A 115,343-nucleotide genomic window follows, 5' to 3' on the forward strand; every position below is an offset into this window, starting at 1 on the left:
ACGGTCCTGCTGACGCTGTTCGCCGGCGACGCCGTGCCGAACACGATCACCTGGTACGGCGCGGCGGCCGTCTGGGCGCTCGAGGGCGCGTGGGGCATCAGCGTCGTGGCGCGCGCCCGACCGCCCCTCGAGCGCACCCCGCGGGCGCTCTGGCTGTTCCTCGCCTGGTGCCTCGTCTCCGTGCTCTGGTCGCACTGGCGGCCCGCCACCCTCGCCAGCACCGTCGCGCAGGTGGTGTGCGCGCTGGTCGCCTTCGCCATCGCGTCCACCCTGACCTGGCGACGGATCCTCGACGCGATGAGCCTGGCGTTCCGCTGGGTGCTCGGACTGTCCCTGCTCTTCGAGGCGGTCGTCTCCGTGGTCGTGCGCCACCCGATCGCGCCGATCTGGACCGACTACGGCGACCGGGACGTCCCCGACGCGTTCTACTTCTCCCGGGCCGAGCTCCTGACGGGCGGCCGGATCCAGGGCCTCCCGGGGAACGCGAACCTCCTGGCGATGGTCGCCCTGCTCGCGGCGATCGTCGTGGCCGTGCAGCTCGCCGAGGGCCGGATGCGCCGCGGTCGCGCGATCGGGTGGCTCGTCGTGGCCGCGCTCGTGACCGCGTTGACCCGCTCCTCGACGGTGCTCGTCGCCGCGGTCGTGGTGGCCGTCGTGCTCGCGCTCGCGCTCTGGATGCGCCGGGTGCCGACCGAACGGCGGACACCGCGGTACCTCGCGATCGCGGCCGGCACCGTGGTCGTGGTGGTCACCGTCGTGCTCGCGAAGGACACGCTCGTCGCCGTGCTCGGACGGTCGTCGGACCTCACCGGCCGCGGCACGATCTGGCAGGCCGTCTGGGGCCTCGTCGAGCAGCACCCGGTGCTCGGCTTCGGCTGGATCGGGTACTGGTGGCCGGGCATCCCGCTGCTGGCCGACCTCGCGCCCCGCAACGGGGTCACCTACCTGCAGGCCCACGACGCCGCGCTGGACGTCTGGATGCAGACCGGCGTCGTCGGACTCGTGCTCTTCGCCGTGTACGTCCTCACCACGCTGTCGCGGTCGTGGGCGAGCGCGACCCGGGCCGGCTTCGGCCCGGACCTCGCACCGCGGCCCTTCGACCCGGTGGGGCTGTTCCCGCTGCTCGTCGTCGTCGCGCTCCTCGTGCAGGCGATCGCCGAGTCACGACTGCTCTACCAGGGCAACTGGGTGCTGTTCGCGCTCATCGCCGTCAAGTCGCGGATCGTCCTGGTGACGGAGGAGCCGCCGTCCGTCGGCGACGGCCCGCGCACGCCGGTGGCGAAGCGCGCGTTCCGCTGGGCCGCGAACCCCTGACCCGGGCCGCGCGTCGGCCGCGTGCCGTCCGTCACCGATCGCCGAGGACCAGCGAGCACGGCACCTCGGCGCCCCACGGGCGTGTCCGGACGTCGAGCACGGCGGACGGATCAGCCCGGCACGTCGCGTCGGCGCCCGCGAACTGCGGTGCCCACGCCGGACCGTCGCTCCGCTGCGTGTCCGTGGACAGGTTGCCCACCCACGAGGTGACCACCAGCGCCACCACGCACCAGCCGAGGGCCGAGCGGACGACCGCGGTCGGGCCTCCCGGCCTGGAGGCCCGCACCACCGTCGCAGACCGCCGCCCGGTTGCGGCGGCACCGGGCGCACGGTCGACGAGGACGGCGGCGGCGACCACGACCGCTCCGGTGAGGAGCATGCCCGCAGCAGCCGCGTAGCGGGACGGCGTCGCCGCGAGGAGCGCGGCCGGGTCTGCCTGCGACCACCGGCCGTCCGCCGAGGCGTTCGCGACCAGGGCGGCGGTCCAGACCACCGCGGCACCGCCCGCGAGCACGACGGCGAGCACCGCGGCCCGCCACCGGCCGGTCCGCACCGCGACGGCGGCGCCGAGGACGACGACGAGTGCCAGCAGGACGGCCGGCACCGCGACCACCGCCCAACCTGCGTCGACGACCGCACCCGCCACGGAGCCGACGTCGGCGTCCCAGAGGCCACCGACGGTCTGCAGGAGCCACCCGGCCACGACGTCGGTCGCGGTGGGGTCGCCGGGGGCGGAGGCACGTGGCGTGGTGAGCGCCGTCACCACCTGGGCGACGCCGGCCGCGAGCGCCGCGACGGTCACCGGCAGCGGCAGGAGCCGGGCGCTCCCGGCGTCGCGACGCACGGGGAGCCAGGCGAGGACGAGCAGCGGCAGGAAGAGCACCGCCTGTGCCTCCGTCGCGCCGACGAGCACGGCGACGCCGGCGAGGACACCGGCACCCCACCACGAGCGCACCCGGTACGCGTACAGCCACGGGGCCAGGACGAGGCCGAACGTGTGCAGGTTCGCGACGTTGCCGGACACCTCCCACGGCGCGGTCGGCAGGAGCACGGGGACCGCGGCGAGGAGCAGCCGGAGCGGCCGGGACGGCACGACGTCCCGGGCGAGGACGAACACGCCGGCGCAGACGGCACCGGTGAGCAGGCAGCACGTCGCGGAGACGACGAGGGCGTACCAGGGCACCGGGAACAGGAGCGCGAGGTCGACGACGAGCCGGGGGACCAGGTGCAGGTACCCGGCGTAGGGGTGGAAGAGACTGCCGACCGGACCGAGCGCCAGGCGTTCCCGGAGGAACAGCCCGCCGTCCTCCGCCCAGACCGTGCCGCGTGCCTCCGGACCGAGCCGGACCCACGCGGTCGCCGCGGCGAGCACGCCCAGGACCACCGTGGCGAGCACCGGCCACCAGCTCCGCTCCGCGCGTCCCACCAGGCCGACGGTAGCGTTCCGATGACGATCCGCGATATCGACGCTCCGCGATGACGGAGGCCGGGCCGAGCAGCGTGCGCCAGTATGGACGGATGACGGACGCCCGGACGACGCGACTCGTGCGCGCGCGCCGGTACCTGTCCGCGTGGATCGGGTTCTCGGCCGGCGGCCGCTTCAGCCAGGCGCTCGCGACGACGATCGTGCTCTTCGCCTTCGGGGAGCCGGCCGTGCAGGTGCTCGTCGGGCCGGCCGGCACCTGGGCCGTCCTCGTCACGCTGGTCGTCCTCGCCGGCCTCAGCCTGCTCGGACAGCGGTACCGGATCGAGTGGCACGGCGTCCTGCCGCTGTCGTTGATCGCCTTCGTGGCGTACTGCGGCGTCAGCGTGCTGTGGAGCGAGTACTCCTGGGTCGCGCTCCGCGGGTTCGCCGAGACGGTCGGCTTCGTCGGACTCGGGCTCTACCTCGCGCTCGGCCGGGACCTCGTGCAGGTGATCCGCGCGTGCGGGGACGCCTTCCGGATCCTGCTCGTCGCCGCACTCGGTCTCGAGGTGCTCGCCGGACTCGTCCTCGACGTCCCGTTCCCCGCCTTCGGCATCCGCGGGGACATCGCCTACGGCGGACCGATCCAGGGCATCGGCGGGACGCGCAACGTGATGGGCTTCATCGCCGCGACCGCTCTCGTCACCTTCGTCGTGGAGTACCTCACCAGGTCGGTCACCCACTGGCGGGCGATCGCCTCGACGGCGCTCGCGGTCATCGCACTGATGCTCGTCCAGTCGCCGATCACCGGACTCGCGATGATCGCGCTCGCCGTCGCCGCCCTGGCGATCTGGTCGCTCCGGCACGCGCGGCCGGCGTCGCGGCCGGTCGTCAACGCGGTGCTCGCCACGACCGTGCTCGCCATCGGGGTCGTGCTCGTCGTCGGTCGAGCCCGGTTCCTGCCGGAGATCGGAGCGGCCGGCGGCACCTCGACCCGGCTGGCGCTGTGGTCGCAGATCCGCGTCTTCATCGAGCAGCACCCGGTCCAGGGGTGGGGCTGGGTCGGGGCCTGGCCGACCGAGCCCGTCGTCCCCTACGTCACCTTCGTCGACCCCTCCGGCGTCCGCTTCACCTCCGGGCTCGACGTCGTGGTGGACGCCTGGCTCCAGGTCGGACTGGCCGGCATGCTGCTCCTCGTCGGCGCGGCGCTGCTCGCCTTCGCCCGCTCCTGGGTGACCGCCACGACCTACCCCGGCGTCGCGTACGTCTGGCCGGCGGCCGTGCTCGTCCTGCTCGGCGTCACGAGCGTCGCCGAGAGCACGCTGCTGCACGGCGCCGGCCTGATGCTCTTCGTCACGGTGCTCGTCGTGTCGGCGCGACGCCGGTCCTGGCGGAGACGACTCCTCCACGCCTAAGCTGCTCGTGGCCGCGAGGCCCACGGGTCGGCAGGGGAACGGCCACGCACCGGGAGGACCGCCATGTCGCGCCTGCACCACCTGATCGCACTCACCGTCGGCGTCGTCCTCGTCGTCGCCGGACTCGTGGTCGTCACCCCGGGAACCGCCGAGGCCGCGGCACCGTCGACCGGTCGGTACTTCCCGGTGGCCTCGGCCCGCGTGTTCAGCGGGACCGTCGGGACCACACCGAAGGTCGTGTCGATCGCCGGGACGAAGGGCGTCCCCGCGGGAGCGACGGCCGTCGTCCTCAACGTGGAGGTCGACTCCCCCACCCGCGACGGCTACGTGCGCGTCACGCCGGCGGGCTCCGACCCGAGCGTGGCGACGCAGGAGTTCCGGGCTGGCCGGACGATCTCGAACCTGACCACCGTGAAGCTCTCCGGCGGCAAGGTGCAGACCAAGCTCTCCGCCGGGTCCGCCACGGTGCACTTCGACGTCTCCGGCTACTACGGGACGGGCGCTGGGTCCACCTACACGCCCCTCGACGCCGCCCGTGTGTTCGCGCAGCCGGGTGTCGGCACGAAGCCCGTCGCCGTCCCGCTGGCGGGCCACGGTGGGGTCCCGGACGACGCGACGGCCGTCGCACTGAACGTCGGGGTCGAGCAGCAGACCGCGGCCGGGTACGTGCGGGTCACCGCTGCCGGTCAGGACCCGTCCGTCGCCACGCAGGTGTACCAGCGCGCGACCCCGGTGTCGAACCTGGTCGTGGTGGGGCTCTCCGGCGGATCGGCGCAGGTCAAGGTCTCGAAGGGCACCGCGACGGTGTACATGGACGTCGTCGGCTACTACTCCCGCGCCGACTCCGGCTCCGTGTTCGTCCCGATCGACACCGTGCGCGTCGCCACGACGACGGTCTCCACCACGCCGCGTCCCGTGCGGGTGACCGGCCTCGCCGGCGTCCCCGGCACCGCGACGGCCGTGGTCGCGAACGTCGAGGTCTCGGCCCCGACGGTGAACGGGTACGTCCGGGTGACACCGGCCGGCCAGGACGCCAGGGTCGCGACGCAGAACCACGTCAGGGGGCAGGAGATCTCGGCCCTCACGATGCCGAAGGTCGTCGGCACGACGCTCGACCGACGGGTGCAGGCGAAGGTGAGCGTCGGGACCGCCACGCTGTTCGTGGACGTCTCGGGGTACTTCCTCGACGGCGGTTCCGGGTCGGGCATCGGCGCGGACATCTCGTGGCCGCAGTGTGCGTCGGCACCGTCCACGTGGCCCGCGGACCCGGCCTTCGCGATCGTGGGCGTGACCGGCGGCAAGGCCACGACCACCAACCCGTGTCTCGCGCAGCAGCTGGCCTGGGCGTCGACCGCCCGCGGTGGGACCTCGCAGGCGCCGACGCAGCTGTACGTCAACACCGCGAACCCGGGCCAGGCCTTCAAGGACGACCCGTCCCTGTCCCGCGCGTCCTGGCCCACCGCGAACCGCGACCCGGACGGCAACGCCGTGCCGGTCCCCGCACGGTACGGCGTGTGCGCCGGCGGCACCGCCGGACTGACCTCGCTCGCGTGCTCGTACGTCTACGGCTGGAACCGCGCGTACGAGGACGTCCACGACCGCGGCGTCCCCGCCGGTGTCCACCGCTGGTGGCTCGACGCCGAGACCGACGGTTCGTGGCAGTCCTCGCAGGCGCTGAACCGCGCCACGCTCGAGGGCATGACCGACCTGTTGCGGACGACCGGCGGTTCGGTGGGCGTGTACTCGTCCCCGGGCGAGTGGACACAGCTGATGGGCACCGTCCCCTCGAGCAGCCAGCTGTACACGGTGCCGACCTGGCGGGCGATCGGTCCGTCGACCCTCGCGGCGGCGCAGGCCGCGTGTGCCACGGCGCCCTTCACGGCGGGTGGCCGGACCGAACTGGTGCAGTACGTGTCGGGTGGCTTCGACCGCGACGTCAGCTGCGTCTAGGCCAGGTCGACCCGCTCCCCCTGCGCGCAGGCCACGGCGCGCCCTGCGCTCAGCCCCGTCGGACGCGCGAGCGGAACCGCCGCTGCAGGCCCCACTGGGTCGTGCGGAACATCGCCTCGACGACGATCGCCTGGCTCATCTTCGAGACGCCGTGGACGCGGTCGCGGAACCGGATCGGGACCTCGACGATCGTGCCGCCGAGGTCGTGGACCCGGAGCGTCATGTCGACCTGGAAGCAGTAGCCCTTCGAGTCGATCTCGTCGAGCGCCATCCGGGCGATCGCGTCGGCGCGGTAGACGCGGAAGCCCGCCGTGATGTCGTGGACGTCGAGCCCGAGCATGATCCGGGCGTAGGCGTTCCCGCCCCGGCTGAGCAACTCGCGGTGCTTGGGCCAGTCGACCACCGACCCGCCGGCGGTCCACCGGGACCCGATCGCGAGCATGACGTCATCGGCCGGGTCGGCGTCCACCACCGCCGCGATCAGCGCCGGCAGACGGTCGGCCGGGTGCGAGCCGTCGGCGTCCATCTCGACCAGGAGGCCGTACCCGCGCTCGAGTCCCCACCGGAACCCCGCCACGTACGCGGTCCCGAGCCCGAGCTTCCCCGACCGCCGCAGCAGGTACACCCGGTCGTCGTCGGCCGCCCGCGCCGCGACGAGGTCGCCGGTCCCGTCCGGGCTCCCGTCGTCCACCACGAGCACGTGCGCGTCGGTGACCACCCCGAGGACCCGGTCGAGGATGTCGGTGACGTTCTCGGCCTCGTTGTAGGTCGGGACGATGACGAGCGTGCGGGGTGCGGTGGTGTCAGCCATGGTTCTCTCTGCGGTGTCGTACCGGCACGGCGGGACAGCGCTCCGTGCCGGGGAAGGCGTCGCGGCGGATGGTGGAGCAGTCGAGCGTCACCGCCCAGTCGCGCTGGACGTGGTCGGAGCGCGAGGTGGTCGCGCCGTCGGCGCACCCGTGCTCGCCGTCCCGGTACTCGCTCCGCCACCTCGGCCACCCCCACCGACAGACGGCACCGGGGGCAACACGCCGAGCGAGCAGCCCGGCGACCATGACCGTCGACGACGCGGCGTCACGCACGCGCCCGGTCTCGCCGAGGGAGGTCGACCCCTGCTCGACGAGGGCCGGCAGGGCGGCGCGGGCCAGCCGGGCTCGCACCCGGTCGGTCCGGACGCCGGACGCGGCGACGGACCCGGTGCTCGCTGCCGCGCGGTCGCCGGTCGGACCGGCGGCGACGGGGATCATCCGGTCATGATGCCGGACGGGTACCCCGGTGAGCGAATCCGCAGGGAGGCGCGTGTCGTCGTCGGCGCTCAGCCGACGGTCACGGACGTGCACCGGAGCGTCGTGCTCGGCCCGCCGTTCGCGTCGATGGCGTAGGCACAGACCTGGTGCTTCCCCGCCGTCGCCGGGACGGTCGCGGCGAATCCGCGGAAGGCACCGGCCGCCGGACGAGCCCGGGCGACGTCGGACCGCGGCTGGTCGGCGACGATCGGCCGCATCGCGCCGTCGACGGAGACGTGCACGGCGGTCGCGGCCGTGGTGTCCGGGTCCCAGGCCCAACCACGGACCGCGATGCCGCCGCTCACGGCTGTGGCCGAGTCCAGCGACCCGACGGGAGCGCTGCCGACCTGCACGGTGTCGCAGCGGAGCGTCGTGTTCGTCGAGCCCGCGCCGGTGTTGATCGCGTAGACGCACACCTGGTGTGCGCCGGGCTTCGCGGCGATGCTCGTGCGGAAGCCGTGGGCCGCCCCGTAGGTCGGGAAGGTCCTGCCGATGTCCGACCGGGCCTGGTTGGCGGCGACTCGCCGGACGCCACCGTCGACGTACACGTGGACCGAGATGGAGGAGGTGGTGTCCCCGTCGATGGCCCAGCCGCCGACGTCGATGGAGTTCGCCGTCCCCGTCAGGGTGTCGACGCGGCCGTCCGGGTCGGAACCGACGGCGCGGACCGTGGTGCACGGCTTGAGGAGCTTGTCCGCACCGACGCCGACGTTGACTCCGGTCAGGCAGACCCGGTGCGACCCGGTCGCCACCGGGATCACCGTGTCGAACCCGTGGGCGGCGCCGGCCGCCTTGTGCACCCGCGCCACGTCCGTCCGCGTCCCGTTGGCGGTGAGCTTCGTCACCGCGCCGTCGATGCTCGCCTGCACCGTGATGGCCTTGGTCTGCGCGTTCGGGTCGATCGCCCACCCGCGGACGCGGATGCCGCCGGGCACCGCAGCTGCGGTGTCGACCGAGCCGAACGGCGAGGCCTTGGTGACCGTCACGGTCTTGCACCCGAGGGTCGCGTTCCGGGCTCCGTCCACGCTCACGGCGTAGACGCAGACCTTGTGCGAGCCAGGCGTCGCGGCGACGTCGGCGGAGAAGCCGTGCGCGTTGCCGGAGCCCGGGTGGGCGCGACCGACGTCCGTCCGCGTCGTGTTCGCGATGACCTGGGACACCTTCGAGTCGACGTAGACGTGGACCTTCGTGGACGCCGTCGTGGTGGTGTCGATGGCCCAGCCGCGGACCGTGACGACCTCGCCGCCACCGGTGACCGCGTCGAGGTGCCCGATCGGCTTCGCGGAGGCGGTGGGCGACCCGAACCAGTCGTTGTACATCCGCCAGAAGTTGCGGTTGCCGTAGGCCGAGCAGGAGTCGCCGGTGCCGTAGAGGTTGTTCAGCGCCGCCGTGTTCGGGGTGTACGGCGTGTAGTAGTAGAGCGCCGCGGTCGCCTTGTTCTGCACGGTGACCGACTTCGTCCCGCAGGAGACCGGCACGTTGTACTGGATCTGGCGGACGCCGCCCGGGTTGAACCAGGTGAAGTAGTTGCTCGTGCCGGCGGGGTTGCCGTAGCGCTTCCACTGCCAGGCGGACCAGTAGACCTGGTTGCCGACGCCCGCGTAGGCCGGGTCGCAGCGACCGCCGACGTTGTCGGGGCAGGCGTAGCCCATGGCCCGCTCGAGGCGGCTCGCCGAAGGGTTGCGCGCGACGCTGCCGTTGATGAGGCTCTGCTCCTTCTGGAGCGTCACCAGGAGGACCTTCGGGCTGATGCCGCAGGCCATCGCGACGCGCGAGATCATCACCGCCGCGGTGAGGTTCGACCCGCCGGTGACCGCACCGCACATCGGGTCGCTGCCGCGGGAGTTCATGCTGAACCGCCCGACGTTGAGGCAGGAACTCGACGCGCAGGTCCCGATCTGCGAGGTGAGGAACGACTGGATCTGCGCGGCCGACATCGCGTCGCCGTCGTAGAAGTTCGCGTCCGAGATGATGTTGCCCGCCGAGAACGACGAACCGGTCACGGCGGAGGCTGCGTCCTGCGAGGCGTTCGGACCGGACAGCTGGAATCCGACCAGCACACTCGCGACCGCGAGCACGCTCGCGATGATGGCGACGACCTTCTTCACGTCGTTGGGCCTTCCCTTGGGCGTCGACGGGGTTGGTGGCGTGCGCGATGCACTCTGTGCTGACGGTCGACCCCTGACGAACGACCGGAACACACGGGTCACATCAGGCTACCTGGATCACAGTGATCACACAGCCCCCAGATCGGCCCCCGAACGGGAGGCCCAGCTCGTCGCCGGTACGGACACTGTGGTCCGCGCACCCCGGCCGCGGTGCGACACCTGAACGTCGGTTCAGACGTCGGGAGCGAGGGCCGCTTCCACCCGCCGACGCGCTGCTGCGTCGAACCCGTCGTCACGGCGGGCGCGACGTGCGTGGCGGAGCACGGCAGGGGCCTCCCGGCACAGTCGCCACCACGCTGCGGGAGAGAGCTGCGCCGAGGCCGGCCGCAGGAGGTCGCGGACGAGGCGACCCGCCGTCCGGACGACCACCCGGAGGGCGAAGCCCGCCGAGGCGTTCCGGAGCACGACGGCGAGCCGGTTCCGCATGCTCTGGGAGCGCACGAGTGGCGAGTCGCTGCCGGAGCTGGCCGCGTGGCGGTGCACCACCACGGCGTCCGGGGCGTGCCGGATCTCGTAGCCCGCGAGTCGGAGGCGCCACGCGACGTCGAGGTCCTCGTAGTACATGAAGAGGGACGGGTCGAAGCCACCGACCTCTGCGAGCGGCCCCCGCCGCAGGAACACCGCGCCCCCGGAGAACCCGAACAGGGGTGCGGGCTCCGGGGCGTCGTCGAGCGGGCGGAGCCAGTCGCGGTCGCGACCGTTGCCGGACCGGTCGAGCACGACGCCTGTGCCGTTGACCAGGGTCTGGCCGGTCTCGGCCCGCCGCCAACGCCGGCCGTCGGCCGCGACGAGGTCGTCCGCGGAGCGAGCGGTGGCGGGGTCGATCGGCACGAACCGACCCTCGAGGACCGCGGTCGCGGCGACGGCGGCCACCCGGGGCCCGGCCGCTACGAGCACGGCGAGCCCGCGGTCGAGGAACCCGTGGTCCGCGACGGCGTCGTTGTTGACGAGCACCACGACCTCGCTCGAGGACGCGGCGATCCCCCGGACGACCCCGCCCGCGAACCCGGTGTTCGTCGGCTCGGCCACGACGACGACGTCGGGGTGGTCGGCACGGTACCGAGCGACCGTCGCGTCGTCGGCCTCGTTGACGACGAGCACCACCTCGACCGAGGCGTCGACGCGCTGCGACAGCACGGACGCGAGGGCCCGCCGGGTGAGCTCGGGCTGGTGCCAGTCGATGATGACCACGGAGACGTCCACGGCGTCAGTCTCCCAGGTCGCCCGGATCCGAGGACCGCGTCGGTATAGTCGTACCCGCCTTCCGCAGGCACCATGCCCGCTCCTGTGGGCACCACCGCCAGCCGACGTATGGAGTCCGTTCCGTGTCCACCTCCGCGCCCCGCGTTTCCGTCGTCGTCATCAACTTCCGGGGGACGGACGACACGCTCGAGTGCATCGCCCGCCTGAGCGAGGTCGACTGGCCGGCGGACCGCCTCGAGATCGTCGTCGTCGAGAACGGCTCCGGCGACGACAGCGAAGAGCGCCTCCGCGCAGCGCTCGGGGAGCAGCAGAACGTCAAGATCATCGTGTCGGCGGAGAACCTCGGGTTCACCGGCGGCAGCAACCTCGGCGCGCGTGAGGCGAGCGGCGAGGTCGTCGCCTTCCTCAACAACGACGCCAAGCCCGACGTGAACTGGGTCAAGGAGGGCATCGCGGGCTTCGCGCCGAGCCCCCGCGTGGCCGCCGTCGCGAGCAAGGTCCTCGACTGGGAGGGCAAGACCATCGACTTCGTCGAGTCCGGCCTCAGCTGGTTCGGGATGGGCTACAAGAACCACATCGCCGAACTCGACGACGGCCGTTTCGACGAGCCGCAGGACCTGCTGTTCGGCACCGGCTCGGCGCTCTTCGTCCGTCGCGAGGTCTTCCTCGAGGTCGGCGGCTTCGACGAGGGCCTGTTCATGTTCTACGACGACGTGGACCTCGGCTGGCGCCTCAACCTGCTCGGCTACCGCGTCCGGTTCGCCCCGCGGTCCGTCGTCTACCACAAGCACCACGGGTCGATGAAGTCGTTCGGCGACCACCGCGAGATGTACCTGCTCGAGCGGAACGCCCTGCACCTGCTCTACAAGAACCTGTCGGACGAGAACCTCGGCACCTTCCTGCCCGCGGCCCTCGCACTGCTCGCCCGCCGCGCCGTGGCGAAGAGCGGTCGCGACTCGGAGGAGTTCGACATCCGTCGCTTCACCGGGGCCCCGGACGAGTTCGACCCCACCACCCCGATGTCGAAGGAGGCCGTCGCCGGTCTGTACGCCCTCGACCAGTTCGTGTCGGACCTCCCCCGACTGTCGGAGGAGCGCCGCCGGATCCAGGGCCACCGCGTCAAGACCGACAAGGAGGTCTTCCGGCTCTTCGGCGACGCCTTCAAGCCGCTGTTCGAGGACGGGTACTTCCTCGAGGGCTACCAGGCGATCATCGAGGCGTTCGACGTCGAGCAGCCGATGCACCGTACTCGCGTGCTCGTCATCACCGGGGACGCCCTCGGCGCGAAGATGGCCGGGCCGGGCATGCGCGCGTGGAAGATCGCCGAGGCGCTCAGCGAGCACAACGACGTGCGCCTCGTGACCTGGAACGTCGCGAACCGCAAGACCGACCGCTTCGAGGTGTCCCGCGTCCCGCTCCAGCACGAGCGCGCCATGCGGGAGCACGAGGAGTGGGCCGACGTCATCTTCTTCCAGGGCTACGCGCTGCACCACTTCCAGACGCTGCAGCAGTCGAACAAGATCATGGTCGTCGACCTCTACGACCCGATGCACCTCGAGCAGCTCGAGCAGGCACGTGACAACGGCGACGTCGGCTGGCGCAACCAGGTGACCTCGACGACCGAGGTCATCAACCGCCAGCTCGAACGCGGCGACTTCTTCCTGTGCGCCTCCGAGCGGCAGCGGCTGTTCTGGCTCGGCCAGCTCGCCGCGGTCGGTCGGGTCAACCCGGACAACTACCTCGCCGACGACAACCTGAACAAGCTCATCGCCATCGCACCGTTCGGCATGGACTCCACGCCGCCGGAGCACGAGCGCAAGGCGATCCGCGGCGTCACGCCCGGCATCGGCGAGGACGACAAGGTCGTCATCTGGGGTGGCGGCATCTACAACTGGTTCGACACCCCGTCCCTCGTCCGCGCGATCGCCAAGGTCGCCGAGACACACGACGACATCCGGTTGTTCTTCCTCGGCGTCGCGCACCCGAACCCGGACGTGCCGGAGATGGCGATCGTGTCGGAGACCCGCCGGATCAGCGACCAGCTCGGACTCACCGGCAAGCACGTGTTCTTCAACGAGCAGTGGGTCGCGCTCGACGACCGGCAGAACTACCTGCTCGAGGCGGACGCGGGCGTCAGCACGCACTTCGCGCACATCGAGACGACGTTCTCGTTCCGTACCCGCATCCTCGACTACATGTGGGCGAACCTGCCGATCGTCACCACCGACGGCGACAGCTTCGGTGACCTCGTCGCGGCCGAGGGCATGGGTGTGGCGGTCAAGGAGCGCGACGTCGACGGCCTCGCCGCGGCGCTCGAGTCGATGCTCTACGACCCCGAGGCGGCGCAGTCCGCCCGAGACGCGGTCAGCCGCGTCCGCGAGGGCTTCACGTGGGAGAAGGCGCTCGCGCCCCTCGTCGAGTTCTGCAAGGACCCGTCCGTCGCGGCCGACCGCGCGCACGAGGCCGCCGTCCCGGCCGGGTCGCTCGCGGCCGCGAGCCGTCCCCGCGTGCAGCTCAGCCCGGCGCGCCAGCGCGAACTCCAGTTCCACCGGATCGCGAACAGCCGCCACGGCATCACCCGCGACGTCCGCCTCGCCACCTGGTACCTCCGCGAGAACGGCGTCTCGGGGCTCCGCGACAAGGTGCAGAACCGCGTGCGCATCATGCGGGAGAGCAAGAACGGACGCTGACGTCCGGCGGCCGTCCCCGGTCGCCGATGTACAGTTGTCCGTCGCCCGCGTCGAATGTGAGGAACCCCTTTGAGCAACATCGTCACCGAGCGGTTCGAGCGACTCCGGCAGGAACGGATGATCCCGGCCGGACGACCGGCCACCGCGGTCATCGGATCGCTCCGCGAGATCTTCGCGCACCGGCAACTGCTCGACCTGCTGATCCGTCGCGACCTCAAGTCGCGGTACAAGGACAGCGCACTCGGCTTCGCATGGACGCTGATCCGGCCGCTCGTGCAGCTGGCGATCTACTACTTCGTCCTCGGCGAGATCCTCGGAGCCTCCCGCAACATCCCCGAGTTCGCGATCTACGTGTTCTCCGGCCTGACGCTGTACGGGCTCTTCAGTGAGATCGTCGCCGCGGGTACGGCGTCCATCGTGTCGAACGGTGGGCTCATCAAGAAGATCTACCTGCCCCGGGAGATCTACCCCCTGGCCAGCGTCGGGGCGGCGCTGTTCAACTTCGGCGTCCAGCTCGTCGTGCTCCTCGCCGCGGCGATCCTGCAGAGCGGGTTCGCCTGGGTCCGCCTCGACCTGTTCTACTTCCTGCCGTCGGTCCTGGTCGTCCTGATCTGGGCGACCGCACTGGCACTGCTGCTCGCCGCGCTCAACGTCTACCTGCGCGACATGCAGTACCTCGTCGAGGTGCTCGTGCTCCTGCTCATGTGGGCGTCACCGATCGTCTACAGCTGGCAGATGGTCGCCACCCGCGCGCCGGAGTGGCTCCTCACGATCTACACCTCCAACCCGATCACGCTGGCCGTCCTCGGCATCCACCGGGCGTTCTGGACCGCGGGCGCCGACTCCGAGTACCCGTCGCACCTGCTCCTCCGCCTGGTGGTCGCCGGCGTCGTCGGCCTGGTCGCGCTCCTCGTGTGCCAGCGTGTGTTCGCCAAGCTGCAGGGCAACTTCGCCCAGGAGATCTGACCTGATGAGCATCGACAACGACACCACCCAGGAGACCCGCTCCCCCTTCACCGACGCGCCCGCGGTTGTGACGGTCAAGAACGTCTCCAAGCGGTTCACCATCCGGAAGGACAACTCGCTCAAGGAGCGTGTCGTCACCCTGGGCCGCGCCGGACGACGCCACAGCGAGGACTTCTGGGCGCTCAGGGACATCAGCCTGGACATCCCGGCCGGCACGACCATCGGTCTGCTCGGGCCGAACGGGTCCGGCAAGTCGACCCTGCTGAAGACCATCGGTGGCATCCTCGAGCCCACCACCGGCTCCGTCGAGCGTCGCGGGCGGCTCGCCGCGCTCATCGAGCTCGGTGCCGGTTTCCACCCGGACCTCACCGGCCGCGAGAACGTCTACCTGAACGCGGCGATCCTCGGCCAGACGCAGGAGGAGACCGAGGCACGCTTCGACGACATCCTGCAGTTCTCCGGCATCGGGGACTTCATCGACACGCAGGTGAAGTTCTACTCATCCGGCATGTACGTGCGACTGGCCTTCGCGGTCGCGATCAACACCGACCCCGACGTGCTGCTCGTCGACGAGGTCCTCGCCGTCGGCGACGAGCAGTTCCAGAAGAAGTGCCTCGACAAGATCCGCGAGTTCCAGGAGCAGGGCCGCACGATCATCCTGGTGTCGCACTCCCTCGGTCAGGTGCAGGAGCTCTGCGACTCCGCCGTCGTGCTGCACCACGGTGAGGTCAAGTTCCAGGGCTCCGCCCGGCTCGCGGTGAAGAACTTCCGCGAGATCCTCGAGGGTCGCCGTGTCGCCGAGGCCGAGGCCGCGCACCCGGAGGAGGACGCGAACCCGGGCAAGGTCGAGCACGTCGAGCTCGAGATCCCCGGTCGGGCTCCGGGCGAGGAGCACCACCACGGCGACGACCTCGTCGTCCGCGCGACCTTCTCGCACACCGATGTCCTGCCGGAGTGGCGAGCGGGCATCAAGATCGAGAACCACCTCGGGCACCCGGCGTTCGGCGTGGACAGCCGGCAGCTCCAGACCCGGCACGACCCGCTCCGCGGTTCGGCGACCGTCGAGTGGCACCTGTCCGACCTCCGTCTCGGCGGCGGCCAGTACTTCGTGCACGTGTTCCTGGCGAAGCCGAACGGCGAGCACATCGTCATCGAGCGTGAGGCTGCCCGGTTCGTGGTGGTCGACGAGGACACGCAGTCCGGCATCGCCTGGACGAAGACCACCGAGCGCCAGGTCAAGGGCTGACGTTGGGGGCACTCCCGGTGCTGGTCGACGCCACGTCGGTCCCGCCGAACCGAGGCGGCGTGGCGCGGTACATCTCCGGGCTCCTCGCCGGACTGGCGGACCTCGACGTGCGCGTCGACGTCGTGGCGAAGCCGGGCGACGTCGACTGGCTGCGCGGGATCGCCCCGGCGCACCGGTACCACGCGGCGCCCGGCTGGACGGCGTCCCGCCCGCTGCGACTGGTGTGGGAACAGACCGGTCTCGCCACCCTGACCCGACGCGTCGGGGCCGAGGTCCTGCACAGCCCGCACTACACGTTCCCGGTGCTCTGTGCCTCCCGGACGGTGGTCACCCTGCACGACGCGACGTTCTTCAGCGACCCGGCCGCGCACTCCCCGCTCAAGGTGCGCTTCTTCCGCGCCTGGACCCGACTCGCGCGACGTCTGGCGCGCGCCACCGTCGCACCGAGCGCCGCGACGGTCCGCGAGCTCGACCGGTTCGCCGGGCGACCGCGGCGCGCGACGGTGGTGGCGCACCTCGGCGTCGACCGCTCGCTGTTCCACCCGCCCTCGGAGGCCGACCTGGCCGCGTTCCGCACCGCTCACGAGCTCGCCTACGGTGACGACTGGATCGCGTTCCTCGGCACGGTCGAGCCCCGCAAGCGTGTCCCGGAGCTCATCGCGGCGCACCGTGCGCTCGTCGCCGGAGGCGCGGCGGTCCCGCCCCTGCTGGTGGCCGGCGGCCTCGGCTGGGACGAGACGGCGGTGCGCGAACTCACGGCCGCGGGCGACCACGCCGGTGCACCGCTGCGCCACCTCGGCTACCTGCCGGTCGACGAGCTCCGGGCGTTCCTCGGCGGCGCCCGCGTCGTGGCGTACCCGAGCATCGCGGAGGGCTTCGGGCTCCCCGTGCTCGAGGCGATGGCGTCCGGCGCGGACGTCCTGACCACCGACCGGCTGGCGATCCCCGAGGTCGGCGGCGACGCGGTGACCTACACCGAACCGGACGCCGAGCCGATCCGGGTCGCGTTGGGACGGCTGCTGGCGGACGAGCCCGCAACTCGTGCCGCACGCGTCGCCCGGGCTCGGGAGCGGGCCGAGGGCTTCAGCTGGACCGCGTGTGCCGAGGCGCACCTCGGGGTGTACCGGTGAGCGCCCGCGACACCCGGGGTGGCACCTCGTCCCGTGCGGCGATCGTCACCGTCTCCTACAACTCGGGCGACGTCCTGCCGCCGTTCCTGACCTCCACCGCGCAGGCGAGCGCCGCCGGCGTCGAGGTGGTGGTGGTCGACAACGACTCCGCCGACGTCGACGCGCTCCGTGCCGTGACCGAGGCCGCGGGCGCCCGCTTCCTGGCGCTCGGCGAGAACCGCGGCTACGGGGCCGCGGTGAACCGCGCAGTGGCCACGCTCCCACCCGACGTCCGATGGGTCCTCGTGTCGAATCCGGACGTCGTCCTCGGACCGGGAGCCCTCGACCGGCTCGTCGCGACGGCCGACGCGGATCCCTCGATCGGTGCCGTCGGTCCTCGGCTGCTCGAGCCGGACGGCGCCGTCTACCCGTCGGCCCGACTCGTCCCCTCGCTCCGCACCGGGCTCGGGCACGCCGCGTTCGCCAACGTCTGGCCCGGCAACCCCTGGACCCGGCGCTACCGTCAAGACGGCGAGCACGGTGGGCGACGGGACGCCGGCTGGCTTTCCGGGGCGTGCGTCCTCGTCCGTCGTGACGTCTTCGACCGCCTCGGGGGCTTCGACGAGGGCTACTTCATGTACTTCGAGGACGTCGACCTCGGTTGGCGCATCGGCCGTCTCGGCCTCCGGAACGTCTACGAGCCCGACGCCACCGCGACCCACATCGGCGGCACCGCCACCCAGGGCGCGTCCGAGCGCATGCGTCGCGCCCACCATGAGAGTGCGTACCGCTTCCTGGCGCGGAAGTACCCGGCCTGGTGGCTGTGGCCGCTCCGGGTGGTGCTCAAGACGGCCCTCACCGTGCGCGCCCACGCGACGCACACCCGCTGACACGGTATCGTCGCCCGATCCGACCACGCCCCTCTCCCCCGACCCGGAAGCACCGCGCATGATCCTCGCCGTCACCCTGATGGTCCGCGACGAAGCGGACGTCATCCCCGCATGGCTCGACCACCACGTGGCCCAGGGGTTCGACGTCTTCGTCATCACCGACAACGGCTCGGTCGACGGCACGGCAGAACTCCTCGCCGCCTTCGCCGAGCGTCCCGACGTCACGGTCGACCTCCGCTCCGACCCGGTGCACCGGAAGCAACAGGGCACCGTCGTCACCGGCATGGCCCGGGACGCCGCGAGCATCCACTCCGCCGACTGGGTCGTCAACGCCGACGCCGACGAGTTCGTCCTCCCCGTCGACCGTTCGCTGACCGTCCGGCAGGTCTTCGAACGCCTCGACCCCGCGATCGGCGCGTTCACCGTGCCGGTCGTCAACCTCACGGGCATGCTCGCCGAGTCCGGCAGCGGGATCGAGCGGCTGCACTGGCGCGACGAGCGATCCGTCGCGGAGCTCGAGGCGATCGGGCTCCTCGGCCCGCCGAGCACGAACGCGGTGCACGTCGGCGACCCCGAGGTCGTCGTCGTGCAGGGCAACCACCAGGTCAGCGTCGCGAACCGTGCCCCGGTGCCGTCCGGTCTCGAGCTCGAGGTCCTGCACCTGCCGTGGCGCTCCTGGGCGCAGTACGAACACCGCGTCGACGTCAGCGGCCGTGCCTACGAGGCGAACCCCGACCTGACGCCGAGCCCGCGCCACCACGGCATGCGCGACCTCCACCGTCTGCGCGAGGGTGTCCTGCAGGCGACCTTCGCCCTGCGCTTCGTCACCGACGAGGACGCGGCCGCCGGACCCTTCACGCGTGACGACGGGATCGCCGACGCGCTCCGACGGGCGGGGTCGACCACGCTCGACGGCGCTGGCGACCCGGTCGTGACCGAGGACGAGCTCCGGCGTCTGCAGGCCCTGGGCCACGCGATCGTCGACCGCGACCAGCGGATCGCGTCCCTCGAGGACGCCGTCCGGGCGGGCGAGGCGACCGCGGACACGCTGCGCGCGACCGTGCAGTTCGAACGGGACCGTGCCGAGGCCGCCCTCCGCGAGCTCGCCGTGCGCGATGCCGAGCTCGCGGCGATGCACGCCCGCCGGGTCGTGCGGATCACGGACCGCGCGACCGAGGCCGTCCGGCGTCTCCGGAGGCGCTAGCCGACCGAGCGGCGCTGCCGGACCGCGTCGAGCAGCACCTCGGCCCGCCGGACGAAGGCGTGTTCGGCACCGACACGCCTTCCGCGGTCGACGCGGTCGGCCGCCGACGCGGTCTCGCCCTGTCGGACGAGTGCGCGGAGGTCCGCGACCGACTCGTACGTGCGCACCGCCCCGTGGAACAGCTCCTCGACCCCCGGCACCGGATCGGTGACCACGAGGGCACCCGTCGCCGCGGCGTCGAACAGCCGGTTGGACACGAAGCCGTCACGGGCCATGTCGTCCCAGTGGTCGTTCAGCACCACGCGGGCGCTGCGGTACAGCGCGGGCAGTTCGTCGTTCGGCACGAAGACGCCCCGGTGGACGCCGTCCGGCAGCAGCCCCTCCCAGCCCTCGCCCCACACCGCCAGGTCGAGACCGGCCGCGACGGCGTCCCGCACGACCGGCCGGAAGACCGCCCGGGTCTTCCCGACGAACGCCGTGTCGAGCCCGCTGTACCGGGAGCCGACGGGGCCGGGGTGGAACCGCGCGGGGTCCGTGGCCTGCAGGAGCGGCTCGACGTGGAGTCCGGTCTCCGCGGACACCCGGGAGGCCCAGACCGGCCCGGCCGCGAACCGCAGGTCGTACCGCGCCAGCTCGGCGCCCGTCACGAGGTCGGGGTGTGAGATCACCCAGAGCACGTTCGTCGCCGACGGGTGCACGGGGGTGTCATCGAGCCCGCGGAGCGTCAGGGTGACGTCGTCCAGGTGCTCGGACAGCGGGCGGACGTGGGACTCGCGGTGGTCGACCACGACCTCCTGCCCGAGTGACCGCAGTGCGGCGGCGAGGTCGTGTGCGAAGAAGGTGTCGCCCCAGTCGTCCCCGCGCGGACCGGGGTGCGCGGCGATCCGGACCGACCAGCGCAGCCGCTCCCCGCGGTCGCGCAGGGCGAGCCGCTCCGGACCGCGCTCAGCCCGCAGCACGGGCTCCCGGAGGGCGACCGGTGCCCCGGCGGGCTCGGCGCTCGGCTCCCCCGGTACGAGCCCGGCCCGCGCGAGCGCGCGCACGGCGTCGTCGTCCGTCCGGGTCCGCCACCGGGTGAGCGCTTCGGCCGCGTCGGTGTCGTAGCGCCGCTCGCGGAACGCACCGGTGCGGTACACGCGTCCGAGCGCCACGACCACGCAGGTCCCGCCGCCGGCGTCCGCGCTGTCCCGGGTCAGTCGTGCGACCGCGGTGCGGGTGTCGACGGTCCGGACCGGGACCGCGAGGTCCGCGGTGCGCACGGCGAAGCAGGGCTCGTCCCCCGCGAACACCACGGCGCCGTCCAGCAGGTCGGCGTCCTCGATCGGGTGCCCGCGCAGCAGGGACGCGACCGGTGCGGTGCGCTGGACGAGTGCGGCGCCGGCACTGGCGACCACGTCGTCACCGGTGCGGACGACGGCCAGGGCGACCCGGGTTTCCCGGGCCTCCCCGTCGAGCGCCGCCACGAGTCGGCCGTGTGCCGTTCCGGGCATCGTGACCGAGGCGTCCTGCACCACCGTGACGGCGCTCCGCAGCAGCGGACGCGCGGCCGCGACCGCGCCACCCCACGTCGCGGCGACCGTCGCCCGCGCGACGGCGTGGTCCTCACCAGCCGACACCGGCGGGTAGGTGCTCGTCGGGCCGGCGTGCAGATCGTACACGCTGACCACGACGCCCACCGCGCCGGCCTCGCGTGCCGACCGCACCACGGCGCGGTGTTCGCCCGCGCGGTACGCCGACTCGGCCACCGTGACCAGGACGTCGAAGCCGTCGGTGCTCGGCCGTGGCGGCTCCGTCACGAGCGACGTGTCGACCGGGAGGCGCGGCTCGACCGGGTCGAGCGCCGTCGGCGTCGACGCGGTCGCGTCGGCGCCTCCGGTCGGACCGAGGAGCCGGCGCCACCCGGACCGGGCCACCGTCAGCCGCGCAGCAGGTTCTGCAGGTAGACGCCGTACCCGCTCTTCGCGAGCGGTGCCGCGAGCGCGGCGAGAGCGGCGTCGTCGATCCACCCGTTGCGCCAGGCGATCTCCTCGATGCAGCCGATCTTGTGACCCTGACGGTCCTCGATGACCTTGACGTACTCGGAGGCCTGCATCATCGACTCGAACGTGCCGGTGTCGAGCCACGCGGTACCGCGGTCGAGCACCTCGACACCGAGCGTGCCGGCCTCGAGGTAGCGCTCGTTGACGGTGGAGATCTCGAGCTCGCCACGCGCGCTCGGCTCGATCGTCTTCGCGATCTCGACCACGTCGTTGTCGTAGAAGTAGAGCCCGGGCACCGCGTAGTTCGACTTCGGCTCGGCGGGCTTCTCCTCGATCGAGACCGCGGTGAAGTCGTCGTCGAACTCGACGACGCCGTAGGCCTTCGGGTCGGCCACGTGGTAGGCGAAGATCGTGGCGCCCTGCACGGCCGTGTTCTTCGTGAGGCTCGTGCCGAGTCCGGTGCCGTGGAAGATGTTGTCGCCGAGCACGAGGGCGACGCTGTCGTCGCCGATGAACTCCTCGCCGATGACGAACGCCTGCGCGAGGCCGTCCGGCGACGGCTGCACGGCGTACTCGATCGTCATGCCGAGTGCAGAGCCGTCCCCGAGGAGTGCCCGGAACTGGTCGTTGTACTCCGGTGTCGTGATGACGAGGACCTCGCGGATGCCGGCCATCATGAGCGTCGACAGCGGGTAGTAGACCATCGGCTTGTCGTAGATCGGCATGAGCTGCTTGCTGATGCCCTTGGTGATCGGCCAGAGGCGGGTGCCGGAACCGCCGGCCAGGATGATGCCCTTCATGGCGATGCGTCCTTACTCGTTCGTGGTGCGGAGGGACTCGGTGTAGGCGAGGCACTCCTCGTACGTCGGGAGCAGCCCCTGCTCGGCAGCCTGCTCGAGGGTCGGTGCGCTGGTGTCCTTCTCGGAGAGGACCGGGTCGCCGATGCCGTCGGGGAGCTCGAGGCCCACGGTCGGGTCGAGGATGCTGATCCCCTTCTCGCGCTGCGGGTCGTAGTGGGCGCTCACGAGGTAGTTCACCGTCGAGGCGTCCTCGAGGGCGACGATCGCGTGGCCGAGGCCCTCGGACAGGTACACGGCGCGGCGGTCGACGTCGTCGATGCGCACGGAGTCCCACTGACCGAACGTCGGCGAACCGACGCGGATGTCGATGATGTAGTCGATGAAGGCACCACGGACGGCGGTGACGTACTTCGCCTGGCTCGGCGGTACGAGGGCGTAGTGGATCCCGCGCGCGACGCCGCGCGACGAGATCGACATGTTCACCTGGCGGAGGTCGAGCGGGTGTCCGACGGTCTCCTCGAGCACGTCGGCTCGGTACGCCTCGAGGAAGGCCCCCCGAGCGTCACCGTGCTGGACCGGGGTGAACTCCCAGGCGCCTTGGATCTTCAGTTCGCGGATCTGCACCGGGGCAGCCTAGCAAGAGGCCCGGGTTCAGAGCCCGAGGGCCGCCCGCCAGTCGCGCTCGTCGGTGACGACGCGCTCGGCCCGCACGTACGCCTGGGCACGGGCGACCCGCTCGTCGGCCTCCCGGAACGCCGTCAGCAGGGAATCCCGCCACGACGCCGGGTCGTCCGACGCCAGCAGCCCACCGTGCGCGTCGACCCCCGCGTACGACGGACGGTCCGACCCGACGAAGGGCAGCCCGAGCATCGCGTACTCCAGGAACTTCAGGTCGCTCTTGGCGTCGTTGAACCGGTCCCCGGTGAGCGGCGCGACCCCTGCGGACCACCGGTCCGCGTGCGCCCGGAGGAACGCCACGAAGTCGGGGTAGTGCGTCGCCCCCTCCGGCAGGGCCAGGCGGTCGAACCAGGTCGCGTCGCCGGCCGTCACGCCGACGACCTCGAGCCGGACCGGGCGCCCCGCGTCGTCGACCAGTCCGTCGAACACCGGCCGGAGCAGCGCGAGGTCGTCGCCGTGCGTCGCGGACCCCATGTAGAGGACCCGGCGCGGGCCTGCCGGGTCGGGGTGGCTCGGGCCGTCGCCCCACATGCCCGGCTGCACCGCGTTCGGGACGACGACCGCGTCGACGCCGACCGCGGCGAGCACCGCGCGCAGCGGCTCGGTGGAGGTCACCACCGCGTCGGCGGCGCGGACCACACGCTCCACGGCGGCGAGCCGGTCGGGGTCGTACTCGGCGCGCGCGAGCCGGGCACGGGCCTCCTGGCTGAAGAAGTCGTCGTCGACCTCGGCCACGATCCGGGTGCCCTCGCGACGGGCGCGTTCGAGTGCCGCGTCGAGCGACGCGAGCGGGAAGGCGTCCCGCTGCACGAGCAGCACGTCGATCTGTGCCGTGTCCGAGCCGTCGGCCCACCGGAGCGGGTCGACCTGGGCGACGCGGGCCGCCCCGGACACGGCGAGTGCCGACATCCGCCCGGTCACCCGGATGTGCGCGGAGGCGGGGTGGACACCGCCGGCGCCGTGCACGACGAAGCCGACGAGGGGCGGGACGGGCACCGGGCTCGGTGCCGGCGGCGCCGGGTCGGCGGTCGGCGACGGGGTGCTCCGGCCGAGGAGACGGGCGACGGTCGAGCGGAAGGGAGCCACGGCACCATCGTGGCACGAGCCGGACGGATCACCGCGGCCATTCCTGAGGGCGGCACACGTCTAGGTAGACTCGAGGTTCCGTGTCCTCCACGCGGTCACCGCTCCCACGTAGGATGGTCGGCGACTTCCGGGCCGGAACCCGCCGGCCGTGAACTTCCCAGGGACCCATCACCTCGTGAAACTGTTCGTCCAGATCCCCTGCCTCAACGAGGAGCAGACGCTCCCGTCCGTGCTCGAGACCATCCCGACCTCCATCCCGGGGATCGACGAGATCGAGATCCTCGTCATCGACGACGGTTCGACCGATCGCACCGTCGAGGTCGCCGCCGCGCACGGAGTCCGGCACTTCGTGCGGCACACCACGAACATGGGGCTCGCACGGTCCTTCCGTGACGGGGTCGACTACGCGCTCCTCCACGGGGCCGACATCGTCGTCAACACCGACGGCGACAACCAGTACCCGCAGTCGCAGATCGCCGACCTCGTCCAGCCGATCCTCCGCGGCGAGGCGGAGATCGTCATCGGCGACCGGCAGACCCGGACGATCGAGCACTTCTCCGGGTTCAAGAAGCTCATGCAGCGCTTCGGGTCCTGGGTGGCGAGCCGGGCCGCCGGGCTCGACCTGCCGGACGCGGCGAGCGGGTTCCGCGCCTACTCGAAGTACTCGCTGATCCGCCTCAACATCGTCACGCGGTTCAGCTACTGCATGGAGACGATCGTGCAGGCCGGCTACAAGCGCCTGGCGATCGCGAGCATCCCGATCACGACGAACGCGAAGACGCGCGAGTCACGCCTGTTCAAGAACATCTGGCAGCACATGTTCCAGTCCGGGTCGGCGATCGCGCGCGTCTACCTGATGTACCGACCGATGGCCCTGTTCGCGTCCGTGAGCGCCGTGCTCGCCGCGGCCGGGCTCATCCCCTTCGTCCGCTACCTGGTCCTGCTCTGGGCGGACTCCGGGGGCAACCACCTGCAGTCGCTCATCCTCGGCCTGGTGCTCGTCATCACCGCCGTACTGTCCATCACGATCGGCGTCGTGGCCGATCTCACCCGCATGAACCGGACCCTGGCAGAGGAGCAGCTCGACCTGCAGAAGCTCCAACGGTATGGCGACTGAGGTCGTCCCGCCGCTGACCGGGCGACCGGTCAGCGGCGGGACGACCGATCGTGCCCCGGTGCGGCGGGCCGAGGTGGTCGTGGTCGCGGGCGTGACCGCGGCGTTCGGACTCATCCTCCTGCTCTGGGCCGTGCTCGTCCCCGCCTTCCAGGCGCCTGACGAGCGCGCGCACTTCGACGCCGCGGTGCACGTCGCACTCGGCGACGGCTGGCCTGCCCCGGGGGACCTGCACCTGCTCAGCGCGATCGAGCAGCTCGCGCCGACCGACCGCACGCCGCTCGGTGACCTGCTGCGCACCACCGACGGTGCCGATTCTGACACGGTCAACCAGATGACCCAGCACCCGCCCACGTACTACGTGGTGGCCGCCGGGCTCCTGCACCTGACGCACTTCGAGGACCGCTCGGTCGACGCGGCCGTCGCCGTCCTGCGACTCATCGGCGCCCTCGCCGTGCTCCCACTGCCCGCGCTCGCCTGGGCGACGGTGCGACGCGTCACCCGGTCGGCCCGAGCGGGGGTGGTGGGTGCGTTCGCGGTCCTCGCCGTGCCGGAACTCGCCTCGATCGGGGCGTCCGTGTCCAACGACGGACCGGTGATGCTCTTCGCGGGCACGACGGTGTGGCTGGCGTCGCGGGTCCTCACCGGGGACCGACGCACCCGCACGGCGGTGGCGCTGGGCGTGTCCCTCGGCGTCGCGCTGCTGTGGAAGGGGACGGCGTTGCCGCTCATCCCCTTCGTGGGGCTGGCCGTCGTGGTCGGCGCCACCGGTCGACCGTTCCCGGTCCGGGTCCTGCGCGCTGTCTGGGTGCTCGCCGTCGCGGCCGCGCTCGGCGCGTGGTGGTGGGTCCGCAACCTGCTCGTCCACCACCAACTGCAGCCGGACGGGTTCTCGGCGATCCGGCCGCCCCGGCCCTTCCCCGCGGACACCGGCCCGGACCCCGTCACCTTCGTCGGTGTGTCGTGGAGCACCATCGCGCGGACCTTCTGGGGCAGCTTCGGTGGCAAGGCCCAGTGGATCGTCTCGCCCGTGCTGTTCGAGACCGCCACGGTCCTCGCGCTCGGTGCGGTGCTGATCTGGGGCTTCCGACGGGGCCGGGGGTCCGGGACCGCCCTGACGCTCGCGGTCCTGCCCGTGACGATCCTCCTGCTGCAGTCCTGGACCACCTGGTCGAGCTACCTGGACACGACCTTCGTCGGCGGGACGCAGGGCCGGTACTACTTCCCCGCCGTCCTCGCGTTCATCGCACTCAGCGCGATCGCGTGGCGCCGGGCGCTCCGGACCGAGACGGGTCACCGTCGGGCGGGGGTGATCGTGCCCGTGGTCGCCGCGGTGATCGCGCTCTACGGGCCGCTGTACCTGTACGGCTCGGTCGCGGAGCACGGTCGCGTCCGCGTCACCGCGCGCGGCCTCGACCTGCTCGCGACGACCAGCCCGGTCCCGGTGCTCGTGTCGGTCGTGCTCTGGTGCGCGGCGCTGGTCGTGCTGGTCGTCGCGCTCGTCGGCACCGCACGGCTCGCTCGTCGGTCCTCCGCCGACAGGCCGTCCGGCGGAGAGCCTTCGGGTGACGAGCCGCCGGCCGATGCGTCGACGGACGACCGGACGGCCGTCGAACGGTCTCCCGTCGGACCACCGTCGGGCCTCCTGTCGTCGACGGGCGGCACCCCGACAGCGACCCCCGCTCCCGACGAGGAGGCCGCACGATGAGCTCCCCCATCCGCCCGCGGGTCACCCGCAACGAGGTCGTCGCCGTCATCGGGCTCAGCGCGGCCTTCGCGCTGCTGCTCGTCACCTGGGCCCTCGTGACGCCGCCCCTGCACGGGCCGGACGAGCTCGCCTACGTCGACGCGAGCATGCACCTCGCCCTCGGCGAGGCCTGGCCGGCCGCCGGATCGATGCACTACCTGCAGGGGCTCCTCGCCCAGAACGTGCCGATGCTGCCCCAGATCGCCGCGGACCGGGTCTCGTTCGGGTCCCTCGTCGGCGACCACGCGGTCAACACACTGGTGAACCCGATGTCGCAGCACCCGCCGACGTACTTCCTGGCCCAGAGCACGGTCGCGCGGGCGCTCGACTTCACCACCCGGCGATGGGACGTCGTCGTCCTCGGCATGCGGCTCGCGGACGTGGCGCTCATGAGCGTCCTGCCGGTGCTCGTGTGGGCCGCCGTCCGTCGCGCCACCCGGTCACCGCGCCTCGCCGTGCTCGCGGCCGGGGCCCTGCTCCTGGTCCCGCAGTTGGCGCAGTTCGGTTCCTCGGTCAACGCCTGGGTCCCGGTGGTCACCGCCGGTGCCCTCGCCACCTGGCTCGGCGTCCGCATCCTCACCGGCGACCGGTCCTGGTGGACCGCGCTCGCGCTCGGCGGTTCGCTCGCCGTGGGCACCGCCGTGATGAGCGGCGGGTTCATCGCCGTGCCGTTCGCCGTCGCGGTCGTGTTGTGCGCGCGGTCCGACCTCGGAGGACCGGGCTGGGGAGCACGGGCCCTCCGCGCGCTCGTCGTGCTGGCCGTGCCGGCCGTCACGACCGGCTGGTGGTGGCTCGGGCAGCTGGTCCGGACCGGCACCCTCCAGCCCGACGCCTTCCCCGCCACCACCACCCCGTGGCCGCCCGAGGAGGGCCCGGCGCCCCAGATGTTCGCGGGCGCGGTCTGGAACGGCCTGTCGGAGTCCTTCTGGGGCCGCCTCGGCCGCTACGAGTGGCCGCTCTCCCCGGTGTTCGTGGACTCGATCACCGTCATCGTCCTCGCCGTCCTGGTCTGGGCGGCGACGCGGAGGACGGTCGACCGACGCAGCATGCTCGTGGCCGCGGTGTTCCCCGCCACCGCCCTCGTGGTCGTGCTCGTCCGCGACTGGGCGACCTACGCCGGGCACACCGGCGTCACCGTCACGCAGGGCCGGTTCCTGTTCCCCGCCGTCGCCGCCCTCCTCGTGATGCAGGCGCTCGCCTGGCGTGGACTGGTCGTCGACGCACGAGTCCGCCGTCGCCTCGGACGCGCCCTCCTCGTCATCGGTCCCCTCGTGGCGATCGCCGCCCTCGCGCTGCTGTACGGAGCCTCCTACGAGCAGCTGCAGTTCCGGGTCCGCGCGAACGGTGTCGGGCTCCTCAGCACCACCACGCCGTACGGGCTCCGGGCGATCGCGGCCGCTGCCGGCGCCCTCGTCGTCGTCGGCGCGGTGACCGGAGTCGTCGTCTGGCGCTGGCTGGGACGCGCCCCGCAGCCCGCGCGGCCCGTCGTCGAGGCCCCGCTAGACTCTCCGCCGACCGTCACATCGAACCGAAGGAATGACCCGTGAAGATCCTCGTCACCGGAGGGGCCGGCTTCATCGGCTCGAACTTCGTCCGTCGCACGCTCCAGGACGCCTACCCCGGCCTCGAGGGCGCGGACGTCGTCGTGTACGACGCGCTGACCTACTCCGGCAACCTCGAGAACCTCACGCCGGTCGCCGACTCCCCGCGGTACACCTTCGTCCAGGGCGACATCACCGACGCGGCGAAGCTCGACGAGGTCATCCCGGGCATCGACGCCATCGTGCACTTCGCCGCCGAGTCGCACGTGGACCGCTCGGTCCGCGACTCCGGCATCTTCGTCGAGACGAACGTCGTCGGCACCCAGCGCCTGCTCGACGCGGCGCTCCGCCACGGCACCGAGCGCTTCGTGCACGTCTCGACCGACGAGGTCTACGGGTCGATCAGCGAGGGCTCCTGGGACGAGGAGCGTCCGCTCGAGCCGAACTCGCCGTACTCGGCGTCCAAGGCCGGCAGCGACCTGCTCGCCCGCAGCTACCACCGCACGCACGGGCTGAACCTCTCGATCACCCGCTGCTCGAACAACTACGGGCCGTACCACTTCCCCGAGAAGGTCATCCCGCTGTTCGTCACGAACCTCATCGACGACCGGCACGTCCCGCTGTACGGCGAGGGCAACAACATCCGCGACTGGCTGCACGTCGACGACCACACCCGCGGCATCGCGATGGTCCTGACCAAGGGCCGCGCCGGCGAGATCTACAACATCGGTGGCGGCACCGAGCTCACCAACAAGGAGCTCACCCAGCTGCTCCTCGACGCCACCGGCAAGGACTGGTCGTACGTCGACCGCGTCCAGGACCGTCTCGGCCACGACCTCCGTTACTCGGTCGACATCTCGAAGATCCAGGCCGAGCTCGGGTACGAGCCGCAGGTGCCGTTCGAGCAGGGCCTCGCCGACGTCGTGCAGTGGTACCGCGACAACCGCGCCTGGTGGGAGCCGCTCAAGGAGCGCGCGGCGCTCAGCTGAGCCCGGCGACGACGATGACCCGCACCCTCATCACCGGCGCTGCCGGCATGCTCGGTCGCGACCTGCAGATCGCGCTGCAGGGCCGTGACGTGACCGCCCTCGGCCGGGCCGACCTCGACATCACCGACCCGGAGGCGGTCGACGCCGCCGTCGCCGGCCACGACGTCGTGATTAACTCCGCGGCCTACACGAAGGTGGACGACGCGGAGACCCACGAGGACGAGGCGGCCGCGGTGAACGCCACCGGGCCGAAGCTCCTCGCCGAGGCAGCGGTCCGACACGGCGCGAAACTCGTCACGATCTCGACGGACTACGTGTTCGACGGCAACGGCACCGCCCCGTACCCGGAGGACGCGCCCACCGACCCGCTGAACGCCTACGGGCGGACCAAGGCGGCCGGTGAGGCGTTCGTCCGCCGGATCGCGCCGGACTCGTCGTACGTCGTGCGCACCGCGTGGATCTACGGCGAGCACGGGCCGAACTTCGCCGCGACGATGCTCCGGCTCGCCGCTTCGCACGAGACGGTCTCGGTGGTCACCGACCAGGTCGGTCAACCCACCTGGACCGCCGACCTCGCGGCACGGATCGTCGAGCTCGTCGACGCCGACGCCCCGGCAGGCATCTACCACGGCACGAACTCGGGACAGGGGTCCTGGTTCGACTTCACGAAGGCGATCTTCGCCGAGAACGGGCTGGACCCCGATCGCGTGCTGCCCACCGACAGCGCGGCGTTCGTCCGCCCGGCGCCGCGACCGGCGTACAGCGTCCTCGGCCACGACGCATGGTCGCGCGCCGGGCTGGCTCCCATGCGCGATTGGCGTGAGGCGCTGCACGCTGCCGTCGCAGCCGGAGCACTCTCCGCGTGAACGGCGCCACAGCACTCGTCGTCGGGGGCGGCGGGTTCCTCGGCAGGTCCGTCGTCGCCGCGCTCGAGCGTGCCGGGGACCGCGTCGTCGTGCCGCAGGTCCCCTGGGGCGACACCGAGGCCGCGGCCGACGTCCTCGTGCGCGCGGTCGCCGGCCTCCGCGCCGGCAGCACTCCCTGGCGCCTCGTGTGGTGTGCCGGTACCGGCATCGTCTCGACCGGGGACGAGGCCTTCGCCGCGGAACGCCTGCTCCTCGACCGGGTGCTCGACCCCGCCGCGACCGCCCCGCCCGCCGGCGCGACCGGCACCGCGGGGACCGCCTTCCTCGCCTCGTCCGCCGGCGCCGTCTACGCCGGCTCCGAGGGCGTGCCGTTCGACGAGTCGACCGGGCCCCGTCCCCTCGCCCCGTACGGTCGCACGCGGCTCGAAGCGGAGCAGCGCTTCGCAGCGTGGGCGACGACGGTGGGCGCGCGGCTGGTGATCGGCAGGATCGCGAACCTGTACGGGCCGGGCGCCAACCTCGACAAGCCGCAGGGGCTCGTCTCCCAGCTCGCCGCCGCGCACGTGGAGGGACGACCGTCGTCCATCTACGTCCCGTTCACGACGACCCGGGACTACCTCTACATCGACGACGCCGGAGCGATGGTCGCCGACGCCCTGCAGCTCGTGGCCGACCGGCCGCCCGGCACGGTCGTGACGAAGATCTTCGCCTCGCAGCGGGGGCACTCGATCGCGGACGTGGTGGCGGCCGTCAGCGCGGCCTTCGACGAGGAGCTCGACGTCCGCGCCGGTCACCACGACTCCGCCGACCGGCACGGCCTCGACCTCCGCTTCCGGTCGACCGTCCTGACCGACATCGACGACCGTGACCTGATGCCCTTCGACGAGGGCGTCCAGCGCACCGTCGAGTCCGTCCGCACCGCCCGAGGAGGGCACCGAGCATGACCGCTCCAGCACCACGTACCGCCCGGGTCGCCGCGTGGGTCGCCGCACATCCGTGGGCGGGGATCACCGTGTGGAGCGCGGTGGTGTTCCTCCTCGCCGCGTCGGTGGCGCGCGCGTTCACGTACCCGCCGCTCAACGGCGGTGACGAGCCGGCGCACTTCGACTACATCATCACGGTGTGGCACGGGCACCTGCCGGTGTTCGAGGACGGGCTGACCTACCGCGCCCCCTTCGGCGCCGGCGTGCCGGTGCAGTGGGTCTCCCAGCACCCGCCGCTGTACTACGTCCTCCTGGCGCCGGTCGTGGGGCCGCTCTTCGACTCGGGGCACGCGCTGGTCGCGGTCATGGCCGGCCGTCTCGCCAGTGCGGTGTTGATCGCCTGCGCCGTCCCCGCGGCGGCATGGGGCGCGTGGCGGACCTTCCCCGGTGCCCGCCGGCTCCCCGGGGCGGTCGCGGTGGTCACGGCGATGGCGGGGATCGTGGTCCAGCAGGGGTCGTCGATCTACAACGACGCGCTCTACTACCCCCTCGTCGTCCTCGCCTGCGCGATCGCCGGGGCCGCGCTCCGTTCCGGGGTCGGCCCGAAGCTGCTCGTCGCCGCACTCCTGGTCGGCGCGGCGGGCATGTCCACGCGACTCTCCTTCGCGCTCTGGCTCATCGCACTCGTCGTCGCGGTGCTGCTCGCCCCGCACGTGCGGCTCGGTCGTCTCGCCGGCGTCCCGGCCCGCATCGTCGCCGCCGCGCTGCCCGTCCTGGCCGCCGGTGCGGCGTCCGGGTGGTTCTACCTCCGCAACAAGCGCCTCGCCGGCAACTACAGCGGTCGGCACGCGGACTGGGGGCTGCAGCACATGGGCCGGGTCGAGTCCTCCGTCACCGACGTGGTCCAGAGCGCCAGCTTCTGGCGCGGCACCTTCGGCATCTACCGCGGGGTCGTCGACCCGCTGTCGTGGTCCACGTACTGGCTGCTGCTCCTGCCGCTCGTCCTCGCGGTGCTCGCCGGCATCTGGGTGCTGGTGTCCCGTCGTCGGCGGGTGACGCACGACGCCGGAGCGACCCGCTCCGTCGCCCGGGCCTCCGTCCGTGCCGTCCGGCGCGACCGCCTGTCGACGGCGCTGGTCGTCGCGATGTACGTCGTGGTCACGGCGTTGCTGCTCGCGACGCAGGTCCAGTACGTCTCGGGCGGCGGTGCGGCCAACACCCGGTACGCGCTCACGGCGCTGCCGGTCATCGTCGTCGCCATGGCGGCCGGCCTGACGGCCTGGCGACCGTTGTCCGGCGTGCTCGTGGGGCTCTGGATCGCGGGCGCGATGCCGCCGTACCTGTCACTCGTCGACCTGTACGTCACCGGCATCGTGCCGCACGCCGCGACGGTCGTCCGGCTGGCCTTCGCCGTTTCGTTGATCGGTGTGCTCGGCTGCGCGCTCGGGGCCTTCCTGGACTCCGGGATCCTCCGCGACGCACGAGCCGCGGGCCGGGACGAGCCGGCCGCTGCCCCCGAGGCGCCGGGCGCGCGGGACGACGATCAGGCCAGCGCGGCCCGCAGCAGCGTCCGGTAGCGGTCGGCCACGGCCTCCACCGTGTAGGCCGCGGCCGTCTCGGCGGCGGCACGACCGAGTCGTGCGGCGAGTCCGGTGTCGCCGAGCAGGCGGTCCATCGCAGCGGCGAGTGCGTCCGGGTCGCCGGGCTCGACCAGCAGGCCGTTGACGCCGTCCTCGACCACGTCGACGATGCCGGGCACGGCACTGGCGATGATCGCGCAGCCGGCGGACATGGCCTCGAGCAACGCGACCGGCAGGCCGTCGCGGTCACCGTTGGCGGCGGGGACCGAGGGGTAGAGGGCGATCGAGGCCCGCGCGTACTCCGCCGCGAGGGCCTCCTTGCCGCGCGCTCCGACGAAGGACACGCCGGCCCCGGCGCGCGCTTCGAGCGTCTGCCGCAGGGGTCCGTCGCCCACGACGACGACCTCCGTCGGCTGCACCGCGGTGCGGTCGAGCGCGTCGAGCAGGACGACCGCGCCCTTCTTCTCGACCAGTCGGCCGACGAACAACACACGGCCCGGGACCGTCGTCTCGCGGGCGGTCGCCGCCACGATCGGAGCGGTGTCGACGCCCATCGGGACGACGTGCACCTGGTCCGGACGCGCGCCGAGGGCCGCCACTTCACGGGCCATGTCGGTGCTCATGCAGGTCACCGATGCGGCGCTGCGGACCACGGCACGCTTCACGGCCTGGAGGACCGGGTGCCGCAGTGCGTAGAGGTCGCCACCGAGGGTGGTCACGACACGCGGCAGGCGACCGAGCACGAGGCGACCCACCGCGCCCTGCGGGATGATCCAGTGCAGGAGGGCGACGTCCGGTCGCGAGCGCCGCTGCTCGCGCAGCAGCGCGGCCGCCATCGCCCCGAAGAAGAACGGCACCTGGAGCCACCGGGACCGGTCCGCCTTGAGGTTGTCGACGATCGCCCCGTCCGCCAGGTCGCGCCACCGTGCCGGGAAGTACCCGTACCGCCGGACCTCGACGTCCCCGATCCGCTGGTGCTTCCGGGCGCCCCGGACGAGCGGTGCGACCACGACGACCCGGTACTCGTCCGACAACGCCAGCGCGAGGTCGAGGACGAAGCCGGGAGTGCCGTCACCGGGCTCGGCCGGGAACGTCGACGCGGCGACGAGCAGGGTCGGACGGACGACGGAGTCGTGATTCATGCAGCGCGCTCGCTTAGAGTTGTCGGTCGATGGACGCACGACAGCCTACGGGGTCCGCGGCGGCTCCCCCGGAACCGCCCGCCGCCCCCACCGACACCCTCGGCACACCCCCGGGCCGAGGGCGTCGTGCGCGCGTCCTGACGGTCGTGAAGTGGGTCGCGGCCGTCGTCGCGATCGGCCTGCTGGTGTGGGGCATCGCGAGGCAGTGGGACGACATCGTCGCGGACTTCGCCCGCCTGGACGTGGCGACGGTGGGCATCGGTCTGGGCGCGACGCTCGTCGCGTTGGTGGCCAACATGCTCTCCTGGCGCGCGATGATGGCGGCCACCGGTGCCCGGGTCCGTCCCGCGGCCGCGTCCTCGATCTTCTTCGTCGGTCAGCTCGGCAAGTACATCCCCGGCGGGGTCTGGTCGATCGCCGCCCAGGCCGAGCTCGGTCGAGCGCACGGTCTGGCACGGGCGGGGAGCGCCGTCGCGTCCCTCGCATCGATGCTCGTGAGCATGGTGACCGCCGCCCTCGTGGGCATCGTCGCCCTCCTGTCCGCAGCCCCCGACGGCCTGGTGCAGTACTGGTGGCTCGGCGTCGTCGTCGTCATCGGACTCGTCGCCCTGACGCCGCCCGTCCTCAGCCGCCTCATCGCCCTGGCGTTCCGCGTGCTCCGACGTCCCAGCGAGTCGACCACGCTGACCTGGGGCGGGACGGTGATGTCCATGGTCTGGTCCGTGGTGATGTGGGTCGCCTACGGCGTCCAGGCGACGTTCGTGCTGCACGCCTTCGGTGCCGACTCCCCGTCGGTGTTCGCCGTCTCGACCGGGGCGTACGCCGTGGCCTGGCTCGTCGGGTTCCTGGTCGTGATCGCCCCCGCCGGTCTCGGCCCGCGCGAGGGCGTCCTGGTGCTCCTCCTGGCCAGCGTCGCCCCACCTGCCGGTGGGGCAGCACTCGCACTCGCGGTCGTCAGCCGGGTGTTCATGACGATCGGCGACGTCGTGCTCGCCGGCCTCGGGTCGGCCCTCGCGGTGCGCCATCGCCGCGTCGCCGCTCGCACCCAGGGGGCGGTCGCCGACACTGCGGCTTCTCCCCAGCGCCACTGGTAGCCTCGACTGTCGATCCCCGGGGTGACCCGGCCGCACCACCGAGGAGCCCTGCCAGATGACCACACTCCGCGTGATCGTGGACCAGGTGATCGCGCCGGTGCCCGGCGGCATCGGTCGCTACGCGGAGGAACTGACCCGGCAGCTCGTCGCCACCGCGCCGGACGGCTGCGACGTCGAGGCGGTCGTCTCCGCCGCTCCCGCTGCCGACCTGCAGCACCTCCGGACGCTCCTGCCCGGGCTCTCCGGGCTCGACCGACTCGCGCTGCCCCGTCGGGAACTCGCGCTCGCGTGGCAGGGCGGTCTGGCTCGTGGCGCCTCGCACGGCATGGTGCACGCGCCGAGCGTCCTCGCGCCGCTGGTGAAGCACGACCGGGTCCAGGAGCCGGGCCGACAGACGGTCGTCACCGTCCACGACACGGTGCCCTGGACGCACCCCGAGACCCTGACGCCGCGCGGGGTGCACTTCCACAAGGCGATGGTGAAGCGGGCGTACCGGTACGCCGACGCCGTCGTCGTCCCGACCCACGCTGTCGCCGCGCAGCTCAACGAGATCCACCGGTTCGACGACCGGCTGCGGGTCATCGGCGGTGCCCCGAGCGGCCGTCTGCGGGTCCCGGTGGACGCCGACCTGCGTGCGGAACGGCTGGGACTCCCCGACCGGTACGTGCTGGCCGTCGGGACCCTTGAGCCCCGCAAGGGCCTGAGCGCCCTCATCGAGGCGATGGCGCACCCCGAGGCCCCCGACGACGTCCCCCTGGTCATCGCCGGCCCGGACGGGTGGGGCGACGTGGACGTGCACGGCACCGCCGAGCGGGCGGGGCTCAGCCCGGACCGGGTCAAGGTGCTCGGGCGGGTTGACGACGCCGACCTCGCCGTCGCGTACGACCGCGCCACCGTCTTCGTGTTCCCGAGCCTCGCCGAGGGCTTCGGCCTCCCCGTCGTCGAGGCGATGAGCTTCGGCGTCCCGGTCATCCACTCGGACGACGAGGCCGTGCGTGAAGTCGCGTCCGACGCCGGCGTGAGTGTCGCGCGGAACCCGCGGCAGAGCTACCCGGAGCGCCTCGCGCAGGCGATGTACCAGGTCGTCAACGACGCGCACCTCGCGGGGCAACTGGCGGTCGCGGGACCGGACCGCGCCAGGATGTTCGACTGGCGCGACTCGGCCCTCGAGACCTGGCAACTGCACGCCGACCTCTGACGCGCCGAGCGCTCGTGGGCTGCGTCACGGCTCGGCATCGATCGTGGGTCTCGCCGTGTCCCTGCCCGGGAGGCCCGTGCCCGGCTGCCAGGATCAGCCCATGACTCGTCGTCACCCGTCCACGGTCCTGACCGCCGCGATCACCGTCGGCATCACCGGGGCCCTGCTCCTGACCGCCTGCTCCGGCGGCGACACCCCGGCCCCCACGAAGAGCGCCTCGGCGACCAGGACCGCCAGCCCCACGCCGACGCGCACACCGTCGCAGGCACCGGCCCCGTCCGTGTCGGACGCCCCGTCGGCGCCGGCTGACGACGCGCCGGCACCGGGCTCCGACGACGACACCGACGACGGCTCCGGTCAGGGCACCGGCAACGGCAGCGGCGTCACCGCCCCGGACACCGTCGACTTCGGCACCGTCACGCAGCAGGGCGTCGCAGCTGCCGGAGGAGGGACCGTCGTCTCCCTCACGGGCGGGGGCGACCTGTGGACCGTGGTCGTCGCCGGACCGGACGGCGCCCTGACGCAGTCGGTCGTGTCCGCGACGCTCGGCCGTGTCACCTCCGGGCCCTTCCCGAAGGACTCGGACGCGGCGGCGAAGGGCGCGACCGCTGCTCGGGCTGCGGCCCTCCGGGTCGACGCCGACGCTGCCGTGGCCAAGGCCACCGCGGCGGTGCCGGGCAGTTCGCTCACCGGGTTGCAGCTGGGCGGCAGCGGGTCCGCTCCGGTGTGGAACGCGACGGTCACGTCGGGCGGGGCGAGCCGTTCGGTGACGGTGGACGGCGTGACGGGCGCGACCCGGGCCTCCTGACCGGGCTGCTCGACGGCGGCCGGTGCGGCTGCCGGGTCAGCGCGCGTCGCGGAGCGCCTGCGCCTTCCGCTCGACGGCCTGTTCGAGCCCGGCGGCGTACTCCGCGAGCCGTGCGGCGACCGCGGGCTCCGACGTGCCGATGATGCGCGCCGCGAGGAGTCCGGCGTTGGCCGCGCCGTTGATGGCCATCGTCGCCACGGGGATGCCAGCGGGCATCTGCACGATCGACAGGAGCGAGTCGAGACCGTCCAGCCGTGCGAGCTGCACCGGGACGCCGATCACCGGCAGGGTCGTGACCGAGGCGACCATGCCGGGCAGGTGCGCCGCTCCCCCGGCACCGGCGATCACGACCCGGATGCCGCGCTCGGCGGCGGTCCGGCCGAAGCGCATCATCTTGTCCGGGGTGCGGTGCGCCGACACGACGTCGGCCTCGAACGGGATGCCGAGCTCGTCGAGGACGTCGGCCGCGGCGCGCATGGTCGGCCAGTCCGAGTCGGAACCCATGATGACGGAGACGAGGGGGGCTGGTGCGGAGCTGTCGGTCACCCTGACGAGCCTAGTGGCGGGCGTCGGCGGGGACGCGGTCATCGCACGGTGACGCTCCGGCACCCGAGCGAGGCGTCCCCGCCGCGGCCGAGGCCGGTGGCGGTGACACAGACACGGTGCTTCCCGGAGGCGACCGCCAACGTCCGCGCGTAGCCGTGGGCGGCGCCGGCTCCGTACGCTCGGTCGACGTCGGGCCGTGCTGCCGACGCCGCGACGCCGACGACCGCACGCCCGTCCACCCGCACGGTCACGGTGACCGGGGAACCGACGGCATCGCGGTCGAAGGCCCATCCGGACACGGAGAGGCGCCGGCTCGTGCTCGAGGTCACGCTGTCGACGCGACCGACCGGAGCGCTCACCGGCACCGTCACGGTCCGGCAGCCCGAGGCCGTGTCGGCACCCGGTCCGACGTTGCGGGCGACCGCGCACACCCGGTGCGACCCGCCGGCGGCCGGCACCACGACCTCGAAGCCGTGGGCGGCGCCCGCGCCCGTCGCCCGGGCCACGTCGGGTCGGTCCCGGTCGGCGCGCGTCGTCCGGGTGGTCCTGCCGTCGACCGTGACGTCGACGCTCAGGGACGTGGCCGGCTCGTCGGCGTCCACGGCCCAGCCGCGGACGGCGACGCCCGCCGGGGCCGGCGTCGCGGAGTCCAGGCTGACGCGTGGGGCGGCCGGAGCGGACGGTGCGGGGGGTGCCGTCTTCGCCGCGGTGGGTGCGCCGAGCGCCGCGTTGGCGACCAGGGCCTGCGCGTAGGCCGAGTACCAGGACCCGGCCCTCGGTCCGCCGTTGCAGGTCCCGTCGCTCGCGCCGGGCGTCTTCACCCAGAGCAGCGCGTCCAGGGCCGTCCCGTCGGTCGCGACCCGGGGCGTCGTGCCCAGTCCCGCACCCGGGGCGTTGCACCAGGTGCCCCGCCAACCGGTGCCGCTCCGCGACGTGTCGATCACGTAGTGGGCACCACCGGTCAGTGCCGACACCCGCTGCGCGTAGGCCTGCTCCTGGGCGACCGGGTAGTAGTTCGCGACGTTGGTCGAGAAGCCGCGGGCCTGCTGCACACCTGCCTTCGTGAGCCGGTCCGCCATCGTCGCCGGCGGCACCCAGTTCGAGTTCCCGGCGTCGAGGTACGCGGGCACACCGGCGGCCGTGAAGGCAGCGACCTCGCGCGACAGGATGCGGTAGCGCTGCTCGTCGAGCGACCCGGTGCACGCGCTGTTGCTGAGCATGGCGAGCGAGTCCGGTTCGACGACGACAGCGGCACGCTTGCCCGCCAGGAGCGCCACGACCCGGTCGATCCAGGCGTCGTAGGACGCCTCGTCGAACCCGCCGGCCGAGTAGCCGCCGCAGTCCCGGTCCGGGATCGCGTACGTCACGAAGACCGCGGTCGTGCCGGTCGCTGCCGCCCCCTCGGTGGCCGCGGTGACGGTCTTGGTCAGCGTGGTGCCCTGGGTCCACTCCCCGAGCCAGGTCGCCACCGGGTACCGGGCGATGGTCGACGCCGCGGCGGCGCCGGCGGGGTCGCTCGTGCGGAGCGCTGCAGCGGCCTTCGCGGGCTCGCTCGTCGGCGAGGTGTACTGCCCGTTGCCGTACAGCTGCGCCGCGGTCCGTGACCGGACGTCGGGCGTCGGGGCGGCCGACGCGGCGGGGACGAGGAGACCGCTCGTCAGGGCTGCGACGGCGAGGCCGACGGCGAGAGCCGAGGTCGTGCGCATGTGGGGCCCCCTGGGGATCGGTGTTGTCGACCCTCCCATGCCACCACGTGACCTGCCCCACGGCCACCCGCCAGTCCGGGTGCCACCCGTCGTGGTGGCACCCGTCGCCGTCGGGCCACCGGGTCTCCCGATCTCCGGTCAGCCCCTCCGGCCGGCTGCCGGCTCAGTCGTCGAAGTGCGCTGCCGCCGCTCGCGCCCGGTACACGACGTCGTCGACGTCGTCACCCGTCACGGTGACGTGGCCGATCTTGCGACCGGGGCGCGGGGACTTGCCGTAGAAGTGGTACTTCGCCTCGGGGAAGGCAGCGAGCGCCGCGGGGTAGCGTGCCGCGAGGTCGCCGTCCGCCGGGCCCCCGAGCACGTTCACCATGACCGCGACGGCCGCCTTCGCGCCCGTCGCGCCGAGCGGCAGGTCGAGCACGGCACGGAGGTGCTGCTCGAACTGACTCGTGGTGGCGCCGTCGATCGACCAGTGGCCCGTGTTGTGCGGTCGCATCGCCAGTTCGTTGACGAGGATGCGCTCGTCGTCGGTCTGGAAGAGCTCGACGGCGAGGACCCCGGTGACACCGAGTTCCTCGGCGACGCGCACCGCGATCGCCTCGGCCACGTCGGCGACGCGTCCGGCGCTGGACGGCGCGGGGGCGATCACCTCGGCGCAGACCCCGGCGCGCTGCGTCGTCTCGACGAGCGGCCAGGCCACGATCTCCCCCGACGGCCGCCGGGCGACCGACTGCGCCAGTTCGCGGGTGAAGGGGACGAGTTCCTCCGCCAGGAGCGCCTGCTCGCCGCCGACCTCCGCCGCCGCGATGAACCAGTCCTCGACGTCGGCCGGGTCGGTGACGACGCGGACGCCCTTGCCGTCGTAGCCGCCACGGGGCGTCTTCACGACCACACGACCGCCGTGCTCGGCGAGGAACGCGCGCAGCTCCTCGGCGTCGTGCACCGCGGCCCAGTCCGGGACCGGGAGGCCCAGCTCGGTGAGGCGGCGGCGCATCGTGATCTTGTCCTGCGCGACCGCGAGGGGTCCCGGGCCGGGGTGCACCGCCACACCCGCGTCGCGCAGCACGGCGAGGACGTCCTGCGGCACGTGCTCGTGGTCGAACGTCACGACGTCGACGTCCCGCGCGAACGCCAGGACGGTCTCGGCGTCGTGGTAGTCACCCTCGGCCGTCGCCGCGATCGCCGCGGACATGCCGGGCCCCTCGGCGAGGACACGGATGTCGAGGCCGAGTTCCACGGCCGCGGGCACCATCATCCGGGCCAGTTGTCCGCCACCGATGACCCCGACACGCAGCACCATCGGTCAGCGACCCATGCCACGGTAGGTGAAGCCGGCGGCGCGCCAGGCCTCGCGGTCCAGGCAGTTCCGGCCGTCGATGACGACCGGCGACGCCACGAGCGACGCGACCGCGGCGGGGTCGAGCTCCCGGAACTCGTTCCACTCGGTGAGCACGAGCACCAGGTCGGCGCCGGTCAGGGCGTCGGTCGCGGTCTCGGCGTAGTCGAGCTCCGGGTGCACGCGTCGAGCGGTGACCACGGCCTCCGGGTCGTACGCGGCGACCGTCGCGCCCAGGCCGAGCAGCCGTGCGGCGATGTCGAGTGCCGGCGAGTCCCGGACGTCGTCGGAGTTGGGCTTGAACGCGAGACCGAGGACGGCGACCCGCTTGCCCGCGACGGCACCACCGAGCATCTCCTGGGCCAGCTCGACGACGTGCGCGCGACGGCGGAGGTTCGTCGCGTCGACGTCGGCCAGGAACGCCAGCGACTCGCCGACCCCGAGCTCGTCGGCCCGGGCCTGGAACGCGCGGATGTCCTTCGGCAGGCAGCCGCCCCCGAAGCCGAGGCCGGCGTTGAGGAACTTCCGGCCGATGCGGGCGTCGTGCCCGATGGCGTCGGCGAGCGCGGTGACGTCCGCACCGACGACCTCGGCGATCTCGGCCATCGCGTTGATGAAGGAGATCTTCGTGGCGAGGAACGCGTTCGCGCTGATCTTCACGAGCTCCGCGGTGGCGAGGTCGACGACCAGGCGCGGGGTGCCCTCGGCGAGCGCGGTCTCGTAGACCTCGTCGAGCGCCGCGACGGCACGCTGGCCGTCCTCGCCCTCCGGGACGCCGTACACGAAGCGGTCCGGCGAGATGGTGTCCTGCACGGCGAAGCCCTCACGGAGGAACTCCGGGTTCCACACCAGCGTCGCGCCCGGCACGGCGGCGGACAGGTCGGCGCCGAGGCGGGCGGCCGTGCCGACGGGCACCGTGGACTTGCCGACGACGAACTGGCCGGCCGAGACGTACGGCGTCAGCGACGCCATCGCCGCGTCGACGTACCGGAGGTCGGCGGCGCCGGTCGGCCCCTGCGGGGTCCCGACGGCGAGGAAGTGCACCTGGGCGCCGGCGACCTCGGCCATGTCCGTGGTGAACCGGATGCGGCCCGAGCCGAGCGCCTCGTCGAGGATCTCGGGCAGTCCCGGCTCGAAGAACGGTGCCTCGCCGGCAGCGAGTCGTTCGATCTTGGTCGGGTCGACGTCGACGGCGACGACGTCGTGTCCGAGCTTGGCCATGGAGGCGGCATGCACGGCACCGAGGTAGCCGCAGCCGATGACAGAGATACGCACGCGACGACGCTACCGGTTCCCGGCCCGATCCACATGACGGCGGACCGCGGGCTCCTCGTCGTGGTCGCCGGCACGCGGCTACCCGTCGTGCCGGGCAGTGCCCCTCACGATGTCGTCCCAGTCCGGTTCGCGGTGCCGCCGACGGGCCTCGTGCGCCTCGACCAGGTCGTGCAGCACCGCGACGACCAGGTCGGCGTGCGGGACGTCGCTCAGCACGAGGGCGGGGTCGTCCCCCGGGAACACGAGCACGTCACCGGACCGGAACAGGCCCTGGGCACCGCGGCGACGGACGGTCACGTCGTACCCGCGCGAGTGCAGGAGCTCGCGACGGGTCCGGGTCCCGAGGCCGTGCACGACGACGAGTCGCCGGGTGGTGACGACGTACCGCTGCGACAGCCAGCGCAGGAGGGGGACGACCCCGCCGAGGACGACGAGCGCGACGGCCGCCACCGCGACGACGACGTTGACCCAGGCCAGTTCGGCACGGAACACGCCGAACCCGAACCCGCCCGCGGCGGCGACGAGCACGACGAACACCGCCGGGCGGACGAGCCGTCGGGCGTGCGGCCGGAGCCGTGCCACGACCAGCTCGGGCGGTGGCTCGTCGGTCATGCCGTCATGCATAGCGCAGGTGGGTGACGTCCCCCACCGCGACGCCCCTGGGGACGCCGCTCCGGTCCCGGATCGTGATCCGACCGTCGTCGTCGACACCGGTGGCGTCGGCCTCGACGATCGACCCGTCCGGCAGCTCGAGCCGCACCCGCTGGCCGACCGTTCCGCAGACCGCGCGCACGTGGGAGCGGACCGACTCGGCGGCCGCGCCCGGCGTCGCCAGGCCGGCGACCGCCTCCTGGAGGCCCGTCCAGAGGTCCGTCAGGACGGCGTCGGCGAGCGTCGTGGCCGGCTCGGTGGCACCGGCGACGAGCAGCGAGGTCGCGGTCGGGGTGGGCAACGCGTCCGCGGGGATCGTGAGGTTCACCCCGACGCCGACCACGACCGAGCCGTCGCGCGCGACCTGGCAGAGCACGCCGGAGACCTTGCGGCCGTCGACGAGGACGTCGTTCGGCCACTTCACGAGGACGCGCCGTTCGGTCGGTCGATGGTCCTCGTGACCGTGACCGTGCCCGTGACCGTGCCCGGACAGCGCGTTGACGACCGCGTCCCGGACCGCGGCGCCGGCGACGAGGGGCAACCACCCGCGCTCACGCGGCTCGAGGTCGGCACGGACGAGGACGCTGGCGGCCAGGGTCCGTCCCGCCGGGGCCTCCCAGGTGCGGTCCAGGCGCCCCCGCCCCGCGGTCTGGTCGAGCGTGACGACGACGCTGCCGGAACGCAGCCCGGGGGCGGCGACCAGGAGGTCCGCGTTGGTCGAACCGGTGGTCGCGGTCGCCGTGAAGGTGGCGCCGGTGGCCTCGACGGCGGCACGGGCACGGGGGAAGGAGGGCGCGACCGGTGTGGACATGCACGCAAACCTACGGGCCGGAACCGTGGGGGTCCTCCAACGGGCCCGCTCCGGACCGCCGGTAGGGTGAGCGGGTGACCACAGGAGACACCCCCGATCTCTCGACGACCGCCGGCCGTCTCGCCGACCTCCGCGACCGGTACCACGAGGCCGTGACCGCCGCGGGCGAGGCCGCGATCGCGAAGCAGCACGCCAAGGGCAAGATGACCGCCAGGGAGCGCATCGAGCAGCTCCTCGACGAGAACTCCTTCGTGGAGCTCGACGAGTTCGTCCGCCACCGCACCCACGCGTTCGGGATGGAGTCGAAGCGCCCGTACGGCGACGCGGTCGTCACCGGACACGGCACGATCCACGGCCGACAGGTCGCGGTGTACGCGCAGGACTTCACCGTCTTCGGCGGCTCCCTCGGCGAGGTCGCCGGCGAGAAGATCGTCAAGGTGATGGAGCACGCGCTGAAGACGGGTGTGCCGATCATCGGCATCCTCGACTCCGGCGGCGCCCGGATCCAGGAGGGGGTGGTCGCCCTCGGCAAGTACGGTGAGATCTTCCGCCTCAACACCGCTGCCTCCGGCGTCATCCCGCAGATCTCGATCGTGATGGGACCGGCGGCCGGTGGCGCGGTGTACTCCCCCGCCCTCACCGACTTCGTCATCATGGTCGACAAGACCAGCCACATGTTCGTCACCGGTCCGGACGTCATCAAGACGGTCACCGGCGAGGACGTCGGCTTCGAGGAGCTCGGCGGCGCGCACACCCACAACGCGGTCTCGGGCGTCGCGCACTACCTCGCCGAGGACGAGACCGACGCGCTGGACTACGCGCGCTCGCTGATCGGGTTCCTGCCGGACAACAACCTGTCCGACCCGCCGAGCTACGACGTCGCGCCCGAGCTCGAGACCACCGACGCCGATCGCGAGCTCGACGTCGTGATCCCGGACTCGACGAACCAGCCGTACGACGTCACGACGATCATCGAGCACGTCGTGGACGACGGCGAGTTCCTCGAGGTGCAGCCGCTCTTCGCGCCGAACATCATGATCGGCTTCGGCCGCGTCGAGGGCCGTACCGTCGGCATCATCGCGAACCAGCCGCAGGCGATGGCCGGCACGCTGAACATCGACGCCGGTGAGAAGGCCGCACGCTTCGTCCGGTTCTGCGACGCCTTCGGCATCCCGATCCTGACCCTCGTCGACGTCCCCGGGTACCTGCCGGGCACCGACCAGGAGTGGACCGGCGTCATCCGCCGTGGCGCGAAGCTGCTGTACGCGTACGCCGAGGCCACCGTGCCGCTCGTGACCGTCATCACCCGCAAGGCGTACGGCGGCGCGTACATCGTCATGGGCTCGAAGCAGCTCGGCGCCGACATCAACCTGGCGTGGCCGACCGCCGAGATCGCGGTCATGGGCGGCCAGGGCGCGGTCAACATCCTCTACCGCAGCGAGATCAAGCGTGCGGAGGAGGCCGGCGAGGACGTCGCCGCGGTCCGCACCAAGCTCGCGAACGAGTACACGTACAACGTCGCGTCCCCGTACCTCGCAGCGGAGCGCGGCGAGCTCGACGGCATCATCCAGCCGCACGCGACCCGCGTGTCGGTCATCAAGGCGCTCCGGGCCCTGCGCGGCAAGCGGGCGAGCCTGCCGCCGAAGAAGCACGGGAACATCCCGCTGTGAGCCCGCGTCACGCTGCCGCCGTCCCGGCCGACGAACCCACGTCGGTCGCGGACGTCCGCGTCGTCGGGGGCGACCCGACGCCGGAGGAACTCGCCGCCGTCATCGCGGTCCTGCAGCGGCAGGCCGACGAGGCCGCGGCCGCCGGCCGGGCCCGTGCGGAGGACTCGCCGAGGTCGGGCTGGGACGCTTCCGCCCGGGGCATGCGTCGACCGCTGCACCAGGGCACCTGGAGTCGGTCGCTGCGCTGACCAGCGTGTACCCCGAGGATCTTCCGCTGACAGCAGTCGTCCAGGCTGTCGCCGAGGCCCGCTGGGACGCACCACCCGGCCCGGACCGACGCACCGTTCCGTCTCCCCGCGGTCGGGGGGGGCGTCCCGCCTGCAGATCGCCGCAGATCGGCGGGATTGTCCCCCGAAATGATGACTGACACCCCGCGGTGCTGCGGGCATCATTGTCTGTGTTCGGTGTTCTTCGTTGAAGTGCATCGGCGGTCGGTGGCCGACTAGGGTACGAAGCCACCACCGTGACGAGTCAGGGCGGTATTCGGGTTGTCGCTCTGCCTCGGGTCGTGAACGGGCCGGTCGGTAGCTCCGACCGGCCCGTTCCCGTTTCCGGCGTGCGCTGTGTCAGTTTCCCGGCGTGCGCTGTGTCAGCTTCCCGGCGTGCGCTGCGTCAGCTTCCCGGCGTGCGCTGCGTCAGCGCTGCGGGCCAGCCGGTGCGGGCGACTCCGCCGACCGGGCGATCTCGAGCCACAGCGCCACCGAGTCGTCCTCGTCGCCGTCCTCGTCGTCGTCGGCCGCGCCGAGGGCCGCCGATTCGCTCTCCGCGGCGTCGAGACGGAGCCCGACCACGGTGACGGCCGCGTCGGCGCCGTCCGGCACGGTGCGGACGATGACGCTGTCCGCCTGGGCTTCGAACGCGCGCCGGAGCGCTTCGGCGAGTTCGCCGTGCACGCGCTGCTGCTCACGGACGTCGAGGTCGTCCAGCCCCCCGTCGTCGTGCAGCTGCACCACGGCGCCACGACGACGCAGGCGCATCACCTCGGTCCGCACGTCGTCCGACAGCAGCGACCGGCCACGGATCTCGTCGCGGATCGCCTGCTCGAGGTGCAGGCTCTCCGCGCGCTCGTCGGTGTCGAGGTCTCCGCAGGTGTCGATGATGCGCTGCAGCATCGGCAGCGCCATCCGCGTGGTCTGCCCGAGGCGGACCTGCCGCTCCGACACGTGGGCGTCCTGGGCCGCCTGCCAGTCGACGGTCTCCTGCTCGGCGCGGACGAAGTCACGGGTGATCCGGTTCGCGTGGTTCATCGCGATCGAGAACCCGGTCGCCACCGACAGCCAGATGACGCTGCCGAGCGCGCCGAGCTCGCCGAGCGCCCCGAGCCCGGCCCAGGCGACGGAGTGCACCGTGCAGAAGAGCACGCCGGCCCAGGCGAACGGGCCGCGCTGCCGGACGGCGAGCACGACCATGAGCGTCCCGACGGCCGCGATCCACCACGTGGAGTAGGTCGGCGCGACGCTGAGGTCGACGACCGGCGCGCAGACGATCGGCATCACGAACGCGGTGGCGAGTGCGAAGCACGCCACCCAGACCGGCAGCGCGGGCCCGCGCACGAACAGCGCCAGCGCCGTCGCCGCCGCGTAGAGGACCATGCACGACACCACGCGCGCGGCGTCCGCCGGCGCCGCGGGCAGCGTGGACGCGGCGAGCACCAGGTGCACGAGGGAGAACAGCGCGGCGAGACCGGTCGCGCTCCCGCGGGTGCCGGGGGCCCTCATGCGACGTCTCCCGTCGCGGGCTCCGTGCGGGGCGCCGGCCACCGGAGCACGACCCGCGTGCCGGAGCCCGGTGCCGTCAGCACCTCGGCCGCGCCGGCCGCAGCGGCCATGCGCTCGACGATCGACCGTCGGACCCCCAGTCGCTCCGCTGGCACGGCGTCCCGGTCGAACCCCGCGCCGTCGTCGGCGACCTCCACGCGGACGGACGCGTCGTCGGCGTCGATCGTCACCCACCGCGACACGTCGTTCCCCGCGTGCTGGACGCTGTTCACCGCGGCCTGCAGTGCCGCGGACGCGAGCGCGTCGGCGGCGGAGGCCGGGACGGCCGGGCCGTCGGTCGGCGCCGTGCGCACCTCGACGGGGGCGGCGAGCGCTGAGACCGAGGCGGTGATGCGCTCACGGAGCGCGTGGAACGGCACGACCGGGTCCTCGCCGGGGCCGTCCGCCGCCGCCGCCGCGAGGTGGTCGATCGCGTTGCGTGCCATCCGCGCCGCGAGGGTCTTCGCCTCGAGGGTGTCCGCCCGCGCCGCGGACAGCAGGGTCGTCAGCACGCTGTCGTGCACGATCGCGTCGACCTGGACGCGCTCGACCTCGGTCGCGTGCTCACGGATCGCCCGCGAGTAGCGCCGCACCGCGGTCGCCTGTGCCACGTCCACCGCTGCGGCCGCACGGCGGAGCACCACGATGAGCACGAGCGCCGCGATGCCGAGGACGGCGGTGTACACGCCGTCGAGCAACGCCCGCTGCAGACCGACCGCCCCGCCGGCGGGCGAGAGCCGCAGCAGGATGTACACGATCGGCACGAGCGCGTTGTAGACCGCTGCCCGCCAGGTGGCGAAGCTGAGCGACGCGGCGATGGTGCCGACGTTGCAGAGCCACCACGGCCACGGGATGTCCGCGGCGGAGAGCGGCTCGCGGACGGTCAGGGGGAAGGTGACGAGCGCGACGAGGAACAGCACCGCACAGACGATCTGCGCGGGCTGGGCCCAGCGCTGCGCGAACGCCGACGCACCGACGACGAGGAGCGAGAGCCCGACCACGATGGTCGTCGCCGGCGCCCAGAACGGGTCGAGGGACGGCAGCTGCCGGAACAACGACGGGGTGTTCACGGCGCCGAAGCCGATCGCGGCGATCGCCATGAGGATCGTGAACGCCCGGTCCAGCGAGGCCTGCGTGATCGTCGCGCGCACCGACCGCGACGGGTCGGTCATGCCCGAGGGCGACGTGCCCGTTCCCGGGTCGTCCCCCGGTCGCACGCGTTGTCCGACGGCTGCGCCGGACCCCGGGTGCGGCGGACGCCGGGCCGCTCCCGGCCCGGCGTCCGCCGCGGCGTCGGTGGTCACGAGGACCGCCGACCGCGGACGTCGTCAGCGACCATCGCCGTCGGGGTCGATGCCGGAGTCGAGCCCGGGCAGGATCCCGTCCTCCACCGCGCGGCGCAGGAGGTCGACCTTGGTGGGCGCGGGACGACCGACCTCCACGTACTTCACGCGGATGCGGTCGAGGTACTCGCGGGCCGTGGAGTACCCGATCCCGAGCTGCTGGGCCGCCAGCTTGAGCGGCAGACCCGATGCGTACAGGTGCAGGATCTCGCGCTCGCGGCGGCCGAGCTGCGCCTTCGCGAAGTCCCGGTCGGCGTCGATCGCACTCGCCCACTCGAGGTTGTTGAGGACGTCACCGCGGGCCACGGTCGCGACGGCGGCCATCACGGTCTTGGTGGCGGAGGACTTCGGGATGACACCGGCGGCCCCTGCCGCCAGCGCCTCGCGGACGTTCGCCACCCGGTCGGCGATGCTGTGCACGAGGACGGCCGAGCCGGTCCCCTGCACGCCCTTGACGTTCTCGGTCACCGTCGAACCGTCGCCGAGCGACAGGTCGAGGACGACGACGTCGACCTCACGCCCACCGAGCTGCGCGATGTACTCCGGGACGCTCGCGGCGGTGAGGACCACCTCGAACCCCTCGTTCTGACACGCGGCCTGGATCCCCAGTCGGACCGACTCGTGGTCGTCGACGATGGCGACCCGGACCGGCCGGGTCTCGAGACCGGCAGTCCCTGTCGTGCCGGTCGTTGTGCTGGTGGTGTCTCCCACGGTTGCCTCTCGTTCCGACGACGCGCCGGGCCCTGATCCCGGTTGCCGTCAGCAACCAAGGATACCCAGGTCAGCCTCAGCTTCGTACCCCGCAACGGAAGTGCCGGACCCGGTCGGCGTCGACCGCGTCAGGCGACCGGCACCAGACGCGCCACGGCCTCCAGGTGGTGGGTGTGCGGGAAGAGGTCGAACGCGCGGAGGGCCTCCAGGCGGTAGCCGAGGTCCGCGAAGGTGGCGACGTCGCGGGCCAGCGCGACCGGGTCGCACGCCACGTAGACGACCTGGGCCGGCTGCAGCGCCGCGACGGAGACGACGACGTCACGGCCGGCACCGGCGCGGGGCGGGTCGAGGACGACGGTGCCGGCGCGGAAGCGCTCCCGTTCCGGACGGGAGGCGGTGTCCACGGTCCGGGCGAGCCATCGGTCGACGCGACCGGTCTCGGCGCGGGCGCCGATCCACTCGGACAGGTTCTCCTGCGCGTGCTCCGTCGCCCGGGCGGCGCTCTCGACGCTCGTGACGCGGGCGCGGGGACCGGCCACGTCGGCGAGGGCGGCGGCGAGGAGGCCGACCCCGCCGTACAGGTCGAGGTGCTGCCCCTCCGGGTCGAGCCGCTCACGGTCGAGCAGGTCCTGCACGGCGGCGGTGAGCACGGCGGGGGCCTGCCGGTGCACCTGCCAGAACCCGTCGTCGTCAACGGCGAAGGTCCGCTCGCCGACGATCTCGTGCACCACGGTGGGACGCTGCGCGTCGATGACGAGGCGGGCACCCTCGGAGCCGCTCGGGCTCAGGACGTCGACGACCTCCGCGCCGGGCATCGAGCCGCGGGCGATCGGGGCGGACTCCTGGACGGCCGCCGTGGCCAGCGGCAGCGAGGTCACGGGGACGACGGTGTGCGAGCGGGCGGCGAAGGGGCCGGGGGTGCCGTCGGCGTCGACGTGGAGCCGCAGGCGGGTACGCCAGCCGAGGCCGTTCACCTCGTCGTCGCCGGGAGCCGACTCGACGAGCACCGGTGCGCCGAGCATCTCGTCGAGGTCGACACGGCCGAACCGGGAGAACGAGTCGACCAGGACGTCCCGCTTCAAGGTGCGCTGGTGGGCGAGGGCGATGTGCCCGAACTCCGCGCCGCCCGGGCGCACCGCGGGGTCGCGCTCGAGGGCCGCCTCGGGCCAGACGTGGTCGACCCGGTGCTCGCTCGGGTCGAGGACCTGCACGGTGTCGGCGCGCCAGAACGACTTCTTCCGGTCCTCCGTCACCCGGGCGACGACCCGCTCCCCCGGGACCGCGTCCGAGACGAACACCACGCGCCCCTCGTGCCGTGCCACCGAGATGCCGCCGTGGGCGATCCCGGTGACGTCGAGTTCGAGCAGTGTGCCGACGGATTCACCCATGGTTCGATGTTCCCATGCGTCTGTACCTCGCGAGCACCTCCCCCGCCCGCCGTGCGCTCCTGGCGCAGGCCGGGATCGACCCCGTGCTCGTCTCGCCCGGCGTGGACGAGGACGCCGTCGGGCTCGCCGAGCGGGACCGCCTGGGTCGTGAGCTCACCGGGCCGGAGCTCGTCGCCCTGCTCGCCGTGGCCAAGGCGTCCGCCGTCGCCGACGGTGCGGTGACGACCGCCGGCCCGCTCGACGGCTTCGTCTTCGGCGGCGACTCCGCGTTCGAGGTGGACGGGCAGCTGTACGGCAAGCCGCACGACCCGGCGGTCGCGCGGCGACGGTGGCGGCAGATGCTCGAGGCCGGCGGCGGCACGCTGTGGAGCGGACACTGCGTCATCGACCGACGCGCCGGTGGCCGACCGACCGTGTCGGGGCCGGGAGGCGCGGTGACGTCGGGTGACGGGCCTCCCGTCCGACCGGTGGCCGGGTCCGGCATGTCCGCCGGGTCCGACGCGGTGGCGTCCCTGGGCGCGGTCGCGCCGGGCGGGTCCGCGCTCGTCACCGACGGCGACCGCGTGGTCGCGGTCGACAGCGCCGTCCTCACGTTCGCCGACGACGTCTCCCCGGCCGAGATCGACGCGTACGTCGCCACCGGCGAGCCGCTCGAGGTCGCCGGCGCGTTCACGATCGACGGTCGCGCCGCGGCGTACATCACGCGGATCGACGGAGCCCCCTCCGCCGTCGTCGGCCTGTCGCTCCCGGTCCTCCGTTCGATGCTGCGCACGGGCTTCGGGATCGCTTGGCACGACCTCTGGGCCCTGTAGACATCCACCTGCTCCACGGGGTGTTTCTTGTGGATGCCGCTCAAAACACGGCCCCCACACACGAATACGCTGATGTTCCATGCCCCGCATCAGCAAGGTCCTCATCGCGAACCGCGGCGAGATCGCCGTCCGCATCATCCGCGCGGCCCGTGACGCGGGCAAGGCCTCGGTCGCGGTCTACGCCGACCAGGACCGCGACGCCCTGCACGCCCGCCTCGCCGACGAGGCCTACGCGCTGAACGGCACCACGAGCGCCGACACCTACCTGGTGATCGAGAAGATCATCTCGGTCGCTCGCCGGTCCGGCGCCGACGCGGTGCACCCGGGCTACGGTTTCCTCGCCGAGAACGCGGACTTCGCCCGTGCGGTCATCGACGCCGGCCTCACCTGGATCGGCCCCTCGCCGGAGTCCATCGAGCGCCTCGGCGACAAGGTCTCCGCCCGGCACGTGGCCGAGAAGGTCGGCGCGCCGCTCGCCCCGGGAACGATCGAGCCCGTGCAGGACGTCTCCGAGGTCGTCGTCTTCGCCGACGAGGTCGGGCTGCCCGTCGCGATCAAGGCCGCGTTCGGTGGCGGTGGCCGCGGGCTCAAGGTCGCGCGCACCCGGGACGAGATCGAGTCCCAGTTCGAGTCCGCCACGCGGGAGGCCATCGCCGCCTTCGGTCGTGGCGAGTGCTTCGTCGAGAAGTACCTCGACAAGCCGCGGCACGTCGAGACCCAGTGCCTGGCCGACATGCACGGCAACGTCGTCGTCGTCTCCACCCGCGACTGCTCCCTGCAGCGTCGCCACCAGAAGCTCGTCGAGGAAGCCCCGGCCCCGTACCTCACGACGGCGCAGACGACTGCCCTGTACGAGTCGTCGAAGGCCATCCTGCGCGAGGTCGGCTACCTCGGTGCCGGCACGTGCGAGTTCCTCATCGGTGCCGACGGCACCGTGTCCTTCCTCGAGGTGAACACCCGGCTGCAGGTCGAGCACTGCGTGTCGGAGGAAGTGACCGGCATCGACCTCGTCCGCGAGCAGTTCCGGCTCGCCGAGGGTGGCGTGCTCGACTACGAGGACCCGACCCCGCGCGGACACTCCTTCGAGTTCCGCATCAACGGCGAGGACCCGGGTCGCAACTTCTTCCCCGCGCCGGGCCCCGTGCACGTGTTCAACGCCCCGTCCGGTCCGGGCGTCCGCGTCGACTCGGGCGTCGTGTCGGGCGACGTCGTCTCCGGTTCGTTCGACTCGATGCTCGCGAAGCTCATCGTCACCGGTGCCACCCGTGCCGAGGCGCTCGAGCGCTCCCGCCGCGCCCTCGCCGAGTTCGAGGTCGCCGGGCTCCCCACCGTCATCCCGTTCCACCGCGCGGTCGTCGCGGACCCGGCCTTCGCCACGGACGACACGACGCCGTTCTCCGTGTACACGCAGTGGATCGAGACCGACTTCGCGAACGACATCCCGGCGTGGAGCGGGGAGCCCGAGGCGTTGCCCGTCCCCGCCGAGCGCGACAGCGTCGTGGTCGAGGTGCAGGGCAAGCGCATCGAGGTCACCATGCCCTCGATCGTCGGCGGCGGTGCCGGCGGTGCCCGTCGTCCGTCCGGGCCTTCGGCTCCCCCGAAGCGCCGCTCCTCCGCCGTCAAGGGTGGTCGTGCGGCGTCGGGTTCGTCGGTCGCGTCCCCGATGCAGGCCACCGTCGTGAAGCTCGCGGTCGCGGAAGGCGACACCGTCGTGAAGGGCGACCTGCTCGTCGTCCTCGAGGCGATGAAGATGGAGCAGCCCGTCCAGGCGCACAAGGACGGCGTCGTGACCGGCCTCAACGCCCCCGTCGGCCAGACGGTCTCCTCCGGTCACGTCCTGCTCGAGATCGCGTAGCGTTCCCCGCGCCGCGCTCCCGTGGCGCGGGTCGGACACGAACGACACCTGGACACCAGCGCAGAACCCGCGCGTCGTGCAGGACGAGGCTCGTTCCGTCCGCACCGACACGACGAGGACCCGCTCGAACCACCGGATGCAGTGGTTCGAGCGGGTTCCTGTTCCGCTGTGGCGCGCCGCCCGTGCGCTAGGACACGAGGGGGCGGACCGCCGTCGCCAGGCGGTCGGCCAGCGCAGCAGCCTCGGCGGAGGTGGCCGCCACCGTGTCGATGTAGACCTTCACCTTCGGCTCAGTGCCGCTCGGGCGGACGATGACCCGCGCCCCGCCCTCGAGGTCGAAGCGCAGGATGTCGGACGGCGGGAAGCCCTCGACACCGTCGAGGAAATCCGTCACCGACGTGATCGCGACCCCACCCAGTTCGGTCGGCGTCGACGACCGCAGCGACGCCATGATCTCGCCGATCCGCGACAGGTCGTCGACCCGCGTCGAGACCTGCCCGGACGAGAACGCCCCGAACCGCTCGGCGAACGCGTCGAGCTGGTCGGCGATGGTCTTGCCGTCGGCGGCGAGTTCAGCCGCGAGGGACAGCAGTTCGAGCGCGGCCGAGATGCCGTCCTTGTCACGGATGACCTGCGGGTCGACGAGGTAGCCGAGCGCTTCCTCGTAGCCGAACAGCAGGTCCGGCACGCGGGAGACCCACTTGAACCCGGTCAGGGTGTCGCGATACCCGAGGCCGTGCTGCTCCGCGACGCGGGACAGCGCCGGCGAACTGACGATCGACGCGGCGAGCACACCGGTCGTCCCGGCGGCAGCGGCGCGTGCGGCGGCACGCCAGCCGAGCAACCACCCGACCTCGTTGCCGGAGAGTCGACGGTAGGAGCCGGCACCGTCCGGGATCGCGAGTGCCAGCCGGTCGGCGTCCGGGTCGTTCGCGATGACGAGGTCGGCGCCCAGCTCGACCCCGCGAGCGATCGACAGGTCCATCGCCCCCGGCTCCTCCGGGTTCGGGAAGGACACCGTCGGGAAGGCGCCGTCGGGCTCGATCTGCTCGGGCACCACGGCTGGTTCGCGGAAGCCGGCGCGCGCGAAGACGGCGCGTGCGGTCTCCCACCCGACCCCGTGCATGGCCGTGTAGACGACGGACGGCTGCTGGTCGACCGGGAGGCCCGGGGCCGGCACGGTCGCGGCCGTCGCGTCCACGTACGCCTGCACGAGCGAGGCGTCCGCCACGGTGTAGTCCGTGGCCCGTTCGAGGTCGCGGATGTCGCCCGCGGCGACCACGTCGATGGCGGCGGCGATCTCCGCGTCGACCGGCGGCACGATCTGCGAGCCCTGGTCGTCCCCGCCGAGGTACACCTTGTAGCCGTTGTCACGTGGCGGGTTGTGGCTGGCCGTGACCATGACGCCGGCGCCGACGTCGAGGTGCCGGACGGCGAACGCCACGAGCGGTGTCGGCAGGGCCGAGGGCAGCAGCGTCACGTCGAGGCCGAGACCCCGCATGACCTCGGCGGAGTCCCGCGCGAAGACGTCGGAGTTGACGCGGCCGTCGTAGCCGATGACGACGCTGCGGTCACGGCCGGAGTCGATGAGGAACCGCGCGAGCCCGGCCGCTGCCTGCGTGACGACGACGCGGTTCATCCGCAGGGGGCCCGCCCCGAGCTCGGCACGGAGCCCGGCGGTGCCGAACTGCAGACGTCCGGCGAAGCGGGCGGCGAGTTCGTCGGTGTCCCCGGCGTCGATGAGCTGCTGGAGTTCGGCCCGGGTCTCGTCGTCCGGGTCCTGCGCCGCCCACGCGCTGGCGGTGTCGACGACGCTCACAGTGCCGCCACCACGCGGGCGAGGAGGTCGGCGATGACGGGCTCGGCCTGCTTGCCGGCCTCGAGCACCTCGGCGTGGGACAGCGGCGTCTTCTGGATGCCAGCGGCGAGGTTCGTGATGAGCGAGAAGCCCAGGACGTCCATGCCGGCCTGCCGCGCGGCGATGGCCTCGAGCGCGGTCGACATGCCGACGATGTGGCCGCCGATGGCCTTCGCCATCTGGACCTCGGCCGGGGTCTCGTAGTGCGGCCCGCGGAACTGCGTGTAGACGCCTTCGTCGAGAGACGGGTCGACGGTCTTCGCGACCGCACGGAGACGGGCCGAGTACAGGTCCGTCAGGTCGATGAACGTGGCGCCCTCGAGCGGGCTGTCGGCGGTGAGGTTGATGTGGTCGCTGATGAGGACCGGGGTGCCGGGCGTCCAGGTCTCCTTGATGCCGCCGGCACCGTTCGTGAGGACCATGACCGACGCGCCGGTCGCGGCGGCGGTCCGGACGCTGTGGACGACCCGACGGACGCCGTGGCCCTCGTAGTAGTGCGTCCGGGCGCCGATGACGAGCGCGTGGCGACCATCGGCGAGCCGGATCGAGCGGACGGTGCCGGAGTGTCCGGGCACGGCCGACGCGCTGAAGCCGGGGACGTCCGCGGCGGGGATCTCGGACACGGTCTCGCCGAGCAGGTCGGCGGCCTTCCCCCAGCCGGAGCCGAGCGTCAGGGCGACGTCGTGGCGCTCGATGCCGGACCGGGACGCGATGACGGCTGCGGCGTCACGGGCCACGTCGAAGGGGTCGACGGCGGGGTCGTTCAGGGGGTTGTCGGTGCTGACCATGCGCCGATCGTACCGGGAGCGGACCTAGCCCAGCGCCTTCTCCACAGCCGCCGTGATCTCGCTCTGGTCGAAGTGGTTCCGGATGACGATGACCTCGGCGTAGGTCGTCCCGATGGCGTCCACGAACTCCTGGCTGGTGAGGATCACGTTGGCGTCGTCGGACACCTGGCGCACGGAGCCGACGTCGGCCGCGACGACCTCGGCCGACAGACCGAGGGCGGCCAGGGCCTTCTCGGCGTTGACCTTGAGGATGGCGCTCGCACCGATGCCGGCACCGCAGATGGTCACGATCTTCACGATGCCGTCACTCCCATGATGGTCCGGACCTCGGCCGCGGTCGTGGCGGCAGCCAGTCGACCGGTGACCGAGGCGTCGTTGAACAGGTTCGCGATCTCGCCGATCGACTCGAGGTGGGTGCCGACCTCGGCGACGGCGAGCCCGAGCACGACCGACACCGGGTCGTTGTGCGGGTGGCCGAACGCCACCGGCGAGGCCAGGGTCACGACCGCCAGGCCGTCCCGCGACACGCTCGACCCCGGTCGTGCGTGCGCGAACGCCAGCCCGGGCGAGATCACGATGTACGGCCCGTGCTCCTCCACCATGGCGGTCATGGCGTCGGTGTACGCCTCGGTGGTGGCTCCCGAGGCCACGAGGGCACCGCCGACCGCCCGCAGCGCGTCTCGCCACGATGACGCGGACGCCCCGAGCACGACGGCCGGGTCCGGCAGCGGCGGCAGCCCCATCGGGTCAGGCCTCCGCGTACCCGGCGGTGATGGCGGCGATGATCTCCTCGCGGTCCTCGAGCGGCAGGAACGACCCGAGGGCGGCGTTGATCTGGAACGCGGCGAGGTCGTCGAGGTCGTAGCCGAACGTCCCGGCGAGGAGCGCCAGCTCCTTCGACAACGTCGTGTTGCTCATCAGGCGGTTGTCGGTGTTGACCGTGACGCGGAAGCCGAGCTGGTAGAGCACGTCGATCGGGTGGTCGGCGAGGTCGTCGCCCCACGCGGCGATCGCACCGGTCTGCAGGTTCGACGACGGCGAGACCTCGAGCGGGATCTCGCGGTCCCGGACCCATGACGCGACCTCGCCGAGGGTGGCGAGCATCGAACCGTCGCCACCGTCGGTGAGGGTGACGTCCTCGTACACGCGCACGCCGTGCCCCAGGCGGAGCGCACGGCCGTCGACGAGCGCCGAGCGGATGGACGCGAGACCGTCGGCTTCGCCGGCGTGCACCGTGACGGGGAACAGCTCGGAGGCGAGGTGGTCGAAGGCCGCGCGGTGCTTCGAGGCGGGGAACCCGGCCTCGGCACCGGCGATGTCGAACCCGACGACCCCGCGGTCGCGGTGCCGGACGGCCAGTTCGGCGATCTCCATCGACCGGTCGGCGTGCCGCATGGCGGTGACGAGCTGGCCGATGCGGATCGAGCCGCCGGCGGCGTCGACCGCTTCCTCGATGCCGGCCTGCACCGCCTCCACCGTCTCGTCGAGGGTCAGCCCACGCTGCAGGTGCTGCTCGGGCGCCCAGCGGATCTCGCCGTAGACGACGCCGTCCGCGACGAGGTCCTCGACGAACTCGCGGGCGACACGGGTCAGGCCCGCGGCGGTCTGCATGACGGCGGTGGTGACGTCGAAGGTCTTCAGGTACTCGACGAGGGAGCCGGAGTTCGCCTGGTCGGCGAACCAGGTGGCGAGCTCGGCCGGGTCCGTGGTCGGCAGGTCGACCCCGTCGGTCTCCGCCAGCTCGATGATCGTCGCCGGGCGGAGTCCGCCGTCGAGGTGGTCGTGCAGCGAGACCTTGGGCAGGTCGTTGATGACCGCTCCGGCGTCGGGCAGGCGGTGGATGGTGGCGGCGTCGCTCATCCGCCCAGGCTATCGGTGGTCGCCCCGTCGGCGCAGTGTCCGGTGCACAAGACGAGCCGCGACGGACTGGAGGCTCCCCACACGTCCTGCGGGGAGCCTCCGGTCGGGTGGGTGTCCAGCCGCTACTGGATCCGCTCGCGCACGATCGGACCGCGCTCCGGTGCGGAGTCACCGATCGACCAGGCACCCTCGAGCGACTCCAGGGCACGCTCGAACCGGGCGGGCTCGTCGGTGTGCAGCGTCCACAGGGGCTGCCCGGCAGTGACGGTGTCGCCCGGCTTGACGTGCAGTTCGATGCCGGCGCCGGCCTGCACCGGGTCCTGGGCACGGGCGCGACCGGCACCGAGGCGCCAGGCCGCGATGCCGAAGGGCAGGGCCTCCTGCGTGGCGAGCACGCCGGACCCGGTCGCGGTGACGACGTGGGTCTCCGCCGCGACGGGCAGCGCGGCGGAGGCGTCGCCGCCCTGGGCCTCGATCATCCGCCGCCAGGTGTCCATGGCTCGCCCGTCGGCGAGGGCCGCGGCGGGGTCGGCGTCCTGGACCCCGGCCAGGCGCAGCATCTCCTCGGCGAGCGAGACGGTGAGCTCGACGACGTCGGCGGGGCCGCCACCGGCGAGGACCTCGACGGACTCGCGGACCTCGAGGGCGTTGCCGATCGTGAGGCCGAGCGGGACCTCCATGTCGGTGAGGAGCGCCGAGGTGGCGACGCCCGCGTCCTTGCCGAGGTCGACCATCGTCTGCGCGAGGAGCTTCGACTGGTCGAAGTCGGCCATGAACGCGCCGGAGCCGAACTTCACGTCGAGGACGAGCGCGGCCGTGCCCTCGGCGATCTTCTTCGACATGATGCTCGAGGCGATGAGCGGGATGCACTCGACCGTGCCGGTGATGTCCCGCAGGGCGTAGAGCTTCTTGTCGGCGGGCGCCAGCCCCGAGCCGGCAGCGCAGATGACGGCGCCGACCTGGTCGAGGATCTCGGTCATGCGCTCGTTCGAGACCGCGGCCTGCCAGCCGGGGATCGACTCGAGCTTGTCGAGCGTGCCCCCGGTGTGGCCGAGGCCGCGACCGGAGAGCTGCGGCACGGCGATGCCGAACGTGGCGACGAGGGGCGCGAGCGGCAGCGTGATCTTGTCGCCGACGCCACCGGTGGAGTGCTTGTCGACGGTGGTCTTGCCGAGCGAGCCGAACGACATCCGCTCCCCCGATGCGATCATCGCGAGCGTCAGGTCCTTGATCTCCCGACGCTCCATGCCGTTGAGGAAGATCGCCATCGCGAGCGCGGCCATCTGCTCGTCACCGACGTAGCCGCGTGTGTACGCGTCGACGAGCCAGTCGATCTCGGCGGCGCTCAGGGCGTCGCCGGATCGCTTCGTGCGGATGAGGTCGACGGTGTCGAAGGGCTCGACGGCCATGTGATCAGTGCTCCTGCTGGTAGGTGGCGAGGGTGCGCGGCCCGAAGGCGTCCGGCAGGACCTCGTCGATGGTGCGGATGCCCGAGACGGTCTCGAGGAGCATGCCCTCGGTGGAGTGCTCGAACAGCAGCTGACGGCAGCGGCCGCACGGCATGAGGGTGGCGCCGTCGCCGTCGACGCAGGTGAACGCGACGAGCTTGCCGCCACCGGTCATGAACAGCTGCGACACGAGCGAGCACTCGGCGCAGAGGGTCACGCCGTACGACGCGTTCTCGACGTTGCAGCCGGAGACGATCCGGCCGTCGTCGGTGAGCGCCGCAGCACCGACCGGGAACGACGAGTACGGCACGTAGGCGCGACCCATCGCGGTCATGGCGGCCTCGCGGAGCGCGTCCCAGTCGACGTCGACGTCCCCGTCCGTCGCGGTGCTCCCGTCGATGGGTGCGTCCGGGTCGGACGGGAGGGCCGTGGCCGGGTCCGTCCAGATCGGCTCCCCCGTCGCGGGGTCGGTGCCCACGCCGTCGTCTCCCGCAGCGTTCGTGTCGGTCATGTGCCGAGCCTCCCGGCTAGTTCTTGATGTACGGCTTGCCGGCGGCCGCCGGTCCCCGCGACTGGCCGACCAGGCCGGCCACCGCGAAGATCGTGACGACGTAGGGCAGCATGAGCAGGAACTCGCTCGGCACGGGCGAGTTGATGGCGCCGAGCGTGTTCTGCAGGTTCGACGCGAAGCCGAACAGCAGCGCCGCGAGCGTGGCCCGGATCGGGTCCCACCGGCCGAAGATCACGGCGGCCAGCGCGATGTAGCCCGCGCCGTCGGTCATGTCCTTCGTGAACGGCCCGACCGCGTCGAGCGTGAAGTACGCACCACCCAGGCCCGCGATCGCACCGGCGAGCGAGACGTTCCAGAACCGCGTGCCGGTGACGTTGATCCCGACGGTGTCGGCCGCTTCCGGGTGCTCGCCGACCGCACGGAGGCGCAGGCCCCAGCGGGTCTTGAAGAGCGCGAAGGTCACGACGGCGACCGCGATGTACGCCAGGTACACGATCACGGTCTGTTCGAACAGCACCGGCCCGATCACCGGGATCTGGTGCAGGACCGGGATCTCGAAGCGCGGGAAGGTGATGCCGACGTTGAGGCGCTCCTCGTCCGGCGAGAGCACCTGCGAGTACAGGAAGCCGGTGAGGCCGGAGATGAAGGCGTTGATGACGACGCCGACGATGACCTGGTCGACGAGGTACTTGATGCTGAACGCCGCGAGGACGAACGACACGAGCACACCCGCCACGAGGGCGCCGACGAGACCGACCCAGGCGGACCCGGTGATCGAGGCGATCAGGGCGGACGTGAACGCGCCGGCGAGGAACTGGCCCTCGATCGCGATGTTGACCACACCGACCCGCTCCGAGATGACGCCGCCGAGCGCACCGAACACGAGCGGGACGCTGAGGCCGATCGCGCCGACCAGCAGGCCGGGCAGCGGGATCGTCTTGTCGGCGGCCGCCCAGGTGAGGAACCCGACGACGAACACGACCGCGAAGGCGCTCGTCAGCCACAGCGGCACGGGCCGGAACCGGCCGACCAGCACGAACGACGCCGCCGTGGCGAGGGACAGGAGCACGACGACGACCACACCGGTCGGGAGGGCGGGCAGGCCGACGTCCGGCAGCTGCACGAAGTCGCCGGGGTTGGCGAGGCGGAACGTCGTCGTCCCGCCTCGGCCGACGCCGAGGAACAGGACGGCGGCGAGCACCGTGAAGACGACGAAGGCGACGGGTGCCTTCCAGCTCCTGGTGGTCTCGACCGGACGGTCGGCGACGGACGCGGTCGGGTCCGCGGTGGGGCTGATGGTGCTCACGCGGCGACCGCCTTCCGCTTGGTGCTGTGCTTGGTGCGACGGCGGGCGCCCGGCTGCGGGATCCGGAAGATCGCGCGGACGAGCGGCGGGGCCGCGATGAACAGGACGATGAGGGCCTGGATGACGTCGACGATGTCGATCGGGATGCCGCCCGCGGCCTGCATCGCGTACCCGCCGTTCTTCAGCACGCCGAACAGGATCGCCGCCCAGAAGGTGCCCCAGGGCTTCGAGCGACCGAGGAGCGCGACCGTGATGGCGTCGAACCCGATGCCGGCGTCGATGCCCGACGTGAAGCCGGTCGTGACGGCGCCCTCCACCTGGTAGGCGCCCGCGATGCCGATGAGCCCACCGGAGATCACGAGCACCCAGATGGTGAGGCTCGGCACGCTCATCCCGGCGACCCGGGCGGCGCGGGGGTTCTCGCCGATCGTCCGGAAGCGGAAGCCGAGCGAGGACTTGTTGAGGAGCCACCAGACGACGACCACGGCGAGGATCGCGACGATGAAGCCGACGTTGATGCCGAAGCGCGGTCCGAAGAGCGCTGGCAGCAGGGCGCTGTCCTTCGTCGCCGGGGAGATCGGGTTCGGGCTCCCACCGGCCTGCAGCAGCCCGGGAGTGCGGAGCATGAAGGAGAGCAGGTACAGGGCGACGTAGTTGAGCATGATCGTCAGGACGACCTCGTTGGCACCGGTCCGGGCCTTGAGGACGCCGACGATGCCGGCCCAGACCGCTCCGCCGACGATGCCGGCGAGGATCGTGAGCGGGATGTGCACCGCTGCCGGCAGGTCGAACGAGAAGCCGACCCAGCCCGCAGCCGCGGCGGCGATGAGGACCTGCCCCTGGCCGCCGATGTTGAACAGGCCCGCGCGGAACGCCACGGCGACGCCGAGACCGGCGACCACCAGCGGCACCGCGTAGTCGACGGACCGGGTGATCGGGGTGATCGCACTCGCGAACGACGGGGCGCCGAAGTTGACGACCGATCCCTGGAAGAGCGACGAGTACGAGCCGCCGACCGCGGTGCCGATCGCGCGCAGCATGTCGGTCGGGCGGGCGAAGAAGTACCCGGCCGCGGCCTGGACGTCCTTGTCGGTCAGGGCGATGAGGACGCCGCTCGCGACGAGGGCGAGGACGACGGCGAGCACGGTGGTGAGGACGGAGCCGTTGACGATGCTGCGCATCGCGTCGCTCCAGCGGCCGTCGCCGCCCTCGCGGCGCTCGCTGTCGGCCGCCGAGTCGGTCATCAGGTGCGGGGGGCCGGCGACCTCCTGCAGGCGGTCGTCGACGGCCGGTACGGCGGCGGAGTCGGCCGGGAGGCCCGTGGTCGCTTCGACGGGAGACGTGCTGCGGTCTGACGGCGGGGTGGCGCCGCCGTGCTCCGGCGTGGTGTCGCTCACGCGGCGAGCTCCGTTCCTGCGGGCAGTTCGCCCGCCATCATGAGTCCGAGGACGTCCCGGGGGGTGGACGCCGGGACGATCCCGACGATGGCGCCGCGGTACATCACGGCGATCCGGTCGGCGAGCGCGACGACCTCGTCGAGCTCGGTGGAGACGACGATCACCGGGACGCCGCTGTCACGGGTCTCGACGATGCGCTTGTGCACGAACTCGATCGAGCCGACGTCGATGCCGCGCGTGGGCTGCGCGGCCACGAAGAGCCGAAGGGGCCGGCTCAGCTCGCGGGCGAGGACGATCTTCTGCTGGTTGCCGCCGGAGAGCCGCCCGGCGGCCGTGGTCCGTCCGGGCGTGCGGATGTCGAACTCGGCGATCTTCTCGTCGGCGAAGGTGTCACGCTCGGCGGCGCGGATGGTGCCGGCGCGGACGAACTCGGCGGCATCGGCACGGTCGAGCATGAGGTTCTCGGCGATCGTGAACTCCCCGACCAGCCCGTCCTCCTTGCGGTCCTCGGGCACGAAGCCGACACCCGCGTCGAGGATCTGCTTGACACTGCGGCCGGTGACCTCGCGACCGTCGAGCGTGATGCGGCCGGAGCGGACCGGCTCGAGGCCCATGATCGCCTCGGTGAGCTCGGTCTGGCCGTTGCCCTGCACGCCGGCGATGGCGAGCACCTCACCGCGACGGACCGTGAAGGACACGTCGTCGACGAGCACGATGCCGTCCGCGTCGGTGACCGTCAGGTCCTCGACGACCAGCGCGGCCTCCCCCGGGCTCGCCGGCGCCTTGTCGACGACGAGTTCGACGCTGCGACCGACCATGAGCGCGGCCAGCTCGCTGTTCGACGCGGTCGGCGATGCCTCTCCGACGACCTTGCCGAGGCGGATGACGGTGATGCGGTCGGCGACCTCGCGCACCTCACGGAGCTTGTGCGTGATGAAGACGATGGCGGTGCCGGCTTCGCGGAGCTGGCGCATGATGCCCATCAGCTCGTCGGTCTCCTGCGGGGTGAGGACGGCCGTCGGCTCGTCGAACACCAGGACCGAGGCGTCACGGGACAGCGCCTTGATGATCTCGACGCGCTGCTGCACACCGACCGGCAGGTCACCGACCCGCGCGTCGGGGTCGACGTCGAAGCCGAACCGCGCGGAGATCTCGCGCACGCGCTTGCGGGCGCCGGCGAGGTCGAGACGCCCGCCGAACGCCGTCTCCTCCTGCCCGAGCATGACGTTCTCGGCGACGGTGAAGACCGGGACGAGCATGAAGTGCTGGTGCACCATGCCGATGCCGGAGCGCATGGCGTCGCCGGGCCCGTCGAAGTGCTGGACGACGTCGTCGAGCAGGATCTCGCCCTCGTCGGCCTGGTACATGCCGTAGAGGACGTTCATGAGGGTCGACTTGCCCGCACCGTTCTCGCCGAGGAGACAGTGCACCTCGCCCGGTTCCACGGTGATCGAGATGTGGTCGTTGGCGACCAGGGTGCCGAACCGCTTCGTGATGCCGCGGAGTTCGAGCTTCATGTCGGAGAGTCTATTTCTGTCTCGGGTGCGCGACGGTCTCCGTGCGCGCGAGAACGCGGGCGGAGGAGTGCTCCCCCGCCCGCGTTCGACGGACTACTTGACGGTGGCCTCGGTCTCGACCTCGATCGAGCCGTCGATGATGCCGGCCTTGATCTCGTCGAGCTCACCCTGCAGACCCGAGTCGACCTTGGACTCGTAGTCGTGGAACGGCGCGATGCCGACGCCGTCGTTCTCGAGCGTGCCGACGTACGGGGTCTTCGCGAAGTCGCCCTTGGCGGCCTGCTCGACGACGTCCTTGACGGCGGGCTTCATGCCCTTCTCGATCGAGGTGAAGGCGATGTCCTTGTAGCGGGGGTCGGCCTCGTAGAGGTCGCTGTCCGCGCCGATCAGGACCGAACCGTTGCCGGCGTCCTTGATCGCCTCGGCGGCGCTCTGGTAGATCGGCCCGCCGACCGGCAGGATCACGTCGGCGTCCTGGTCGAGCAGCGACTGCGCGACCGACTTCGCCTGGGTGCCGGCCTCGAAGCCGCCGGTGAAGGAGCCCTTCTGGCTCGCGACGTCCCAGCCGACGACCTTGACGTCCTTCTTCTTCTGCTCGTTGTAGTACTCGACGCCGTCCGCGAAGCCGTCCATGAAGATGGTGACGGTCGGGATCTGCATGCCACCGAAGGTGCCGACGACGCCGGACTTCGAGTAGGACGCGGCCGCGTAGCCGGCGAGGAAGGCGGCCTGCGAGGTGTCGAAGGTGATCGGCTTGACGTTCTCGGCGTCGATCGAGTTGTCGTCGATGATCGCGAAGTCGGTGTCCGGGTTGGCCTCGGCCTGCTTCTTCGTCGAGGCGGCGAGGTTGAACCCGACCGTGACGACGAGGTTGCAGTTCTGGCTGACGAGCTGCTGGATGTTCGAGTCGTAGACGGTGGCGTCCTTGGACTCGGCCTTCTTGTACTGGGCGCCGATCTCGTCCGCGGCCGAGACCATGCCCTCGTAGCCGAGCTGGTTGAACGACTTGTCGTCGAATCCACCGGCGTCGGACACCATGCAGGGCAGGAAGTCGGACTTCTTGGACGAGCTGGACTCGGACGGGGCGGACGCACAGCCGGCGAGCACGGCGACGGTGCCGACGAGCGCGAGGCCGCTCATGGCGATGCGACGGGAACGAGATGACACGGGGGGTTCCTCCGGGGAGATCGGGAGTCGGCCCGGAGTCACTGCGCACCGGGCGATCGTGAGGACAGTACACGACCGGCCGGGCGGTGCAGGACCCCTCCGGACGCCCTCCGGCATCGGTTACGTGATCGCGACCGCGTCGTAACGCGCCGGAAACGCGATGGTCCGCCCGTGACCCCAGTTCGCGGGGTTTCGTGATGGAGCGCTACAGCCGGGCCCCGGCCTGGAGGATCGGGCAGGCATCCCGCACATCCACCCGTCCGGCGCGTGGTTCAGGAGTCGAAGTCGGCGAGCACTCCTGCGAGCTTGCCACGGTCCTCCGCTTCGATGAGGCCAGCCTCGCGGAACCGATCGGCGTAGGCACCGGAGAAGTCCTGTAGCCCCGTGGCCACCGCTCCGAGCGCTTGCCGGCCTGCCCACGCAGCACGCTGTCGGCGGTACGCAGCGCACGGCTCAGTGCGGATGCGTCCCTCGCGTCGTACTCGATGTCCGCCATGCTCGCTCCCCCGCTCGCAGTTCCCGCGAGACGACGACACCGCCGCTCCCCCGTCCGGTCGACCCACCCCGCCCCACCGCACCGTGCTCGTCAGAGCACGTCGTCCCGCCCGCTGATCTTCAGCGCGTCCACCACGCCCTTGACCCGCTGCGCGTTCGCGCTGGTGGTCACGAGCAGCGCGTCCGGGGTGTCGACGACGACGATGTCGTCCACCCCGATGAGCGAGATCAGCCGGTTGCTCTGCGACACGACGATGCCGCTGGCGGAGTCGGCCAGGATGCGCGCGTTGTCGCCGAGCACGGCCAGGTTGTTCTTCCGCCCGCCGGACTGCAGCTTCGCGAGCGAGGCGAAGTCGCCCACGTCGTCCCAGTCGAAGTCACCGGGGACGACCGCCATCCGACCGGCCGCGGCGGCCGGCTCGGCGACCGTGTAGTCGATGGCGATCTTCTTCAGGCCCGGCCAGATGCGGTCGACGACGGCACCGCGTGCGGGGGTGTCCCAGGCGGCGGCGAGCTCCTCGATGCCGGCGAGCAGGTCCGGCTCCGTCCGCCCGATCTCGGCGAGGAGCACGTCGGCGCGGCTGATGAACATGCCGGCGTTCCAGAGGTACGACCCGCTCGCGACGTACTTCTGGGCGGTCTTCAGGTTCGGCTTCTCGACGAAGGACCGGACGGCGTGTGCGGTCGTCGCCCCCTCGGCGCCGAGGGACTCGTCGGCGGCGTGGATGTACCCGAAGCCGATCGCGGGCTCGGAGGGGGTGATGCCGATCGTGGTGATGTACCCGGCACGGGCGGCGGCGACGGCTTCGCGCACGGACCGGCGGAAGCCGCGCGCGTCCCCGATCACGTGGTCGGCGGCGAAGGAGCCGATGACGACGTCCGGCTCACGTCGGTGCAGGATCGCTGCGGCGAGCCCGATCGCCGCGGTGGAGTCCTTCGGCTCGCTCTCGAGCACGATGTTGTGGTCCTCGACGCCGGGCAGCTGCGACTCGACCGCGACCCGGTGGGCCCGACCGGTGACCACCATGATCCGGTCCGCGCCGGCGAGCGGCGCCAGACGGTCCCAGGTCTGTCGGAGCAACGACGAGCCGGAGCCGGTCAGGTCGTGCAGGAACTTGGGGGCGTCGGCGCGCGAGAGCGGCCACAGGCGCGAGCCGATCCCGCCGGCCGGGATGATCGCGTAGAAGTCGTCGAGTGCGTCCGTCACGCGCCCACCGTACCGGCGTGCCGGGGAAGCAGCTGGACACGGCCTGGACACGTCGTCAACCGCTCCGGCGGAGCGCGCACGCTCTGTTCACCCCTCGCGTGCGATGCGTTCACGTTGCGCCCCCCGCTCGTCCACGCGACGGCGTGAACATGGGCCGTGCCATGAACGCACGCAGCGTGGAGCGAGGCACCGAGTCCCCCCGGACCGTCGCCGTCGTGACCGAGAGCTTCCTGCCCACCCTCAACGGCGTCACCACGAGTGTCCTCGCGGTGCTCGAACACCTCCGTCGCCGCGGTCACCGCGCCGTGGTCATCGCCCCCGACACGCCGGGGATCGCCGCCTGGCGGTCGCGCTCCGAGCAGGAGCGACACCTGGGCTTCGACGTGCACCGGATCCCCGCGGTCGCGTACCGGCAGTTCCCCGTCGCGCTCCCCCACCCGGTGCTCGACACGATCCTCGCCGCCTCCGGCGCCGACGTGCTCCACGCGGCCAGTCCGTTCCTGCTGGGCGGTCGTGCGATCACGGCGGCCGGGAGGCTCGGCATCCCCTCCGTCGCCGTGTTCCAGACCGACGTGGCCGGGTTCGCCCGCCGGAACGGCCTGTCCGCCGCAGCCCCGCTGGTGCGCCGGGTCCTCGGGCGCATCCACGCCGGCGCCTCGCTGACGCTCGCACCGTCGTCCGCGACGGCGGCGATGCTCGCCGACGAGGGCGTACCACGCGTCGCCCGGTGGGGTCGCGGCGTCGACACGGCGCTGTTCCACCCGGCTCGCCGCTCGTCGGCGCACGTCCGTGCGATGCGACGCCGGATCGCGCCGCGGGGCGAGACCATCGTCGGCTACGTGGGTCGGCTGGCACCGGAGAAGGAGGTCGAGCGGCTCGCCGAACTCGGCGGCATGCCGGGCCTCCGGGTCGTGGTCGCAGGAGGGGGACCCTCCCGGCAGTTCCTCGAGCGTCGACTCCGCCACCTGGACGTGACCTTCACCGGCCCGCTCCGGGGTGATGACCTGGCGGACGCGTACGCGATGCTCGACGTCTTCGTCCACACGGGTGCCGCGGAGACCTTCGGACAGACCCTGCAGGAGGCCCACGCGGCCGGCCTGCCGGTCGTGGCCCCGGCTTCCGGCGGGCCGCTCGACCTCGTCGCGCCGGGCCTCGACGGCGAGCTCTACGACCCCGTCGCCCCGCTGGCCCTGCGGGCCGCCGTCGCCCGCCTGCACGCGGACCGGGCGCTCGCCGAACGGATGGGGTCCGCCGGTCGCCTCCGGGTCGAGGGGACCACGTGGGAAGCGGTCGGCGACGAACTCCTCGCGCACCACGAGACGGCCCGCACGATCGGCGCTCCCCCGGCCCCCACGCGCACCGCCCGGACCGGGTGGAACGAGAAGGTCGGTGCTCGGACGTAGGATGGACGTGTTCCACACGAACACGACGGCAACGGCGCGCCGATCGGTGCGCCGGCCCTACGGGAAGGCGAGCTCATGGCCGAGCAGACCGCAAGCGGGACGGCGACAGCCGCACCGCAGGTGACCATCGACGGCACGTCGATCGATGCACCTCGGACGCGTGTCCCGCAGGGAACGCTGTACCGGGGATCGATCGGGATGTGGTCCTGGGTCCTGCACCGGATCACCGGTGTCGCGATCTACTTCTTCCTGCTCGTGCACATCCTCGACACGGCACTGGTCCGGCTCTCGCCCGAGGCCTACAACGCCGTGATCGGCACGTACAAGACGCCGCTGATGAACCTCGGCGAGATCGCCCTCGTCGGCGCCATCGTGTTCCACGCGTTCAACGGGTTGCGGATCATCCTCATCGACTTCTGGTCGAAGGGTCCGAAGTACCAGCGGGCGATGTTCTGGGTCGTCCTCGTGCTCTGGGCCGTGGCGATCGCGGGCTTCCTGCCGCGTCAGCTCATGAACCTCGTCGCCGACTTCAACTGAGGGCTCCGTCATGACCACCGAGACCATCGCACCGCCCCGCAGCGCGGACGCTGCCCGCCGTACCACCAACTGGGAGAAGTGGGGCTGGATCTACATGCGCGCGTCGGGCGTCCTGCTCGTCGTGCTCATCTTCGGCCACCTCTTCGTCAACATGGTCGCCGGCGAGGGCGTCAAGCAGATCGACTTCGCTTTCGTCGCCGGCAAGTGGGCGAGCCCGTTCTGGCGGATCTGGGACACCGCGATGCTCTGGCTCGCGCTGATCCACGGCTCGAACGGCATGCGCACGATCATCAACGACTACGTGGCCAAGCCCGGCGTCCGCAAGACCCTGCTCGGCGCCGTGCTCGTCGCCTGCGTGCTGCTGATCGTCCTCGGCACGCTCGTGTGCTGGACCTTCGACCCGTGCCCCGCTGGCGCCGCCGCAGCGGACCTGCCGTCGTTCTGCCCGGCGCAGTAGCGACGCACCGCACACGCCGTCCGGCCCGCACGCTCCACCTCCTGATCGAAAGACCCCTGTGACCGACATCACCGTCCACCACCACCAGTACGACATCGTCATCATCGGCGCGGGAGGCGCCGGCATGCGCGCCGCCATCGAGGCCGGACCGAAGGCGAAGACCGCGGTCATCTCGAAGCTCTACCCGACGCGCTCCCACACGGGCGCGGCGCAGGGCGGCATGGCGGCAGCGCTCGCGAACGTCGAAGAGGACTCGTGGGAGTGGCACACCTTCGACACGATCAAGGGCGGCGACTACCTAGTGGACCAGGACGCCGCCGAGATCCTGGCGAAGGAGGCGATCGACGCGGTCATCGACCTCGAGAACATGGGTCTGCCGTTCAACCGCACGCCCGAGGGCAAGATCGACCAGCGTCGCTTCGGCGGTCACACGCGTGACCACGGCAAGGCCCCGGTCCGTCGGGCCTGCTACGCCGCCGACCGCACCGGGCACATGATCCTGCAGACGCTCTTCCAGAACTGCGTGAAGCTCGGCGTCGAGTTCCACAACGAGTTCTACGCGCTCGACCTCATCATGGTCGACGTCGTCGGCGACGACGGGGTGAGCCGCAAGCAGCCCGCCGGCGTCGTCGCCTTCGAGCTCTCGACCGGGGAACTGCACGTGTTCCACGCGAAGGCGATGATCTTCGCGACGGGCGGCTTCGGCAAGATGTTCAAGACCACCTCGAACGCGCACACGCTCACCGGCGACGGCGTCGGCATCGTGTGGCGGACCGGTCTGCCGCTCGAGGACATGGAGTTCTTCCAGTTCCACCCGACCGGCCTGGCCGGACTCGGCATCCTCCTCACCGAGGGTGCTCGCGGCGAGGGTGCGATCCTCCGCAACGCCTCTGGTGAGCGGTTCATGGAGCGCTACGCCCCGACCATCAAGGACCTCGCGCCCCGCGACATCGTGGCCCGGTGCATGGTGCAGGAGGTCGCGGAGGGCCGCGGTGCCGGCCCGAACAAGGACTACGTGCTGCTCGACTGCACGCACCTCGGTGCCGAGGTCCTCGAGACGAAGCTGCCGGACATCACCGAGTTCGCCCGCACCTACCTCGGGGTGGACCCCGTGGTCGAACCGGTCCCGGTGATGCCGACCGCGCACTACGCCATGGGCGGGATCCCGACGAACGTCAAGGCCGAGGTCCTCTCCGACAACACCACGGTCGTGCCCGGGCTCTACGCCGCCGGTGAGTGCGCCTGCGTCTCGGTGCACGGGTCGAACCGCCTCGGCACGAACTCGCTCCTCGACATCAACGTCTTCGGCAAGCGCTCGGGCAACAACGCCGCCGAGTACGTCCAGACCGCGGAGTTCCTGCCGCTGCCCGAGGACCCCGCGGCGAACGTGCGGGGCATGCTCGAGCAGCTCCGGGCCTCGACGGGGACGGAGCGGGTCTCGGTGCTCCGCAAGGAGCTGCAGGAGGAGATGGACAAGAACGCGCAGGTGTTCCGGACCGACGAGTCCCTCGCCCGCGTGACGGAGACGATCCACACCCTGCGCAACCGGTTCATGCAGGTGTCCGTTCAGGACAAGGGCAAGCGGTTCAACACCGACCTGCTCGAGGCCGTCGAGCTCGGCTTCCTGCTCGACCTGGCCGAGGTCGTCGTCTACTCCGCGCGGAACCGCAAGGAGTCCCGCGGCGGACACATGCGCGACGACTACCCGAAGCGCGACGACGAGAACTACATGCAGCACACCATGGCGTACCTGACGGGTGATCCGCACTCGTCACTCGCCGACGACCACATCACGCTCGACTGGAAGCCCGTCGTCATGACGCGCTACGAGCCGATGGAGAGGAAGTACTGAGATGACCGACACCCTGGTCTCCGACGCGCCCCGCACCGACACCGTGCAGGACGCCCCTCCCGGATCGTTCTCCGTGACGGTCATCGTCCGACGGTTCGACCCGGACGTCGACGACGAGCCGCGCTGGCAGGACTTCGACGTCATGATGCTGCCGACCGACCGCATCCTCGACGCCCTGCACAAGATCAAGTGGGAGCAGGACGGGTCCCTGACGTTCCGTCGGTCCTGCGCGCACGGCGTGTGCGGCTCGGACGCCATGCGCATCAACGGGCGCAACCGTCTGGCGTGCAAGACGCTCATCAAGGACCTCGACATCTCGAAGCCGATCTACGTCGAGGCGATCAAGGGCCTGCCGCTCGAGAAGGACCTCATCGTGGACATGGAGCCCTTCTTCAAGTCCTACCGCGAGGTCCAGCCGTTCCTGCAGGCGAAGTCAACGCCGGAGAAGGGCAAGGAACGCGTCCAGTCGGTCGCCGACCGCGCCCGCTTCGACGACACCACCAAGTGCATCCTCTGCGCCGCGTGCACGTCGTCGTGCCCGGTGTTCTGGACGGACGGGCAGTACTTCGGTCCGGCGGCGATCGTGAACGCGCACCGCTTCATCTTCGACTCCCGCGACGACGCTGCCGACGTGCGCCTCGACATCCTCAACGACAAGGAGGGTGTCTGGCGCTGCCGGACCACCTTCAACTGCACTGACGCCTGCCCCCGCGGGATCCAGGTGACGAGGGCGATCTCCGAGGTGAAGCAGGCCGTCATGCGCGGCCGTGGGTGACGGGTCGACTCCGCCAGCGACGTCATGGGCGGGCGCGCTAGGCTCCCGATCATGACGTTCGCGGACACTCGGCCCATCCTCGATCAGCTCGGCTACACGGTCCGGTACGTGCAGCTCCCCGGCGAGACCCTGCACGAGCCGCCGGTGGAGGGCGCGCTGCGGATCGTGCCCGCCGACGCCGACTCGTTCGCCCTCGAGGTCGTCGACTACGGCACCGCTCGACGGCTCGCCACGGCTCGCGGCGAGTCCGACGCGGTGGAGATGCTCCGCCGCTTCCTCAACCGCCCGTTCCCGGACGCGCGGGACATCCGTCGCTCGGACCTCGACCAGATGCGGGACCGGTCGGCGTCGACCTACCCGCAGCTCGCCCAGCAGGTCGCTGCGACCGGTGACGCCGGCCTGACGATCCAGATCCCGGCCGGCGTCCCCGTCGACCGCATCGGTGGCCCGGACGGATACCTCCTGCACCCGCTCGAGACCCCGCTGCACGCCCGCTCGCTGCCGCCGCACGCCACGGTGTCCCCGGAGGTGCACCGGTACGTCGTCGAGCGGCCGTTCCTCGTCATCGTCCGGTTCGTCCGTCCGTGGTTCGACCAGCCGGGTGGCGCTCTGCGGTTCGAGATCGCCGACCCGACCACGACGATCCGCGACCTGGTCGTCGACGGCTCCCTCGCCCGCGTCCGCGTGGTCTGACCCGCCGGTCGTCGCGCCACGACGAAGCCCTCCTCCCCGGCTCGGGGAGGAGGGCTTCGTCGTGGGTGGAGTGCGTCAGCCCCGCTCGGGACGGTCGAAGCGCTGCCCCTCCGGCTTGGACGGCAGGATCGTCAGCACGATCAGGATGATGCTGCCGAAGAAGGGGACGAACGAGAGGAAGAAGAACGGCCCCGCCAGGTTCGCGTCGTGCAGCCGACGCCACGTGACCGCCAGGTTCGGGATGATCGTGGCGAGGGAGTAGAGGGTCAGCAGGACGGTCGCGATCCAGTAGAGCGCGTTCGGCGACCCGGAGGTCGTCCCGGTGACCGGGTCGGACTGGAGGCCGGAGGTCGCGCCGCCGATGCCGATGAGGACGTAGAGCACGCCGATGACGATGACCTGCGCGAGGGACCACCACCAGAACTCGCTGCGGCTCGCGCGCCCGTCGAACCGGATGTACTTCGTGAAGACGCGCTTGACCGCGTTCGGGAACGAGATGCCGTACCAGGGTGCCCACAGGGGTGGTGCACCGTCGGGACCGGCCTGCACCTGCTGGCCGAAGCCCTGCTGCCCGTACTGGTCGGCCTGACCGTACTGCTGCTGACCGTACTGCTGCTGACCGTACTGCTGGTGCCCGGCTTGCTGCTGCCCGTACGGCTGCTGCTGGCCGTACGGCTGCTGCTGGCCGCCCTGTCCCTGCTGCCCGTACGGCTGCTGCTGCCCGTACGGCTGGTCGTCGTCGCGCTTGCCGTACGGCTGCTGCGGGTTGTCGCTCACGGTGGTCTCCCTGGTGTCGAGTGGCACTCGGATCTGAGTCAACCAGGAAGGCGGGCCGGGTGGCGCTCCCGTGACGGAGCCGTGACAGGACGACGGCGCCCTCCCCGTGGAGGGAGGGCGCCGTCGGGATGCCGGACCTAGCGATTCGTCGGTCGGTCGAAGCGAGCGCCTTCGGGGTTCGAGGGCAGCACACCGAAGACGATGCCGACGATCCCGACGAACAGCGCGATGATCCAGAGCGCCCCCGACAGGTTCGCGTCGTGCAGGCGACGCCAGCCGAGCGCGAGGGACGGCACGAGCGTCGCGAGCGCCCACAGCGCCCCCGCGATGAGGAACACGAAGGCGATCGGCGGCGCCGGGTTCTGCAGCTCGTAGGTGCCGTAGTCGGTCTGCACCGTCCGGGTCGAGGCGAGTGCGGCCGCCAGCAGGACGCCGCCGCCGGAGAGCACGGCGGAGACGATCGCGTTGACGAGCATCCACCACCAGAACTCGCTCCGGCTGGCGCGCCCGCTGAAGGTCGCGTACTTGCGGAAGAAGCGACCGACGGCCTTCGGCAGCGAGATCCCGTACCAGGGCGCCCAGAGCGGCGGCTGCCCGTCCGGTCCGACGGGTGCAGCTGCACCGGGCGTCTGCTGGCCGTACTGCTGCTGGCCGTACTGCTGCTGCCCGTACTGCTGCTGGGCCTCGGGCTGTGCGCCGGAGTTCGGCGTCGGGTACTGATCGGTCATGTGTCCCCCTGGAGGTGGTCGGTCGGAAGTGGTCAGCCGCGGTGCGGCTCGTCGAAGCGTGCCCCCGCGGGCACGGACGGCAGGAGCCCGACGACGAGCGCGAAGACGGCGCCCACCGGCGGGATGATGAAGAGCAGTGCGAGCAGGCCCGACATGTTCACATCGTGCAGGCGTCGCACCGTCAGCGCGATGAAGCCGAGGAGCGTGGCGAGTCCCCAGAGACCACTCACCCACTCGGAGTCCCCCGCACCGATCAGGGTCTCGACGAGGCTGGCCGCAGCGCTGCCGATGACCCACCAGAGCGCCCAGAACCAGAACTCGCTCCGGCTGGCGCGGCCGTCGAAGCGGACGTACTTCTTCCAGAAGCGGCTGAAGGCCTGCGGAAAGGGGATGCCGTACCAGGGCGCCCACATCGGCGGCTCGCCCTGGTTCGCCGGCGACCGACCGTACGACTGCTGCTGCGGGTACTGACCCGGCTGCTGCCCGTACGGCGTCTGCTGGCCGGACGTCGGCTGGCCGTACGGCTGCTGCCCGTACGGAGACTGCTGCCCACCAGTCGACCGACCGAACTGCGGCTGCTGGCCGTACGGCTGCTGGCCCGGATCCGGCTGCCCGTACGGAGACTGCTGCCCGTACGGCTGCTGACGGGCGTTCGGCTGCCCGTACGGCTGCTGCTGTCCGTACGGCTGCTGGCCCCCGGTCGGCTGACCGTACGGCGACTGCTGACCGTACGGCGACTGCGGGTCCGGCCACCCGTAGGGCGGCTGCTGCCCGCCGTCGCGACGCTGGTCACCGGCCGGCTGGTCGCCGCCCGGCTGGTCGCCGGGTCGCTGGCCGTACGGGTCCTGCGGTGGGTACTGGTCGCTCACGGGGTTCCTTCCTGCGGACGGTCACGGGGCGCCCGGAGTCGACCACAGCCGTGCAGCAGAGTCGGCCCCGCGGTTCCCGCCGCGGCCGTCCCACTCCCCCGCACGCTGTCCCCACGCGCTGGACCCAGTCTGGCAGGACCGCGGCCCCGTGAGCGACCGACACCACGGCAGTCGGTTCCGGCGTGACGGGTGGTGCAGCGCATCACGGACCTCAGGGCAGCAGCGCGAGCTTCCCGCCCGGGTGCCCGGACTCGAGCACGTCCAGCGCGGCCCTGGCCTCGGCCAACGGGAACGTCCGCGCGACGGGGACGACGAGATCACCGCGCCCCGCCAGGTCCACGAGCCGCTGCCGGACCGAGTCCCGGAACGCCCTGCTCTCCGGCTGCGCACCACCGATCGTCCTGATGCCGGCGTCCGCCGCACGCTCGAACGCGGCGATGGTGGCGACCCGGCTCCGGTCGGCGACCAGCGCGAGCGAGACGTCGACCGCTTCGTCCGAACCGACGCAGTCCATCGCCACGTCGACACCGGACGCGGCGAGGTCACGGACCCGCGCCTCCAGGCCGTCGCCGTACGCGACCCACTCGCCCCCGAACCGACGGACGGCGTCCGCGGAGGCGGCCGACGCGGTGCCGACCACGCGGGCGCCGAGCGAGCGGAGTTGCTGCAGGAGGCTCACGCCGACCGCTCCGGACGCGCCGTGCACGAGCACCGTCTCGCCCGCCCGCACCCCGGTGACCCGGATGAGGTCGGCCGCGGTGGTGCCGGCGAGCAGGAGGTTCGCGGCCTCCGCGTCGCCGAGGGTCGCCGGCTTCGCGAACACGTCCTGCGCGGGGAGGGTGATCTCCTCGGTCCACGCACCGCGCACCCGGAACGCCAGGACCGGGTCGCCGACCGCGACGGGGCCGGAGACGATCGTGGTCCCGGGCCCGACGGCGCTGACGACCCCGGCCAGTTCGTAGCCGATCGGGACGGGGAAGTCCGCCGGGTCCCCGCTGCGGGTGTGCTCGGCGTCGGCCGGGTTCATGCCGGCAGCCCGGACACGGACCGTCACCTCACCGGGTCCCGGTGCCGGCACCGTCACGTCCACCAGCTCGAACACGGCGCTCCCACCGGGACGCGGGGCCACCCACTGCTTCGTCATGAGCGCGACCGTACTCGCGGCGCCGCGGCCGTCGAGCAGGACCCGGCACCCGCGGAACGGACGGGAGGCCCGGTACCAGCTGGTACCGGGCCTCCCGTCCGCCCGGTGGACGCGTGCGCGACGGCGTCAGGCGCGCGCCGCTCCGACGCGTCCCGTGAAGGACGCGTGCAGCGGGTGCTCGCCGCCGAGACCGGTGATCTCGGACGCGATGTCCGCGTCGGACCGGTCCGAGCGCAGCAGCGCCTGCAGTTCGACGCTCTGCTCGTCGTCGGCGACGTCGAAGCGGAGCGCGGCGGCCATCGCGTCGAGCAGCGCGCTCGGCTCGGTGCCGTCCTCGGCCAGGGCGGCGGCCGGTGAGACGAAGCGCTCGTCGCGCGAGAGCTTCCGGAGCGGCTGCCGGCCGACACGGGTCACCGTGTCGGGCAGGTGCGGGTTCTCGAAGCGGGCGATGATCGCCGCGACGTAGGCGCGGTGCACCTCGGGGTCGAGCTCGTGACGGCGGACGAGCAGGTCGCTCGTCTCACCGAGCACGGCTTCGAGGGCCGAGCGCACCGCCGGCAGGGCGACCGCGTCGGAGATCTTGTCGGCCCCGGCGAGGAAGCCGTGGTAGGCGACCGTCGCGTGCCCGGTGTTGACCGTGAACAGCTTCCGCTCGATCGAGGCCGCCAGCCCGTCCACGTAGTGCGCGCCCGGGATCTCCGGCTCGGCACCGCCGAAGGGCGTCCGGTCGATGGCCCACTCGAAGTAGGTCTCGACCGTGACGTCCAGGCCGCCGTCCGCGGGCTGCGCCGGGACGATGCGGTCGACGGCGGTGTTCGCGAACACGGCCTTCGCCAGAGCGGCGTCGCGCTCGGCCTCGGGCAGCGCGTCGACGATGAACTCCCGGAGGCGGTCCGTCGCGTTGATCGCGTTCTCGCACGCCATGACGACGAGCGGGGCGGCGTCGTCGGAGCGCTGCTGCAGCCCCTTCGCGATGACGGGGGCGATGAACTTGAGGACCGTGGGGCCGACGGCGCAGGTCGCGATGTCGGCGGCGGCGAGTTCGGCGATGACGCCGGCCTCGTCCTGCGCGCTGTTCACGGCGCGGAAGCCGGTGACCTCGTGGTCCTGCGCGCCCGCGCCGACCTCGTGGACCGTGTAGGAGTCGGCGGCGGCCAGGGCGTCGATGAGCGGGGCGGCGACGTCCGCGAAGACGACCTCGTAGCCGGCCTGGTGCAGCAGGAGCCCGACGAAGCCGCGGCCGATGTTGCCGGCTCCGAAGTGGACGGCGGTGCTCACTCGTTGACCTCACCGAGGATCGCGAGGACGGCCGCAGCGTCGGGCGCGTCCGTCAGGGCCTGGACCTGGTCCTCGTCGGAGAACACGATCGCGATCTTGCTGAGGATGTCGAGGTGCTCGTTGTTGACGCCCGCGATGCCGACGACGAAGCGGACGTCGTTGCCGTCCCAGTCGATCGGGGTCGCGTAGCGGACGAACGAGAGCGCCGAGGCCTTGATGGCGTCCTTGGCGTCGTTCGTGCCGTGCGGGATCGCCAGGAAGTTGCCCATGTAGGTCGAGACGCTCTTCTCACGCTCGAGCATGGCGGGGTAGTAGTCCGCGGTGACCGCACCGGCGTCCTGGAGGATCGCAGCCGCCTCCTTCATCGCCTCCGACTTGGTCGGCGCGGCGTCCTCGGTGTGGATGCGGATCTGGCTCTCCTGCAGGACGGGCATTCGGGATCTCCTTGTTCGTGGATGACGGCGGAAGAGGGGACGGTCGCCCGTCCCCTCCCCCATCGTGCTCTTGTCTTACTGGTTCTTGAGCTGGTCGACGACCTGGTCGTACTGCGGAGCGTTCATGAAGTTGCCGACCGAGACGTGCTGGGCGTTCGGGTTCTTCTGCTTCGCGCGGTCCGTGAGCTCCTCCTGGGTGATGATGAGGTCCTCGTCACCCGAGAGGTTCGCGATCGCCTTGTTGACGACCGTGACACCCTCGATACCAGCCTTCTTGATCTTGTTCCGCAGGACACTCGCACCCATGGCGCTCGAGCCCATGCCGGCGTCGCAGGCGAAGACGACGTTCTCGATGCGCGTCGCCGTCGCGGTGCTGGCCGAACCGACACCACCGAGCGAGGCCTCGGCCTCTTCCTCGTTGGCCGGGGAGTTGTCGCCGAGCAGGCCCGCGGTCGCGGCGTTGGCCTCACGGCCCTTGTTGGCCTGGAGCTTCGCCATCGCGGCGCTCATGTCGCCGCCGTTGCCGGACGCGAGGTCACGCTTGCGGCTGGCGAGGAGGAAGAACGACGCCACCGCGAAGGAGACGGCCGCCGACAGGATCACCGAGAGGATGACGCCGAGGAAGCTGTCCTTCGCCGTCGCGGTGAGGACCGCGAAGATCGAACCCGGCGAGGCGGGGGCGACGAGGCCGGACTGGAAGGCGACGTTCGTGGCGACACCGGTCGCGCCACCGAGGATGACGGCGACGAAGAGGATCGGCTTCTGCAGCACGTACGGGAAGTAGATCTCGTGGATGCCACCAAAGAACTGGATGAGGATCGCGCCGGGCGCGGTCGAGCGGGCGATGCCGACGCCGAAGAAGGTGAAGGCGAGGAGGACGCCGAGACCAGGGCCGGGGTTCGCCTCGAGGAGGAACAGGATGCTCTTGCCGGACTCCTGCACCTGCTGCGCGCCGAGCTGGCTGAGCACGCCGTGGTTGATGGCGTTGTTCAGGAAGAACACCTTCGCCGGCTCGATGATGACGCTGGCGAGCGGCAGGAGCGAGCTGTCGACGAGGAACTTCACCGCGGCGCCGAGGCCCTCGGCGATGAGCTTGAACAGCGGGGCGAGCCAGAAGAACCCGATGAGCGCGAGCACGAAGCCGAGGATGCCGGCCGCGTAGTTGTTCACGAGCATCTCGAAGCCGGGCTTGATCTTGCCGTCCCAGATCTTGTCGACCTGCTTGATGAGCCAGGCGCCGAGCGGGCCGCTGATCATCGCGCCGAGGATCATGATCGTGCCGTTGGCGCCGACGATGACGCCCATCGCCATGATCGCGCCGACGACCGCGCCGCGGGTCTCGTAGACCATCCGGCCGCCCTGGATGGCGATCGCGAGCGGGATGAGGTAGGTCAGGATCGGCCCGACGAGGCCGATGTTGGCCACGCCGTCCGTCTCACCGAAGCCGCCGAGGACGCCGACGGGCGTCCAGCCGGTCTCGATGAAGAACGCGGTGATGAGGCCCCACGCGATGAAGATCGCGATGTTGGGCATCACCATGCCGGACAGGAACGTGCCGAACTTCTGGACGGCGACGCGAGCGCCACCCCGCGACTTGTCGCGGGTGTCTGGCGCTGCAACGGACGACGTTGTCATGTGCGTTGACTCTCTGTGTGTGTGCTGCTGCAGGGATCGGGTGTGGTGCTGTGTGGGAGGGGCGGCTCAGGCGGCGTGGACCGCAGCCGCGGCGGCGGACCTGGCGGCCGCTGCCGTGCTGGCGGCGAGTGCTGCCGTCGCCATCTCGCGGGCTCCGTCGAGGGTGTGCTGGCCGAGTTCGGCACGCACGTCGGCGAGGGCCGCGGGGGTCATGGAGAGGGTGGTGGCGCCGAGGCCCACGAGGACGACGGCGAGCAGCGGGTCGGCTGCCGCCTCACCGCAGATGCCGACCGCCTTGCCGGCGTCGGCACCGGCCGCGCCGAGCTGCGCGACGAGACGCAGGACCGCGGGGTGCCACGGGTCCTGGTAGCTCGCGACGGTGCCGAGCATCCGGTCGGCGGCCATCGTGTACTGCGTCAGGTCGTTCGTGCCGATCGACACGAAGTCCGCGGACCGGAAGACCTGCTCGGCCATCAGCGCGAGCGAGGGCACCTCGGCCATCACGCCGGCGGTGCGGATGCCGAGTTCGCGGGCCAGGCCGACGAAGTACTCGGTCTCCTCGGCGTCGGCGACCATCGGGGCCATCACCCAGAGGTCGGCCTCGGTGGCGGCGTCGGCCTGGGCGAGCGCGGTGAGCTGGTCGCGGAGGACCTGCTCCTTGTTCCGGAGGGCGCGCAGGCCCCGGCGGCCGAGCGCCGGGTTCTCCTCGTCCTTGTCGGTGAGGAACGGCAGCGGCTTGTCGGCACCGGCGTCGAGCGCGCGGACGACGACCTTCTTGCCGGGGAACGCGGCGAGGAGCTGCTCGTACGACTGCTGCTGCGACTCCACCGTCGGGGCCGTCGGGGCGTCGAGGAACAGGAACTCGGTGCGGAACAGGCCCACACCCTCGGCGCCGAGCTCGACCGCGGCCTGCGCGTCGGCGGGGCTGCCGAGGTTGGCCAGCAGCGGGACGACGTGGCCGTCGGCCAGCGCTCCAGCGGTGAGCGGCGCGGCGGCGGCGGCGCGGCGCTCGGCGATCCGCTGCTCGACGTCGGCGACGAGGTCGGCGGACGGCTCGGTGACGACGGTGCCCGCGACGGCGTCGACGACGACCTGCTGGCCCTCGACCAGGTCGTCGGCCCCGGTGACGCCGACGATCGCGGTGATGCCCTTGGCGCGGGCGAGGATCGCGGTGTGCGAGGTCGGGCCGCCGTCGCGCGTGACGAGGGCGAGGACCTTGTCGAGGTCGAGGAGTGCGGTGTCGGCCGGCGCGAGGTCACGCGCGACGAGGACGAACGGCGTGTCCGACTCGGGGACGCCCGGGGCCGGGACGCCACGGAGCTTCGCGACGATGCGCTGGGCGACGTCGTCGAGGTCTGCGGCGCGCTCCCCCATGTACCCGCCCATGCCGACGAGCAGGTCGCGGAACTGGGCGAACGCTTCGTACACGGCGCGCTCGGCGTTGGTGCCGCCGTCGATGCGGGTGTGCACGTCGTCGAGGAGCGTCGGGTCCTGCGCCATGAGCGCCTGCGCCTCGAGCACGGCCTGGGCGTCGCCCCCGGCGAGCTGTCCACGCTTGGTGAGGTCGTCGGCCACCGCGGCGAGCGCGTCGTGGACGGCCTGCTTGGCGTCGTCGGCCGAGCCGTCGAGCGGAGCGGTCGAGGGCTCACCCAGCGGGTCCGCCATCCGGAGCACGGGGCCGTGGGCAACGCCGCGGCCGACGCCGGTTCCGAGCAGATCGGACATGGGGAGACTCCTTCATCTCACGCGCAGCAGCGGTGGGCGGTTCGGGGGCGGTGCCGTGTCCGGGGCGTGCTGCATCCGGACGGTTCTGCAGCACCTTACATCGCCCCGCGTTGACAAACAAACACATCCGGGGATAAAAATGCAGAAACAGATGCCCGTTTGCGTTTGCCGTCCAGAACCGCCGCGGGCCTGCCGGAGTGGACCTGCCCGAGCATGTCCGTTCCGCTCCGGATGCCATCCCGCAGGTGGCGACGAGCTCGACCCGATGAGGCCAGATGTACGCACCAGAACGCCACCAGCGCATCGTCGAGCAGGCGCGCGCCCACGGCCGGGTCGACGTGAAGGACCTCGCCGAACTGCTCGCCGTCACCCCGGAGACCATCCGCCGCGACCTGACGAGCCTCGAGCGGCGCGGGCTCGTCCGGCGTGCGCACGGCGGCGCGATCCCGGTCGAACGGATCACCCTGCACCCGGGCGTCGGCGACCGCGGCGGCATCAACCAGACCGAGAAGATGGTCATCGCCGAGGCGGCGCTCGAGGAGCTGCCCGAGAACGGCTCGGTGATGATCGACGCCGGCACCTCCACGATCTGCCTCGCCGAGCTCCTGCCGACCGACCGCGGCCTCACCGTCGTCACGCACTCACTGCCCGTCGCGATGGCCGTCGCGAACCGTCCCGGCATCGACCTGCACCTGCTCGGCGGGAACATCCGCAGCGACTCGCTCGCCGGGGTCGGCACGTGGACGCACCAGCTCATCGGCATGGTGAGCGTCGACGTCGCGTTCGTCAGCATCAACGGCATCACACCCGAGCGCGGGCTGACGACCCACAACATGGCCGAGGCCGCCGTGAAGAGCGCGATGATCAAGTCCGCGCGCCGGAGCATCCTGCTCGCCGACCACACCAAGTTCGGGCGGGAGGAGTTCGGCCGCGTCGCCCCGCTCGCCGCGATCGACACGATCATCACCGACCCCGGCGTCAACCTGGACCTCGTGCGCGAGGTCGAGGCCGCCGGTACCGAGGTCTTCTGGCCCGGACGCGACTGACCGCCGTCTCGGGGTCCGTCCCTTCCCCGCCAGCCCGGGAACCACCCGCCACGCGCTCGCTAGCATGAGCGCACCACCCATCGACAGGAGTCCATCGATGTCCGAAGCCACCCGCACCGTCACCGTCGCGAGCGCGTCCGGCCTGCACGCCCGCCCCGCCTCGCTGTTCGTCCAGAACGTCACCGCGTCCGGGCACCAGGTCACCATCGCCAAGGGCGAGAAGTCGGCCAACGCCGGCAGCATCCTGGGCCTGCTCGGCCTCGGGGTGGAGAACGGCGACGAGGTCACGCTCACCGTGTCCGGCGACGACGCCGAGACCACCGCGGACAGCCTCGTCGACTTCCTGCAGACGGACCACGACGCGGCCTGACCGCGCTCGGCGCGACCACGTCCGCGACGGGAGGCCCGGTACCAGCTGGTACCGGGCCTCCCGTCGTGTCGCGGGGCGCCACCGCGACCACGTCCGGGCCGTCGGACGCCGCCGATAGGCTGGTCGGCATGACCCGCCTACGCCTCGCGACCGTCAACGTCAACGGCATCCGTGCCGCGTTCCGGAAGGGCATGGGCGACTGGCTCGCCGAGCGCGACGTCGACGTGCTCGCCCTGCAGGAGGTGCGCGCCTCGACCGAGGACCTGACCGGCCTGCTCGGCGACGAGTGGGACGTCGTGCACGACCCGGCCACCGCGAAGGGTCGCGCGGGCGTCGCCATCGCGTCGCGGCACCGGGCCCACCTGCACCGCGTCGAGCTCGGGGCCGAGGACTTCGACTCCGCCGGCCGGTGGCTCGAGGCCGACTACGAGATCGGCGGCCGCACCGTCACGGTCGTGTCGACCTACGTGCACTCGGGCGAGGTCGACACCCCGAAGCAGGACGAGAAGTGGAAGTTCCTCGACGCCATGACCGAGCGCCTGCCCGCACTCCGGTCGCACAACCCGCTCGCCGTGGTGGTCGGTGACCTCAACGTCGGCCACGACCAGCGGGACATCAAGAACTGGAAGGGCAACGTCAAGCGCGCTGGCTTCCTGCCCCGTGAGCGGGCCTACTTCAGCCGGTTCTTCGGCACCGAGGGCGAGCAGGTCGAGGGCGCCGACGGCTCCACCGGCCCGGGCCTCGGGTGGGTGGACGTGGGCCGCGCCCAGGCCGGCGACGTCGACGGTCCGTACACGTGGTGGTCCTGGCGCGGCCAGGCGTTCGACAACGACTCCGGGTGGCGCATCGACTACCAGGTCGCCACGCCCGAGCTCGCCGAGACGGTGACCTCGTACACCGTCGACCGCGCCGCCGCGTACGACCAGCGGTGGTCCGACCACGCCCCCGTGGTCGTCGACTACGAACTCTGATCCCCTCACCCGCTCTCGAGCACCAGGACTCCCGCATGACCAGCACGCGTATCTTCTCCGGCATCCAGCCCTCGGCCGGGTCACTCCACCTCGGCAACTACATCGGCGCGCTCATGCAGTGGCGTGACCTGCAGGACGACCACGACGCCATCTACTGCGTCGTCGACATGCACGCGATCACCTCCCCGCAGGACCCCGCCGAGCTCCGCGCGAGCACCCGGGCCACCGCGGCGCAGTACATCGCCTCGGGCATCGACCCGTCGAAGTCGACGCTGTTCGTCCAGTCGCACGTGCCGGCGCACGCCGAGCTGGCCTGGGTGTTGAACACCCTGACGGGCTTCGGCGAGGCCAGCCGGATGACCCAGTTCAAGGACAAGTCCGCGCGCCAGGGTGCCGAGTCCGCCTCGGTCGGGCTCTTCACGTACCCGGTCCTGATGGCCGCCGACATCCTGCTGTACGACACGGCGGTCGTCCCGGTCGGCGACGACCAGCGCCAGCACGTCGAACTGACACGTGACCTGGCCCAGCGCTTCAACTCGCGCTTCGGCGACACGTTCGTCGTCCCGGAGGCCCGGATCGGTTCCGAGACGGCCCGGATCTACGACCTGCAGGACCCGACCAGCAAGATGAGCAAGTCGGCCGCGTCCGACAACGGTCTCGTCCGTCTGCTCGACGACCCGAAGCGGACCGCGAAGAAGATCCGGTCGGCCGTCACGGACACCGAGCGCGAGATCCGCGCGGACCGGCAGGCGAAGCCGGGCGTGACGAACCTGCTCGCGATCCTCTCCGCCTTCACCGGCACCGCGGTCGCCGACCTCGAGGAGTCGTTCGTCGGCAAGGGGTACGGCGACCTCAAGGGCGCGGTGGCCGACGCCGTCGTCGCCGAGCTCGAGCCGGTCCGGGCCCGCACGCTCGAACTCCTCGACGACCCGGCGGAGCTCGACCGCCTGCTCGCCGTCGGTGCCGAGCGCGCCGAGGCGATCGCCGACGCCACGCTCGCCCGGGTGTACGACGCGATCGGCTTCGTGCCGCGAGCGCGCTGACCGACCGTGCTCCCCGTCATCCTCGAGTCGGCACGGGTCCGGCTCGACCTGCCGACCCGCGCCGACACGGCCGCGATCACCGAGGCCTGCCAGGACCCGGAGATCGCGCGCTGGACGACCATCCCGCAGCCGTACCGACCGCAGGACGCACAGGGGTTCGTCGACGCCCTCGTCGGCCCCGGCTGGGCGTCCGACCGGGAGTACACCTGGGCGATCCGGCGGCAGGGATCGACCTGGCTCGACGGGGTGATCAGCTACCGGACGGCCCGCCGGGACCTCGGGTTCTGGCTCGCTCCGTCGGCTCGGGGGGCCGGGCTCGTGCACGACGCCGTCGAGCTCGTCGTCACGTGGGCCTTCGCGCAGGGCGCTCCGGACGTGTACTGGGAGTGCTACGTCGGGAACACCGCCTCGGCAGCCGTGGCCCGGCGGGCGGGGTTCTCGTACACGGGGAGCGGCGACGCCCTCGTGCCGAACCGCGACGGCTCCCCCGCCCAGGCGTGGAAGGGTCTCCGTCGAGCGGACGGTGCCCCCGCCTCGGACCTCGGTTGGCCGCCAGGGTCGACGCCGGGGGTCGCCGGTAGTCTCGCTCCGTGAGCGACACCGCACCCGACCCGACCCCGGCGCCGCACGGCGGGACCGCCTCCGACGCCGAGACGCGAGCGATGCGCCGGGCGCTCGAACTCGCGGCACGGGGCCCCGTCGTCGGCGACCATGCCCGTGTCGGTGCCGTCCTGCTCTCCCCCGCCGGTCAGGTGCTGGCCGAGGGTTGGCACAAGGGCGCCGGCACCGCGCACGCCGAGGTCGACGCGATGCGGAAGGTGGACCCGGCGCAGCTGCGCGGAGCGACCGCCGTCGTGACGCTCGAGCCCTGTGACCACACCGGCAGGACCGGGCCGTGCTCGGTCGCCCTCATCGCCGCCGGCGTCGCCCGGGTCGTCTACGCCGTCGACGACCCCGGTGCCGCTTCCCACGGTGGCGCGGACCGCCTCCGAGCCGCTGGCGTCGACGTGGTCGCCGGGGTGCTCTCGGCCGAGGCCGAGTCGTTCCTCGAACGCTGGCTGCTCTCGGTCCGCCTCGGCCGCCCGTGGGTCACCGTGAAGTGGGCGTCGAGCCTGGACGGCCGGGCCGCCGCCGCCGACGGGTCGAGCCGGTGGATCACCGGAGCCGCCGCCCGGCAGCACGTCCACGAGCAGCGCGCCGCGCACGACGCCGTCCTGGTCGGCACCGGCACCGCCCTGGCCGACGACCCGAGCCTGACCGCCCGCGGCGACGCCGGGGAGTTCCTCGCCGACCAGCCCCTGCCCGTCGTCCTCGGCGACCGTCCCCTGCCCGCCGACGCAGCACTGCACCGTCACCCCCGAGGCGTCGTCACGATCCCGGGGCACGACCTCGGGGCAGCGCTGCGGTCCCTCCGCGAGCAGGGCGTGCACAGCGTGCTCGTCGAGGGCGGACCGACGGTCGCGTCGGCGTTCGTCGCCGCCGGGCTCGCCGACGAACTGCTCGTCTACCTCGCCCCGGTGCTCCTCGGCGGTCCCCGGGTCGCCCTCGACGACATCGGGGTGGGAAGTATCCACGGTGCGCGGATGTTGCGTGTACTGTCAACGTCCAGCCTCGGCCCCGACCTGCTGGTCCGCGCCCGTCCGGTCCCGCAGCCGTCCGGGAGCGCGGTCGACGGGGCCCCCACCGACCGGAGCACCACATGACCGACGCACTGACCTCCGCCACCCCCGGGAGCCCGGTCCAGTTCGAGGTCGCGACGAACGTCCCCACCACCCACGGCACGTTCGAGATGCGGGCCTACCGGGACCTCGTGACGAGCGCGGAGCACGTCGCCGTCATCGCGGCCTCCCCCGACGGGTCGGCTCCGACGGACGGCGCCCTGGTGCGGGTGCACTCCGAGTGCCTGACCGGCGAGGCGTTCGGTTCACTGAAGTGCGAGTGCGGTCCGCAGCTCGACGCGGCGCTCGACACCATCGCGGCCGAGGGCGGCGTCGTCGTGTACCTCCGTGGGCACGAGGGACGTGGCATCGGCCTGATCAACAAGCTCAAGGCGTACCGCCTGCAGGAGGACGGCCTCGACACCCTCGACGCGAACCTCGCGCTCGGGCTCCCCGCCGACTCGCGGGAGTACGGCGGAGCGGCCGGCATCCTCGCCGACCTCGGCATCACACGGGTCCGGCTGCTGTCGAACAACCCGGAGAAGCGTCGTCAGCTCGTCGAGCACGGCATCGCGGTGGACGCACTCGTGCCGCTCGTCGTCGGGGTCTCCGCACAGAACGCCGGGTACCTCGACACGAAGCGTGACCGGATGGGCCACACCCTGCCGGCCCACCTCGGGACCGGCGCGGCCAGCTGACAGGTCCCGGGCCGGCCGGGCGGATCCCGACGGACTGACGGGCACCTCCGGGTGGATTCGCAGGTGTGCGACATCCGTCGTACACTGAGGACCCCGTCACGAGCGGGACCACACCACCGAACGCACCCGACACGGTGTCCGCGCCACCCCGCGCGAACCGGTCGGCGTCCGCAGTCCGGCCCCACGCTGCGCTCCCGCCGAGCGCGCGCACCGCGAAAGTGCCCTCACGCCCATGTCCGCCGCACCGGCCACCACGACGTCCGCCCCGAAGACGAACCCGCGCTCGCGCGTCGTCATCGCGAGCCTCGTCGGCACCTCCATCGAGTTCTACGACTTCTACGTCTACGCGACCGCAGCGGTCCTCGTGTTCCCGACGCTGTTCTTCCCGAACGACGACCCGACCGCGTCGCAGCTGTCGTCCTTCGTCACCTTCGCGCTGGCGTTCTTCGCCCGCCCGGTCGGTTCGGTCCTCTTCGGCCACTTCGGTGACCGCATCGGCCGGAAGACGACCCTCGTCGCCTCGCTGCTCGTGATGGGGACGGCCACGTTCCTCATCGGCTGCCTGCCGACGTTCGACACCATCGGCATCTGGGCCCCCGTGCTCCTCGCCGTGATGCGCTTCGCCCAGGGCGTCGGGCTCGGCGGCGAGTGGTCCGGTGCAGCGCTGCTCGCGACCGAGAACGCCCCGGAGGGCAAGCGCGGCGTGTTCGGCTCGATGCCGCAGCTCGGCGCCCCGATCGGGTTCCTCCTCGCCAACGGCCTGTTCATCGCGATCAACGCCGCCATGCCGGCCGGCGCGGACGGCACCCCGAACGCCGACTTCCAGGCCTGGGGCTGGCGCATCCCGTTCCTGTTGTCCGCCGTGCTCGTGCTCGTCGGCCTCTACGTGCGGTTCAAGCTCGTCGAGTCGCCCGCGTTCCGTGGCGTGCAGGAGACCGGCACGGTCGCCAAGGTCCCGCTCGCCCGGGTGTTCCGCACCTCGTGGAAGGCCGTCGTCGTCGGCACCTTCGGCATGGTCGCCACGTACGTGCTCTTCTACTTCATGACGACCTTCACGCTGGCGTACGGCACCACCGCGACCTCGCTGGTCCCCAAGGTCGGCCTCGGGTACACGCGCGGCGAGTTCCTGACCCTCCTCATGATCGGCGTCGTGTTCTTCGGGATCTTCACGCCGGTGGCCGGGATCCTCGCCGACAAGTTCGGCCGTCGCCGCACGCTCATCCCGACCACGATCGGCATCGCGCTCTTCGGTCTGACGTTCCAGCTCTGGTTTGCCGCGTCGCAGGGCCCGATCACCGTCGTCACGTTCCTCATCGTCGGCCTGTCCCTGATGGGGCTGACGTTCGGCCCGATGGGTGCCCTGCTGCCGGAGCTGTTCCCGACGAACGTCCGGTACACCGGCTCCGCGCTCGCGTACAACATCGCGTCGATCCTCGGAGCGTCCTTGGCGCCGACGATCGCGGTCGCGCTGTGGAAGCCGGACGGGGACATCTTCCTGGTCGGCCTGTACCTGACGATCGCGGCGGTCGTCACCCTGGTCGCGCTGCTGCTGGTCCGCGAGACGCGTGGCGCCGATCTCGACGAGGCCGCGGCGCGGCAAGCCGTCCCCTCCGGGCGCGACGCGCGCTAGCCGCGACCGCTGACGCACGGGAGGCTGCCCACCGTTCCGGTGGGTGGGGCCCACGCCGGCCGGTACCAGACCGACGCGCCAGCGGCGGGCCGGCCGAGCCCGGTGGGGACCTCCCGTCCCCCTGTCGGTGCGACGGTGAGAGAATCGACCCACGATGAGCAACCCGTTCGCACGCCCGAAGCCGACCGACGGGCCCCGCGCCACCTTCGGTCGACTGCTGTCCTACCTGTTCGAGAACAAGCCGGCGATGGTCGTCATCATCGTGCTGAGCATCCTCGGCGCCGCGGCCTCCCTCGCCCAGCCGTTGCTCGTCAACCAGGTCGTCACCGCGGTGCAGGAGGGCACCGGGATGTCGACGCTGGTGTGGGCGCTCGTCGTGCTCGTGCTCGTCGCCGGCGTGCTCAACGGGGTGCAGCACTTCCTGCTCCAGCGCGCTGGAGAGGGCGTCGTGCTGTCGACACGGCGGAAGCTCATCGCCCGCATCCTCAACCTGCCGATCTCCGAGTTCGACGTGCGGCGGACCGGTGACCTGGTGTCCCGCGTCGGCAGCGACACCACACTCCTCCGCGCGGTCCTGACGCAGGGCCTCATCGAGTCGATCGGCGGCGCCCTCACCTTCGTCGGCGCGGTCGTCGCGATGGCCGTCATCGACCCGTTGCTGCTCGCCGTGGTCGTCGTGATCGTCATCGTCGCGGTCGTCGTCGTCGGCGGCCTCAGCCGACGCATCAGGGTCGCGTCGAAGGCCGCGCAGGAGAAGGTCGGCGACCTCACGGCGGCGGTCGAGCGCGGCATCGGGGCCGTGCGCACCATCCGCGCGGCCGGCGCGACCGCGCGCGAGGTCAGCGAGGTCGACCAGCACGCGACCGAGGCCTACCGTCGCGGGCTCGTGATCGCCCGGATGTCCGCCTTCGTCGTCCCGGTCGCGAGCATCGTCATGCAGGTCGCGTTCATCGCCGTGCTCGGCATCGGCGGCGCGCAGGTCGCCGCGGGGCAGATTACCATCGCGACCCTCATCACCTTCATCCTGCTGCTCTTCATGATGGTCATGCCGCTCGGTCAGGCACTCGGCGCGGTCGTCGCCGTGGCACAGGCCCTCGGTGCGCTCGGCCGCATCGAGGAGATCCTGCACCTGCCGACGGAGGACCAGGACGACGCCGCCGTCCACCCGGCCGCGGCGGTCGCGACCGACGACGCCATCACCTTCGAGCACGTCACGTTCCGCTACGCCGCCACCCCGGACGCCGTGGGTGCGGACGGGGCCGCCGGGTCCGGGGACCTCAGCGCTCCGGCTCCCGCCGCTGGTGGCACCGGTGACGAGCAGGCCGTCCTGCACGACGTGTCCTTCAGCGTTCCACGCGGGTCGCGGGTCGCCCTCGTCGGTCCGTCGGGTGCCGGCAAGTCGACCACCCTCGCGCTCATCGAGCGCTTCTACGACCCCACCGAGGGTGTCATCCGTCTCGGCGGACTCGACGTGCGCGGGCTCGACCGTGCCGAACTCCGGGCGCAGATCGGGTACGTCGAGCAGGACGCTCCGGTGCTCGCCGGCACCCTCCGCGCGAACCTGCTGCTCGGGTCGCCGGACGCCTCCGAGTCCGAGTGCGTCCGGGTGCTCGAGGCGGTGAACCTCGGCGACGTGCTGCACCGCGACCCGCGTGGGCTCGACGCGCAGGTCGGGGAGGACGGCGTGATGCTCTCCGGCGGTGAGCGTCAGCGCCTCGCGATCGCGCGCGCCCTGCTCGCCGCTCCCCCGATCCTCCTGCTCGACGAGTCGACGTCCTCGCTCGACGGTGTCAACGAGCAGAAGATGCGCCTGGCGATCGACGCCGTGGCCGCGGACCGGACGCTGCTCGTCATCGCGCACCGGCTGTCCACCGTCGTCGATTCGGACGTCATCGTGGTGCTGGAGCACGGCCGGGTCGTCGGCACCGGCACGCACTCCGAGCTCGTGCAGAGCACGCCGCTCTACCGCGACCTGGCGAAGCACCAGCTGCTCGTCTGACGCTCCGCAACACGCGAGGGGTCAGGCGGCGAAGGGGTCAGGCGGCGAAGGGGTCAGGCGGCGAAGGGGTCAGGCGGCGAAGGGGTCGGGCGTGAGCACGTAGACCGTCTCCAGGTACTCCTCGAGGCCCTCGTGCGACCCCTCGCGGCCCAGACCGGAGGCCTTCACGCCGCCGAACGGGAACGCCGCGTTCGACACGACCCCGGTGTTCCACCCGAGCATGCCCGTCTCGAGCCGCTCGGCCAGCCGCTGCCCACGTCGGATGTCCTCCGTGAAGGCGTAGGCCACCAGGCCGTACTCGGTGTCGTTGGCGAGCCGGATGCCCTCCTCCTCGGTCGCGAAGCGCGTGATCGACACGACCGGGCCGAAGATCTCGGTCGTGAGGATGTCCGAACCGGGCTGCACGTCGTCGAGGAGCGTCGGCGCGTAGTACGTGCCCGAGCGCTCGACCCGCTGCCCACCCGAGACGAGCCGGGCTCCACGCTCGACCGCGTCGTCGACGAGCGACGCCGCCTTGTCCACCGCACGGTCGTCGATGAGCGGACCGATGTCGGTGCCCTCCTCCGTGCCCCGACCGATGCGCAGCGCGTCGACACGGGCCGAGAGCGCGGCGGTGAAGTCGTCGGCGATGCCCTCCTGCACGAAGAAGCGGTTGGCGGCGGTGCAGGCCTCCCCCACGTTCCGGAACTTCGCCTGCATGGCCGCGTCGACGGCGCGCTCGAGGTCGGCGTCGTCGAAGACCAGCAGCGGGGCGTTGCCGCCGAGCTCCATGCTCGTCTTGAGGACGTTGTCGGCCGCCTGCTTGAGGAGCGCCGACCCGACCGGGGTGGACCCGGTGAACGTGAGCTTGCGGAGGCGGCGGTCCGCGATGACGGGTGCGGACAACGCCTTCGCGTCCGAGGACGGCACGACGTTGAGCACGCCGTCCGGCAGGCCGGCACGACGGAACAACTCGACGAGGTACAGGGTCGTCAGCGGGGTGAGGTCCGCCGGCTTCAGCACCACCGTGCACCCGGCGGCGAGTGCCGGCGCGATCTTCCTGGTGGCCATCGCGAGCGGGAAGTTCCACGGCGTGATCGCGTACACCGGTCCGACCGGGCGCTTGAGGACGATCCCCCGACCGGTGCCCTCCGGGTTGGTGCGGTAGTCGCCGCCGATGCGCACGGCCTCCTCCGAGAACCAGCGGAGGAACTCGGCTCCGTAGACGATCTCGCCCCGTGACTCGGCGAGCGGCTTGCCCATCTCGAGCGTCATCACCGCGGCGATGTCCTCGGCGTGCTCGTGCACCAGGTCGAAGGCGCGGCGGAGCAGGTCGGACCGGCGGCGGGGCGCGGTGGCTGCCCAGTCCTCCTGCGCGGCGACGGCGGCGTCGAGGGCTGCGACCCCGTCCTCCGGGGTGGCGTCCGCGACGTTCGCGAGGACGGCTCCGGTCGAGGGGTCGCGGACGTCGAACGTCGCCCCGCTCGACGACGGTCGCCAGGACCCGCCGATGAACAGGCCGGTGGGGACGTCCGAGACGCTGACGTGCTCGTCCCCGACGGTGGTCGTGACGGTCCCGTCCGTCCTGCTGGTGTCGGTCGTGCTGCTGCTGGGTCCGGTCGTGTCGGTCACAGGACCGCTCCTCCCGGGCGCTGCCGCCCCTCGTCCATGTCGCTGCGGCCGGTGTGGCCGCCCTCGTCACGGATCTCCTCGAGCGCCGCCTCGCTGGCCGCGGGGTCGACACCGACGACGAGGTCCTCGTGGACGAACACGTCGAGGCCCGCGTGCACTCCGTCGAGCGCCGACGCACGGACGCAGTGGTCGGTGGCGATGCCGACGACGTCGAGGGTGTGGACCTCGCGGTCGAAGAAGACGTCGACCAGGTCGGCACCGGTGTCGGTCGTCCCCTCGAAGGCGGAGTACGCCGGTTCGCCCTGGCCCTTCCGCACGTGCACGTCGACGAAGGACAGGTCGAGCGCCGGGTGGTACTCGGCGCCCGGCGTGTCCGCGACGCAGTGCACCGGCCAGGTGGTCCGGAAGTCCGGTCCGTCGGATCCGGCGAAGTGCCCGCCGTTGTCCCCGGTGGCGTCGTGCCAGTCGCGGGACGCGACGACGAGGTCGTACTCGTCGGCGTGCCGTCGCAGGAAGGCGGTGATCCGTTCGGCCACCGCCGCTCCCCCGTCGACCGCGAGCGCGCCGCCCTCGGTGAAGTCGTTCTGGACGTCGGTGATGAGCAGTGCCCTGGCCATGCGTCCATCCAACACCCGTCGGCTCAGCGCCGGGGCAGCGGAGGTCTCCGGGTCAGGAGGCGGCGAGCGACCCGCCGCACCGGTACGCCGCGGCCGTCACGGCGTCGAGCGCCGGCAGCGCAGCGGCCCGCGACGACCCGATCGCGTAGAACGCGAACGTCAGCTTGGTACCGTCCGCGGCGTCGATGTACCCGCCGAGCGTGTTCGCGCTGTCGATCCACCCGGTCTTGGCGTGCACCTTGCCCCTGGCGTCGGCGTTCGCCCCGGTGAACCGGCTTGACAGGGTCCCGGAGACGCCGGAGACCGGGAGCACCCCGGCGAGCGTCCCGAGCCCCTTCGCCCCCGTGGTGACCGGCACCATGAGGTGGGCGACGAACGACGGTGACACCGCGTTCGCCGCGCTCTCGCCGGACCCGTCGATGATCGTGATGCCTGCGGGGTCGACGCCGTACCCGCGCAGGGCCGATGCGTAGACACCCGTGAGCGAGGCCGCGGTCCCGCCGGCACCGGCCTCCTTCGACGAGACCCGGGCGAGCATCTCGGCGAGGGTGTTGTCCGAGTTCGGGATCATCTGCCCGATGAGCGTCGACACCGGCTGCGACTGCACCTGCGCGATCGTGGCCTGCGAGGTCGTCGCCCGCTTCGTGATCGGCGCCGTCGCGGCCCCGACGACCCCGGCGTCCACCAGGGCCGTCCGGAAGGCCTCCCCGGCCCGACCGATCGGGTCCTCGGACCGGGGCGAGGTCGCAGCAGCGGGGTTCGCTCGGTCGCCGTCGACCATGAGCGCGGTGATCTCGGGCTGGTACCCGATCGTCCGCTCGCTCACCGGCCAGGTCGGGTGCCAGGCGTCGGCCTCGCTCCACCAGGTGCCGTCGGCCACGATCGTGCGCACGGGCGTGGCACCGAGCCGGGCCTTCACCTGCTGCGCGAGCTGCGGGAGGGTCGGGGCGCCCGGGTAGACGGTGCCGTTGCCCGCCGACAGGGTCGCGTCGCCGTGGCCGACCAGGGCGATCGTGCCGCCGCCCTCGTCGGTGACGGTCGTCGGGATCGTGTGGCCGCCGCCGAGCACCGCGAGGGCCGTCGCGCTCGTGAGGGTCTTCATGACGCTGCCGGTCTGCGCCGGGGTGCCACCGTTCCGGGAGAACAGCTCCTCGCCCGTGGCGGCGTCCATGACGTACCCCTCGAAGCGGCCGAGGCCGCTCGCGGACGCGGCACCGGCGATCGAGCAGGTCCGTGCGGCAGCGGTCGGGGTCGGGGTGGGCGTGGGGGTCGCACTCGGCACCCCCGTGGCGGTCGGCGTGGTGGATGCCGACGGTGTCACGGTCGACGTCGGGCTGGCGGTGAGCGTCCGGGAGGCGCTGGCGGACACCGCGGGGCGCGGCTGGTCCCCGGTCGCCGCGCCCACCGCCACCGCGCCCCCGGAGCCCACGACGAGGACCGCGACGAGGCCGCCGACCGCCCACGGCACGGGTCGTCGGTGCGCGGAGGCGCGGAGTGCCGCGACGGAACGGGAGACGGGGCCGCCGGTGGACGGCTGGGGTGACTGCTCGGACATCGCGACGATCCTACGAGACGCGTGTCCGGGCCTCCAGGACGGGGCGTGCGGGCCGGGGAGCCCCGAGCGGTGAGCCCGGACCGGTCGGCCCGGAGCGGCGACTCCTGCCGGTCAGCCCTCGTCGTCCGCTGGGTACCGCACGCCGACCTGCCGGCGCGCCTCGTCCATGACCGCCATCACGGCGACGGTGTGCTCGATGTCGGCCGGACCGCCCGCGGCGATCTCGACGGGTCCGCCGTGCGCGGCGCCCGCCGTGATCGCCGCCTCGAAGGCGCGGGCCTCGTGTCCGTACCCGGCGAGCTCCTCGCGCCCGTCGAACTCCTCGACGACCACGCCGTCGGCGTCCCGGATGCGCCAGGTCGTCGGCGTGCACCAGGTCGGGTCGAGGTCGATCCGACCCTCGGTGCCGATGATCGACGCGCCGTTCGGACTCCGGAGGTCGAGCGCGAAGTGCACGGTCGACTGCGCACCGCCCTCGTGCGTCATCACGATGCCCATCTGGGTGTCGACACCCTGGTCGCTCAGGGTCCCCGACGCGACGAGCGCCGTCGGGACGCCGAGCACGTCGACCGCGAACGAGACCGGGTAGACCCCGAGGTCGAGCAGTGCCCCGCCACCGAGCGCCGGGTCGTTGAGCCGGTGGTGCGGGTCCGTCGGCAGGGCCTGGTGGTGGGTCGCCTGCACGAGTCTCGGCGTCCCGATGCGGCCCTCGGCGACGACCCGACGCATCATCGCCGTCTGCGGCAGGAACCGGGTCCACATCGCCTCGACCACGAGGACACCCCGGGCCTTCGCTGCGTCGCGGACCCGTCGTGCCTCGGCGGCCGTGATCGTGAAGGCCTTCTCGACGAGGACGTGCTTGCCGGCTTCGATCGCGAGGAGCGCGTCCTCGGCGTGCCGCGAGTGCGGCGTCGCCACGTACACCGCGTCCACCTGGTCGTCGGCCACGAGGGCGGCGTAGTCACCGTGCGCCCGCGGGATGCCGTACTCGCCGGCGAAGGTGCGGGCACGTTCCTCGGTGCGCGAACCGACCGCGACGAACTCCACCCCCGCGGCGGTGCAGTCACCGACGAACGACCGGGCGATGCCACCGGTCCCGAGCACTCCCCATCGAACGGCCATGCCCCTGTCTACCAGCCGGACGCCGGGCCGGGCGGACCGCCGGGTGCGTGCCCGGGGTCGGCGGTCAGGGCCGTCGGCGTACCGTGCGCGTCACCAGGAGACGGACTGGAGGCTCGGCACCGGGCGGGTGACGGGCCTGGCGTCCGACAGGTGGTTGGCCGACGCGCCGGAGGCGCGTTCCGGACGCGAGGAGGCGCCGTGACCGAACCGGAACCGTGGTGGACGGGAGCCGTCGTCTACCAGGTCTACCCGCGGAGCTTCGCCGACGGGAACGGGGACGGGGTCGGCGACCTCGCCGGGCTCCGGAAGCACCTCGACCACATCGCCGACCTCGGGGTGGACGTCATCTGGCTCTCCCCCGTCTACCGCTCCCCGCAGGCCGACAACGGCTACGACATCTCCGACCACGAGGACATCGACCCGCTGTTCGGCACGATCGACGAGTTCGACGCGCTGCTCGTCGAGGTGCACCGACGGGGCATGCGACTCGTCATGGACCTCGTCGTCAACCACTCCAGCGACCAGCACCCCTGGTTCCGCGCCGCACGGCGCTCGCGCACCTGCCCGAAGCACGACTGGTACATCTGGCGGGACCCGGTGGACGGCCACGAGCCCAACGACTGGCGCGCCGCGTTCGGCGGGCCGGCGTGGTCGTGGGACCCCGGCACGGGTCAGTACTACCTGCACATGTTCACACCGCAGCAGCCGGACCTCAACTGGGAGAACCCGGACATGCGTGAAGCCGTGTACGAGATGATGAACCGCTGGCTCGACCGCGGCGTCGACGGCTTCCGGATGGACGTCATCAACCACATCGCGAAGGACGACGACGCGCTCTCCGGCGACAGCGACGCGTACGTCATGCAGCCGCGGATCCACGAGCACCTGCAGGAGATGCACGAGCGGGTGTTCGCCGGTCGGGACGCGCTGCTCACCGTCGGGGAGATGCCGGGCGTCACCGTCGAGGACGCCGCGCTGTTCACGGACCCCGAGCGACACGAGCTCGACATGGTGTTCCAGTTCGAGCACGTCGGCCTCGACCACGCGCCGGCATCGAAGTTCACCCGCCAGGAGACCGACCTGCCGGCGCTGAAGGCCTCACTCGCGCGGTGGCAGACCGGGCTCGAAGCGCGCGGGTGGAACTCGCTGTACCTGTCGAACCACGACCAGCCGCGGCCGGTGTCACGGTTCGGGGCGGCGGCGCGGTCGGCGGCGGACGGCCCAGGGTCCGGGACGGACCCGTTCGCGTTCCGGTACGAGTCGGCGACGCTGCTCGCCACCGTGCTGCACCTGCACCGCGGCACGCCGTACGTGTACCAGGGCGACGAGATCGGCATGGTCGACGCCGGGTTCACCGCGATCGAGCAGTACCGGGACGTCGAGTCGCTCAACTGGTTCCGTGGGGCCGTCGGCCGGGGCATCCCGATGGCGTCGGCGCTCGAGGCCCTCGCCTTCCGGAGTCGCGACAACGCCCGCACGCCGATCCCCTGGGACGACAGCGAACCCGCCGGCGGGTTCTCGACCGCGCAGCCGTGGATCGGGATGGGTCAGGGCTGGCCGCGGATCACGGTCGCTGCCGACCGCGCCGCCGGGGACCGCTCGGTGTACGAGCACCACCGCCGCCTGGTCGACCTGCGGCACCGGTCACGGACCGTGCGACTCGGGACCTTCGCGCTGCTCGAGCCGGAGCACCCTGCACTGTGGGCGTTCACGCGGTCGCTTCCCGCCGCGTCTGCTCGTGACGAGGACGACCCGCCGCTCGTCGTGGTCGCGAACCTGTCGGCGTCCGAGCTCGTCCTGCCGGCGGGTGTCGCGGGGCGGGCAGGCGACCTCGTGCTCGGGAACCTCGGGGAGCCGGACTCGGCCGGACGGTTGCGCCCGTGGGAGGCGCGCGTGCACGAGTGCCGGTGACGGGCCCCTGCGGGGAGGACGGCCCCCCTGCGGAGACACGTCCTGCGGAGATACGCGTTGTGGAGCCTTCCGTGAAGTATTTCGGCGGCCTACGCGCAATCGTGGTCCGGCGGCCGCGCCATTGTCGCGTTGGTGTGTCTGCTTGGCGTCGCGTTCCCGCAGCGCATGTGGCGCGTTGAGATGTACGCGAAGTCGCTGCTCGTCATGATGCTCGCCGTCTGCGGCTGCGCACTCATCGCCGCAGGTGTCCTCGTAGACACCGATGACTTGGACCGCTGAACGGTCAGGTTCGTGCCCATCGCCCTCACCGGCTCGTTCGGATGGCGAGTGTTCGGCATCCCCTCGACGCGAAGAAGAACGGATGGGGATGGTGGAAACAGAGGCCACGAAGCGCTTCGTCCGTGTCGTCGGCCCCGTGGTCGCCGCGGCGGGCCTCGTCGGCGTCGCGCTCGTACGGTCGGAGGTCCGCACGCACCGAGCCAGCATCCCCGCCCCGACCGAGCAGCACGAGATCGACCAGCAGCACGCCGACAACGAGTCCAGCCGTGTGACTCTCGAAACCTTCGCGGTCTTCCCGGCAGGAGTACGACCGCCAGCTCGAGGATCTACGCCGCGAGCTTGGCGAGGTGAAGGCGCACGTCACCCGAGTGACGCGTCCTTCGCATCCTGCTCGAGGCGTTCCGGCAGTTCATCCGTGACGTCACGCGTAGTCGGGGCAGAACCGACCACCTCCCGACGATCGACCCGCACATTCGCGACCTGCTCCTCGAGGACGACCTCGACAACGCCTAATGTGGCGACGAGATCGCCGAGATCCGCGAGCAGGCACGACAACCCCCAGCATGAGAATATCCCCTCAAGCTCGGTGACCCCGAGAAAGTCTTTCGTCGGTACCGGAAATGTGGATGTCGCCATCGCCGCTGATGCCATCGACAACAATGTCCCCCATGATGCTGACGCCCGCACGGGGGTACGCGCTCAGCTTTGAAGACTGCCAGAGTTCTAGGCGTGGCAAAAGAAACGGAATCTCAAAATCGAGGCGAGTTGCCGCGTCGAACCTTGCTCGCGATGGGAGGCCTTAGCGCACTACTACTGAGTGCTGAACTTGCGCTACCGGGCAGAGCTTGGGCGGCGCCGACCTGGCATTACCCGTATACAAAGCGGTACGCAGTTACTTCACCGTTCGGACCCCGTGCGTCTCCAGGAGGCGTCGGAACGACCAACCACATGGGCTTCGATCTTGGTGCGCCGACCGGACAACCAATTCACGCTGTAGCAGCCGGTACGGTGACGATGGCGCAGCTCTACAGCGGTTTCGGGTACCACGTCGAGATTGACCACGGCGAGGGGCTCGTAACCACGTATAGCCACATGATCGAGGGCAGCCTTCTGGTGTCGAATGGTCAACGCATCCCGCTTGGCACGCAACTAGGCCTCACAGGGCAGACCGGCAACGTCACGGGCCCTCACTTGCACTTCGAGTACCACGTCAACGGTGCCGCGGTCGATCCCGCGCCCGTTTTCGAGAACGCTCCGCTCAATCCTGGAACACCAACCAATCCTGCTCCGGTCAACCCGCTTCCCGTCATGGAGGACGAAGATATGTATGTTTTGAAGAACGTCGCCTCGGGGCACGTGTTCGTCGCAGGCATGCACTACGTGCGTCACCTCAACACGAGTACCGATGCGAATCTGATCGCACGCGTCGTCAGCAACACGGATGAGATCCACGAGCTCAACGAGACTCAGACGTCGACCACGTTCGCAGCCCTCGGCATCCCGCGCGCCTACACCGATCCAAGCCGTCTTCCTCACGGGGGCAGGGGCGGCTGGTGGTCATTGCAGGACGCCATGTTCACGCAGGCGGGCGGCTCACTCGCCGTTTAGGCAGTTCCGCCTACAAGGAAGCGCGACCAGACCCCCATCGGATTCGCAAGGACCCGGTGAGGGTCTTTCCATCGTGGTGCCAATAGAAGATACTCGAGACCGACAAGAAGAGCGGTCCGTTGAGGACGTACGGCGTCCCGCCACATCCGAGCGCATTCGCCCGCCTGACCCAAACCGCCGCGGGACGAGCAGCCCGCGGTCCGCCCAGGCGATGACGCTCACTTCGACCTCGAGTGCCAGGTCAGGGAACAGCAACCAGGCAAGACCGGGTCGGGCTTCAGGCAATCACAGACCGGGCCGCCGGACGCCGCCTCGGGTAGGGAGAGCGCCGGTCCGAGCGCAAATGGGTCGCGGCGCCGACGGGCGATCAGCAGACGTTCGCGCCGAGGCCGGCGGATGTGGCATAGTCACGGTCGACGGGGACACGCTGCAGTCGTCCCTGCCATGCGGTCTACACGAGGACGGCGACGTCGCTGCCTGCGATCGCGAAGCACTTCAGTTGCAGGGTGTCGGGGACAAGTTCGAACGCGACGTCGGCCCAAAAGGGGCTGCGGCGGGTCAATGGGCATCAGCCAACCGGCGAGTTCAGGGTCGAATACGGCGGGCTGGCGCAGGGTGACGTCGGGGTGCTCGGGCTGTGCCCACTGATGCTCAGCCAGGCGAGGATGGTGCCGGAAGCGGCCGACAGCAAGGAGCCCTGCCAGCGACGTTTCGCGGGCAGGGCTCCTTGCTGGTGCGAGATCAGTCGTTGAGGTGCTGTACCGCGTAGTCCGCCTCTTCCGGCGTGAACTTGTCGGCCACGTCCGACGTGAGCTGATCGCGAATCGCCTCGGGAGACATGCTCATCGTCTCCTGGTAGTTCTTCGCCGTAGCAAGCGCGTTCGCGTTCCAGTCAGCCTTCACGTTGTCGACAGCGTAACCAGCAGCCTCAGCAGAGAACTTGTCAGCGACGTCGGACGTGAGCTGCCCCCGGATGCCCTCCTTCGACATGTGCATCACGTCGGAGTAGTTCTGAGCGGACCGAAGAGCAGAGGTGTATTCAGCCGGCACGTCAGACGACGAAGTGTCCTCAGAGGCCTCCTCGGAGGGCTCTTCAGCCGGGGCAGCAGCGTCCTCAGTCGCGGCCGGCGCTGACGTCTCGAGTGCATCGGAGACGCTGCTAACGGCGGCGGCGTAGATCGAAGCCGTCGCGATACCGACGATCAAAGCGATTCCACCGAGGATGGTGCCAGCGATCGCGAGGCCACGCGTGCGGTTCTTCTGCACGAGCCCGATGATGCCCAGGATCACGGCGACGACGCCGAGGAAGATTGAAACGAAGTTCACGATCGGAATGGCGCAGCCGATGACCGCGACGATGCCAATGATGAGAGCAGTGAGCCCGAGCGGGTTAGAACGCTTCGGCGAAGTGGGTGATGCCGCAGGAGCGGTCTGGTAGTTAGTCATCGGGTTCCCCTTGTTGTTGCTGTAGACCGGCTGAGCCTACGGTCAGAAATCCGGCGCAGGGAGCCCCTTTACTGGGGGTCGAGCGGCTCGGGTGCACCGCCACACGGCACTGCCGTGCAGGAGAACTAACGAAGCCAACTGTGCTGGTTGGCGTAAGACGGCAGCAGGCGCAGCCCACCCCGGTCTTTGAGCGCCGCACGTTGGGCGTGGGCGGCATCAAGCGCTTGCGTGCAACTGCAGCGTGTACCACTACAAGAAGAAGCCCCAGCCAAAGACTCGGGCAGGAGTCTTCGACCAGGGCTTTCACCGGAGCCGCCTGTCGGAATCGAACCGACGACCTATTCATTACGAGTGAATCGCTCTACCGACTGAGCTAAGGCGGCGGGCGCTCCGGCTAGCCGGAGCGGCACGAGAGCCAACTGTACAGGATCAGACGAGCGAGCGCGAAACGAGCGCGCCGAGGTCGTCGAAGGAGCGGGCGAGCTCGTCGACGAGGTGCACGTCGGCGTCCGACTCAGACCACTCCCACCATGCATGCCGGAGCGCGGCCAGCCCCACGAGCGACGCGAGCCGCGCACGGCGCCGGAGCACGGCGTCGGTGTCGGTGTCGGTGTCGGTGTCGAGGTCGGCGGTCCCGTCGCCGTCGCCGTCGCCCAGTCCCGCGCCGCGTCGCAGGCGACGTTCGACGACGACCTGGATGCCTGACTGGAACTCCTTCATCGACGCCATCCGCTGGCTGAAGAGCTCGGGGTTCGCGCGGAGGACCTGCTGGCGCTCCTCGATCAGCCCACGCTCCTCGATGAGTTCCCGCGCCGAGCGCACGAGGAGGACGCCGAGGTCGGGGAGCAGGTCGCCGGAGGGGCCACCGGCGACGAACGCCTCGACCTCCTCCCCCTGCGGCAGGGTCGGGTCGTCCCCGAGGATCGCCTGCTCCTTGCTCGGGAAGTAGTTGAAGAACGTCCGCGGTGACACGTCCGCCCGACGGGAGACCTCGTCGACCGTCACCGCCTGCAAGCCGTGCTCGATCGCGATGCGCAGGGCGGCCTGCTGGATCGCGAGTCGGGTGGCGCGGCGCTTCCGCTCACGGAGGCCCGGTTCGGCGTCGGTCATGGGCACGATCCTCGCACGTGCACCGCCACGGACGGCATGAGAGGTCGTGCGGACTGCCCGCCGGGAGGCCCGCGCGGCGGCAGGTCAGCGGACGGCGCGGGCGACCGTCACGAGCAGCGCTTCGAGGGCCAGGAGGGCCGCGACGTTCGCCCCGATCCGCTGCCGTGCGGTGGCGATGGCGTCGAGCACCTCGAGCGCGGCCGCCGGCGGTACGGAGGGCAGCGCTCGCTCGAGCTCGTGGCGGATCGCCAGGTTGACCGGTTCCGCCGGCGCTCCGAGACCGAGGAGCAGCAGGTCTCGGTAGAGCGACGAGACGTCGACGAGGATGCGGTCCAACCCGTCGCGGAGGCTCCGGGTCGCCCGGCGTTTCTGGTCCTCTTCGAGCGCACGCAGCTGGGAGCGGAGCGCCGGCGGCACGGTCCCGCCCGGCTGCACGCCGAGCGACCGCAGCGCAGCGTCGCGTTCCTCTGCGTCTCGCTCGAGCGTGATCGCCTTGGCGTCCTCGTCGGCGACGGCGAGGAGCGCCGCGGCGGCGTTCACGGCGTCGCCGACGCTGCGGATCCCGAGCACGGTGGTCAGGGTGCGCCGACGGCGCTCCCGGGCGTCCTCGCTCGTGGCAAGGCGTTGCGCCATGCCGATGTGGCTCTGCGCCTGTCGGGCAGCATCGGTGGCGAGGACCCGGTCGACACCGGTGCGGGCAACGATGAGGTCGGCGACGGACTCGATGCCGGGCACCCGCAGTCGCACGGAACGGACCCGTGACCGGATCGTCGGCAACAGGTCGGCCTCGCTCGGGGCGCAGAGGATCCACACGGTGCGCTCCGGCGGTTCCTCGAGCGCCTTGAGGAGCAGGTTCGAGGTGCGTTCCGTCATCCGGTCGGCGTCCTCGACGATCATCACGCGGTAACGCCCGACCGAGGGTGAGAAGTGCGACGAGGTGACCAGTTGCCGGATCTCGTCGATCGTGATGATGACCCGCTGGGTGGTGAGGCGGGCGACGTCCGGGTGCGTGCCGGCCGTGATGAGCCGCAGCGTGTGGTCGTCGTCCGGGCCGCTGCCGACGAGCGCCGCGGCGAAGGCGGCGGCGACGTTCGACCGACCGGAGCCAGGTGGGCCGGTGATGAGCCACGAGTGCGTCATGCCACCGGTGCCGTCGACCGACTCGGCGGCACTCCGCAGCGCGGCCACCGACTCCTCTTGCCCGGTCAGGCCTTCCCACACGCTCACGGGATCATCCTCGCAGCAGCCACCGACCGCGAGACGCTCACGGACATCAGGCGATCCCGAGGAGGCCCGACACGGCTACCCGGACCCGCTCCTGCACCGCGTCCGCCGGTTCGGCGGCGTCCACGACGAGGAAACGGTCCGGTTCGGCGCGGGCCATGGCGAGGAACGCCTGCCGCACGGTCTCGTGGAACGTCGCTGCCTCGGACTCGAGCCGGTCGAAGACGTCACCGCGCGCGGCGGTGACCCGGGCCCGGCCGACGGTCACGTCGAGATCGAGCAGCACGGTGAGGTCCGGCGTCACGCCGTCGGCAGCCCAGTCCGAGACCGTCCGGATCTGCTCGGCACCGAGGCCGCGGGCGACGCCCTGGTAGGCCACCGAGGAGTCGATGTACCGGTCCTGGAGCACGACCGCACCGCGGGCCAGCGCCGGACGGACCACCGTCTCGACGTGGTGCGCGCGGTCGGCGGCGTAGAGGAGCGCCTCGGCCCGGGGGGCGACGTGGCCGCGCTCGTGCAGGACGATCTCGCGGATGCGCTGACCGAGCGGCGTGCCCCCGGGCTCACGTGTCCGGATCACCTGCCGGCCGTGCGCCTCGAGCCACTGCTCGAGGCGCTCCGCCTGCGTCGTCTTGCCGGCACCGTCACCACCCTCGAGGGTGATGAACCACCCTCGACCGGTGGCCGCCGACGCGGTCGGCGCTGTCGGCTCCGGCACGGCTGCGTCCGGGGTCACTTCTTCTTCGCGGGGGCGCGCCGAGCCGGGGCCTTCTTCTTGACCGGGCCCTTCGCGCGCTTGTCGGCGAGGAGCTGGACCGCGCGCTCGAAGTCGACCGCCTCGACCTCTTCGCCGCGCGGGATCGTCGCGTTCGTCTCGCCGTCGGTCACGTACGGGCCGAATCGGCCGTCCTTGACCTTGATCGGCTTGCCGGAGACCGGGTCGGCGTCGAACTCCTTGAGTGCCGCACTGGCGGCACGCTTGGCTCCGTACTTCGGCTGGGCGAACAGCTCGAGGGCACCGGGCAGGTCGACGTCGAAGATCGCGTCCTCGCTCGGGAGCGTCCGGGTGTCGGTGCCCTTCTTGAGGTACGGCCCGTAGCGACCGTTCTGTGCCGTGATCTCGTCGCCGGACTCCGGGTCGGTGCCGACCGTGCGGGGCAGGTCGAGGAGCTTGAGCGCCGTCTCGAGGTCGACCGTCTGCGGGTCCATCGACTTGAAGAGGGACGCGGTGCGCTCCTTCGGGGCCGCGGCCTTCTTCTTCGTCTTCTTCGCCGCCGTGGTCTTCGCCTTGGTCGCCGTCTTGGTGGTGGTCGTCGTCGTGGTGGTGGCTTCTGCTGCCGCCGACGAGTCCGACTCGGCCGTCGCCGGCAGGACCTCGCCCGTCGCCGGGTCGACCGTGGGCTCGGGCTCCGGGGTGCGCTCGGTCACGTACGGGCCGAAGCGGCCGTCCTTCGCGAGGACCTCCTTGCCGCTCTCGGGGTTGATGCCGACGACGCGGTCACCGATGACCGGTGCTTCCACGAGCTCGCGCGCCTTCTCGAGCGTGAGTTCGTCGGGCGCGATGTCGTCGGGGACGTTGACGCGGCGCGGCTTCTCGGGGTCGTCACTCGGCGTCTCGATGTAGGGGCCGTACCGGCCGATGCGGAGGGTCAGCCCCGGTGCGAGCTCGACCGAGTTGATCTCCCGCGCGTCGATCTCACCGAGGTTGTCGATGACCGTGCGCAGACCACGCTGGTCGCCGCCGCCGAAGTAGAAGCCCTTGAGCCAGTCGACGCGGTCCTCGTCGCCACTGGCGATCCGGTCGAGGTCGTTCTCCATCTCGGCGGTGAAGTCGTACTGCACGAGGTCTCCGAAGTAGTCCTCGAGCAGCCGCACCACGCTGAACGCGATCCAGTTCGGGACGAGGGCAGTGCCGCGCTGGGTGACGTACCCGCGGTCCATGATCGTGGAGATGATCGCGGCGTAGGTCGACGGGCGGCCGATGCCGAGCTCTTCGAGTGTCTTGACCAGGCTCGCCTCGGTGTAGCGCGGCGGGGCGGACGTGTCGTGCCCCTTGGCAGCGACGTCGTGCACACCGAGGTGGTCGCCCTCCGCCATCTGCGGCAGCTTGGCGTCGTCGGCCGAGTCACCGGCGGCGCGGTCTTCGTCGCGTCCTTCTTCGTACGCGTTGAGGAACCCGCGGAAGGTGATGACGGTACCGGAGGCGGTGAACTCGACGTCGGTGCCGGAGGACGTGGACGCCAGGCCCTCCACGGGTTCCGTCGAGGTGATGCCGAGCACGACGGACGCGGTCGAGCCCTTGGCGTCCGCCATCTGCGACGCGACGGTGCGCTTCCAGATGAGGTCGTACAGTCGCAGGTCGTTGCCGCGGAGGACGCCCTCCATCTGGGACGGCGTCTTGAAGGTGTCACCCGCAGGACGGATCGCCTCGTGCGCTTCCTGCGCGTTCTTGCTCTTGCCGGCGTACGAGCGCGGCTTGTCCGGGATCGAGTCGGCACCGTAGAGGGCCGTCGCCTGCTTGCGCGCCGCCGACACCGCCTGCTGGGAGAGCGAGGCGGAGTCGGTCCGCATGTAGGTGATGTGGCCGTTCTCGTAGAGCGACTGCGCCACGCTCATGGTCTGCCGGGCCGAGAACCGGAGCTTCCGCGCCGCTTCCTGCTGCAGGGTCGAGGTGGTGAAGGGCGCTGCGGGACGGCGGGTGTACGGCTTCGACTCGACGCTGCGCACGACGGCGTCACCGGCACGCTCGAGGACGGCGGACAGCGCACTCGCCGAGGTCTCGTCGAGTCGGACGACGTCCGAGGTGGTCTCGCCGCGGTCGTCGAAGTCACGACCGGAGGCGACGCGCTTGCCGTGGATCCGGGCCAGACGAGCGGTGAAGCCACCTTCGTCGGACTTCTCGAACCGCGCGGTGAGGTCCCAGTAGTTCGCGGAGACGAAGGCGAGGCGCTCACGCTCGCGGTCGACCACGAGGCGGGTCGCGGCGGACTGGACACGTCCGGCGGAGAGGCCGGGTCCGACCTTGCGCCAGAGGACCGGCGACACCTCGTACCCGTACAGCCGGTCGAGGATCCGGCGGGTCTCCTGCGCGTCGACGAGCGCGGTGTCGAGTTCGCGCGTGGCTTCCTGGGCGCGCTGGATCGCTTCCTTGGTGATCTCGTGGAACACCATGCGCTTGACGGGCACCTTCGGCTTGAGGACCTGCAGCAGGTGCCACGCGATGGCCTCGCCCTCGCGGTCCTCATCTGTTGCGAGGTAGAGCTCGTCGGCGTCCTTCAGGGCGCGCTTGAGGTCCGCGACGGTCTTCTTCTTCGCATCGGAGACGACGTAGTACGGCTCGAACCCGTTGTCGACGTCGACCGAGAACTTGCCGAGGGAACCCTTCTTGAGCTCGGCCGGCAGGTTCTTGGGCTCGACGAGGTCGCGGATGTGTCCGACGGACGCCTGGACTTCGTATCCGTCGCCGAGGTATTGCGCGATCGTCTTCGCCTTCGCAGGGCTCTCGACGATCACGAGCTTCTTCGTGCCTGGCACGTGTCTCCTTGATCGATGGTGCTGGTCAGCCGACGGACGTCGTGGATGCGTCCGGGTCGACCGGGAACTCGGTGACCGGCGGGCCGACAGGCACACCATACACACTCCCGTGGGGATGCCCGGTGGAGCCGGATCGGGTCCGCGACCTCCGGCTGGACCACCCGGACGGTGCGTACCGGTCCGGTCGCACCGTCGTCGTCCTGCCGCGGCCCGGCGACCGCGACCGCCCGGGCGGCCAGCGGACCGGACCCGACCGCCACCACGACGCGTGCCGCCGCACCGGCCAACGAGCAGGCGAGGACGTCCGCCCCGACGGCCCGGGCGGACCGGAGCGCCGCCAGGCACGGTCGGCCGGGGATGAGCTCCACCGTCGCAGCCGCAGCGGTGAGCGCCGCGGTGTCCGCCGCGCCCTGCGCTCGGGCCAGGGCGACGCGGTGTCCGGCGGCGGCGAGCGCCGACGCGACGACGAGCGACAACGCGGCGAGGACCGCGATGAGCACGACCGTCGCCGAACCCCGGTCGCCCGCTCGCGCCCCGCCTGCCGTCTCCTCCCACTCGAGCACCCGCCCCGCCTGCCCGGCCCGCCCGACCGGCCCGGCGACCGGCGCACCGGCACCCCGGCGCACCCTCCTCCAGGTCATGATCGTCCGCCCTCGGGCGAGCCGGCCGCCGCGTCGGCGTGTTCGTCCCCGGCGTCGGCGCGCTCGTCCACCGAGCAGGCATCGCCCCGCAGCCCGACGCCCGCGAACGGCCCGCTCCCCGCAGCGCGACCGACGTGCACGCACACCATGCCGCGGACACGGTCGACCCGCACGGAGCCCGCCGCCGCTGTCCGGAGCGCGTCCCGACCGGCAGCGTCGTCCCCGCGGCCGAATGCCCGCGCAGCCGTGATCGCCGCGGACTGCAACCGGCCCTGTCCGTCGACGATCAGCACACCGGCGATCCCCGCGGCGAGGACGACCGCGACGACGGGCAGCGTGACCGCGAACTCGGCGGTGACCGATCCCCGCTCGCCGGGTCGCCGTCTGCAGGCCCTGTCGCTCACGGGGTCAGCGCGCTCCGGACGAGTTCGGTGAGGATGGCCTGCACCTCGCCAGAGCGCATCACCGCGACGAGGACCCCGGCGAACGCCACCGCGGCCAGGATGACCACCGCGTACTCCGCCGTGGCCGACCCCCGATCGTCGTGCAGTCGACCCGGAAGCCGTCGTGGGCGTCGTCGTGCCGCCGCTGGCTCGCCCACGGGCCTGACGTCCTCTTCCATGTGGTGTCCTTCCTTCTGTCCTGTGTGCGTCCCGGGCCTCGCGGTCCGTGCTCCGAGTCTCGGCCTCCGACCCCACCGCCCGGGCTGCTCTCGATCGACCGGTGGAGACGTCACCCGATGACCGCGGATGTGGAGGAGAGGATCCCGAGGACCACGGGCACCACCCCGACCAGCACGAACGCGGGCAGGACGCACACGCCGAGCGGCAGCACGAGCCGCACCCCGAGGCGCTCCGCTCGCGCGATGCCCTCGGCGGCAGCGTCCGCACGACGGTCCAGCGCGCAGGCCCGGAGCAGCTCCGCCGCCGGGACTCCGGCTCGTTCGGCGAGAGCCAGGGTCTCCGCGAGTCGGGCACGGTCGTCCGCCGGCCAGGTGCGACCGGCGAAGACCGCGTCGACGGTCGCGGCGGCGTCCTTCCAGGCACCACCACCGGAGACCGCGATCGCCCAGACGTCGAGCAGCAGCCCCGGCACCGTCGGCGCACCGGTCGCCGCTGCCACGAGTCGCCCCGTCCACCGGTGCCCGACCGCGACGAGCAACGTCGCGGCGGTGAGACAGCCCCGACCGACGGGGCCACCGATGAGCACGCCGATCGCATCGACTCCCCACACCGAGCCCAGCAGCACGCCGAGCACCGGGAGTGCCAGGACCACGCGTGCGCTCGCCCGCGGTCCGGCCAACGCGACCCGGACCGACCGCTCGGCCTGCGCTGTGTCGCGGAGGGAGGCGGCGAGCGCGCGCAGCGCCGGGGCGACCGGTGCGCCGGTCCGGGCTGCCACGGCGAGCACCCCCTGGACGTCGCGGCCGAACGAGGTGTCACCCGGCACGGCACCCGCGCTCGCGGGCGCGCTCGCCGGACCTCCCACCGGGTCCGACCCGCCGGTCACGAGCGCCCAGGCCCGGGGAGGCGGGACGCCTGCGGCGACCAGGACGGCGACGCGGTCGAGCACCCGCGCCACACCGGTCGCCCCGTCGCCGGTCGTCCGGCTGCCGGGCATCACGCGCTCCTGCCCGCCCCGGCTCCGGTGGCTGTCACGCCTGCGGCCGGCGCGACTCGCGCCCGTCGACCAGACCCGACCGTGCCCGGGACCGCGTCGACCGTCGTGACCTCGAGGCGACCGGACGGGTCCACACCCAACCGTCCCACCGCTGCAAGGGCGCGGACGCCGTGCCGCCGCTCGACGTGCAGCACCAGGTCGAACGCACTCGCCGCCTGGCGGGCCAACGGCTCGGCGCCGAGCCCGGCCAACGCCCCGAGCGCCTCGAGCCGGGCGGCGACGTCGGTGAGCCCGTTCGCGTGCACCGTTCCCGCACCTCCGTCGTGCCCCGTGTTGAGCGCCGAGGTGAGCTCGCGGATCTCGGGCCCCCGGCACTCCCCCACGACGATGCGGTCGGGGCGCATCCGGAGGGCTTCGCGGAGCAGCCGCTCCAGTCCGAGCGCGCCCGCTCCTTCTGCATTGGCCTGACGCGCCTCGAGAGCGACCACGTGCGGGTGGTCGATCCGGAGTTCGGCGACGTCCTCCACGGTGATGATCCGTTCGTCCGGCGGCACCATCGCGAGCATCGCCGCCAGGAGTGTGGTCTTCCCGCTGCCGGTCGCCCCGGTGACGAGCACGTTCCGCCGTTCGTGCACTGCTCGATCGACGACCCGACGCGGGATCCGCTGGAAGAACCCGCTGTCGGCCATCCGGTCGATCGTCGGCCGTTCGTCCTCCGGGAGCCGGATCGAGAGCGCCGTCCCGTGCACAGAGACCGGAGCGAGCACCGCGTGGACGCGGATGCCGTCGCCGTGCCGGACGTCCGCGCAGGGAGTCGACTCGTCGACGTGCCGTCCGCCGCGTGCCACCAGCTCCCGCGCGAGATCACGGGTCCGTTGCTCGGACAAGACCAGGCCCGGCACGACGTCGAGCCCCGTGCCCCGGTCCGTCCACACCCCTCGACCGCCCAGCACCAGCACGTCCGTCACCCGCCGGTCCGCGACCAGGGGCGCCAGCTCCTCGAAGTCGATCAGCGACGCGCCGCGCCGTCCCTGGGCGAGACGAGGCGAGCCGGGCAGGAAGGGAGCGCGATGCCGGTGCATGTCGGGAACGGTACGAGCGCGCGGGGCGTGACCAGGGCCTCCAGGCCGATCGGTGGACAGCACTGGCGTCGATCACGTTCGTGGTCACTTTGTACCCCGACGAGCAGGTCCGTACCCCGTTCCGCTCGACATCGACGAGCGAACGGTCACCGGGAGAACGACGGCGCCGACCGACGGCCGACGTGACCCAGCGGTCCGTGCGAGCCCCTCGTCGGAGGGCCCGGGTGGCCTGGTACGGGGGCGACTGGGTCGACCGGTCTGTCCACTCGGGGCGCGGCACCGTGCCGATCGAGCGGGATCATGGGCGCATCGGCCGGTCGGTACCGGCACGGGCACCGTCGGGAAAAGGAAGAGGCGGCACCTGTTGGGGGGAACGGGTGCCGCCTGGACACCGGCGGATTGGGGGGAATCATGACCGATGCCACCGGGAACGAGCCCGGCACAGACAACTGTACCCCACGAACGGGATGCGACGACACTCCTGGACGCGGAACGCGTCGACCTGCGCGGTTCGACTGCCGTGCTGCGCCCGCCCCCATCCCGCCCGACGCAGTCGGACTCGTGTGACCCCGTCGGATCCGGCCGCCTCCACGATCTCGGCCCGGTCGTCCCGGCGCCGTCAGCACCCGCACGGTCGGGAGTAGTCTCCGACTGCGCCCGGTCGTCGTCTGCCTCGGTGGTCCGACCGCGTCCCGGGCGGACGAGACGAAAGGACATCGATGACGATTCCGCAGCAGGCCGATCCGCAGCAGGCCGACACCCCCGACGAAGCAGCGACCTTCCCACCGTCGCCGGAGTTCGTCGCGGACGCCGTCGCCGACCAGGGACTCCACGACGCCGCGAGCTCCGACCGCGTGGCGTTCTGGGCCGAGCAGTCCCGAGCGCTCCTCGACTGGCGGACGCCGTTCACGAGCACGCTCGACTGGTCCGGAGCGCCCTTCGCCCGGTGGTTCGCCGACGGCGAGCTGAACGTCGCCGAGAACTGCCTCGACCGCCACGTCCGTGCTGGGAACGGCGACCGCGTCGCGATCCACTTCGAGGGCGCGAACGGCGACACCCGACGGATCACGTACGCCGAACTGACCGCCGACGTGCAGCGCGCGGCCAACATGCTGCAGGGCCTGGGCGTCGGCCAGGGCGACCGGGTCGTGGTGTACCTCCCCCTCATCCCGGAGGCCGTGGTCACGATGCTCGCGATCGCCAGGATCGGCGCGATCCACTCCGTCGTCTTCGGCGGGTTCAGCGCCGAGAGCCTCCGTGCCCGGATCGAGGACGCCGGTGCCAAGGTCGTCGTGACGGCGGACGGCGGATGGCGTCGCGGCGCGGTGTCCCCGCTCAAGCCCGCCGTCGACGAAGCGCTCCGGGGTGACGGCACCGACAGCGTCGAGCACGTGCTCGTCGTGCAGCGCGGCGGCAACGACATCGCCTGGACCGATCGGGACCGGTGGTGGCACGACGAGTTCGCGGCGGCGGCCCCCGAGCACGAGGCTCGTGCGTTCCCCGCCGAGACCCCCTTGTTCATCCTGTACACCTCGGGGACGACCGGGAAGCCGAAGGGCATCGTCCACACCTCCGGCGGCTACCTCACCCAGGCCGCGTACACGCACAAGAACGTGTTCGACATGCACCCCGAGAAGGACGTCTACTGGTGCACCGCCGACATCGGCTGGATCACCGGACACACCTACGTCGTGTACGGCCCCCTCGCGAACGGCGTCACGCAGGTGCTGTACGAGGGCACGCCCGACGAGCCGAAGCCCGGTCGGTGGTGGGACCTCGTCGACGCCTACGGGGTGACGGTCCTCTACACGGCTCCGACCGCGGTCCGTGCCGCGATGAAGGCCGGCCGCCAGATCCCGGAGGCCCGGAGCCTCGAGACGCTCCGGCTCCTCGGCAGCGTCGGCGAACCGATCAACCCCGAGGCCTGGCAGTGGTACCGCCAGGTGATCGGCCACGACCGGACGCCGATCGTCGACACCTGGTGGCAGACCGAGACCGGCGCGATCATGGTCTCCGCCCTGCCCGGCGTCACGAAGCTCAAACCGGGCGCCGCCCAGACCCCGCTGCCCGGGATCGTCGCCGAGATCGTCGACGACGACGGACACCGCGTCGACCCCGGCGGCAGCGGCTACCTCACCATCACCGAGCCGTGGCCGTCGATGGCACGAGGCATCTGGGGCGACGACGACCGGTTCGTCGAGACGTACTGGTCACGGTTCCCGGGCCGCTACTTCGCCGGCGACGGCGCACGGCTCGACGGGCAGGGCGACATCTGGGTGCAGGGTCGCGTCGACGACGTGATGAACGTCTCCGGCCACCGCCTGTCGACCGCCGAGATCGAGTCCGCGCTCGTCGGGCACGAGGGCGTGGCCGAGGCCGCGGTCGTCGGTGCCGCGGACGAGACGACCGGCCAGGCCGTGGTCGCCTTCGTCATCCTCACCGCCGAAGCGGCCATGGGCGTCGACCGCGAGGCCGTCTCCGCCGAGCTCCGCTCGTGGGTCGGCAAGCGGATCGGTCCCATCGCGAAGCCCCGACAGGTCGTCATCGTCCCCGAGTTGCCGAAGACCCGGTCCGGCAAGATCATGCGGCGCCTCCTCCGCGACGCGGCCGAGGGGCGTCGCATCGGCGACACGACGACGCTCGCCGACCCGACGGTCATGGCGACCATCGCGGAGCTGATGTAGCCCGCCGGACGCAGGAAGGGCCTCCCGTCAGATCCCACGGGAGGCCCTTCCGGCGCGAGCGGACGCGTTCCGTCCGCGGTCGGTTCAGTCCCTCAGCTCGACGACCAGCTCGACCTCGACGGGGGCGTCGAGCGGGAGCACGGCGACGCCCACCGCGCTGCGGGCGTGGACGCCGGCCTCGCCGAAGACGTCCCCGACGAGCTGCGAGGCGCCGTTGGCGACGCCGGGTTGCCCGGTGAACGACGGGGCCGAGGCGACGAACACCGTCACCTTGACCACCCGAGCGACGCGGTCCAGCGAGCCGGCCACGCTCTCGACCGCGGCGAGGGCGTTGAGAGCTGCCTGCCGGGCCTGGGCGGTCGCGGTCTCGGCGTCGACCTCGGCCCCGACCTTGCCCGTCACCGGCAGCGCGCCGTCGACGAAGGGCAGCTGCCCCGCCGTGAAGACGTGCGCGCCGGAGACCACGGCGGGGACGTACGCGGCCACCGGGGCCGCGACCGCCGGCACCGTGACGCCCAGCTCGAGCAGACGGGCCGCGACGCTCACGCGTCGGCCTTCGGACGCTTCAGGTAGGCGACGAGCCCGCCCTCCGGGCCGGTGACGACCTGGACCAGCTCCCAGCCCTGGTCACCGAAGTTGTTGAGGATGGCGGTGGTGTTGTGGATGATCAACGGAGTCGTGAGGTATTCCCAGCGGCGCATGCGGTTCCTTGCCAGCCTTCCAGTCCGAGGTGTCGTTTAGGCTGCATCCTATGTCTGCCCAGAAGACGTCTGCCCGTCGGACCAAGCCCGTCTCCGCAGTCGGCGCCTTCGTCGGTTTCGTCGGTTTCAGCGCACTCGCCGGCCTGCTCGTCACCATCGGTGTCACGCCGGCCATCGCGGTCGCCGGAGTCACCACGACGTCGACGATCGGCGTGTTCGAGTCGCTGCCCGAGTACATCGAGCTCGGCGACCTGCCCCAGCGCAACGAGGTGCTGGCGTACTCGGCGGGCAAGCCCGTGCACCTGGCGACGGTCTACGACCAGAACCGTCAGGAACTCAAGTACGACCAGATCAGCGACAACCTCAAGAACGCCGCCATCGACGGCGAGGACAAGCGCTTCTGGGACCACGGCGGCGTCGACATGACGTCGCTCGTCCGTGCCGGTGTCGGCACCGTCGCGGGCGGTGGCCTGGGCGACTCCGGCGGTGGCTCGACGCTCACCATGCAGCTGGTCCGCAACATCAAGATGCAGCAGGCGCTGGAGCTCCCGACGCAGGAAGAGCGTCTCAAGGCCTACAACGAAGCCACGAAGGTCTCGGTCTCCCGCAAGCTCGAGGAGATGAAGCTCGCGATCGGGCTCGCCAAGAAGTACCCGAAGAAGGACATCCTGACCGGGTACCTCAACATCGCGTACTTCGGCGACCAGACCTACGGCGTGCAGGCAGCCGCGCAGCACTACTACGGCAAGAACGCCACCGACCTCTCCCCGGCCGAGGCCGCGTCGATCCTCGCGATCGTGCAGTCGCCGAACACCCGCAACCTGTCGGACCCGAAGTACTACGACGCGAACGTCGCCCGTCGTGACGTGATCCTGAAGTCGATGTACGCGCAGGAGCACATCGACAAGAAGCAGTTCGACGAGGCCATCGCCTCGAAGCCCGCCGACTACGTGAAGCTCACGGACCCGACCCAGGGGTGCAAGGCCGCCACGGGCAACGGCTCGCAGTTCTTCTGCGACTACGCCGTGCAGGTCGTCAAGGAGATGTCCCAGCTGGGCTCGACGCAGAAGCAGCGTGACGCCGCCTGGCGCAACGGCGGCTACACGATCCAGACCACGCTGAACCTCGACCTCAACGGGGCGCAGAAGGAACTGATCGACGCCTACGCGCCGAACACCGAGGCGCGGTTCGCCCTGGGTGGTGTCCTCAACTCGGTCGAGGCCGACACCGGCCGCATCCTCACGATGGCGCAGAACAAGAACTACAACCAGCTCGCAGCCTGCGGTTCCGAAGGCGCCGACCCCAACGCCTGCGCCCCGGCGACGGACACCGGCATCAACTACAGCGTCGACCGGCAGTACGGCGGCGGCGAGGGCTTCCAGACCGGATCGACGTTCAAGCCCTTCACGCTCCTCAACTGGCTGCAGAACGGTCACGGACTGGGCGAGATCGTCAACGGCACCCCCCGCGCCTTCCCGACCTACACGCAGTGCGGCAGCCCGGTCGGCGTCAACTACACCCCGAAGAACGACGCACCCGGTGAAGGCGGCAACATGACCGTCGAGAACGCGACCTACCGGTCGGTGAACGTCTCGTACGTGAACATGGCGCAGAAGCTCGACTACTGCGAGATCCGGAAGACCGCCGAGTCGCTCGGTGTCCACCTCGCGCAGCCGCGTGCGACCTCGGCCGAGTTCGCGGACGACACTTCGCAGAAGACCACGAGCTCCGTCAAGACGAACGCCTCCTTCGTGCTTGGGACGAACTACATCGCGCCGCTCACCATGGCCGCGGCGTACGCGGGCATCGCCAACAACGGCACGTTCTGCCGACCGATCGCGATCGACAACGTCACGGACGCGGACGGCAAGTCGCTCGGTGGTCAGCCCAAGGACTGCACGCAGGCCATCGACCCGCAGGTCGCCGCGACGGCGATCTACGCGATGAAGAAGGTCCTGACGATCGGGACGGCGCCGGGTGCTCGCACGCCGGACGGTTTCGACGAGTTCGGCAAGACCGGTACGACGGACGAGGCCGACCAGATCTGGCTCGTCGGGAGTTCCACGAAGGTCGCCACGGTCGCGTGGATGGGCAACACGGTCGGCAAGCAGAGCCTCCGCTACGTCTACGGCCCCAACGGGCAGTACGCGGGCTCCCGCACCGCGCTCTGGCGCCAGGCCCAGACGATCGCGAACACGCAGTACCCGGGCGGCCAGTTCGCCGACCCCGCCCCCTCGTCGATCCGCGGCAACAGCGTCGCGGTCCCGAACGTGCAGGGGCAGACGCCAGAGGCCGCTCGCGCCGCCATCGCCGGTGCCGGCCTGACCTACGTCGACGGCGGCCTCCAGGCCGGCGGCGGGACGCCCGGCACGGTCCTCTCGACCAACCCGGCGGGGGGCCTCCAGCTCTCGAAGGGCTCGAGCGTGACCGTCTACACCACGGACGGCTCGCAGGCGGCGGTGCCCGAGGTCGGCGGCAAGGGGTTGGACGACGCGCGCTCGACCCTCACCCGGTCCGGCTTCGGCAACGTGGCGGTCTCCGGCGAGTACGAGAAGGGCGACGGCAAGAACGAGTGCACCGTCGCAGCCGTCGAGCCCGGAGCCGGGACGGTGGCCGGCAAGGACACCGGCGTGACGCTCAAGCTCTACGGCAACAAGAACGGCAAGGCGCCGAAGGACTGCCGATGACGCGCGGCCGCGGTGCTCTCGGCGTCCTCGCCGCCGGCGCCGCGGTCGGTGCCGCCACGGCCGCCTGGGGTGCCGTCGTGGAGCGCCGGCGGTTCGGCATCCGGTGGGAGACCGTCCCGGTCCTCCCCGCCGGCTCGCGGGACGTCACCGTGCTGCACCTGTCGGACATCCACATGGCCCCGTGGCAGGCCGACAAGCAGCAGTGGATCCGTGACCTCAGCCTGGTCGAGCCGGACTTCATCGTGAACACCGGTGACAATCTGGGACACGCGACCGCCAACGCCGCTGTCGAGTACGCCCTCGAGCCCTTCCGGGGCATCCCC

The 115,343-nt window shown here is 71.8% G+C and carries 99 protein-coding genes, 1 tRNA gene and 1 pseudogene (2 of these 101 only partly in view); 43 read left to right on the forward strand and 58 right to left on the reverse strand.

The window, feature by feature from the left end:
- Positions 1–1,314, forward strand: the 3' portion of a protein-coding gene (locus tag DEI83_RS03895; protein ID WP_146243229.1) for an O-antigen ligase. The gene continues 66 nt to the left of window position 1, outside the view; the window shows 1,314 of its 1,380 coding nt (coding positions 67–1,380); its start codon lies beyond the left edge, outside the window; it ends in the stop codon at positions 1,312–1,314.
- Between the two features lie 31 nt (positions 1,315–1,345).
- Here DEI83_RS03895 and DEI83_RS03900 read toward each other — a convergent pair whose 3' ends face one another.
- A complete protein-coding gene (locus tag DEI83_RS03900) occupies positions 1,346–2,740 on the reverse strand; it encodes a hypothetical protein (RefSeq protein WP_111080494.1) in 1,395 nt (464 codons plus the stop codon).
- 92 nt (positions 2,741–2,832) lie between these two features.
- On the opposite strand from DEI83_RS03900, the gene DEI83_RS03905 reads away from it, so the two are divergent.
- Both DEI83_RS03905 and DEI83_RS03910 read left to right on the forward strand, forming a co-directional pair.
- Positions 2,833–4,134 carry an O-antigen ligase family protein gene (locus DEI83_RS03905; protein WP_111080495.1) on the forward strand — a complete coding sequence of 434 codons (1,302 nt, stop codon included), beginning with the start codon at positions 2,833–2,835 and terminating at the stop codon, positions 4,132–4,134.
- 63 nt (positions 4,135–4,197) lie between these two features.
- Positions 4,198–6,084, forward strand: a complete 1,887-nt coding sequence (locus tag DEI83_RS03910) for a hypothetical protein (RefSeq protein ID WP_111080496.1) — start codon at positions 4,198–4,200, stop codon at positions 6,082–6,084.
- A 49-nt stretch (positions 6,085–6,133) separates the two neighbouring features.
- Here the strand turns inward: DEI83_RS03910 and DEI83_RS03915 are convergent, their stop codons facing one another.
- The 4 genes from DEI83_RS03915 to DEI83_RS03930 all read right to left on the reverse strand — a co-directional run bounded on the left by DEI83_RS03915 (position 6,134) and on the right by DEI83_RS03930 (position 10,741).
- Positions 6,134–6,895: a polyprenol monophosphomannose synthase gene (locus DEI83_RS03915; protein WP_111080497.1), complete on the reverse strand. Its 762-nt coding sequence runs from the start codon at positions 6,893–6,895 to the stop codon at positions 6,134–6,136.
- Positions 6,888–7,331 carry a hypothetical protein gene (locus DEI83_RS03920; protein ID WP_146243231.1) on the reverse strand — a complete coding sequence of 148 codons (444 nt, stop codon included), beginning with the start codon at positions 7,329–7,331 and terminating at the stop codon, positions 6,888–6,890. The genes DEI83_RS03915 and DEI83_RS03920 overlap by 8 nt, the downstream gene beginning before the upstream one ends.
- A 68-nt stretch (positions 7,332–7,399) precedes the next feature.
- Positions 7,400–9,478, reverse strand: a complete 2,079-nt coding sequence (locus tag DEI83_RS03925; protein ID WP_111080499.1) for a hypothetical protein — start codon at positions 9,476–9,478, stop codon at positions 7,400–7,402.
- A 231-nt stretch (positions 9,479–9,709) separates the two neighbouring features.
- Positions 9,710–10,741, reverse strand: a complete 1,032-nt coding sequence (locus DEI83_RS03930) for a glycosyltransferase family 2 protein (RefSeq protein ID WP_181431059.1) — start codon at positions 10,739–10,741, stop codon at positions 9,710–9,712.
- A 122-nt stretch (positions 10,742–10,863) separates the two neighbouring features.
- Here DEI83_RS03930 and DEI83_RS03935 point away from each other — a divergent pair, with 122 nt between their 5' ends.
- From DEI83_RS03935 to DEI83_RS03960, 6 genes are all read left to right on the forward strand, one after another.
- Positions 10,864–13,431 carry a glycosyltransferase gene (locus tag DEI83_RS03935; protein WP_111080501.1) on the forward strand — a complete coding sequence of 856 codons (2,568 nt, stop codon included), beginning with the start codon at positions 10,864–10,866 and terminating at the stop codon, positions 13,429–13,431.
- 69 nt (positions 13,432–13,500) lie between these two features.
- Complete coding sequence (locus DEI83_RS03940) at positions 13,501–14,397, forward strand: ABC transporter permease (protein ID WP_258371052.1); 897 nt, start codon at positions 13,501–13,503, stop codon at positions 14,395–14,397.
- 4 nt (positions 14,398–14,401) lie between these two features.
- On the forward strand, positions 14,402–15,643 hold the full coding sequence (locus DEI83_RS03945; RefSeq protein WP_111080502.1) for an ABC transporter ATP-binding protein: 1,242 nt from the start codon (positions 14,402–14,404) through the stop codon (positions 15,641–15,643).
- 59 nt (positions 15,644–15,702) lie between these two features.
- Positions 15,703–16,773: a glycosyltransferase family 1 protein gene (locus tag DEI83_RS03950; protein ID WP_258371053.1), complete on the forward strand. Its 1,071-nt coding sequence runs from the start codon at positions 15,703–15,705 to the stop codon at positions 16,771–16,773.
- A complete protein-coding gene (locus tag DEI83_RS03955) occupies positions 16,770–17,642 on the forward strand; it encodes a glycosyltransferase family 2 protein (RefSeq protein WP_181431060.1) in 873 nt (290 codons plus the stop codon). The genes DEI83_RS03950 and DEI83_RS03955 overlap by 4 nt, the downstream gene beginning before the upstream one ends.
- Positions 17,643–17,700: 58 nt before the next feature.
- Complete coding sequence (locus tag DEI83_RS03960) at positions 17,701–18,846, forward strand: glycosyltransferase family 2 protein (RefSeq protein WP_181431061.1); 1,146 nt, start codon at positions 17,701–17,703, stop codon at positions 18,844–18,846.
- Here DEI83_RS03960 and DEI83_RS03965 read toward each other — a convergent pair.
- The 4 genes from DEI83_RS03965 to DEI83_RS03980 are packed head-to-tail and all read right to left on the reverse strand — an operon-like array spanning position 18,843 to position 23,389.
- Positions 18,843–20,759 carry a glycosyltransferase gene (locus tag DEI83_RS03965; protein WP_111080504.1) on the reverse strand — a complete coding sequence of 639 codons (1,917 nt, stop codon included), beginning with the start codon at positions 20,757–20,759 and terminating at the stop codon, positions 18,843–18,845. The two genes, DEI83_RS03960 and DEI83_RS03965, sit on opposite strands and share 4 nt — an antisense overlap.
- A gap of 2 nt (positions 20,760–20,761) precedes the next feature.
- Positions 20,762–21,625, reverse strand: a complete 864-nt coding sequence (gene rfbA, locus DEI83_RS03970; RefSeq protein WP_111080505.1) for a glucose-1-phosphate thymidylyltransferase RfbA — start codon at positions 21,623–21,625, stop codon at positions 20,762–20,764.
- A 12-nt stretch (positions 21,626–21,637) separates the two neighbouring features.
- On the reverse strand, positions 21,638–22,249 hold the full coding sequence (locus DEI83_RS03975; protein WP_111080506.1) for a dTDP-4-dehydrorhamnose 3,5-epimerase family protein: 612 nt from the start codon (positions 22,247–22,249) through the stop codon (positions 21,638–21,640).
- A 27-nt stretch (positions 22,250–22,276) separates the two neighbouring features.
- Positions 22,277–23,389 carry a glycosyltransferase gene (locus DEI83_RS03980; protein WP_111080507.1) on the reverse strand — a complete coding sequence of 371 codons (1,113 nt, stop codon included), beginning with the start codon at positions 23,387–23,389 and terminating at the stop codon, positions 22,277–22,279.
- 175 nt (positions 23,390–23,564) lie between these two features.
- Between DEI83_RS03980 and DEI83_RS03985 the strand changes: the two genes are divergently transcribed.
- From DEI83_RS03985 to DEI83_RS04015, 7 genes are read left to right on the forward strand one after another with little or no spacing between them, the layout of a single operon-like run.
- Positions 23,565–24,506 (forward strand): glycosyltransferase family 2 protein, encoded by a 942-nt coding sequence (locus DEI83_RS03985; RefSeq protein ID WP_111080508.1) that lies wholly within the window; start codon positions 23,565–23,567, stop codon positions 24,504–24,506.
- Positions 24,496–26,211 carry a glycosyltransferase family 39 protein gene (locus tag DEI83_RS03990; RefSeq protein WP_111080509.1) on the forward strand — a complete coding sequence of 572 codons (1,716 nt, stop codon included), beginning with the start codon at positions 24,496–24,498 and terminating at the stop codon, positions 26,209–26,211. The genes DEI83_RS03985 and DEI83_RS03990 overlap by 11 nt, the downstream gene beginning before the upstream one ends.
- Complete coding sequence (locus DEI83_RS03995; protein WP_111080510.1) at positions 26,208–27,797, forward strand: glycosyltransferase family 39 protein; 1,590 nt, start codon at positions 26,208–26,210, stop codon at positions 27,795–27,797. Before DEI83_RS03990 ends, DEI83_RS03995 begins: the two co-directional genes overlap by 4 nt.
- Complete coding sequence (gene rfbB, locus DEI83_RS04000) at positions 27,794–28,780, forward strand: dTDP-glucose 4,6-dehydratase (RefSeq protein ID WP_111080511.1); 987 nt, start codon at positions 27,794–27,796, stop codon at positions 28,778–28,780. The genes DEI83_RS03995 and rfbB overlap by 4 nt, the downstream gene beginning before the upstream one ends.
- Before the next feature lie 14 nt (positions 28,781–28,794).
- Positions 28,795–29,646 (forward strand): dTDP-4-dehydrorhamnose reductase, encoded by an 852-nt coding sequence (gene rfbD / locus DEI83_RS04005; protein WP_111080512.1) that lies wholly within the window; start codon positions 28,795–28,797, stop codon positions 29,644–29,646.
- Positions 29,643–30,590 (forward strand): NAD-dependent epimerase/dehydratase family protein, encoded by a 948-nt coding sequence (locus tag DEI83_RS04010; protein ID WP_111080513.1) that lies wholly within the window; start codon positions 29,643–29,645, stop codon positions 30,588–30,590. Before rfbD ends, DEI83_RS04010 begins: the two co-directional genes overlap by 4 nt.
- Positions 30,587–32,146, forward strand: a complete 1,560-nt coding sequence (locus DEI83_RS04015) for a hypothetical protein (RefSeq protein WP_111080514.1) — start codon at positions 30,587–30,589, stop codon at positions 32,144–32,146. The genes DEI83_RS04010 and DEI83_RS04015 overlap by 4 nt, the downstream gene beginning before the upstream one ends.
- Here the strand turns inward: DEI83_RS04015 and DEI83_RS04020 are convergent.
- A complete protein-coding gene (locus DEI83_RS04020; RefSeq protein ID WP_111080515.1) occupies positions 32,113–33,291 on the reverse strand; it encodes a glycosyltransferase in 1,179 nt (392 codons plus the stop codon). The two genes, DEI83_RS04015 and DEI83_RS04020, sit on opposite strands and share 34 nt — an antisense overlap.
- 146 nt (positions 33,292–33,437) lie before the next feature.
- On the opposite strand from DEI83_RS04020, the gene DEI83_RS04025 reads away from it, so the two are divergent.
- The 3 genes from DEI83_RS04025 (at position 33,438) to DEI83_RS04035 (ending at position 36,391) form a co-directional block, all read left to right on the forward strand.
- A complete protein-coding gene (locus tag DEI83_RS04025) occupies positions 33,438–34,385 on the forward strand; it encodes a YbhN family protein (RefSeq protein WP_181431062.1) in 948 nt (315 codons plus the stop codon).
- Between the two features lie 55 nt (positions 34,386–34,440).
- Positions 34,441–35,583: a glycosyltransferase family 1 protein gene (locus DEI83_RS04030; protein ID WP_111080517.1), complete on the forward strand. Its 1,143-nt coding sequence runs from the start codon at positions 34,441–34,443 to the stop codon at positions 35,581–35,583.
- 100 nt (positions 35,584–35,683) lie between these two features.
- Positions 35,684–36,391 carry a hypothetical protein gene (locus DEI83_RS04035; protein ID WP_111080518.1) on the forward strand — a complete coding sequence of 236 codons (708 nt, stop codon included), beginning with the start codon at positions 35,684–35,686 and terminating at the stop codon, positions 36,389–36,391.
- A 36-nt stretch (positions 36,392–36,427) separates the two neighbouring features.
- On the opposite strand, the gene purE is transcribed toward DEI83_RS04035, so the two are convergent.
- The 6 genes from purE to DEI83_RS04065 all read right to left on the reverse strand — a co-directional run bounded on the left by purE (position 36,428) and on the right by DEI83_RS04065 (position 42,716).
- Entirely contained in the window at positions 36,428–36,937 is a 510-nt protein-coding gene (purE, locus tag DEI83_RS04040) for a 5-(carboxyamino)imidazole ribonucleotide mutase (protein WP_258371054.1), read from the reverse strand.
- Between the two features lie 38 nt (positions 36,938–36,975).
- On the reverse strand, positions 36,976–38,643 hold the full coding sequence (locus DEI83_RS04045; RefSeq protein WP_181431063.1) for a glycoside hydrolase family 6 protein: 1,668 nt from the start codon (positions 38,641–38,643) through the stop codon (positions 36,976–36,978).
- Between the two features lie 163 nt (positions 38,644–38,806).
- On the reverse strand, positions 38,807–39,943 hold the full coding sequence (locus tag DEI83_RS04050) for a 5-(carboxyamino)imidazole ribonucleotide synthase (RefSeq protein WP_111080521.1): 1,137 nt from the start codon (positions 39,941–39,943) through the stop codon (positions 38,807–38,809).
- 3 nt (positions 39,944–39,946) lie between these two features.
- Positions 39,947–41,254 carry a UDP-glucose/GDP-mannose dehydrogenase family protein gene (locus tag DEI83_RS04055; protein WP_111080522.1) on the reverse strand — a complete coding sequence of 436 codons (1,308 nt, stop codon included), beginning with the start codon at positions 41,252–41,254 and terminating at the stop codon, positions 39,947–39,949.
- A 78-nt stretch (positions 41,255–41,332) separates the two neighbouring features.
- Complete coding sequence (locus DEI83_RS04060) at positions 41,333–41,866, reverse strand: PH domain-containing protein (RefSeq protein WP_111080523.1); 534 nt, start codon at positions 41,864–41,866, stop codon at positions 41,333–41,335.
- Positions 41,867–41,870: 4 nt separating this feature from the next.
- A complete protein-coding gene (locus DEI83_RS04065) occupies positions 41,871–42,716 on the reverse strand; it encodes a biotin--[acetyl-CoA-carboxylase] ligase (RefSeq protein ID WP_111080524.1) in 846 nt (281 codons plus the stop codon).
- A gap of 74 nt (positions 42,717–42,790) precedes the next feature.
- Here DEI83_RS04065 and DEI83_RS04070 point away from each other — a divergent pair, with 74 nt between their 5' ends.
- The gene (locus DEI83_RS04070) at positions 42,791–44,386 is read left to right on the forward strand and encodes an acyl-CoA carboxylase subunit beta (RefSeq protein ID WP_111080525.1); all 1,596 of its coding nucleotides are present in this window, start codon (positions 42,791–42,793) and stop codon (positions 44,384–44,386) included.
- Positions 44,383–44,634, forward strand: a complete 252-nt coding sequence (locus tag DEI83_RS04075) for an acyl-CoA carboxylase subunit epsilon (protein ID WP_111080526.1) — start codon at positions 44,383–44,385, stop codon at positions 44,632–44,634. Before DEI83_RS04070 ends, DEI83_RS04075 begins: the two co-directional genes overlap by 4 nt.
- 447 nt (positions 44,635–45,081) lie before the next feature.
- Here the strand turns inward: DEI83_RS04075 and DEI83_RS04080 are convergent, their stop codons facing one another.
- The 4 genes from DEI83_RS04080 to DEI83_RS04095 all read right to left on the reverse strand — a co-directional run bounded on the left by DEI83_RS04080 (position 45,082) and on the right by DEI83_RS04095 (position 49,645).
- A complete protein-coding gene (locus DEI83_RS04080) occupies positions 45,082–46,164 on the reverse strand; it encodes a hypothetical protein (protein ID WP_181431064.1) in 1,083 nt (360 codons plus the stop codon).
- Complete coding sequence (locus tag DEI83_RS04085; protein WP_111080527.1) at positions 46,161–47,507, reverse strand: sensor histidine kinase; 1,347 nt, start codon at positions 47,505–47,507, stop codon at positions 46,161–46,163. Before DEI83_RS04085 ends, DEI83_RS04080 begins: the two co-directional genes overlap by 4 nt.
- 24 nt (positions 47,508–47,531) lie before the next feature.
- Positions 47,532–48,257 carry a response regulator gene (locus DEI83_RS04090; RefSeq protein WP_375334645.1) on the reverse strand — a complete coding sequence of 242 codons (726 nt, stop codon included), beginning with the start codon at positions 48,255–48,257 and terminating at the stop codon, positions 47,532–47,534.
- A 128-nt stretch (positions 48,258–48,385) separates the two neighbouring features.
- Positions 48,386–49,645: a class I SAM-dependent RNA methyltransferase gene (locus tag DEI83_RS04095; RefSeq protein ID WP_111080528.1), complete on the reverse strand. Its 1,260-nt coding sequence runs from the start codon at positions 49,643–49,645 to the stop codon at positions 48,386–48,388.
- Positions 49,646–49,659: 14 nt separating this feature from the next.
- Between DEI83_RS04095 and DEI83_RS04100 the strand changes: the two genes are divergently transcribed.
- Together DEI83_RS04100 and DEI83_RS04105 are read left to right on the forward strand one after the other, a co-directional pair.
- Positions 49,660–50,457 (forward strand): nucleoside triphosphate pyrophosphatase, encoded by a 798-nt coding sequence (locus tag DEI83_RS04100; RefSeq protein WP_111080529.1) that lies wholly within the window; start codon positions 49,660–49,662, stop codon positions 50,455–50,457.
- A 79-nt stretch (positions 50,458–50,536) separates the two neighbouring features.
- On the forward strand, positions 50,537–52,312 hold the full coding sequence (locus tag DEI83_RS04105; protein ID WP_111080530.1) for a biotin carboxylase N-terminal domain-containing protein: 1,776 nt from the start codon (positions 50,537–50,539) through the stop codon (positions 52,310–52,312).
- A 187-nt stretch (positions 52,313–52,499) separates the two neighbouring features.
- Here DEI83_RS04105 and DEI83_RS04110 read toward each other — a convergent pair whose 3' ends face one another.
- The 12 genes from DEI83_RS04110 to DEI83_RS04165 all read right to left on the reverse strand — a co-directional run bounded on the left by DEI83_RS04110 (position 52,500) and on the right by DEI83_RS04165 (position 65,866).
- Complete coding sequence (locus DEI83_RS04110; RefSeq protein WP_111080531.1) at positions 52,500–54,131, reverse strand: phospho-sugar mutase; 1,632 nt, start codon at positions 54,129–54,131, stop codon at positions 52,500–52,502.
- The gene (locus DEI83_RS04115; RefSeq protein WP_111080532.1) at positions 54,128–54,958 is read right to left on the reverse strand and encodes a purine-nucleoside phosphorylase; all 831 of its coding nucleotides are present in this window, start codon (positions 54,956–54,958) and stop codon (positions 54,128–54,130) included. The genes DEI83_RS04110 and DEI83_RS04115 overlap by 4 nt, the downstream gene beginning before the upstream one ends.
- 24 nt (positions 54,959–54,982) lie before the next feature.
- Positions 54,983–55,255, reverse strand: a complete 273-nt coding sequence (locus DEI83_RS04120; protein ID WP_111080533.1) for a PTS sugar transporter subunit IIB — start codon at positions 55,253–55,255, stop codon at positions 54,983–54,985.
- Positions 55,252–55,701: a PTS sugar transporter subunit IIA gene (locus tag DEI83_RS04125; protein WP_111080534.1), complete on the reverse strand. Its 450-nt coding sequence runs from the start codon at positions 55,699–55,701 to the stop codon at positions 55,252–55,254. The genes DEI83_RS04120 and DEI83_RS04125 overlap by 4 nt, the downstream gene beginning before the upstream one ends.
- Before the next feature lie 4 nt (positions 55,702–55,705).
- Positions 55,706–56,818 carry an adenosine deaminase gene (locus tag DEI83_RS04130; RefSeq protein WP_111080535.1) on the reverse strand — a complete coding sequence of 371 codons (1,113 nt, stop codon included), beginning with the start codon at positions 56,816–56,818 and terminating at the stop codon, positions 55,706–55,708.
- 122 nt (positions 56,819–56,940) lie between these two features.
- On the reverse strand, positions 56,941–58,227 hold the full coding sequence (locus DEI83_RS04135; RefSeq protein WP_111080536.1) for a thymidine phosphorylase: 1,287 nt from the start codon (positions 58,225–58,227) through the stop codon (positions 56,941–56,943).
- Positions 58,228–58,231: 4 nt separating this feature from the next.
- Positions 58,232–58,666: a cytidine deaminase gene (locus tag DEI83_RS04140; RefSeq protein ID WP_258371066.1), complete on the reverse strand. Its 435-nt coding sequence runs from the start codon at positions 58,664–58,666 to the stop codon at positions 58,232–58,234.
- A gap of 127 nt (positions 58,667–58,793) precedes the next feature.
- On the reverse strand, positions 58,794–60,083 hold the full coding sequence (locus tag DEI83_RS04145; RefSeq protein ID WP_181431065.1) for an ABC transporter permease: 1,290 nt from the start codon (positions 60,081–60,083) through the stop codon (positions 58,794–58,796).
- Positions 60,080–61,480, reverse strand: a complete 1,401-nt coding sequence (locus tag DEI83_RS04150) for an ABC transporter permease (RefSeq protein WP_258371055.1) — start codon at positions 61,478–61,480, stop codon at positions 60,080–60,082. The genes DEI83_RS04145 and DEI83_RS04150 overlap by 4 nt, the downstream gene beginning before the upstream one ends.
- The gene (locus tag DEI83_RS04155) at positions 61,477–62,997 is read right to left on the reverse strand and encodes an ABC transporter ATP-binding protein (RefSeq protein WP_111080538.1); all 1,521 of its coding nucleotides are present in this window, start codon (positions 62,995–62,997) and stop codon (positions 61,477–61,479) included. The genes DEI83_RS04150 and DEI83_RS04155 overlap by 4 nt, the downstream gene beginning before the upstream one ends.
- A 93-nt stretch (positions 62,998–63,090) precedes the next feature.
- On the reverse strand, positions 63,091–64,164 hold the full coding sequence (locus DEI83_RS04160; RefSeq protein ID WP_111080539.1) for a BMP family protein: 1,074 nt from the start codon (positions 64,162–64,164) through the stop codon (positions 63,091–63,093).
- Between the two features lie 586 nt (positions 64,165–64,750).
- On the reverse strand, positions 64,751–65,866 hold the full coding sequence (locus DEI83_RS04165) for a mannose-1-phosphate guanylyltransferase (RefSeq protein ID WP_111080540.1): 1,116 nt from the start codon (positions 65,864–65,866) through the stop codon (positions 64,751–64,753).
- Positions 65,867–66,081: 215 nt separating this feature from the next.
- Here DEI83_RS04165 and DEI83_RS04170 point away from each other — a divergent pair, with 215 nt between their 5' ends.
- The 6 genes from DEI83_RS04170 to DEI83_RS04195 all read left to right on the forward strand — a co-directional run bounded on the left by DEI83_RS04170 (position 66,082) and on the right by DEI83_RS04195 (position 71,583).
- Positions 66,082–67,269, forward strand: coding sequence for a glycosyltransferase family 1 protein (locus DEI83_RS04170; RefSeq protein ID WP_309146581.1), 1,188 nt, complete (start codon positions 66,082–66,084; stop codon positions 67,267–67,269).
- Between the two features lie 75 nt (positions 67,270–67,344).
- Positions 67,345–67,806, forward strand: coding sequence for a succinate dehydrogenase, cytochrome b556 subunit (sdhC, locus tag DEI83_RS04175; protein ID WP_111080542.1), 462 nt, complete (start codon positions 67,345–67,347; stop codon positions 67,804–67,806).
- Positions 67,807–67,816: 10 nt separating this feature from the next.
- Positions 67,817–68,263 carry a succinate dehydrogenase, hydrophobic membrane anchor protein gene (gene sdhD / locus DEI83_RS04180; protein WP_111080543.1) on the forward strand — a complete coding sequence of 149 codons (447 nt, stop codon included), beginning with the start codon at positions 67,817–67,819 and terminating at the stop codon, positions 68,261–68,263.
- Positions 68,264–68,321: 58 nt separating this feature from the next.
- Entirely contained in the window at positions 68,322–70,115 is a 1,794-nt protein-coding gene (gene sdhA / locus DEI83_RS04185) for a succinate dehydrogenase flavoprotein subunit (protein ID WP_111080544.1), read from the forward strand.
- A 1-nt stretch (position 70,116) separates the two neighbouring features.
- Positions 70,117–70,890, forward strand: coding sequence for a succinate dehydrogenase iron-sulfur subunit (locus DEI83_RS04190; RefSeq protein ID WP_111080545.1), 774 nt, complete (start codon positions 70,117–70,119; stop codon positions 70,888–70,890).
- Between the two features lie 51 nt (positions 70,891–70,941).
- A complete protein-coding gene (locus DEI83_RS04195) occupies positions 70,942–71,583 on the forward strand; it encodes a TNT domain-containing protein (RefSeq protein WP_146243232.1) in 642 nt (213 codons plus the stop codon).
- 75 nt (positions 71,584–71,658) lie between these two features.
- On the opposite strand, the gene DEI83_RS04200 is transcribed toward DEI83_RS04195, so the two are convergent.
- The 8 genes from DEI83_RS04200 to ptsP form a co-directional block, all read right to left on the reverse strand.
- A complete protein-coding gene (locus DEI83_RS04200; protein ID WP_111080695.1) occupies positions 71,659–72,360 on the reverse strand; it encodes a DUF805 domain-containing protein in 702 nt (233 codons plus the stop codon).
- 137 nt (positions 72,361–72,497) lie between these two features.
- Positions 72,498–73,088, reverse strand: a complete 591-nt coding sequence (locus tag DEI83_RS04205) for a DUF805 domain-containing protein (RefSeq protein WP_111080547.1) — start codon at positions 73,086–73,088, stop codon at positions 72,498–72,500.
- A gap of 32 nt (positions 73,089–73,120) precedes the next feature.
- On the reverse strand, positions 73,121–73,957 hold the full coding sequence (locus DEI83_RS16325; RefSeq protein WP_309146582.1) for a DUF805 domain-containing protein: 837 nt from the start codon (positions 73,955–73,957) through the stop codon (positions 73,121–73,123).
- Between the two features lie 211 nt (positions 73,958–74,168).
- On the reverse strand, positions 74,169–75,101 hold the full coding sequence (locus DEI83_RS04215) for an NADP-dependent oxidoreductase (protein ID WP_111080548.1): 933 nt from the start codon (positions 75,099–75,101) through the stop codon (positions 74,169–74,171).
- A 126-nt stretch (positions 75,102–75,227) separates the two neighbouring features.
- Positions 75,228–76,379 (reverse strand): mannitol-1-phosphate 5-dehydrogenase, encoded by a 1,152-nt coding sequence (locus DEI83_RS04220; RefSeq protein WP_111080549.1) that lies wholly within the window; start codon positions 76,377–76,379, stop codon positions 75,228–75,230.
- On the reverse strand, positions 76,376–76,813 hold the full coding sequence (locus tag DEI83_RS04225) for a PTS sugar transporter subunit IIA (protein ID WP_111080550.1): 438 nt from the start codon (positions 76,811–76,813) through the stop codon (positions 76,376–76,378). The genes DEI83_RS04220 and DEI83_RS04225 overlap by 4 nt, the downstream gene beginning before the upstream one ends.
- Positions 76,814–76,888: 75 nt before the next feature.
- Positions 76,889–78,448 carry a PTS mannitol transporter subunit IICB gene (locus DEI83_RS04230; RefSeq protein ID WP_181431066.1) on the reverse strand — a complete coding sequence of 520 codons (1,560 nt, stop codon included), beginning with the start codon at positions 78,446–78,448 and terminating at the stop codon, positions 76,889–76,891.
- 66 nt (positions 78,449–78,514) lie between these two features.
- Positions 78,515–80,173 (reverse strand): phosphoenolpyruvate--protein phosphotransferase, encoded by a 1,659-nt coding sequence (ptsP, locus tag DEI83_RS04235; protein ID WP_111080552.1) that lies wholly within the window; start codon positions 80,171–80,173, stop codon positions 78,515–78,517.
- 275 nt (positions 80,174–80,448) lie between these two features.
- On the opposite strand from ptsP, the gene DEI83_RS04240 reads away from it, so the two are divergent.
- From DEI83_RS04240 to DEI83_RS04280, 9 genes and pseudogenes are all read left to right on the forward strand, one after another.
- Positions 80,449–81,219, forward strand: coding sequence for a DeoR/GlpR family DNA-binding transcription regulator (locus tag DEI83_RS04240; protein ID WP_111080553.1), 771 nt, complete (start codon positions 80,449–80,451; stop codon positions 81,217–81,219).
- A gap of 97 nt (positions 81,220–81,316) precedes the next feature.
- Positions 81,317–81,589 (forward strand): HPr family phosphocarrier protein, encoded by a 273-nt coding sequence (locus DEI83_RS04245; RefSeq protein WP_111080554.1) that lies wholly within the window; start codon positions 81,317–81,319, stop codon positions 81,587–81,589.
- A 128-nt stretch (positions 81,590–81,717) separates the two neighbouring features.
- Positions 81,718–82,560 carry an exodeoxyribonuclease III gene (locus tag DEI83_RS04250; protein ID WP_111080555.1) on the forward strand — a complete coding sequence of 281 codons (843 nt, stop codon included), beginning with the start codon at positions 81,718–81,720 and terminating at the stop codon, positions 82,558–82,560.
- 35 nt (positions 82,561–82,595) lie between these two features.
- A complete protein-coding gene (trpS, locus tag DEI83_RS04255) occupies positions 82,596–83,603 on the forward strand; it encodes a tryptophan--tRNA ligase (protein WP_111080556.1) in 1,008 nt (335 codons plus the stop codon).
- Positions 83,604–83,609: 6 nt separating this feature from the next.
- Positions 83,610–84,197 (forward strand): GNAT family N-acetyltransferase, encoded by a 588-nt coding sequence (locus tag DEI83_RS04260; protein ID WP_111080557.1) that lies wholly within the window; start codon positions 83,610–83,612, stop codon positions 84,195–84,197.
- A 68-nt stretch (positions 84,198–84,265) separates the two neighbouring features.
- Positions 84,266–85,306, forward strand: coding sequence for a bifunctional diaminohydroxyphosphoribosylaminopyrimidine deaminase/5-amino-6-(5-phosphoribosylamino)uracil reductase RibD (gene ribD, locus DEI83_RS04265; protein ID WP_111080697.1), 1,041 nt, complete (start codon positions 84,266–84,268; stop codon positions 85,304–85,306).
- Between the two features lie 29 nt (positions 85,307–85,335).
- Positions 85,336–85,959, forward strand: a pseudogene (gene ribA / locus DEI83_RS04270) (GTP cyclohydrolase II); the annotation flags it as partial.
- A 232-nt stretch (positions 85,960–86,191) separates the two neighbouring features.
- On the forward strand, positions 86,192–87,589 hold the full coding sequence (locus tag DEI83_RS04275) for an MFS transporter (protein ID WP_111080559.1): 1,398 nt from the start codon (positions 86,192–86,194) through the stop codon (positions 87,587–87,589).
- 154 nt (positions 87,590–87,743) lie between these two features.
- Positions 87,744–89,588: an ABC transporter ATP-binding protein gene (locus DEI83_RS04280; protein WP_111080560.1), complete on the forward strand. Its 1,845-nt coding sequence runs from the start codon at positions 87,744–87,746 to the stop codon at positions 89,586–89,588.
- A 69-nt stretch (positions 89,589–89,657) separates the two neighbouring features.
- Here the strand turns inward: DEI83_RS04280 and DEI83_RS04285 are convergent, their stop codons facing one another.
- From DEI83_RS04285 to DEI83_RS04300, 4 genes are all read right to left on the reverse strand, one after another.
- Positions 89,658–91,085 (reverse strand): NAD-dependent succinate-semialdehyde dehydrogenase, encoded by a 1,428-nt coding sequence (locus tag DEI83_RS04285; protein ID WP_258371067.1) that lies wholly within the window; start codon positions 91,083–91,085, stop codon positions 89,658–89,660.
- 110 nt (positions 91,086–91,195) lie between these two features.
- Positions 91,196–91,816 carry an isochorismatase family protein gene (locus DEI83_RS04290; RefSeq protein WP_111080562.1) on the reverse strand — a complete coding sequence of 207 codons (621 nt, stop codon included), beginning with the start codon at positions 91,814–91,816 and terminating at the stop codon, positions 91,196–91,198.
- Positions 91,817–91,868: 52 nt separating this feature from the next.
- The gene (locus DEI83_RS04295) at positions 91,869–93,371 is read right to left on the reverse strand and encodes a D-alanyl-D-alanine carboxypeptidase/D-alanyl-D-alanine-endopeptidase (RefSeq protein WP_111080563.1); all 1,503 of its coding nucleotides are present in this window, start codon (positions 93,369–93,371) and stop codon (positions 91,869–91,871) included.
- Between the two features lie 111 nt (positions 93,372–93,482).
- Complete coding sequence (locus DEI83_RS04300; protein WP_111080564.1) at positions 93,483–94,493, reverse strand: Gfo/Idh/MocA family protein; 1,011 nt, start codon at positions 94,491–94,493, stop codon at positions 93,483–93,485.
- A gap of 198 nt (positions 94,494–94,691) precedes the next feature.
- Here DEI83_RS04300 and DEI83_RS04310 point away from each other — a divergent pair, with 198 nt between their 5' ends.
- A complete protein-coding gene (locus tag DEI83_RS04310) occupies positions 94,692–96,404 on the forward strand; it encodes an alpha-glucosidase (protein ID WP_111080566.1) in 1,713 nt (570 codons plus the stop codon).
- 639 nt (positions 96,405–97,043) lie between these two features.
- Here the strand turns inward: DEI83_RS04310 and DEI83_RS04320 are convergent.
- Positions 97,044–97,334, reverse strand: coding sequence for a hypothetical protein (locus tag DEI83_RS04320; RefSeq protein WP_146243233.1), 291 nt, complete (start codon positions 97,332–97,334; stop codon positions 97,044–97,046).
- 297 nt (positions 97,335–97,631) lie between these two features.
- Between DEI83_RS04320 and DEI83_RS04325 the strand changes: the two genes are divergently transcribed.
- Entirely contained in the window at positions 97,632–98,291 is a 660-nt protein-coding gene (locus DEI83_RS04325) for a M23 family metallopeptidase (protein WP_181431067.1), read from the forward strand.
- A gap of 741 nt (positions 98,292–99,032) precedes the next feature.
- Here the strand turns inward: DEI83_RS04325 and DEI83_RS04330 are convergent.
- The 11 genes from DEI83_RS04330 to DEI83_RS04380 all read right to left on the reverse strand — a co-directional run bounded on the left by DEI83_RS04330 (position 99,033) and on the right by DEI83_RS04380 (position 108,948).
- Positions 99,033–99,737: an Ltp family lipoprotein gene (locus tag DEI83_RS04330; protein WP_111080570.1), complete on the reverse strand. Its 705-nt coding sequence runs from the start codon at positions 99,735–99,737 to the stop codon at positions 99,033–99,035.
- A gap of 310 nt (positions 99,738–100,047) precedes the next feature.
- Positions 100,048–100,120, reverse strand: a tRNA-Thr gene (locus DEI83_RS04335).
- 46 nt (positions 100,121–100,166) lie between these two features.
- Entirely contained in the window at positions 100,167–100,847 is a 681-nt protein-coding gene (locus DEI83_RS04340; RefSeq protein ID WP_111080571.1) for a TetR family transcriptional regulator, read from the reverse strand.
- A gap of 84 nt (positions 100,848–100,931) precedes the next feature.
- Positions 100,932–102,074: a DNA polymerase III subunit delta' gene (locus DEI83_RS04345; RefSeq protein ID WP_111080572.1), complete on the reverse strand. Its 1,143-nt coding sequence runs from the start codon at positions 102,072–102,074 to the stop codon at positions 100,932–100,934.
- Between the two features lie 46 nt (positions 102,075–102,120).
- Positions 102,121–102,789 (reverse strand): dTMP kinase, encoded by a 669-nt coding sequence (gene tmk, locus DEI83_RS04350; RefSeq protein WP_111080573.1) that lies wholly within the window; start codon positions 102,787–102,789, stop codon positions 102,121–102,123.
- A 14-nt stretch (positions 102,790–102,803) separates the two neighbouring features.
- Entirely contained in the window at positions 102,804–105,605 is a 2,802-nt protein-coding gene (gene topA, locus DEI83_RS04355; protein WP_111080574.1) for a type I DNA topoisomerase, read from the reverse strand.
- Complete coding sequence (locus DEI83_RS04360) at positions 105,581–106,246, reverse strand: hypothetical protein (RefSeq protein ID WP_146243235.1); 666 nt, start codon at positions 106,244–106,246, stop codon at positions 105,581–105,583. Before DEI83_RS04360 ends, topA begins: the two co-directional genes overlap by 25 nt.
- A complete protein-coding gene (locus DEI83_RS04365; protein ID WP_111080576.1) occupies positions 106,243–106,650 on the reverse strand; it encodes a TadE family protein in 408 nt (135 codons plus the stop codon). The genes DEI83_RS04360 and DEI83_RS04365 overlap by 4 nt, the downstream gene beginning before the upstream one ends.
- Entirely contained in the window at positions 106,647–106,868 is a 222-nt protein-coding gene (locus DEI83_RS04370) for a DUF4244 domain-containing protein (RefSeq protein ID WP_111080577.1), read from the reverse strand. Before DEI83_RS04370 ends, DEI83_RS04365 begins: the two co-directional genes overlap by 4 nt.
- Before the next feature lie 110 nt (positions 106,869–106,978).
- Positions 106,979–107,866, reverse strand: a complete 888-nt coding sequence (locus DEI83_RS04375) for a type II secretion system F family protein (protein WP_111080578.1) — start codon at positions 107,864–107,866, stop codon at positions 106,979–106,981.
- Entirely contained in the window at positions 107,866–108,948 is a 1,083-nt protein-coding gene (locus DEI83_RS04380; RefSeq protein ID WP_111080579.1) for a CpaF family protein, read from the reverse strand. The genes DEI83_RS04375 and DEI83_RS04380 overlap by 1 nt, the downstream gene beginning before the upstream one ends.
- A gap of 719 nt (positions 108,949–109,667) precedes the next feature.
- Here DEI83_RS04380 and acs point away from each other — a divergent pair.
- A complete protein-coding gene (gene acs / locus DEI83_RS04385) occupies positions 109,668–111,632 on the forward strand; it encodes an acetate--CoA ligase (RefSeq protein WP_111080580.1) in 1,965 nt (654 codons plus the stop codon).
- Between the two features lie 84 nt (positions 111,633–111,716).
- Here acs and DEI83_RS04390 read toward each other — a convergent pair whose 3' ends face one another.
- Together DEI83_RS04390 and DEI83_RS15815 are read right to left on the reverse strand one after the other, a co-directional pair.
- Complete coding sequence (locus DEI83_RS04390) at positions 111,717–112,178, reverse strand: RidA family protein (protein ID WP_111080581.1); 462 nt, start codon at positions 112,176–112,178, stop codon at positions 111,717–111,719.
- Positions 112,175–112,333, reverse strand: coding sequence for a hypothetical protein (locus DEI83_RS15815; protein WP_181431068.1), 159 nt, complete (start codon positions 112,331–112,333; stop codon positions 112,175–112,177). Before DEI83_RS15815 ends, DEI83_RS04390 begins: the two co-directional genes overlap by 4 nt.
- Positions 112,334–112,383: 50 nt before the next feature.
- Here DEI83_RS15815 and DEI83_RS04395 point away from each other — a divergent pair, with 50 nt between their 5' ends.
- Both DEI83_RS04395 and DEI83_RS04400 read left to right on the forward strand, forming a co-directional pair.
- Positions 112,384–115,020: a transglycosylase domain-containing protein gene (locus DEI83_RS04395; RefSeq protein ID WP_111080582.1), complete on the forward strand. Its 2,637-nt coding sequence runs from the start codon at positions 112,384–112,386 to the stop codon at positions 115,018–115,020.
- Positions 115,017–115,343 carry the start of a metallophosphoesterase gene (locus DEI83_RS04400; protein WP_111080583.1) on the forward strand. 627 nt of this gene lie beyond the right edge of the window, so the window shows 327 of its 954 coding nt (coding positions 1–327); the start codon lies at positions 115,017–115,019; the stop codon falls past the right edge of the window. Before DEI83_RS04395 ends, DEI83_RS04400 begins: the two co-directional genes overlap by 4 nt.

The organism is Curtobacterium sp. MCBD17_021, assembly GCF_003234525.1.
GTDB lineage: Bacteria > Actinomycetota > Actinomycetes > Actinomycetales > Microbacteriaceae > Curtobacterium.

What these genes read in the sequence shown, in the direction of transcription:
- DEI83_RS03905 (WP_111080495.1), top strand. Translation starts at nt 2,833, where the DNA reads ATGACGGACGCCCGGACGACGCGACTCGTGCGCGCGCGCCGGTACCTG.
- DEI83_RS03910 (WP_111080496.1), top strand. Translation starts at nt 4,198, where the DNA reads ATGTCGCGCCTGCACCACCTGATCGCACTCACCGTCGGCGTCGTCCTC.
- DEI83_RS03915 (WP_111080497.1), bottom strand. Translation starts at nt 6,895, where the DNA reads ATGGCTGACACCACCGCACCCCGCACGCTCGTCATCGTCCCGACCTAC.
- DEI83_RS03920 (WP_146243231.1), bottom strand. Translation starts at nt 7,331, where the DNA reads ATGATCCCCGTCGCCGCCGGTCCGACCGGCGACCGCGCGGCAGCGAGC.
- DEI83_RS03945 (WP_111080502.1), top strand. Translation starts at nt 14,402, where the DNA reads ATGAGCATCGACAACGACACCACCCAGGAGACCCGCTCCCCCTTCACC.
- DEI83_RS03960 (WP_181431061.1), top strand. Translation starts at nt 17,701, where the DNA reads ATGATCCTCGCCGTCACCCTGATGGTCCGCGACGAAGCGGACGTCATC.
- rfbA (WP_111080505.1), bottom strand. Translation starts at nt 21,625, where the DNA reads ATGAAGGGCATCATCCTGGCCGGCGGTTCCGGCACCCGCCTCTGGCCG.
- DEI83_RS03990 (WP_111080509.1), top strand. Translation starts at nt 24,496, where the DNA reads ATGGCGACTGAGGTCGTCCCGCCGCTGACCGGGCGACCGGTCAGCGGC.
- DEI83_RS03995 (WP_111080510.1), top strand. Translation starts at nt 26,208, where the DNA reads ATGAGCTCCCCCATCCGCCCGCGGGTCACCCGCAACGAGGTCGTCGCC.
- rfbD (WP_111080512.1), top strand. Translation starts at nt 28,795, where the DNA reads ATGACCCGCACCCTCATCACCGGCGCTGCCGGCATGCTCGGTCGCGAC.
- DEI83_RS04015 (WP_111080514.1), top strand. Translation starts at nt 30,587, where the DNA reads ATGACCGCTCCAGCACCACGTACCGCCCGGGTCGCCGCGTGGGTCGCC.
- DEI83_RS04020 (WP_111080515.1), bottom strand. Translation starts at nt 33,291, where the DNA reads ATGAATCACGACTCCGTCGTCCGTCCGACCCTGCTCGTCGCCGCGTCG.
- DEI83_RS04030 (WP_111080517.1), top strand. Translation starts at nt 34,441, where the DNA reads ATGACCACACTCCGCGTGATCGTGGACCAGGTGATCGCGCCGGTGCCC.
- DEI83_RS04035 (WP_111080518.1), top strand. Translation starts at nt 35,684, where the DNA reads ATGACTCGTCGTCACCCGTCCACGGTCCTGACCGCCGCGATCACCGTC.
- DEI83_RS04045 (WP_181431063.1), bottom strand. Translation starts at nt 38,643, where the DNA reads ATGCGCACGACCTCGGCTCTCGCCGTCGGCCTCGCCGTCGCAGCCCTG.
- DEI83_RS04050 (WP_111080521.1), bottom strand. Translation starts at nt 39,943, where the DNA reads ATGGTGCTGCGTGTCGGGGTCATCGGTGGCGGACAACTGGCCCGGATG.
- DEI83_RS04060 (WP_111080523.1), bottom strand. Translation starts at nt 41,866, where the DNA reads ATGACCGACGAGCCACCGCCCGAGCTGGTCGTGGCACGGCTCCGGCCG.
- DEI83_RS04065 (WP_111080524.1), bottom strand. Translation starts at nt 42,716, where the DNA reads ATGTCCACACCGGTCGCGCCCTCCTTCCCCCGTGCCCGTGCCGCCGTC.
- DEI83_RS04080 (WP_181431064.1), bottom strand. Translation starts at nt 46,164, where the DNA reads ATGAGGGCCCCCGGCACCCGCGGGAGCGCGACCGGTCTCGCCGCGCTG.
- DEI83_RS04095 (WP_111080528.1), bottom strand. Translation starts at nt 49,645, where the DNA reads ATGGGTGAATCCGTCGGCACACTGCTCGAACTCGACGTCACCGGGATC.
- DEI83_RS04100 (WP_111080529.1), top strand. Translation starts at nt 49,660, where the DNA reads ATGCGTCTGTACCTCGCGAGCACCTCCCCCGCCCGCCGTGCGCTCCTG.
- DEI83_RS04105 (WP_111080530.1), top strand. Translation starts at nt 50,537, where the DNA reads ATGCCCCGCATCAGCAAGGTCCTCATCGCGAACCGCGGCGAGATCGCC.
- DEI83_RS04115 (WP_111080532.1), bottom strand. Translation starts at nt 54,958, where the DNA reads ATGGTCAGCACCGACAACCCCCTGAACGACCCCGCCGTCGACCCCTTC.
- DEI83_RS04125 (WP_111080534.1), bottom strand. Translation starts at nt 55,701, where the DNA reads ATGGGGCTGCCGCCGCTGCCGGACCCGGCCGTCGTGCTCGGGGCGTCC.
- DEI83_RS04130 (WP_111080535.1), bottom strand. Translation starts at nt 56,818, where the DNA reads ATGAGCGACGCCGCCACCATCCACCGCCTGCCCGACGCCGGAGCGGTC.
- DEI83_RS04135 (WP_111080536.1), bottom strand. Translation starts at nt 58,227, where the DNA reads ATGGCCGTCGAGCCCTTCGACACCGTCGACCTCATCCGCACGAAGCGA.
- DEI83_RS04155 (WP_111080538.1), bottom strand. Translation starts at nt 62,997, where the DNA reads ATGAAGCTCGAACTCCGCGGCATCACGAAGCGGTTCGGCACCCTGGTC.
- sdhC (WP_111080542.1), top strand. Translation starts at nt 67,345, where the DNA reads ATGGCCGAGCAGACCGCAAGCGGGACGGCGACAGCCGCACCGCAGGTG.
- sdhD (WP_111080543.1), top strand. Translation starts at nt 67,817, where the DNA reads ATGACCACCGAGACCATCGCACCGCCCCGCAGCGCGGACGCTGCCCGC.
- DEI83_RS04190 (WP_111080545.1), top strand. Translation starts at nt 70,117, where the DNA reads ATGACCGACACCCTGGTCTCCGACGCGCCCCGCACCGACACCGTGCAG.
- DEI83_RS04195 (WP_146243232.1), top strand. Translation starts at nt 70,942, where the DNA reads ATGACGTTCGCGGACACTCGGCCCATCCTCGATCAGCTCGGCTACACG.
- DEI83_RS04205 (WP_111080547.1), bottom strand. Translation starts at nt 73,088, where the DNA reads ATGACCGATCAGTACCCGACGCCGAACTCCGGCGCACAGCCCGAGGCC.
- DEI83_RS04215 (WP_111080548.1), bottom strand. Translation starts at nt 75,101, where the DNA reads ATGACGAAGCAGTGGGTGGCCCCGCGTCCCGGTGGGAGCGCCGTGTTC.
- DEI83_RS04225 (WP_111080550.1), bottom strand. Translation starts at nt 76,813, where the DNA reads ATGCCCGTCCTGCAGGAGAGCCAGATCCGCATCCACACCGAGGACGCC.
- DEI83_RS04230 (WP_181431066.1), bottom strand. Translation starts at nt 78,448, where the DNA reads ATGACAACGTCGTCCGTTGCAGCGCCAGACACCCGCGACAAGTCGCGG.
- ptsP (WP_111080552.1), bottom strand. Translation starts at nt 80,173, where the DNA reads ATGTCCGATCTGCTCGGAACCGGCGTCGGCCGCGGCGTTGCCCACGGC.
- DEI83_RS04240 (WP_111080553.1), top strand. Translation starts at nt 80,449, where the DNA reads ATGTACGCACCAGAACGCCACCAGCGCATCGTCGAGCAGGCGCGCGCC.
- DEI83_RS04245 (WP_111080554.1), top strand. Translation starts at nt 81,317, where the DNA reads ATGTCCGAAGCCACCCGCACCGTCACCGTCGCGAGCGCGTCCGGCCTG.
- DEI83_RS04250 (WP_111080555.1), top strand. Translation starts at nt 81,718, where the DNA reads ATGACCCGCCTACGCCTCGCGACCGTCAACGTCAACGGCATCCGTGCC.
- trpS (WP_111080556.1), top strand. Translation starts at nt 82,596, where the DNA reads ATGACCAGCACGCGTATCTTCTCCGGCATCCAGCCCTCGGCCGGGTCA.
- ribD (WP_111080697.1), top strand. Translation starts at nt 84,266, where the DNA reads ATGCGCCGGGCGCTCGAACTCGCGGCACGGGGCCCCGTCGTCGGCGAC.
- DEI83_RS04275 (WP_111080559.1), top strand. Translation starts at nt 86,192, where the DNA reads ATGTCCGCCGCACCGGCCACCACGACGTCCGCCCCGAAGACGAACCCG.
- DEI83_RS04280 (WP_111080560.1), top strand. Translation starts at nt 87,744, where the DNA reads ATGAGCAACCCGTTCGCACGCCCGAAGCCGACCGACGGGCCCCGCGCC.
- DEI83_RS04290 (WP_111080562.1), bottom strand. Translation starts at nt 91,816, where the DNA reads ATGGCCAGGGCACTGCTCATCACCGACGTCCAGAACGACTTCACCGAG.
- DEI83_RS04295 (WP_111080563.1), bottom strand. Translation starts at nt 93,371, where the DNA reads ATGTCCGAGCAGTCACCCCAGCCGTCCACCGGCGGCCCCGTCTCCCGT.
- DEI83_RS04300 (WP_111080564.1), bottom strand. Translation starts at nt 94,493, where the DNA reads ATGGCCGTTCGATGGGGAGTGCTCGGGACCGGTGGCATCGCCCGGTCG.
- DEI83_RS04320 (WP_146243233.1), bottom strand. Translation starts at nt 97,334, where the DNA reads ATGGCATCAGCGGCGATGGCGACATCCACATTTCCGGTACCGACGAAA.
- DEI83_RS04325 (WP_181431067.1), top strand. Translation starts at nt 97,632, where the DNA reads ATGGGCTTCGATCTTGGTGCGCCGACCGGACAACCAATTCACGCTGTA.
- DEI83_RS04330 (WP_111080570.1), bottom strand. Translation starts at nt 99,737, where the DNA reads ATGACTAACTACCAGACCGCTCCTGCGGCATCACCCACTTCGCCGAAG.
- DEI83_RS04340 (WP_111080571.1), bottom strand. Translation starts at nt 100,847, where the DNA reads ATGACCGACGCCGAACCGGGCCTCCGTGAGCGGAAGCGCCGCGCCACC.
- DEI83_RS04360 (WP_146243235.1), bottom strand. Translation starts at nt 106,246, where the DNA reads ATGACCTGGAGGAGGGTGCGCCGGGGTGCCGGTGCGCCGGTCGCCGGG.
- DEI83_RS04370 (WP_111080577.1), bottom strand. Translation starts at nt 106,868, where the DNA reads ATGGAAGAGGACGTCAGGCCCGTGGGCGAGCCAGCGGCGGCACGACGA.
- DEI83_RS04375 (WP_111080578.1), bottom strand. Translation starts at nt 107,866, where the DNA reads ATGCCCGGCAGCCGGACGACCGGCGACGGGGCGACCGGTGTGGCGCGG.
- DEI83_RS04380 (WP_111080579.1), bottom strand. Translation starts at nt 108,948, where the DNA reads ATGCACCGGCATCGCGCTCCCTTCCTGCCCGGCTCGCCTCGTCTCGCC.
- acs (WP_111080580.1), top strand. Translation starts at nt 109,668, where the DNA reads ATGACGATTCCGCAGCAGGCCGATCCGCAGCAGGCCGACACCCCCGAC.
- DEI83_RS15815 (WP_181431068.1), bottom strand. Translation starts at nt 112,333, where the DNA reads ATGCGCCGCTGGGAATACCTCACGACTCCGTTGATCATCCACAACACC.
- DEI83_RS04395 (WP_111080582.1), top strand. Translation starts at nt 112,384, where the DNA reads ATGTCTGCCCAGAAGACGTCTGCCCGTCGGACCAAGCCCGTCTCCGCA.